The organism is Kribbella sp. NPDC043289 (assembly GCF_056436705.1).
In genome coordinates, this window is record NZ_JBWKCB010000004.1 from 172,083 (window position 1) to 284,277 (window position 112,195).

The following is a 112,195-nucleotide window of genomic DNA, read 5'->3' on the forward strand; positions in this document are numbered from 1 at the left end:
GCCTCCCACCTCGGCTGGGTCGACAGCTACGCAGGGCTGATCGTCCCCGGGGCTGGATCAGCATTCGGAATGTTCCTGCTACGCCAGCAGATGATGACCCTCCCGTACGAGGTGTTCGAGGCCGCCAGGGTCGACGGGGCCGGCCACCTACGGATCCTTGCCCAGCTGGTCGTGCCCATGTCTCGACCGATGATGATCACGGTCACGCTGATCTCCGTGATCGAAGTGTGGAACGACTTCATCTGGCCTTTGATCATCACGACCTCAACCCAGATGCGCACCTTGCCGATCGGCCTGCTCTACCTGAAATCCCAGGAGGGCTACAACGACTGGGGCGCCATCATGGCCGGCACCGTCATGGTCGCCGCACCCATGATCGTCATCTTCCTCCTGACGCAGCGCTACATCGTCGCCGGATTCTCCGGCGGAGCGATCAAGGGCTGACCAACTCAATGCCGTCGCCGCTGAAAGGACACCAACACATGTCAGGAAACAGCTTCCCGCACAGCGGGTTGCGCAGACGCTCACTGCTCAAACTGGCCGGCGCCAGCGCTCTCGCAGTACCGGCTCTTGCAGCCTGCTCAGGTGGTGGCGGCGGAGGAGCAGGAGGGCAGGGGTTCGCTGCAGTAGACGTCAAGGTGCCGGAGAAGTACAGGAAACGCGGTCAGAAGGTCGTTCTCTGGAGCTCGTGGAACGGAAAGCCCGGCAACATCCTGAACGACCTGATCACCAAGTTCAACGACTCACAGGACGACATCTACGCCCAAGCACAGTTTCAAGGGAACTACTTCGACGCCACCTCCAAGGTCACCGCGGCCTTGCGAGCCAAATCGGTCCCCGACATCATGGCGTTCGGTCAGACTGCCTGGCAGATCTTCTTCCTCAACGAAACGCTCGAAGAGCTCGACAGCTACGCCGACGACGCCTTCAAAGCGTCCTTCTACCCGAACCTGTTCGACGCCGGCGTGATCAAGAACAAGCTGTACTGGGTCTCGTTCGCCCGCAGCACGCCGATCATGTACTACAACAAGGACCTGTTCGCCAAGGCCGGACTGCCCGACCGCGGACCGAAGACCTGGACCGAGCTGCGGGAGTGGGGACCTGCGCTGATCAATCAGAAGGCCGCCGGCAAGCCCGTGAAGGTGACCGAACTGTCCGGTGGTGACAGCTGGGAATTCGAAGCCAGCGTGTGGCAGTTCGGCGGACGCATCTCCAAGGGCCTCGACGTCACCGTCAACAAGGACGGGGCCGTCGAGTGTGCCGACTGGATGCGACGACTCATCTTCCAGGACAAGATGGCCATCCTTGCCCGTGACTACGGGACCAACTTCAACAACGGCCTGGTCGGCACCTACATGAACTCGACCGGGGCACTGTCCGGCACCTACGAGGCAGCCAAGTTCGACGTTGGCGTCAGCCCCCTGCCCACGCAGGTCACCCATGGAGTACCCACGGGTGGCGGTGGGCTTTCGATCTTCAAAGGCATACCCAAGGAGCGCAAGCAAGCAGCCTGGGAAGTGATCAAGTTCCTCTCGTCACCAGAATCGGCCGCAACCTGGTCACTGGGAACCGGGTACCTACCGGTCGTGAAGGAAGCAGTGAACCGGCCCGAGTACAAGACCGCGCTGGAGAAGGATCCCAACCGGGGCGTGGCCATCGCCCAGTTGGCGCAGACCGGTCAACTCGACGAGGTCGACGCCTACGTGCAGAACGCATCCCCCATCATTTACGGAGGATTGCAGAAGATCTACGGCGACAACCAACCAGCCCAACAGGTACTCGACAGCGTGGCCGAGCAGCTGAGGGCCGGCGAGCAGAAGATCAAAGCGAAGTACGACAAGCTCGTCGGAAGCGAGGGCTGACACCGGTGGCACCGTTTCGTATCACCGGCCACCGGGGCGCCATGGGCTACATGCCCGAGAACACCATCCCCTCCTACGTTCGCGCCGTCCAAGACGGCGTCGACGAAGTCGAACTCGACCTGCGCCTCACGAAGGACGGTCACATCGTCCTCATCCACGACCCGACAGTCGACCGCACAACCAACGGCCACGGCGCGGTCGAAGACTTCACCCTCGCCGAGCTGCGCCGCCTGGACGCCGGCAATGGTGAGCACATCCCCACGTTCGAAGAAGCAGTCGAAGCCGTCGACATCACCATCCTGGCCGAGATCAAAGCCGACGCGGCAGTCGAACCACTCCGCCGGCTGTTGGCCGACCGCCCGGAGCTGCGACAGCGGGTCCAGCCGATCAGTTTCCGCGCCGAACGGCTCGTACCACTCGTCGACGCCTTCAGCGACCTTCGCTGTGCGCTGTTGTCCGAAACCGGGTCCGAACAACTGCTGGAGCAGGCGCTCTCGATCGGCATGCGCTGGGTCGGGGTCGGATGGCAGGGCAGCAGTCCAGAACTCATCAAGCAGGCCCAGAACAAAGGGCTGGAGTACTGCCTGTGGCCGGCCCCGACCCGAACCGAAGTCGACCGAGCCATCGCCTGGGGCGCCAACGGTGTCACCACCGACTACCCGGAGCGAGTCATCCGGCCCGGCAGCGGACCCCTTCCTGTCCCCTGAACAACTCGGAGCACTGCCCTGGCAATGGCTTCGGAACCGAAACTCACGGCGTACTCGCGAGGAGAACCAACCTTGAACCACGCAGCCCTCGAAGCGGTTCTGTTCGACATGGACGGAACCTTGTTCGACAGCGAACGCATCTGGGACGTCAGCCTTCAGGACCTGGCGAGCAAGTTGGGTGGCACGCTGTCCCCAGAAGCACGGCTCCGGATCGTCGGCAGCAACCTGCTCAACACCGTCCGCATCGTCCAAGACGACATTGGTGTGCACGACGATGACCAACGCCTGGCGAAATGGCTGCTCGACCGAACACAGGAACTCTTCTCAGTCGGTGTTCCCTGGCGTCCGACGGCCCCGGAACTTGTTGCCGGCGTACGTTCCAACGGGATCCCCGCCGCATTGGTGACCGGGAGCTACCGGGTGCTGGTCGATGTCGTACTCGACCAGCTTCCAGCGGATACATTCGACGTAGTGCTGTGCGGTGACGAGGTCACACACCCCAAGCCCCATCCGGAGCCGTACCTGATCGCGGCTTCCAGACTCGGGGTGAACGTGCACAACACGGTCGCGATCGAAGATTCACAGAACGGGATCGAGTCAGCTGTCGCCGCTGGATGCGTGGTTGTTGCCGTCCCGGAGGACCCGCAGACCCTTCCCGAAGGACACGGCGCCACCGTCACCCCCTTGTCCTCGCTCACCGTCGATTGGCTGAGCACGCTGATGGACAGCCAACCCCGCGGACGGCCATAGCCTGCGCGTCGCCCCCGATAACTCAGCTGCCCCCGGGCGTCGTACGGCGGTATTGGGTCAGGGTTTGGTCGGCTGGTTGAGCTGGTACGCGTGGAGTTGGTTGGTTACGCGGAAACCCTGTCGTAGATAGAGGTGGTGGGCGCCGGTTGGGCTTTCGGCGTCGACGGTCAGGGTGATTGCGGTGGGGTGGGTGGCGCGGCAGCGGGTGAGGGTTGTGGCGAGCAGGGCTGATGAGATGCCGCGGGCGCGCCACCGAGGGACGGTGCCGATGGGGCCTAGTTCGATGCCACCGTGGTGGTCGGTGAAGGCGAGGACGAAGCCGGCTACGCGCCGTCTGGGGACAGGGCTAGGGACGAGAGGTCTGTGGCGAAGGTCTTGTCGGTGGTCAGGCGGTGCAGGGCCTCGGCGGCGTGGGGCTCGACGAGTCGCTGGTCGCGGTACGACGCCTCGTAGGCAGCGTGGAAGTCAGTCGGGGGTACGTCGTTCCAGTGCGCCGGGCGCAGAGGTGCCGGCAGCTCGACTGACGGCCAGGTGGTGTTGTTGTGGGTCATGGTCCACAGCGGGTACGCCTCGACGAATCCTTGGGCAAGGAGTTCGCCGCCTCGCTCGGAGTCCACGGTGACCTACAAGACCGGCGCAGTCGCCAGATGGATCAGCCGGGCGATGGCCTCGGCGTCCGTTGCGGCGCGGGACCACCAGGCGCCGTACGCGCGGTGCTGGCCGCTGGGTGGTGGGAGTACGGCGACGACGGCACCGGCGGTCTCGGCGATTTCGACGTGCCAGGTCTGCAGGAAGGCAGACGCCACAGCTGATGTGCTGGATGCCAGATCGGCCAGGAAGGGCGCGTCGGCGGGAACGGCTGGTCGCCAATCCATCAGCGGTTTGGGTCGAGGCGGTCGGTTAGTTGGTGGAGAGTTGATTGGAGGCGTTGGACTTCGGTGTCGGTCATGCCCAGGGACTCGCCTACGTGGCAATAGGCCTCGTGGAGGACGGGGCGGAGGGCTTCGCCTTCGGGGGTTAGAGAGACGGTGACGGAGCGGGCGTCGGTGGCGGAGCGGTCGAGGGTGATGAGGCCGCGGTCGGCCAGGCGGCGCAGGAGCGGGGTCAGCGTGCCGTGGTCGAGTCGGGTGGCGCGGCCGATGTCGCCGATCGAGCAGGTGCCGAGGCGGGTCAGCGAGGTCAGGACCAGGTACTGCGGGTAGGTCAGGCCATGTGGCTCGAGGACCGGGCGGTAGAGCGCGGTGACGAGCCGGGACAACGAGTACAGGTCGAAGCAGAGCAGGTCGTGCAGGACCCGGTCCTCGGTCATGGCTGCTCCTGTGGTCGGCGTCGCAGGGCGGTGGACTTGACGAAAGGATATCTTGTGCACAAATATCTTGTACACAAGATAACCTCCCAAGGAGAGCCGATATGCCGACTCGTACTGCGCGTACCGCCTGGAACGGGACCCTCGAGCAGGGATCCGGGCAGGTGGAGCTCACCAGCTCGAAGGTGGGGACGTACGACGTTTCGTTCCCGAAGCGTGCCGCCGACGACGCGGACGGAACCACGAGCCCCGAGGAACTGATCGCGGCGGCGCACACCGCGTGCTACGCGATGGCGTTGAGCGCGGAGATCGCCGGGCGGGGCGGCGCACCACAGGCTCATGAGGTGACCGCGGCGGTGACGCTCGGGCCGGATCAGGCCGCGGGCGGCTTCAAGCTGACCGGGATCACGCTGACCGTGCGGGCCGAGGTGGACGGTCTGGACGAGGCGGGCTTCCTGGAGGCGGCGCAGGCCGCGAAGGCGAACTGCCCGATCAGCAAGGCCCTCACCGGGGTCGAGATCACCCTGGACGCCGCACTCGAGAGCTGACAGACGTGCCGCTCGTTGAGCGGTACAACCATCGGGGTCGTGCACTGCCCGGAGACCGTCGAGTCTCCGGGCAGTGCGCGTACCACTCCGGGCCATTGACAACCAGTCCACAACCAGGCTTGCTAGCCCTGGGGGTGGGGGGAATGACGGAACTCGAATCGCTGGCGCATGCCGGTGCCGCCGCGGTCACAGCCGCCGAGCGGATCTACGTGGACTCGTTTCCGGTGCGCCAGCGGGAACGGTTCGCCAGCTTGCTGGAATCGATCCGCGACGGCGAGGTCCTCGGCTGGGTGCAGGTCGAGAACGGCGCGCCGATCGGCATCGCGGTCGTGCTGCCGCTGGAGTCGGTCGCCTGGGACTTCCTGGAGTACTTCGCGATCGACGGCTCGATCCGGAGCAAGGGTCATGGGTCGGCGTTGTGGGCGGCAATGAACCAGCGGCCGGAGATTCGCCGGCTGATCTTCGAAGTGGAGGATCCGGCCGACGCGCACGACACCGAGGAGCGGACGATCCGGGAGCGGCGGATCGCGTTCTACCGACGGGTGGGCGCGGAGCTCGTCGAGGGCGTGGAGTACGTCGTACCGGATGTCCAAGGCACCGGCGACGAACGCCTACTGCTGATGTGGCACGACCCTGATCGCGTGGGACTCGACCGGCAGACGTTGGCCGAGGTGGTGACGGCGTTGTACGTCGAGGGGTACGGCCTCTCGCCTGATCACAAGTTGCTCAGTGCGGCACTGCAGAGCCTCGACGGTCGGGGGTGAGGTCGATGGCACAGACGTTGGCAATCATCGCCCTGCTGGTGTCGGTCGCGTCCGCAGCAATCGCCTGGCGGATCGGGATGCGGACCGTGCGGATCACGACGTACCGCAGTGCGACTGATCTGATGCTCGAGGTCGACCGCGTGTTCATCGCGCACCCGTGCCTGCGACCGTACTTCTACGACGACCAGGTCTGCGCGAAGGGCGACAAGGACTACGACCTCGTCCAGGCGGTCGCCGAACTGGAGCTCGATGTTCTCGAGTGCATCTGGGACGGGCGCGACAACTACTCGTACAAGGATCAGGTGTCGTGGGCGAAGTACATCAAGGACTCGCTCGCGGCAAGCCCGGCGCTGAAGGCGATGCATGCGGACGCCGAGCGGGCCAACTGGTATCCGACGCTCGACGACCTGTTGAGCGGCAAGACGGAGCCGCCTCCGGAGCGTCCCAACTGGTGGGGCCGTCGCCGAAGGCTCGCGGCACGCCTGAGCCCCTGATCTGCTTTTCTGACTTCATGGAGTGGAGAGATCTGCCGAAGGCTCACTGCCCGCGGGGCGGCGAGGTGGAGACGCTGCAGTTCGCGCTGGATCGGGTGCGGCAGCAGTTCGCGTGGAAGACCGGTGGACTGACCGCGGAGCAGCTGCGGCGCCGGCATCCGCCATCGACGATGACGTTGGCCGGGTTGGTCAAGCACATGGCGTTCGTCGAGGACGGGTTCACCGCGCGGGCCGCGGATCGACCGCTCCCGCCACCTTGGGATACCCGCACCTGGAGCGAGAACGGCGAGTGGGGCTGGGCGTCCGCGGTCACCGACGAGCCCGAGGAGCTTTACGAGCTCTGGTACGCCGCTGCCTCGCGCTCCCGCTCCGCCTGGGAACAACTCAGTGCGGACGGCGGCCTGGACGCGCTCGTCGAGGACCCGGATCCGGCGTGGACGAGCAATCGGAGACGTGTCCTCATCGACCTGCTCGAGGAGTACCTGAAACACACCGGCCATGCCGACGTACTGCGTGAGGCGGTCGACGGTGTGAGGGGCAACGATCCTGACTGACACCCAGCGACTCACCGACGTACTGGCTCTTTCGTACGACGTGCACGCGGTCGAACTGACCCAGATCCAGGCCGGTACGGCGACCATCAACTTCCGCGTCGTCGACGAGAGCGGGCGACGATGGTTCGCGAAGATCTATCGCGGCGAGCTCGAGCGGGAGCGCGCGGCGATCGAGCTGACGGCGTACGCCGGGCTCGGGAAGGTGCCGGTTCCCGCGGTACGGCGGACGCTCGCGGGCGACCTCGTCGACGAGCGGATGCCGATGTCCCTGTGGGAGTTCATCGACGGCGAGACGGCCGAAGGTGGGATCACGGGCCGGCGATGGGAAGCGGTCGGCACGATGCTCGGCCGGCTGCACAAACGTTTGTCCGAGCACCCCGCAGCGACGCCGACCCTGCGTCCCGCGCGGGAGGTCCGCGATGTCGACCGGTCAGCACGGAACTTCGACCAACTGATCGCGGACTTCCAGTCACGTGAGTCCTTGAGTCCGTTCGAGGAGTGGGCCTGCGAAGCGGCACAGGAGCGACGGGCGCTGCTGGGCCGCGCCGGCGCGATCCTCGCCGGCCTGCCCGCCCTGACCGTGCAGGTGATTCACGGCGACCTCGCCTCGCCGAACCTGATGCTGCGCGGCGACACAGTTGCCGCGGTCATCGACTTCCAGCCGCCGAATCCGGGCTTCGTCGCGTGGGAGATCGCCCGGATCGGCTGCGACCCGCGGACGGTGGTTCTCGGCGACCAGTGGATCGACGGGCTCGCCGTACTGATCGATGCCTACCGCAACGAGTGCCCGGCCGCTCGCCCCGACGACCTGCTGTCGACGGTCGCCGTCGGCTGCGCCCACACGCTGGGATCGACGTTCCCACTGGCCGAGCCGTCCCCCGTCTCACCCTCGCTCGAGCTCTACGCCCGCGCGCGACACAAGGCAGTGCTCCTCATGCTGGAGCGGCTGACCGACGTGCGGGAATCGCTACGTTGAACAACCGCTCGGCGTTGTGCAGCGACTCCGTCACCGCGGCCTGACCATTGGCGACCATCTCGAGCTGATACGCCGCGAGCCCCTCCCCCGACACCAGCGCCCGCGTCAGCCGCGCTGCGTCCCACAGCGCAGTGTTCGCGCCGGCTCCCGCGGCCGGCGTCATCGGGTGCACAGCGTCGCCGAGCAACGTCACCCGCTCCGACGACCACGTCGGTACGTCGATGCAGGTCCGCAACGTGATCGGGAACGCCGCCTCGACCTCGGCCGCCGCGACCAACGCCCGGACCGTCGGATGCCAACTCTCGACAAGGCCCGCCACGATCCCCCACAGCTCGGACGGACTCATCGAGAACAGTTCGTCATCGGACGCACCGAGCCTGTCGTTCGTCCCGGTGAGTACCGCCATCAGATAGTCGCCGTACTCCGCCGGCGGCTCGCGGAACACCACGGGCGCGAACGCCGTACCGATCCCCGCGCCGTCACTCGCGAAACAGAACCCGCGCAGAAACGCCGACGGCGCCAGCTCGCTCACGGCCGATGTCAGCGGCACCTTCCCGTAGATGCACCGCACGCCGATATCCACGACATCGCTGTCCGGCACCAGTTGACCGCGCACCCGCGACGCCACACCATCCGCCCCGACCAGTACGTCGGCCACTGCGGAACTCCCGTCCGCGAACCCGATCTCAACGCCGTCCCGAGTCTCGACGTACGACGTGAACTGCTTGCCGAACCGCAGTACATCGTCGAGCCCGGTCATCAGCGCGCGCCGGAACGCGTACCGATCCACCGACGTGATCGCGTCCGGCCCGGCGACCGGATAGACCTGCTCGAACTGCGGAGTGAGTTGCGCGTCGAACCCCGCCACCAGGTCCCCCGGCCGCGTCGCGGTCGCGATCACACGGCGGCGTACCGCATCCGGCAGCACTGCCGCGAGCGCCTCCTCCCCCACCGGACTGATGTGGATCCGATAGCCCTGCTTGCGGTACGCCGGATGCGGGTCGCGCTCGTACACCGCGACGTCGACGCCCGACTTCAGCAACCCCTGCGCCAGGGCCAGCCCACCGATCCCGGCCCCCATGATCGCGACCTTCATCATCGACTCCAATCATCCATACGTTGAACTTTATCATCCGTCTGGTTGATTAAGTTAGCACGCCGGATGGCAGTCGGCTAGGATGAGTTCGTGCGGAGATCACCGGGACCGGACGAGCGGCAGCGGGACGCCGAGCGCAGCAAGCAGCAGTTGCTCGACGCGGCGGTCGTCGAGTTCGGCGCACGCGGCTTCAGCGGCGCGCGGGTCAGCGAGATCGCGGCCCGGGCCGGCGTCAACAAGCAACTGATCTCGTACTACTTCGGCGGCAAAGAGGGGCTGTACCGTGCCGTCGCGGACGGCTGGCGCGCCAGCGAGCCGACGATCACCGCCGACGCGGAGACACTCGGCGAGGTCGTCGGCGCCTATGCCCGCGCGACGCTCGAGCAGCCCGACATGCTCCGGCTGCTGATCCGCGAGGGCGTCGACCGCGACACCGGCGGCAACGACGAGGACGCGCAGTACGCGCGCTTCCAGAACATGCTCGCCGACTTCCGCCGTCGGCAGGCGGACGGCGAACTCGCCGCCGACCTGGACCCGGCGTACGCCGGTCTCGCGCTGTTCGGTCTCGCCGCGGCGCCGGTCGTCTTCCCGCAGATCGCCCGCGCGCTCGGTCTCGACCCGGACGACGAGGACTTCACAACGAAGTACGGCGAGGAAGTCGCGCGCCTGGTGTCACACCTGAGGGACTAGAGCGCGCCGGAGATCGCGCGGTTGCGGAGCTCGGCCTTGTAGGCCTCGAGAGCGATGAGTTCGCCGAACATCCGGTTGTACTCGTCCGCGCGGTCGATCGGGTTGGTCCGCTGCAGCTTCGACTTCAGGTCCGCGATCCGGCGCGCGCAGGTCAGCTCCTGCAACCGCGCCATCAGCGCCTGCGCGTACTGCTCGTCGGGCTCCCGGCCGAGCCGCAGCGGGTCCACTGCGAGCGCGCCGACCACCGCGGCGGCCGGGTCGTTGCCGATGGCGTCGCGGACGGCGACCACCCAGGCCTCTCCGGGCGGCGCCGCGGACGGGCCGCCGACCTTCGCCATCGCGGCGCGGACCGCGCCGAGCCACGGGTGGGTGAAGTCATGGTCGTCGAGCTCGTCGAACGCGACCCCGACGAGCGCCGGGTACTGCATCGCGACCTTCAGCGCGTCCCACTCGATCACGAACCGCTGGTCGCGCGGCGACGGGACATCGGTACGACGGACCGGTTGCGCCGCATCCCCTGACGGCGCCGCGGGCTGCGCGTTCGACCGGGACGCGGCGCGGTAGACCTCGGAGCGCACTTTGTCCTCGTCCATCCCGAGATGCCCGGCGAGCTCCCGGGTGAACGCGTCGACCTTCGAGCGGTCGCGGATGCTGATCACCAGCTTCGCCGCCTCACGCAGCGCGTCGACGCGGGTGTCCGCGCGGTCCAGGTCGTACTTCGACAGCACGTTACTGAGCACGAACCGGTACAGCGGGACGCGCCGCCCGATCAGCTCGCGGACCGCCGCGTCGCCCTTCTGCAACCGCAGGTCACACGGGTCGAGACCGTCCGGCTCGACCGCGACGTACGTCTGCGAGGCGAACGCCTGGTCCCCCGCGAACGCCTTCAACGCCGCGCGCTGACCCGCCTCGTCACCGTCGAAGGTGAAGATCACCTCGCCGCGGAACTGGTCGTGGTCGAGCAGCAGCTGCCGCAGGACGCGGGCGTGGTCGTCGCCGAACGCCGTACCGCAGGTGGCGACCGCGGTCTGGACGCCGGCGAGGTGACAGGCCATCACGTCGGTGTAGCCCTCGACGACCACCGCCTGGCGGCCCTTCGCGATCTCGCGGCGGGCGAGATCCACGCCGTACAGCACCTTGGACTTCTTGTAGATCGGGGTCTCGGGGGTGTTCAGGTACTTCGCTTCGATCCGGTCGTCGTCGAACAGCCGGCGCGCGCCGAACCCGATCACGTCCGAGGACGCGTCCCGGATCGGCCACATCAGCCGGCCGCGGAACCGGTCGTACAGCCCGCGCTGGCCCTCGGCGGACAGGCCGGACGCGACCAGCTCGGCGTTCGTGAAGCCGCGGCCGCGCAGGTAGTTGGTCAGCGCCTCACCGCCGCGCGGCGAGAACCCGACCCCGAACTGCACCGCCGCGTCCTTGTCGAAGCCGCGCTTGTCGAGGAACTGCCGCCCGATCGAGGCCTCGGCCGCGCCGAACAGGTTGTCGACGTAGTACTCCGCGGCGACCTTGTGCGCCTCCACGAGGCGCGGGCGCTGGTTGCCCGGACCGCGCTGGATCGGCGCGCCGGAGTCGTCGTACCGCAGCTGGATGCCGACCTTCGACGCGAGCGTCTCGACCGCCTCGGAGAAGCTGATCTGGTCGACCTTCTGGATGAAGTCGATGACGTCGCCGCCCTCTTGGCAGCCGAAGCAGTAGAAGAAACCGCGCGACGGGGTGACGTTGAACGACGGTGACTTCTCGTCGTGGAACGGGCACAGCCCCTTCAGGTTGCCACCGCCGGCGTTCTTCAAGGTCACGTACGAACCGACGACCTCGTCGATCCGCGCGCGCTCGCGCACCAGCGCGATGTCCTCTTCCTTGATCCGGCCTGCCACCCCGCGAGTCTAGCCGGGCCGATCACGTAGGTTAACGGGTATGCCACGTACCCTTCGCCCAGGTCAGCGGTCCGAGCTGTACGTCGTCGACGTCGCGAGCGGTGACCGCCGGTCGGTGTTCAGCTCGGCGGAGGTCCTGTTCGAGGCGCCGAACTGGCTGCCGGACGGGACTTTGGTTGTCAACGGCAATGGGTTGCTGTTCCGGGTCGCGGACGGCCTCGAGGAGATCAAGCTCGGCGGAGTCCCGGCCATCAACAACGATCACGTCGTCAGCCCGGACGGGCAGACGGTCTACGTGTCGGCCGAAGACGGTCACTTGTACGCCGTGCCGATCGCGGGCGGAGCCGGGCGGCGGGTGACGAACGATCGCGGGCCGAGGTTCCACCACTATCTGCACGGGGTGTCGCCGGACGGTACGACGCTCGCGTACATCGGCCTCGAGTGGGTCGGCGAGCGGCGGGTCACCAACGTCTGGACGATCCCGAGTGGCGGCGGGGACGACGTACAGGTCACGAACGACGAGTTCGCGGACGACGGTTCGGAGTACAGCCCGGACGGTGAGTGGATCTACTTCAACTCCGAACGCGCGGCGCGGGCGCCCGGGCACGCGCAGCTGTTCCGCGTCCCGACGCGAGGCGGCGAGCCGGAGCAGTTGACGTTCGACGATCGCGTCAACTGGTTCCCGCACCCCGCGCCGGACGGCTCCGCGATCGCTTACGTGAGCTTCCCGCCGGGGATCGAGGGGCATCCCGCCGACGTGGCCGACGTACGACTCCGGCTACTCACCGCAGCCGGCGAGATCCGTGAGCTCACGACGCTGTTCGGGGGCCAGGGCACGATGAACGTGCCGAGCTGGTCCCCGGACAGCGCCGCGATCGCGTACGTCGCCTACCCGGTCTAGACCTCGGCGAGATCCACGGCGGTGTCGGCGAGGCGGGACGGGTCGACCTGCTTGCCGGAGCGGATCAAGGCGCGGACCGCGTCGAGGCCGGTGTCCCACTCGTTGACGTGCATGCCCGCGAGCAGGTGCCGGTCGCCGTCGAGCCAGAAGGCGAAGTACGCGCCGGACTTCGGGTCGCCGCGGAACACGACCTCGGTGGAGGTGCCGCGCGGGACCTCGCCGGCGTACTCCATGCCGAGGTCGAACTGGTCGGTGAAGAAGTACGGGATCGCGTCGTGGGACGCGTCCTGGCCGACCATCGCCTTGGCGACGGTCTTGCCGGTGTCGATGGCGTTCTGCCAGTGCTCGACGCGGACCGACCGGTTGTACAGCGGGTGGTCCCAGCGCACGACGTCGCCGGCCGCGTACACATCGGCCACCGACGTGCGCAGATCCGGACCGGTGACGATCCCGGAGCCGTTGTCGGGCGTCGCGACCTCGATCCCGGCTTCCTCGGCGAGCTCGGTGTTCGGGCGGACGCCGACCCCGACGACCACCAGGTCCGCGGGAACGACCTCACCCCCGGACAGCTTGACGCCGGTCACCTTGTCGGTGCCCTCGAAACCTTCGACGCCGGCCCCGAAGCGGAACTGCACCCCGTGCTGCCGATGGAACTCGGCGAACACCTCTCCGACCTCCGGACCCAGCACGGAGGCGAGCGCCGTCGCCTGCGGCTCGACCACCGTCACCTCGCAGCCACGCTCCCGCGCGGCCGACGCAGCCTCGAGCCCGATCCATCCGGCACCGACCACGACCACCCGCGGCTTGGCGGCGTACGCGTCGGTCAGCGCCTGCGACTCCTCGGCCGTCCGCAGGTAGTGCACCCCAGGCAGGTCGTTCCCCGGTACGTCGAGTTTGCGCACCCGGCTGCCCGTCGCGATCAGGAGCTTGGCGTAGGACACCTGTGATCCGTCGTCCAGCGTCACCGTGTGCGCGCTCGGGTCGATCGCGGTCACCGTCGTCCCGAGGCGGAGAGCGATGGAGTTGTCGTCGTACCACTGCTGGTCGTGGAGTTGTGCGGACTCGGTCCCGTCCTTGCCGAGCAGGACGCCCTTCGACAACGGCGGTCGCTCGTAGGGCAGCGCCTGCTCGCTGCCGATCAGCACGATGCCGCCAGTCCAGCCTTCCTTGCGAAGGGCCTTGGCCGCGGTCGCACCCGCGAGGCTCGCACCGACGATCACGATCTGCTCTGCATCAGCCATGAAACGACCTTAGTACCCCACGAACTCTTGCCGTGCGCGGCACGTATGGCTATTTTTCGGAGGACATAATACGTCCTATGTCCTCCTTGGAGAGTCATGCGCGTACTCACACCAGGCCGTCTCGCGGCCGCCGCCCTACTGGTGTTCGGAAGTCTCATCACCCCTACCGCTCACGCTGCCCAGCCTGATCAGGGCGACTCGGCCGCCCCGTTCGTCGAGGACAGCGTGTTGTTCCAGCAGAAGACCGAGGGTTACTCGTGCTTCCGGATCCCGGCCATGGTCCGGGCCGCCGACGGCGAGGTACTCGCGTTCGCGGAAGGCCGGGTCGCGGACTGCGGCGACGACGGTGACATCGACATCGTGCTACGCCGGTCGTCGGACGGCGGCAAGACCTGGGGACCGCTGCAGGTCGTCTCCGACGGCAACGGCAGCACCCACGGCAACCCGGTTCCGATGGTTGACGCCCGGACGGGCCGGATCGTCCTTGTGACGACACACAACGGCCCGCAGCCGTGCACCAACGGATGCGACCGCGACCCGTACGTCCAGACCAGCGACGACAACGGCAGCACCTGGACCGCCCCGCGCGAACTGACCGACGCCAAACTGCCGAGCTGGAACTTCTGGTACGCGACCGGCCCGATGCACGGCATCCAGCTCGAACACGGCCCGCACGCCGGCCGCCTGATCGTCGGCGCCAACTTCGAGACGTACGACGGAGTCGGCCCCCACGTCTACGGCGTCCACCTCTTGTACTCCGACGACTCGGGCGAGACCTGGCACATCGGCGCGACCACCTCCCGCGACGACGGCTCGGTGATCGCCGGGGAAGTCACGGTCGTCGAGCTGACCGACGGCCGCATCTACGCGCTGGCCCGCGAGCGCGGCACCGACCCGGGCAACCGCGCGTACGCGATCAGCAGTGACGGCGGCGCGACGTTCGACGCACCGTTCCGGACCATCCCGCAACTGGTGATGCCCGACGTCCAGGGCTCGCTGCTCCGCTTCAGCGCCCGCAACGACGGCGACGAGCGCAACCGGATCCTGTTCTCGGCACCGGCGCACCCCGCCGCGCGCGAGGTGATGACGGTCAGGTCGTCGTACGACGAGGCGCGGTCGTTCGGCACCTGGCAGCAGGGGAAGGTCTTCTACTGGGGACCGTCAGCGTACTCCGACATGGTTCGGCTGGACGGCGATCAGGCAGGTCTGCTGTACGAGGCCGGGGTCGCGAACCCGTACGAGACGATCCGCTGGGCACGCTTCAACGAGGCGTACCTGTCGACACCGAACGGCACGCCACCCGGCATCCCCGGTCCGCCGGCGCCGGGTCCGACAACGCCCGACACCGGCCCGGCGCACAACCCGGCGTACGTTCGCGGTGGCGCAACCGTTGCCGAAGGCAAGTTCGGGAACGGGCTGGCGCTGGACGGTGTGGACGACTACGTCGAGGTGCCGTTCGACCGGTCGATCGATCTCGGCGCCGACGACTTCACGATGATGACGTGGATCAAGTACGGCGCGACGACCGGATCACGCGCGATCCTGTGGGCCTATCGCACCGGCTCGGGTACGACGCCACAGGTCTGGCTCCGCGCCGAACCGGAGAGCAATCGCATCCGGGCGTTGCTGTCGGTCGACCGCTTCAACGTCACGGTGCAGTCCACGTCGGCGTACAACGACAACGCCTGGCACCACGTCGTACTGCAACGGGCCAACGGCAAGCTGCGACTGGTGATCGACGGCGCCGAGGTCGGCTCGGCGACGGCACCCGCCGGCTCGGTCACGGCCGGGAAGGAGTTCGGCGTTCAGGGCATCCATGTCGGACAGCGCGTGGACGGCGCCAACCGCTTCCAGGGCACGCTCGACGAGGTCCGGGTCTACCGGCGAGCGCTGTCGGACAGCGAACTGCAGCAGATCCGCAAGACGAACCGGCCGGTCTGGCCGCGGCTGGGTCTAGACCTGCCGTTCGACCAGGTTGGCATGCCAGGCCTGGGCTGACGGGTCGGTCAGGGACGCGACCTGATCGACGATTACGCGGAGGCGGGCGTTGTCGTCGCTCGCCTCCGCGAAATCGGAGCGGAACGGGACGTCGAGGTGCCGCGGCGCGGTCTTCCACAGCGCCTCGACAAGCTCGGTGAGCAGCACGCGCTGCGTCGCGCGGCGGGCCTGACGCTCGGGCGAGTTGAGGACGTGGAACATCCCGACGCCCTTCAGCAGACCGATCTCGGTGCGAACACCGTCAGGGACCACCAGATCGGCTTCGTACCGGATCAAGCGGGAGCGACCGAAGACGGCGTGCGTGGCCTGCTCGGCTGCGGTCGCGAATCGGCCGATCAGCTGGCTGGTCAGGTCCTTCAACCCGCCGAGCGCCCGGCGGCTGTCGTCGAACGCGGCGGCCGGCCAGTAATTCAGCGCCTTGAGCCGGTCCCAGCTCTCGTCCAGCTCGGCATCGCTTGCCTCCGGCAAATACATCTGCCGGACGGTCTCCCAGTACGGCGCCCGCTCGGCGTCGACCGCGGCGAGGTCGATGTGATGCGCGACGATCCCGTCCTCGACATCGTGCACGGAGTACGCGACGTCGTCGGCGAAGTCCATCACCTGCGCCTCGAGACAGCGCCGCTCCCCCACCCCTGGACGCAACCAGGTGAACACCGCGAGATCGTCGTCGTACACCCCGAATTTCCGTGCGCCGGGGCGCCGGGCCCACGGGTACTTCGTTGCGGCGTCGAGGGTCGCGCGGCTCAGGTTGAGGCCCACGCTGCGCCCGTCGGCGTCGAACGTCTTGGACTCCAGCCGGGTCAGCAGTCGCAGGGTCTGCGCGTTGCCCTCGAATCCACCGATCTCGGCGGCGACCTGGTCGAGCGCGCGCTCGCCGTTGTGCCCGAACGGCGGATGACCGAGGTCGTGCGACAGACAGGCCGCGTCCACGATGTCCGGGTCGCAACCGAGCGTCGCGGCCAGCTCGCGGCCGATCTGCGCGACCTCCAGACTGTGCGTCAGCCGGTTGCGGACGAAGTCGTCGCTGCCCGCCGTGACGACCTGCGTCTTGGCCGCCAGCCGGCGCAACGCGGCACTGTGCAGAACGCGCGCGCGATCCCGCGCGAACGCCGTCCGCCCCGGCCGCTTGACCGGCTCGGCGACCCACCGCTCGGCATCATGCTCGTCGTAACCATCATGCTGCTTCCTCATCACCACTCACAGTACCGACGGCGACCGACAGTTCGGCGACGTTCAGATGTCTATGCAGTACCGCATCCAAAGGACCCCGTCGGTGAAGACTTCGGTGCCGCTGTGCCGGAGGTGGAGCCGGCGGGTGTCGTACCAACGTTCACCACCGACCAGTACCGGATGGACGAGCAGGGCGAGTTCGTCCACCAATTCCTGGTCGAGGCAGGTCCGAAGGAGGGTCGGCGACTCCACGCGCACGGTCTGAACGCCGCGTCGGCCCAGCACTGTGAGGGCTTCCAGCAGGTCGACTTCTTCGTAGCCCGTCACCAACTCACGGGTCGTCGCGTCTGGCGGGCGGGCCGGTGTCTGGTCGGCGTAGAGGGCGAGTACGTCGGACCAGTAGCCGAGCTCGCGTAGCGACGTCCAGCTCTGCACTCGCGCTCGGCTGTCGACGACCGCCAGCAGCGGGCCTTCCGCTCGGGGCGCGCGCCGCGGTGCTGCGCGGACCGCGGATTCCTGGGCGAGGATCGTGTCCGCGCCGATCAGGGTCACGTCCTCCTGCCAGAGCGTCGCCAGCGCATAGAACCGCGCGAGGTCGACGTCGAATCCCGACGCCACCCCGTCCAGCGAGACCGCCAGCTGAGCCACTACATGAGGCCGCATACCGCCCAACCTAGGGAAGCCCACCGACAATCCATGGTTGCAGAGACTCCTCTGCAGAGATTACTCTGCAATTATGCGACGGATCGACGCCCGAAGCCTGCGCGGACTCGCCCACCCGCTCCGGATGCGCATCCTGGAGGCGATCGAGCTCGACGGAGCGGCGACGTCCAGCACGCTGGCGACCCGGCTCGGCGAGAACACCGGCACGATCAGCTGGCACCTGCGACTCCTCGCCGAGCACGGGTACCTCGAGGAGGACCCCGACCGCGGCACGAAGCGCGAGCGCTGGTGGCGGCTCCCACCCGGGCCGACGGTGCTCGACCCGTCCGAGTTCCTCGACGACCCGGAGACCCGGCGCTCCCTCGACGTGTACCTGCGCGATCTCGTGGAGCGCTACTACGACCGAGTTCGCGCATACGTCGACGAGGACTGGCCGGCCGAATGGCAGCACGCGGCCGGACTCTCGGACTGGCGCGACCTCAACCTGTCCCCGGAACAGCTGCACAATCTCAACGAGGAGATCGCGGCTGTCATCGATCGCTACAGAGCCACCCAGCCGGCGGACGGGGCCGAACGGGTGATCGTCCAGCTGCAGTCGTTCCCGCGCCGCTCATGAGCCTGCTGCGGACGCACCGCGACTTCCGGTTGTTCTGGATCGGCGAGACGATCAACCGCTTCGGCAGCGCGGTCACCGCGGTCGCGCTCCCGCTCGTCGCGATTTCGATGCTCGACGCAACGACTTTCGAAGTCGGTCTGCTGACCGCTGCGTCGTGGGCTCCGTGGCTGCTGATCGGCCTGCCGACCGGCGCCTGGATCGACCGGGTACGTCGTCGGCCGGTGATGCTGGTGTCCTCGGCTACCTCCGGTCTCCTGCTGGTGACGATTCCGCTGGCCGGCTCCTTGTTGACCATCCAGTTGCTGCTGGTGGTCGCGGGACTCGTCGGCGCCGCGGCGGTCGTCTTCCAGACGGCGTACACCGCCTATCTCCCGACGTTGCTGGACCCGCCCGACCACGCCGAGGGGAACGCGAAGCTGCACGGCAGCGCGTCGGCCGCGCAGATCGCCGGACTCGGATGTGGCGGGCTGCTGGTCCAACTCGCCGGTGCGGCCAACGCGTTGCTCGTGGACGCGGCGAGCTTCCTGATCGCGCTCGGCTGTCTCGCCGCGATCCGCTTCCGGGAACGCCGTACGACGAATCCTCGGCAAGCCGGCGCGATCCGGGAGGGCATCCGGTTCGTCGTCCACGACGTCTGGCTGCGGACGTTGACGATCTTCGGAGCCGTCTCGAACCTGGCGCTGATGGGTTATCAGGCGATAGCCGTCGTCTTCCTGGTCCGCGAGGCCGGACTCACCGCCGGCGCGGTCGGCACCCTGATCGCAGCGGCCTCCAGCGGCGGCGTCATCGGCGCCTTCGTCGGCCGCCAGGCCATTCGGCTCGGTACGGCGAGGGCGCTGCTGCTGTGCGAACTCGGCCTGCCGACGCTGGCGTTGCTGATCCCGTTGAGCGGCGCGAGCCCGTGGTTCTACCTGGTCGGCGCGTTCGGAGTCAGCCTGGGCGTGGTCGGTGGAAACGTCGTGAAGGCGACCTTCCTGCAGTCGTACTGCCCGCCGGATCTGTTCGGGCGCCTCACCGCGACGACTGCGTTCGTCAACTACGGCACCATCCCGCTCGGCGCACTGCTCGGAGGGGCGCTCGGTCAGACACTCGGTCTGACGCCGGCGCTCTGGATCACGACAGCCGGCGTACCGCTGGCCGGCCTGACCCTGCTCGCCTCACCGATCCGCACGCGCCGCGACCTACCGACTCACCAGGGCACCGCAGCGCCAGGAACGACAGCCGATTCCAGCCGGGTCCGCACGGCCTGACGCGCGTGCTCGTACGTCGTGTTGTCGTTGTGCAGGATCGACGCCAGGTTCGCGGCCTCGTAGTACGCGTTCAGGTCGAACGCGAGCTGCTTCGGATCACCCGCCAGCTCTCCGCGCTCGACGGCCTCGCCGATCGTGGTCTCGATCAGGTCCATCCACTCGCGGTGCACGGCGGCGAGCATCTCCTGGACGGCGCCGTCGCGCGCGGAGTACTCGTGGGAGACCTTCTGGAAGAAACAGCCGCCCGGGAACACCCGGCTCTGCGAGTAGTCGAGCCAGTGCCGGCTCAACGCCCAGACCCGCCCGAGACCGGGCTCGATCTCGAACGCCGGGAGCACCACGTTGTCGGCGTAGATCCGGCGCGCGGCCCGGATCGTCGCCAGCTGCAGCTCCTCTTTCGAGCCGAAGTGCGCGAACAGACCGCTCTTGCTGATCCCGAGCTCGGTCGCGAGCCGCCCGATCGACAGCCCCTCGAGCCCGTCCACCGACGCGATGTCCACCGACCGGCGCAGCACGGCGCGGCGGGTCTGATCACCGCGCACCAGCCGTCCGTCCACTTTCTCCACGAGTCCTGATCCTAGGTCTTGATTGACGCCGACCGTCTGACAAACTAATAATACGATCGTTCGTATAGTTTGCTGGAGGGGTTCTCATGCAGAAGCTGGTCAGTGCCGGATTGCAGACAGTCGGAGCGTTGTCACCGCGGATTGCCGGCAGGCTCGCGTTCGCGCTGTGGCGCCGGCCGCTCGCCCGCGGCCGGGTGCGCTCCGCGGAGCAGGCCGTCCACGACGCCGCGCGGGTCGAGATCGTCGACGGCGTCGTCACGTACGCGTGGGGCGACGGCCAGCGGCCGGTGCTCCTCGTCCACGGCTGGCGCTCCCGAGCCTCGCGGTACGCCGGCTTCGTGACCCGCCTGCTCGAGCTCGGGTACAGCCCGGTCTCGTACGACGCTCCCGCGCACGGCGACTCCGACGGCGCGGTGACGTCGATCCTCGGGCACCAGCAGATCATTCGCGGACTGGAGGAGCGGCACGGACCGTTCGAGGCGGTCATCGCGCATTCGCTCGGCGCATTGTTCGCGCTCTACGCCGTCCGGGAGGGCGTGGCCGCGAAGCGGATGGTGATGATCAGCGGTGTCGCGGACTTCGCGTACCTCGCCGACACCTTCTGCGCCGCCCTCAACCTGGGACCGAAGATCAACCGGGAACTGCGGCGATCGATCGAGCGCAGGTACTTCGACGGCGACGACCAGATCTGGACGCGGTTCTCGGTGCAGTCCGGCAAGCAGGAGCTCCTCGTGATCCACAACGACGAGGACGACGTGGTCGACCCGCGACAGGCTCAGGTGCTGCTGCGCGGTTACGGCGAGCGGGCGCACTTCCATCCCACGACCGGCCTGGGGCACCGCCGGATCCTCTCGGACCCAGCGGTGATCACCCAGGCCGTCGCGTTCCTGCAGGATCAGGACTCAGATGTCGCCTCAGATGTCGCGGAAGGTCTCGATCTGAGCGCCTAGCGAGTTGAGCCGGGCGGCGAGGTCCTCGTACCCACGGTTGATCACGTAGATGCTGCGCATCACCGACGTGCCCTTCGCGGCCAGCATCGCGATCAGCGTGACCACGGCCGGGCGGAGCGCCGGCGGGCACATGATCTCGGCGCCGGAGAAGTGCGTCGGGCCCTCGACCATCACCCGGTGCGGGTCGAGCAGCTTGACCCGGCCGCCGAGCTTGTTCAGGTCGGTCAGGTAGATCGCCCGGTTCTCGTACACCCAGTCGTGGATCAGCGTCTGCCCGGTCGCGGTCGCGGCGATCACCGCGAAGAACGGCAGGTTGTCGATGTTCAGGCCCGGGAACGGCATCGGGTGGATCTTGTCGATCGGCGCGTGCAGCTTCGACGGGCGGGTGGTCAGGTCGACCAGCCGGGTCCGGCCGTTCTCGGCCAGGTACTCCGCGCTGCGGTTGTAGTCGAGCCCCATCTCCTCGAGCAGCGCGAGCTCGATCTCCAGGAACTCCACCGGCGCCCGCCGGATGGTGATCTCGGACTTGGTGACGATCGCCGCGGTGAGCAGGCTCATCGCCTCGATCGGGTCCTCGGACGGGGCGTAGTCGACATCGACGTCGATGTCGGCCTTGCCGTGCACGGTGAGCGTCGTCGTACCGATGCCGTCGATCGTCACGCCGAGCAGGTCGAGGTAGAAGCAGAGGTCCTGGACCATGTAGTTCGGGCTGGCGTTGCGGATCACGGTGACGCCGTCGAAGCGGGCGGCGGCCATGATCGCGTTCTCGGTCACGGTGTCGCCGCGTTCGGTCAGCACGATCGGCTTGCCCGGCGCGATCGCCCGGTTCACCAGCGCGTGGTACTGCCCACCGGTCGCCTTCACCTCGAGACCGAACGGGCGGAGCGCGGTCATGTGCGGCTCGACCGTCCGGGTGCCGAGGTCGCAACCACCGGCGTACGGGAGCTCGAAGGCGTCCTCGCGGTGCAGCAGCGGGCCGAGGAACATGATGATCGAGCGGGTCCGGCGGGCCGCCTCGGCGTCCATCGAGCCCAGGTCGAGGTGCGCCGGCGGCACGATCTCCAGGTCACCGGCGTCGTTCAGCCAGGTGGTCCGGACGCCGATCGAGTTCAGGACCTCGAGCAGGCGGTTGACCTCTTCGATCCGGGCGACCTTGCGCAGCGTCGTACGGCCCTTGTTCAGCAGGCTGGCGCAGAGCAGCGCGACGCCCGCGTTCTTGCTCGACTTGACGTCGATGGCGCCGGACAACTGGCGTCCACCGACCACGCGAAGGTGGACCGGGCCGCCGCCGAGAGAGACAATTTCGGAGTCGAGTGCCTCGCCGATCCGGGCGAGCATCTCGAGGGTGAGGTTCTGATGACCCTTCTCGATCCTGTTCACCGCACTCTGGCTGGTGTTCAGTACTTCCGCCAGCTGCGTCTGCGTCCAGCCGCGATGCTTGCGGGCGTCCCGGATGAGGTTTCCGATCCGGCTCAGGTAGTCATCGGTCATGGCCCGGACCTTATCTCACATGTGAGATATCACTGCATCGACCCGCCGGTGCCAGCGTAGCGAATGTCACGCACGCGCCTTCGCCAGGGTCGCCGAGGACCCGTGTGACCTGGTGAAACGCACTCCGCCTACAGTTACTCCAACTCCCGCCGCCCTCCGGAGAGGACCCCAGCAGATGCCCGATGAGACCTCCGCCGCGGTGGCCACCGAGTTCGAGGCGGAGTCCTGGCCGCTGGAAGCAGCCGCAGACAGCCTGCACCAGGTGATCGAGGGGTTCCACAACGGCGACACCCGGCCGCTCGTGATCGGCGACGGCGACCAGCCGGTGCTCGTGGTGCTGGCGATCGCCGACCTGGCCGACTTCCGGTCGCGCATCGCGGAGCTGCTCGGGAACCCGGTCGACGCCGGCTGGCTGCGGTATTACCTGCGGTCGAACTTCGACATGAGCTCCGAGCGGCTGGTCGAGCTGCTCGGAGTGGACGCGGACCACGGTCTGTCGTCGCTCGCGAGTCAGGTGAAGGTCGAGCAGGCCGCGACGCTGATGCCCGACCACGTCCGTCGTACCGAAGCCGGCGGGAATCCGCTGATGCTGATCGGCGACGGGACGATGGCGACCGCCGCGCTGCTCGCGTTCCAGGCGTTCCAGGTGCTGCTCGCGATGGAGGGCGAGGGGAAGACCGACGACGACTCCTGCGCGCACGACGACGAGGAGAAGCCGACCACGCCGCTGGAAGTGCTCGCCGAGCGGATCGGTCCGGTGTCGACGCAGCTGGTCGCGCAGATCAACGCGGGCCGCGAGCCGGGCCTGCCGCGGTACGAGCTGCACTTCGAGGACGACCTGATCGAGCACCTGCGCGACCTCGAGACCCGCGCGCAGAAGACGCCGGGCGGCGGCGCGTACGACGAGTTGAACGCGCTGCTGCACCAGTTCGACCAGATGCGCAGCGGACTGGTCGCGGCCGAGGCGGACGAGGAGCCCGACGAAGCGCCGTACCTGGAGGCGACCGATCTCAAGGCGGCACTGGCGGACATCCGCGATGCGTTCCGCGACGGGACCGACGACCCGTACCTGATCGGTCTCGACGGCCGACCGATTGCCGGGCTGATCTCCTACGACCTCTACGAGGAGCTCCAGAAGGTCTCGGTCGAGATGGACGGCACCGACGAGGCGCCGGTCCTCCCGCTCCCCGCGCCCCGCTGGGAGAACGGCCCGCGGCTGGTGCCGTTCGAGCTCGCGCTCGAGATGTGCGAGGCGGTCATCGAGGACCTCACCAACGGCGAGGCCTCGATGCTGTTCATCGCCGACGAGGACAACGATCCAGAGCTCGTCCTCGCTCCCCTGGCCTGGCTGTGGGCGTACGTCGATCACCTGGACCTGGAGAACGCGGAGGGCTGAGCCACGCTGCGAGACCGCCTGCAGTGAAACCGCGGGATGTCACTCTGATGGTGTGAACCGTCCACTGTCCGCTGCGGCGTTGACGGTCGTCGCATGCCTGGTGACGGCCGGATGCTCGGCACCGGGGCATGTCGCGGTCACCGTCGATCAGGCAGTCACGCTCGCTGACCAGCAGGTGCACCTGAAGGTCACCGGTCTACCCGCTCAGAAGCCGGTGACTGTCGGCGCGGACGCGGTGAACCGCGACGGGAAGAAGTGGCACGGCGAGGCGACGTTCACCGCTGACAAACACGGCACCGTCGACCTCGACTCAACCAAGCCGACCAGCGGCAGCTACCAGGACACCGACGGCATGGGCCTGTTCTGGTCAATGAACCCACCGGACGGAAGCCCGGACGACCAGTCGTACATCCCGCCGCTCGAAAACGGCAGTCCGATCGAACACGTCGACCTCTTCGTCGACCGCCACGGCAAGCACCTCGGGCGTACGACGATCACGCGGACGTGGACGTCCCCCGGCGTGACCGCGCAGCCGCTCACGATGGCGAAGGACAAGCTCACCGGCCTGTACGTCGCCCCGAAGCCGGACGGCGCGCGGCATCCCGCCGTACTGTTCCTCGGCGGTTCTGAAGGCGGGATGCCGCCACCTGCGAGCACTTACCTGCTGGCAGCGCACGGGTATCCGGTGCTCGAGGTGGCGTACTTCCACGCGGCCGGCGTACCGCAGGAGTTGCGTGACATCCGGCTCGAGTACTTCGCCGCCGCGGCGCAATGGCTGCGCCAGCAGCCGGCGGTCGACCCGGCACACGTCGTGGCGCTCGGCACGTCGTTCGGCAGTGAACCTGCCCTGCTCGTTGCCGACCATTTCCCGGCGCTCGTACACGGGGCGATCCTGTTCGCACCAGGCGCCGCGGTCACCGGATCCTTCCCGCATCCGGGCGGCTCGGCCTGGACGTACCGAGGCAAGCCGTTGCCGGTGGACGACCCGATCCCGGTCGACGGTGTGAACGGGCCGGTCCTCGCGGTCGCCGGCGGCAGCGACCTGACGTGGGCCTCGAAGCAGTCGGCGGAGTTGATCATGCAGCGGCTCGACGAGGTGCACGGCAAGTTCCCGCACACTGCGGTGATCGTCGACGGAGCCGGCCACGGTGTCGGCGGAGCGCCGTACCTGCCGCGCGGCACGACGATCGACCACCCGATCGTCGGTCCCTTCGATCTGGGCGGCAGCCGCCCCGCCAACGAATCCGCGCTGCTTCAGGGATGGACGAAGACGCTGGCGCTACTCAGCTCGCTCCGTCGCTGAACGGAAAGAGGGACTGCCGCTCGGCGAGGGTGGCGATCTCGTAGACGTTGGCCGCGACTCAGCTCACTTCTCTCCGAACGGGAACAGGGACTGCCATTCGGCGAGCGTCGCGATCTCGTAGACGTTGGCCGGGGTGTACGGGTCTTTGGCGAGGATGTCGCGGAGCTCGGCCTCGTCGGCGACGTCGTACACGAGCAGGGCGCCGGTCTGGTCGGCGAACGGGCCGGCGGCGACGAGCTTGCCCGCCTCCCGCAGGGACGCGAGGTACTCGCGATGGGCCGGACGGACCTCCATCCGGCGGTCGGTCTGGGCGACGTCGAAGCGCAACTGCACGACATATTGAGCCATGGCCAGAAGCCTACAACGGCCTTGGAAACAAGGAGATTGGTGCGGGGAAGGGAGTCGCGAGCCGCCACAGCGGCTGGTTCAGGTCAGACCCGAAAGTCGACGAGCGATCTCCCTTCCCGCCCGGATATTCTCACCAGGTCACGCACCGCTACGCAAGGGGTTGGTTAAGGAAATTCCTACGGACAGTTGGTTGAGGTAACGCTTCGTGATGGAACCGCCAGCGGCGTCGATCCGAGCGCCGATGCAGTCGTACAGTCCGTCACGCCGCGGCGTTGTCAAGGCTCGATGACCCGAATACGACGACAGAAGTTCGAGATAGTCGGCCGTCGAATAGTCCGCATCCCAGACATACCTGCGGAACTCCACCGTCGCGAACAACCCCGCCTCCGCGAGCCCGGCCGGATCCTCCGGTACGTCGTCCGCCGCCGGCAACCCACCCTCGGTGGCATCGTCGGTGAACCGCTCGTAACAGGCCTGCACGTCGGCGAAGAACTGCGAACTGCCACCCGCCACATGATGCGTCGACACCACCGCGAGCGTCCCGCCCGGCCGCAACACCTGCACACACCGCTCGAGCCGCGTTGCCGGATCGAGCCAGTGGAACGCGGTCGCGGAGATGACGAGGTCGAAGCTCGCGGGAGGCAACTCCCACGTGTCGAAGTCCGCCACCACGACCTCGACCTGCGGGAGCTTCCGCTGCAACACTCCCGCCAGGTCCGGACTCAGCTCGACCGCCGTGACCGACCAGCCGCGCGCGAGCATCGCCGCCGTCGCCTGGCCGGTTCCCGGGCCGATCTCCAGCACCTTCGGATGCGCGCCGACGAGCCCCGCGAGGTCGTCGTACAACTCGCGGGGGTACGTCGGCCGGACGCGGTCGTACAGCTCCGCGTCCTCTCCGAAGGTCTGGCGCAGGGTCTGTCTGGTCACCCGGCCAATGCTGCCCGGCCGGCCTCCAAACGGGCTACCGGAATACGGAACGGCGAGCAGGACACGTAGTCGAGACCGACCTCGTGGAAGAAGTGGATGCTGTCCGGGTCACCGCCGTGCTCGCCGCAGACGCCGACCTTGAGGTCCGGCTTGGTCGCCCGGCCGCGCTCCACACCGGTCCGCACGAGCGCGCCGACCCCCTCGCGGTCGATCGACTCGAACGGCGACACCGCGAAGATCCCCTTCTCCAGGTACGACGAGAAGAACGCGCCCTCGACGTCGTCACGGCTGAAGCCCCAGGTGGTCTGCGTCAGGTCGTTGGTGCCGAAGGAGAAGAAGTCGGCCGCCTCCGCGATCTGGTCCGCGATCACCGCGGCCCGCGGCAGTTCGATCATCGTGCCGATCGGGATCTCCTGCTCCATGCCGACCTCGGCGAGGACGCGTTCGACCTCGTCGCGCGCCAGGTGCAGTTCCTGGACGGCACCGACGAGCGGGATCATGATCTCGGGCTGCGGGTCCTTGCCCTGGGCCCGCAACTCGACGGCTGCCGACGCAATCGCCCGTACCTGCATCGCGAACAAGCCGGGGATCACCAGCCCGAGCCGTACGCCGCGCAGCCCGAGCATCGGGTTCTGCTCGTGCAGCCGCTCGACCGCCGCGAGCAGCGCCGCCTCGTGCCCCGGGTCCTCGCCGCGCTCGCGCGCCACCGCGACCTTCACCGCCAGCTCCTCCATCGACGGCAGGAACTCGTGCAACGGCGGGTCGATCAACCGGATGGTCACCGGCAGTCCGTCCGTCGCGGCCAGCAGCTCGAGGAAGTCGCCACGCTGCAGCGGCTCCAGCTCGGCCAGCGCAGCCTCCCGGTCGGTGTCGTTGTCCGCGAGGATCAACCGCTCGATGGACTCCCGCCGCTCCCCCAGGAACATGTGCTCGGTCCGGCACAGCCCGATCCCCTCGGCCCCGAACCGCCGCGCCCGCGCCGCGTCGTCCGCGGTGTCCGCATTGGTCCGGACGCCGAGCCGCCGTACCTCGTCGGCATGTGTGATCAACCGGTGCACCGACGCGACGAGCTCGTCACCCGCGTCGGGCGCCAGCGTGCCTTCGAAGTACTGCACGACCGGTGACGGGACGACCGGGACCTCGCCGCGGAACACCTCGCCGGTGGTGCCGTCGATCGAGATCAGCTCGCCCGCCTCGAGGACCGCGCCCTTCACCGTAATGGTGCCCTGGGCAACGTTCACGTCGAGTTCCTCGGCGCCGCAGACACAGGTCTTGCCCATGCCGCGCGCGACCACCGCCGCGTGCGAGGTCTTGCCGCCGCGGCTGGTCAGGATGCCCTGTGCCGCGATCATGCCGTGCAGGTCGTCCGGGTTCGTCTCCTTGCGGACCAGGATCACCTTCTCGCCCCGCTCGGCGGCCTCGACCGCGGCAGCCGACGTGAACACGACCTTGCCCGACGCCGCACCCGGCGACGCGCCGATCGCCTTGGTGATCAGGTCCTTCGAGGCGTCCGCGTCGAAGCGCGGGAACATCAGCTGCGCGAGCTGCGCACCCTTCACCCGCTTGAGCGCCTCGTCGGTGTCGATCACGCCTTCGTCGATCAAGCTGGTCGCGATCCGGAACGCCGCCGCCGCGGTCCGTTTGCCGACCCGGGTCTGCAGCATCCACAGCTTGCCGCGCTCGACCGTGAACTCGATGTCGCACAGGTCGCGGTAATGCCCTTCGAGCGCGGCCATGATCCGCATCAGATCGTCGTACGACGTCTTGTCGATCTGCTCGAGGTCGGCCAGCGGGACCGTGTTGCGGATGCCCGCGACGACGTCCTCGCCTTGCGCGTTCTGGAGGTAGTCGCCGTACACGCCGGGCTGGCCGGTCGACGGGTCACGGGTGAACGCGACACCGGTGCCGGAGTCCATGCCGAGGTTGCCGAACACCATCGAGCAGATGTTGACCGCCGTACCGAGGTCGGCCGGGATCCGCTCCTGGCGACGGTAGAGGACCGCGCGATCGGCGTTCCAGGACCGGAACACGGCCTCGGTCGCGAGGTCCATCTGGGTCCGCGGGTCCTGCGGGAACTCGCGACCCGTGTGGTCGTGCACGGCCTGCTTGAACGTCGCGACGAGACCCTTCAGATCGTCCGCGTCCAGGTCCAGGTCGTTGCGGGTGCCCTTGGCCTGCTTGGCGTTCTCGATCGCGTCCTCGAACACGTCACCGTCCATGCCGAGCACGGTCTTGCCGAACATCTGGATCAGCCGGCGGTACGCGTCCCAGGCGAACCTTGGGTTGCCGGAATGGTGCGCGAGCCCGTTCACCGAGTCGTCGTTGAGGCCGACGTTCAGCACCGTCTCCATCATCCCGGGCATCGACACGGCAGCCCCTGAACGCACCGAGACGAGCAGCGGATCGTCGGCCTGACCGAGCTTCTTACCCATCTTCTGCTGCAACAACGCGACATGATGATCGATCTCGTCGGCGAGGTCCGTCGGCACCGCCCCGGTCTCCAGGTACGCGCGGCAGGCGTCGGCGGTAATCGTGAAGCCGGGCGGAACCGGCAGCCCGAGGTTGGTCATCTCGGCCAGGTTCGCCCCCTTCCCGCCGAGGAGCTGCTTCATGTCCTTGTTGCCTTCGGTGAAGTCGTAGACGAGTTTCGGCACGGTCACTCCCTGGGTTTCAGGTGCGGCTGTCTTGCACGCGGGACGGTGACCCGCTGGCCCATCGACTTCGGCGGCGGGGGCGTGTTTTCAGAGTAAGCCCAAAAACCAGTCCAGTTGAACACTGGTCTCACCATGCCGACGTGACCCTGCCCACAGGTCGAAGGCCGGAAAACCCTTCCCCCATTGACAACGCGAGACAATCGCCGCATCCGACGACAATTCGCAAGCCACCCACTTCACGACGTTCCTGTCGGGTTTTCGACAGTTCCCTAGCCACCCCGACGGCGCCGCGGCAACCCACCACAACCAGCACCGATCCGCCACTTCGGGCGGCGCGCCGACTCCGCATTTGGCGGCTCCCTCAACAAGCCAGCAGCAGACACCCACCTACGCCCTCCAGCGGCTTCTCCCACGAGGGGATAACCCGTCGTGTTGGGGGTTCTCCGCTGGTACACCGACGAAGAACCCCCAACACGAACCCACATCCCCCGCGCTCGGGCCCGAATCCGCCGTACGCCGGCAGGAACAAGCACACCGCACGCACAGCAAGCCCCAGCAGACGCGCGTTCGGCGAGAACGTGGAGTCGGTGGGCGCCGCGGGGGCTGAGACAGGAAGTGGTGGGTGCGGACCTGTTATTACCTGTCCCAAGTCCCGGGTGCAGGTCTCAACCCCCGGGTGTCGGGGCGTGGTTAGAGTCCGGGGATGCGGATTGTTTCGTTGTTGCCTTCTGCGACTGAGGTTTGCTTTGCGTTGGGGGCTGGGGAGGACGTGGTGGGGGTGACGTTCGAGTGTGACTATCCGGCGACGGCTCGTACGCGGCGGATCGTTTCGGGTACGGCGTTGCCTGCGGGGCTGACGCCGGGTGAGATCGACACCGTCGTACGTCGGATGGTGGCGGCTGGGGAGGATCTCTACCACCTGGACGCGGGGGTACTGCGGGAGCTCGATCCCGAGGTGGTGATCACGCAGGATCTGTGCGCGGTGTGTGCGATCGATGTGGAGGATGTCGGGGAGGCGCTCGCGTACCTCGGGTGTCGGGCGGAGGTGGTGAGTACCGACCCACACACTCTGGACGAGGTACTGGAGTCGATCGCGACGATCGGGAAGGCGATCGGCCGAGACGCGACGGGGTTGGTGGCGAACCTCAGGACGCGACTGGACGCTCACCGAGCCAACTCGATCGGCGGCCACGCGGAGACAGCCAGCGGGCACGCGCAGGCAGCCCGCGGGGCGGAGGGTGGCGACGAGCCGGTGCGGGTTGGGTTGCTTGAGTGGACTGAGCCGCCGTTTGCTCCGGGGCATTGGTTGCCGGAGATGGTGGCGTTGGCGGGTGGGGTCGATGTGCTGGGGCGGGCGGGCCAGCGGTCGGTGGCGATCTCGTGGGAGATGGTGCGGGAGGCGCGGCCTGACGTGATTGTGGCGGCGCCGTGTGGGTTCGACCTCGAGGGTGCGGCTCGCCTGACCGAGGGAGTACTGCACGAGTTGCCGCCGGGTATTCCGGTGTGGGCGGTCGACGCGAACGGGTACTTCGCGCGGCCGGGGCCTCGCCTGGTGGATGGCGTCGACGTACTAGCTGCCATCCTCCGTGACGAGGCCCCGGAACACGCGATCAAGGTGCGTTAGAGCTTGCGGCGGGTTCTCAGGTAGTCGCCCACTACTGCGGCGCCCAGGCCGTCGGCGTCAGGGGCGAGGACTCGGCCGCTGCTGCGGCGGGCCAAGAGGTCAACGAACGCGTTGAGGCGTGGGTCGTCGCCCAGCCGGAAGACGGTCAGCGAGGCTCCGAGTTTGGCGAGTCGGTCCACTTCGAAGATCGTCTTGCGGAGAGTGGCCGGCTCGGGTGGGTAGGAGAACTCGGCGGTGCCGTCGGGCTCCAGGTGTGCGGTCGGTTCGCCGTCGGTCACCATCAGGACGACCGGCTGGGCGTCCGGGTGGCGACGGAGGTGGCGGCCGGCGAGGAGCAGGGCGTGGTGCGCATTGGTGCCCTGTTCCCAAGTGCCTTCCATGCCGATCAGCTGCGGTAGCTCGACAACTCCGGCGTACCGGCCGAAGGTGATGAGCTGGAGGGCGTCGTTGCGGTAGCGGGTCGAGATGAGTTGGTGCAGCGCGAGCGCCGTCCGTTTCATCGGCAGCCACCGGCCCTCTTGGACCATCGACCAGGAGGTGTCGACCAGCAACGCCACGGCGGCCCGTGCCCGGTGCTCGGTCTCGGCGATCTCCACGTCCGCGACGTCGAGCCGTACGCCACCACCGCCGCGATGAGCAGTCCGCAGTACGGCGTTGCGCACCGTCCGCGGCACGTCCCACGGCTGGGTGTCACCGAACTCCCACCGACGCGAGGAGCCACTCAACTCACCCGCTGCACCCGCGTTCGCCGCATCGCGCTCACCGGAACCACGGGCGGTCCGCAGTACGTCGGCCAACGCGGTCTGACCGAGTTGACGCAAGGCCTTCGGAGACAACTGCAGCGAGCCGTCGGGCGCCCGCTCGATCAACCCCTGATCGCGTAGCTGCCGCTCGAGTTCACTCAACCGGCGCGCATCGACCGTTGCCTCGTCACCCAATTGCCGCGTGAGAGCGTCGAGATCGATGTCCTCCAGTCGTGCACCCGGATAAGACTGCGCCAACTGCTCGGCGAGTGCGTCGAGCTCCGCGAGATCGGACATCGCCCGCGCGCCGTCGGCGAGACCGAGCGGATCGTCACCACTCATCTGCTCCGACCCGGACCAGTCCTCCCCCGGCCGCAGCCCTTGCAGCTGGGCATCCAGCTGCGCCAACTGCTGCGCGAGTTGCGGACTGCCGAACGCCTGCTGCGACAACTCCATCAGCTCGGCCCGTTGCTCGGGCGTCATCGAGTTGAGCATCCGTTGTGCCGCGGCCGCCCGCTGCGCAAGTACGTCGATCAGCTCGTCGACGTTCTGTGGATTCTCCGGGAAGAACTCCCCGTGCGCGGCCATGAACTCGTCGAACATCTGCGGTACGTCGGGACGCCCTTGCGCATGCGCCGCGAGCAACGCGTTGAGGTCGGTGAGCATCTCGTTGATCCGCTCGATGTCCTCAGGCGTGGTCTGCTGCAACGCCTCCTTCATGCCCTCGAACCGGGACCCGAGCAGCTCGCGCCCGAGCAGCTCACGGATCTCCTCGTACTTCGCCCGCGCTTCCGACGACTCCCATTGGTAGTTGGCGAGCTCGCGCACCGCGGCCGCCGTACCGGACGGGAGCGCGTCGAGCTCGGCCTCCTTGAAGCGAGCGTCGTCGGACGGGTTCGGGAACAGCTCGCGGCGCTCGGCCGCCAGTGCCTCGTCGAGCAGCCGCTGGACGTCCTGCAACGTGCCGTCGAGGTTGTGCCGCCGCTGGATCTCGCGGCGACGCTCCCACAGCCGGCGGGTCAGGTCGTCCAGGCCCTGGGTGTTCCGCGTGCCGCGCCGGAGCATCTCCTCCAGCGCGGACCGCGGTGACGACCCGTTCATCACGTCCCGGCCGATCTCGTCCAGCGCGTCCCGCAGATCGACCGGCGGCTTCAACGGATCGGGCCCGTCATGCCACGGCCCGTAGGACCAGCCTTCCGGAATCGAGCTCATGTCAGGCTCCGTAGACCGTTGTGTCTTCGTCAGCGTCCTTGGCGACGCGTTTCGAGAGATAGAGCATCTCGAGGGCGAGCTCGATGGCGGCGGCGATCCGGCCGGACGAGTCGTTCGGCTCTACCCCGGCCCGGGCGGCGACGTCGTGCAGCACCGGCAGCTCGGGCAGCGCGGCCAGTACGTCGCGGCCGGGCACCCGCTCACCGGTGGTCACAAGGTTGCCGTCAGCAACAGCGTGGGCCAGTGGGCTGAGGTCCAGACCGGCGAACCGTTCGCGCGCCGTGTCGGCCACCGACCGACGCAGCAGGTACTCGAGCAGTTCGATCTCGCGTCCCTCTTCACCGGGCTCGAACTCGAGCTTGCCGCGCAGTACGGCGGGCACCGCCTCGAGGTCGACCGGTCGCGCAACGGCCGGCTCCTCGCCGGTGATCGCGGACCGGCGCAGCGCGGCGGCGGCGATCGTCTCGGCCGCGGCGACCGCGAACCGCGCGGAGACGCCGGACCGCTGGTCGATCGACGTCGACTCGCGCAGGTGCCGGACGAACCGGGCCAGCACCTCCAGCAGCGGCTCGCCGACCTCGGCGGTGAACTCGGCCTCCTGCCGGATCACGTCCACCTCGGCGTCGATGTCGAGCGGGTAGTGGGTGCGGACCTCGGCGCCGAAGCGGTCCTTCAGCGGGGTGATGATCCGGCCGCGGTTGGTGTAGTCCTCGGGGTTGGCCGTTGCCACCAGCAACACGTCGAGCGGCAGCCGCAGCGTGTACCCGCGGACCTGGATGTCGCGCTCCTCCATCACGTTCAGCAACGCGACCTGGATGCGCTCGGCGAGGTCCGGCAGTTCGTTGATCGCGACGATACCGCGGTGCGAGCGCGGGACCAGTCCGAAGTGGATGGTCTCGGGGTCGCCGAGACTGCGGCCCTCGGCGACCTTCACCGGGTCGACGTCGCCGATCAGGTCACCGACCGAGGTGTCGGGGGTGGCGAGCTTCTCGGCGTACCGCAAGGAGCGGTGCAACCAGGCGACCGGCAGGTCGTCGCCGAGTTCGGCGGCGCGGCGGCGCGAGGCCGGCGTGATCGGGTCGAGCGGGTGCTCGGGCAGTTCGGCGCCCTCGATCACCGGGGTCCACTCGTCGAGCAGCCCGACCAGGGTGCGCAGCAGCCGGGTCTTGCCCTGACCACGCTCACCGAGCAGTACGACGTCGTGTCCCGCGAGCAGGGCACGCTCGAGTTGCGGTATCACCGTCCGGGTGAATCCGACGATGCCCGGCCACGGGTCGCGCCCGGCGCGGAGCTCTTTCAGCAGGTTGTCACGGATTTCGGCCTTGATCGACCGGGGAAGGTATCCGGCGGCCCGGAGGTCACCAGCTTTACGAGGAAGTTCAGCAGGTGCACTAGTCACAGGTGCGACGTTAGCTCGGTCACCCCAACCAGCACCTCCCATATCTCAGATTTACCGCTTGGGGGTGAACCGTCCCGAGGTGAACAGGTGGTTCGGCCGGAAGGTCAACGGCACCCAGGGATGCTCTGGGGAATACCGGGTGACGAAATGGTCGCCGTCCGCGGGTTCGGTCGGCCGCAGCTCGGACTCGTGCTCCGGTTCCTCGGCGAACGCCAGCCGGTCTCCGGTCGCCTGCTCCAGCAGCACCAGGCGGTCGTCCCGGCGCACGACGTCGAGCCGGACGCTCGTCCGTTCGTAGCGTCCGACGTGGCGGTCGTCGATCGGTACGTCGATCGGCTGCGGCGGCGCCGGGTGGCTGACACCCACATAGTGCTGGAAGACCTCGCTGGCCAGCGGCTCGAACAGGCGGGTGCCATTGCCGGAGTTCGTCAGCAGGCACATGATCAACCGGGCTTCGGTGTCGACGCGGAGGAAGGCGAGCTGCGAGATCGTCGAGCCGTCGTGGCCGAAGATGCGGCGGCCGTCCCAGTCGTAGATCCGCCAGGTCAGGCCCAGGTCGACGAACCCGCCGATCCCACCGGCGGACGGGACCTGCGGCTCCTGCATCGCGGCGTACCGGTCGTCGGACAGGTGCATCCGGGCGAACGTGAGGAGGTCGCCGGCACTCGCCGTGATCGTCCCGGCGGGGCCGATACTGCGCGGTAGTTGCCAGGTCTTCACCGACGCACCGTCGGCGGCGACGTGGCCTCGTGCCGCGCGGAACAGGATCGCTTCCTCGGGCAGCGTGACGGTGTGGGTGAGCTCGAGCGGTTCGAGCAGGCGGGCTTTCAGGGACTCGTCCCACGTCCGGCCGTCGAGTACTTCGATCAGCCGGCCGAGCAGCACGAATCCAGCGTTGCAGTACGAGTACGCCGTCCCCGGCGCGAACAACTGGTCGACGCCGGCGAGCAGAGCGACGTACCGCTGCAGGCAGTCGTCGCCGCGGCCGGTGTCGGCGAACAGGTCGCCGTCGATCCCGCTGGTGTGCGTGAGCAGCTGACGGACCGTGATCCGGTCGTCGACAGGTGCCTCAGGCAACAGTTTGACCACCGGGTCGTCGAGCCGCAGCCGGCCCTCGGCGGCGAGCTGGACGATCATCGTCGCCGTCCACGGTTTGCTGATCGAGCCGATCTGGAACAGCGAGTCGGCGGTCGCCTCGACACCGGTCGCCGTGTTCAGGACGCCGTACGGCGTGATCGTCGTCGCGCCGTCGTGCCAGACGCCGAGCACCGCCCCGGTGACCTCGGCGGCCACCGCCAACTCGTTCAACCGCGCAGACCAGTCAGGCATGCGCCAAACCTACTTCGTGAACCCCTCCAGCTGGACCCGGATGTCCTGCCAGGCGGCGGCTTCGTCGAGTCCCTGGTCGAGCAGGATCTTCGTCGCGATGCCGGCCGAGTCGCGGAAGAACGCCAGCAGGAGGTGTTCGGTGCCGACATAGTTGTGGCCGAGCGTGACGGCTTCGCCGACGGCTCCTTGCAGAACGTGCGCGGCGCGGCGGGTGTACGGCGGGTTCTCGGCGTCGAGGCCCTTCGGCGCGGCCTCCGCGGCAGCGGGACTTTCGGCGGCGGGGCTCTCGGCGGCCGGGCTCTCGGCGGCCGGGCTCTCGGCGGCGGGGCTTTCGGCGTTGACGGCTTGGAGGACCGTGGCTTCGGTGATGCCGTGCTGGACAAGCACCTTCGTGGCGACGCTGTCGGGCTGCTTGTACAGCGCGAGCAGGAGGTGCTCGGTGCCGACGAAGTTGTGGTTGCGATCGCGGGCGATGTCGGCCGCGGCCTGAACGACCGCGCGGGCGCGCTGCGTGTAGCGCTCGAACGCCGGGCGAGCCGTCCACGAGTCGGCGAAGCGCTTGTGGGCGGCCTGCTTGCTGACGCCGAGGACGGCGCTGATCTCGACCCACGACTTCCCCGCGCCGCGGGCCCGGTCGACGAAGAACCCGAGGGCCGCGTCACCGGTGCTGGTCAGTTCGCTGATCGTCACCGCGGCGGTGGCGAGCTGCTCCAGCTCGTCGTCGCTGCCGGTGTCGGTCTTGATCGTCGTAATCAGTTGCTGCAGATCTGGTCCGGGAGTCATGCGTCAACCGTAGGTTGACGATCTGGCGGCGTCAACCCTGGGTTGACAGAGTCGGTGCTGTACCGAAGAACGGGTAGTGGTCGCCGAGATCGCGGGGCCGTGAGCGTGGGCGGGTTGGGCGGGCGCTCCAGGATGGGCACCACTACCCGTTCTTCGGTGCGCGTCTAGGGTTTGGCCTCGTGGACGGGATTCCGGATGTCATTGCGGGCGGGCTGCGGGTGCTGTTCTGTGGGATCAATCCGGGGCTGATGTCGGCGGAGACCGGGCATCACTTCGCGCGGCCGGGGAATCGGTTCTGGCCGGCGCTGCAGCTGAGTGGGTTCACGCCGCGGCAGCTGCGGCCGGACGAGCAGCGGGACTTGCTGAACTACGGCCTCGGGATCACCAACGTGGTCGATCGGCCGTCGGCGAAGGCCGCTGAGCTGACGCGGGCGGATCTCGTGGCCGGCGGGGAGAACCTGGTGCGGAAGGTGCACGAGTACCAGCCCGAGTGGCTGGCGGTGCTCGGCGTCACGGCGTACCGGGATGCGTTCGCCGAACGTACGGCGGCAGTGGGCAAGCAGGACCGGATGATCGGCGCGACCCGGGTGTGGATCCTGCCGAACCCGAGCGGCCTGAATGCCCACTACACGTTGCCGAAGCTCGGTGAAGCGTTCGCGGAGCTGCAGCGCGTTAGTTGAGCGCCTTACGCAGCGTCGAGATCGCCAGTTCGATCGCGGCGTTCGCGGCGTGGGTGTCGCGGAGCGCGTCCAGCATCACGAAGTCGTGGATGATCGCGGCGAACCGGACCGCGGTCGTCGGCACACCGGCCTCGAGCAGCTTCGCGGCGTACGCCTCGCCCTCGTCACGCAGTACGTCGGCCTGCCCCGTGACGACCAGCGCCGGCGGCAGACCCTGCAGTTGCTCGGTCGTGGCGCGCAGCGGTGACGCGGTGATCTGGTCCCGCTCGGTCTCGTCGGTCGTGTACTGGTCCCAGAACCACTTCATCCCGTCCAGCTGCAGGAAGTACCCCTCGGCGAACTCCTTGTACGACGCGGTGTCGAAGGACGCGTCCGTGACCGGGTAGAACAGCACCTGCTGCACGAACTTCACGTCCCCGCGCTCCTTCGCCAGCAGCGTGAGGGCGGCCGTCATGTTCCCGCCGACCGAGTCGCCGGCGATCGCCAGCCGCTCCGCGTCCAGGCCCTGGTCCTTGCCCGAGGTGAGGATCCAGCGGGCGACCGCGTAGTTCTGCTCGAGCGCGTGCGGGTACCGCACCTCCGGCGACAGGTCGTACTCCGGGAACACCACCGCGGCGCCGGCGCCGACCGCGAGCTCACGGACCAGCCGGTCGTGGGTGTGCGCGTTGCCGAACATCCAGCCCGCGCCGTGGATGTAGAGGATCACCGGGAGCACGCCGGTGGCGCCTTGCGGCTTCACGATCCGGGCCTTGGTGCCGTCGGCGGCGGTCACCCACTCCTCGTCGACCGGAAGCTTCGGGTAGTCGGTGGTCTGCACCTCGTCGACGGCCTTGCGGCCCTCCTCCGGGGTCAGCTGGAACAGGAACGGCGGCTTGGCGGTCGCTTCGGCGAAGGCCTGGGCAGCGGGTTCGAGCACAGTCATCGGAATGCCTTCCTGGCGGGATCTGAAGTGGAGAACGAGCGTTCTCCGAATATCGGGTACTCTAAGAGAACGGTGGTTCTCCGCGCAAGGTGGCGCGGGTCACTTGGGAGGCGAGAGATGGCCCTGGACACGAAGACGGCGCAGCAGCAGGTGCTCGACGCGGCTGACGCGCTGTTCTACGAGCGCGGCGTGCAGGCGGTCGGCATGGACGCGATCCGGGCGGCGTCCGGCGTATCGCTGAAGCGGCTGTACCAGCTCTTCGCGTCCAAGGACGAGCTGATCGAGGCCTACCTGGAACGCCGCGAGATCCTCTGGCAGTCGATGCTCGGCGAGCACGTCGAGGTGCAGACCGACCCACGGCGCCGGATCCTCGCGGTCTTCGACTTCCTTTACTCCTGGTCCAGCCAGCGGGACTACCGCGGCTGCGCGTTCATCAACGCGTTCGGCGAGCTCGGCGCCGTCTCGCCACGGGTCGCCGAGATGGCGTCCCGGCACCAGGAAGGCTTCCGGCAGGTCCTCTCCCAGCTCGCCAAAGAGGCTGGGGCGGAAGACCCCGACCGGCTCGCGGACCACCTGATCCTGCTCAGCGAGGGCGCGATCACCCGCGCCGCGATTTCCGGCTCGGCGGACCCGGCACTGCGCGCCCGGGAAGCTGCCACCCTCATCCTCGACGCGTCGTTGAAGAGCTGACACCGGTCGTTCGGCAGGATGGGCGCATGCGTCTGCCCGACCTGCTGCGTTCGATCGACGGTCTCTCGTACGGACAGCGCGTACGCCTGCTCGCCGACCAGGCGCCACAGCTCGCCGGGCTGCTCGACGAGCTCGGCCGCGGCACCACCTTCGAGCGCGTCCTCGGTCTCCAGATCGCCGAGGTCACCCGCGACCCGGCGTACGTCACCCGGATGCTCCGCGACGCCGATCCGGCCGTCCGGTCGCGCGCGCTCGCGGCGGTCGCCCGTGGAGTGCCGGTCACGGACGACGACCTTCGGATCCTGTACGACGACGCGCCGGCGACACTGCGTTCGCGACTCGTGTCCTTGGTACGCCGGCAGCGGCGTGAGCATCTCGCCGTACGGCTGATCGACGAGCACCGGGCGCGGTGGGGCGACGTCGCGGCGACCGGACTGCTGGACGCGACGGACCACGCGACCGTCGCGCGCCTGCTGCCCGAGCTGGCGTACTGCGTGTCGCCGAGCGGCTGGCGCGGACTCGCGAAGCACCACCCGGATGAGGTGCTGACCTTCGCGCGGGAGACGTTGCCGGCCGACGACGAGTGGTGGCAGAGCGTCGGTCATGGCGTCACCGGGATGCTGCGCCACGACCCGGACGCGGTGCTCGCGCTGATCAAGCAGGCGGTCCCGGCGCACGATCTGCCGGTCGCGGTGCTCGACATCCTCGGTCCGCTCACCGATCGCGACCCGGGCGGCGTACTGGAACTGGTGCTCGCTCCCGACCGGCGCGGCGTGGTGCGACGGGCCCTGACCCCGGCGTTCCGACGGCGGCTGCACCGGTACTCCGACGACGAGCTCATCGCGCTCGGGCAGATCGTGTGGCCGGATCTCGCCGAGCTGCTGCACGCGTTGGCTCCGGCGCGGCGCGCGCGGATCTTCGCGGGCGTGACGCAGGGCATCGATCTGGGTCAGGCGCAGCTCAGCAGCTCGTTGCTCGACGTACTGCCGCACGCGGTGCGCTTCGAGCAGGCGCATCGGATGCTCGCCCTGCCGACGGTTCGGGAGGACGCTTCGGTGCGCCGCAGCATCACCGGACACCTGCCGTACGACGAGGCCTTCGCGCTGCTCGAACCGGACGCGGGCGACCCGGACGCGAGTGTTCGTACCTCGGTCCATCAGTCGATCGTCCGGTCGGCGCGGCGGCCCGAGCAGGTTGTGCAGGCCGTGCAGTGGACCGCCGAGCGGGTGCGCAACGATCAGGATCCCGTTCGGCTCAACGTGGTCAACGCGATCGCGCGACTGTCGCCGACGCTGCTGACGAACGAGCTGCTGGCATCACTCGACACCTTGCTCGACGATGCGCTGAATGCGCGCGACACGTCCTGGTCGACGCGGCGCGCGCTGAGCCGATTGGCCGAGCGTTCCGTCGTGGAAGGTGCCGTAGGCAACCGTCCCGCGGTCCTGGAATGGGGCCTGCAGGCGCATGCGCGGCTCGCGGAGAACATCGGGACCCTCACGCTCGACGGACTCGTGGAGAACCTCCCGCGCGGACGTGAGGTCGAGGTGTACGACGTCCTGCGCCCGGCGATCGAGGCGGCGGCGAAGCGGAACGAGTTCGGGCTGGCGCTCGCGGTGGCGGAGGCGTTCGGCCGGCGGGCGTGGGCGCTGGAACCGCTGCAAGCCGTGCTCGAGCAGGCGGTCTGGTCGAACCAGGACAAGACCGTCCAGCCTGCGTGCCGGCACTGGCTGGACGCGCCCTCGACGCGACGTGAGCGGGTCGAGCAGATCATCACGCGCGACGTCCGGATGGCGCGCTGGCACGCGGTGTGGTGGCTCGTCACCGAGTTGCGCACCGACCTGCTCGATCCGGTGTTCGCGGCGGCCGACCAGATCCGCCGGTTCGGCCGGAACAGCCCGTCATGGGAGGTGCCGAGCTACGCGCTGCGGCTGTGGCTCCCGCGCCAGCAGGCCCGGTACGCCGAGTTGCTGGTCGGCGTAGCTCGTGACGAGGGGATGCCGGACTGGTATCGGGCGTCGGCGGTGAAGACGCTCGGGCGAGTGCCGAGCGCTGGTCGGCCGGCGCTGGACGAGTTCCTTGCGAGTGACGACGTACTGCTGCAAGAGGCTGCGCTGGCGGCGCTTGCCTGGACCGAGCGGCCGGATCTGGCGATGCGGTTGCTGCAGGCGCATGCCGGGGACGACCGGGCTCGGGTCGCGGTGTACGCCGCGGCGCGGGCGGCGCGGTTCGTCCGGCCGAGTTTGTTGCCGGGGTTGCTGCAGCCGGTACTGACTCGTGAGGGCGTGAAGGTCACGTCGCGGAAGGCGGCGGTGCGGATGCTCGGCGAGCTGCGTGCTCCCGGCGCGGGCGCCGTACTGACCGAGACGTGGTCGGGCGCGCACCGGGATGTGCGGGCCGCGATTGCGCGGACGGTGTCGCAGTACCTCTTGTATGACGCGGCGGCGTGGGCGGTGTTGGAGCAGGCGGTGCATGATTCGCCGGCGACTGCGCTGGCGTTGACGGGGCGGCGAGCTTACGACGTACCGCTCGGGTATCGGTCGCGGTACGCCGACCTGTTGATCGCGGTGACGACGCGGGCCGAGCCGGAGGTGGTCGGGCCGGCGTTGCTGGCGTTGCGCGGGTGGGCTCGCTACAACACGGCTGCCGCTCAGGTGTGCGCCGACTTCATCAGCAACCTGTCGCTCCGCAGCCGAGTCTGGCGCGACGCGATCACCGCATTGGTCGCGATGGTGACGAACAGTCCGCCGACAGGGCTGGACGAGCTGGTCGAGGTGGTGCGGTTGCTGGTGCGGTTGGAGGCGAATCCGTCGCTGCCGAACGCGACGGCGGACCGGGATCATCCAGCCCGGCAACGGTTGGCGTACCTGATCTCCGAGCTGACTGCTCAGCTCAGTCGCCGCTCGGCCGAGGACCGTCAGCTGGCGATCTCGGTCGCTGACGAGCTGACTGCCGTGGAGTTCCTCGACTTCCGGCTGGAGCTACAGGTCCTTGCGTCGATCGATCCGCTGGCTCTGCGGGACCTGGTCGCCGACGACCCACTGGCCGCCGCAACAGCAGCCGACCTCCTGGCCGCCCGCCTCGCCGCGACCGAACCCACCTGGACGCCCGCCGACCTACTTCCCGCCGCCGAGTCCCTCACCCGCTCCCCCGACCCATCCTCAGGCCTCCTGGCCCACACCCTCATCACCGCAGCCGCCACCCGCACCAACTGGTCCCCCGAGTGGCGCACCCTACTAATTGCCCTCCGCAACCACCCCCACCCCCACATCCGCCGCCAAGCCCTAACCCTCACCACAGCCCCGGAGTAACCCCACCACCCGCCAGCACCAACTCACCCGACGCGCCGCTGGCCAACTCCCATCTCGGCCGCAGCGGCGAGCAAGTGAAGGCGTCCTCCCCGGCCGCACCAACCGCGGACGTTTATTCGGAGGCCTTCTGTTCTTCCGCCTCGCGGGCGCGTTTGCGGCGTTTGCCTTCGTGCATCGCGGCGACTCGGGCGACCGGGATCGCGCGACCTTCCTCGAGTACGTCGGCGGGGATGGACTGCGGCGCCGGCAGCTGATCGGCCCACGGGTCACCGGAGCCGAGGAGCCGAGCGGCGTTGCGCACGGTGAAGTCGCGCGGGCGGACGTTCTCGAGCTCGTCCCAGCCCACCGGGAACGACACCGTCGTGCCAGGCCGGACCCGCGGGCTGTACGCCGCCACGATCGTCGCCCCGCCGCTGCGCGTGGAGTCGACGAACACCTTCCCGTGCCGGTCCTCCTTGATGTACGCCGTCGTCGCGACCGCCGGATCGAGCTTCTCCGCCCGCGCCGCGATCGCCCGGGTCGCGGCGGCCGCGTCCTCGATCGACACCGTGTCGTCGATCGGCACGATCACGTGCACGCCCTTCGCGCCGCTGGTCTTGACCGCGCCCGCCAGACCGGAGTCGGTCAGCGCCTGCCGTACGAGCAACGCGGCCCGCACCGCCATCGTGAACGTCTCGCCCTCCGGTGGGTCCAGGTCGAGGACGAGATGCGTGACCCGATCCCACCGGTCGGCCCGCATCAGCGTCGGGTGGTACTCGACCGCGCGCTGGTTGGCGAACCACAGCAGCGTTCGCCGGTCGTCGCACAGCGCGTACGACACCTCCCGCTTGGACGCCTCCGCCCAGACCTGCACGGTCTTCACCCAGTCGGGTGTGTACTTCGGGACGTTCTTCTGCATGAACTTCGGCTGCCCCGGCCGTATCCGCACCACCGAGAGCGGCCGTTCCCGCAATTCGGGGATCATCCGCTCGTGCACGGCGTCCAGGTAGTCGACCAGATCCCGCTTGGTCGCCTCGGCCCCGTCGAACAGCGGTTGATCCAGGTTGGTCAGATCGACCCCGTCCCGCGTCTCATCCGGCTTACTCGCCATTCCCAGAGCTTAGAAGGCGGAGCAGGGTATCGAGAACCACCTTTTCTTCTCCGGATTGGAGAGTCTGCGGGTTGAGCGCGATCGCGTCGGCGGGGAGACCGAACGTTCCGACGGAGATGCGCGGCTCGCCATCGAAGAGTTGCTGGACCAGCTCGTCGCGGTCGCGGTCGAGTCGGAGTACGGCGCGACTGTGCGGCTGACCGGCCTCACTCGGGTACCCACGCTCCACCGCAACGCCCGGCAGACCCTGCAGTCCCGCGATCCACCCGTCGACCACGCGTTCGTAGCCGGCCAGCATCTCCTCCTCGTCCTGTTCCAGCGTCCACTCCACGGCCGCGAGCAGACCCATCAGCTCCTCCTTCCCCACCTTCATCCCCCGCCCGATCTCGTGCTTGGGCGAGGTGTGCGCCCGGATCCGCTCGATCAGCCACCGCTTCCCCAGCACCAACCCGCTGGCCTGCGGCCCACGCAGTCCCTTCCCGCCGCTCACGATCACCGCATCCGCGCCGACGTCCCGAGTGAACCGCCACAAACTCGCGACGGGTGGAATCTGCGCGGCCGCATCCACAAGCACGGGTACGCCGACCTCGCGAGCAACTCGCACCACGTCCTCGATCGGGAGCGCATCCTTGGCGTAGTGCGCTCCCGCCATCCACAGAACGCAGGCGGGTCGGCGAGCGAGCGCCGTACGCAACTCGTCCTCCGACGGGCCCACCTCGACGACGCCGGGGCCGATGAAGCGGGCGGAGTAGTCGTAGTCGTTGCGTTGGCTCGTGAACATGACGATCTCGGCGTCAAGCGGGAACGCCTGCGAGTCGGTGGTGATGCAGGCCGCAACAGTCAGCGTGATGGCGGCCGCTGCGCCGGAGGTCACGTACCCCGCCTCGTTGTGAGTGAGCTCAGCCAGCCGCTCCCCCACCCGCTCGTTCAGCTCGGGCAGGTCGACGAACTGCGCCGCCGCGTCGGCCATCGCCTTCACGACAGGCGGCGGCATCAACGACCCGCCCAGCACGGTGACCGTCGCGTTGGCGTTGATGACGGGACGGACCCCCAGCGGATTCATGCGACGAACTTCGACATCGCCGGTACGCCGGAGCGCTCAGCCAGCCACGCGTCGAGGAAATCGTTGTCGGTCCCATCGAGGTGAGTCACTTTGTATACCTCAGGATCCGGCAACGCGGAGAGCAGCGCCGTACACCAGTCCTCGTCATCCACAGACACCAGTGTGCGACCGGCGACCGCCGGGGCGTGCCGCGCGGGATCGAAGTACGACAGGGTTGTCGACAAGGCATCAATCGACGAGCCGGCGCGGAGGTGATCGTTCAGCTCCTCCAGGGGGTAGAGACACGACCTCAGCCGCGCCTCCATCGCGCGATAGAACAGCAAGTCGGTCACCCGAACCGAACCGAAGCCGGGCCGCCGCGCCGCCGTCAGTACCGCCAGGTCGTCACCGCTCACCGCGACCCGCGCCGGATCCACCTCGCCCAGCCCCATCAGGAACTCCGCGGCGCGCAGACAGTCCGCCGCGATCCCGCGATAGATGTACGTCGACGCGTCGTCGACTCCGACCGTCAACAATCCCGGGTACGCCGCCGAGAACCCCTCGTCCGCGAGCCGTTGACCGCGGTGCATCAGGCTCAGGACGACGTACCGGCTCCGGTCGTTCGGGTGCGGGATGTTGTTGACGCTGCCGTAGCGCGGGGTGATGAGCAGCCCGGGGAACGGCCCGTCGCCCTTCGGGATGCTGAGATTGCCGTAGACGCGGTACGGGCCCGTGCTGGTCAGGCGGACGCTGTAGAAGGTCGCTTCGTCGGTCGTGCGCGCCGGCACCACGTCGAGCACCGGCCGACCGGGGATCGCCGCGAGTTCGTCGTCCACCGCGGCCCAGTAGCTGTCGAAGGTCATCAGTTCACCGTCCCGGGGTGAGGTGCTCGGCAAGGAAGTTCTCCACGATCCGCATCACGTCCGGAAGTCCGGCGTGGTGCGCGCAGTGCGGGTACGTGTGCAGCGTGGTCTCACACGTCAGCACGCGCTCCAACGCGAACCCGGTTTCCGGCGGACACACGTCGTCCTCCATCCCGAGGTACAGCAACGTCGGCGCCAGCACCTTCGGCGCGAAGTTCAGCCCGTCGTAGTACGCGACCGTCTCCCGCACCCGATCGACGTCCTTCGGGTGGATCCGCAGGTACTCGTTGATCTCCTCGTACGGGTACGACCGGGTCAGCGTCGGCGCGGTCATGATCCCGCACAGGTACGGCGCTCCCGCCGCGACGCACCGGATCACGTCCGGCATCAGCGCGGCCGTGGAGATCCCGAGGCCACCACCTTGGCTCGACCCCTGCAGTCCGATCCGCTGACTATCGACCTCCGGGTGATCCAGCAACACCTCGACCGCCCGGACGACATCGAGATAGAAGCCGCGGTACCCGTAGGTGTTGGGGTCCACGATGTTGTGCGTCAGCAGCCCCGGATAGCCCGGGTTGAACACGTCGTTCGACCGCAGCTTGCCGCGCGGCGCGACCGCGAGGGCGACGTACCCGAGCTCCGACCACTCCTTCGGGATCGTCGGCTCGGAGATGTAGCCCGGGATCGTGACCAGCGCGGGGAACAGCGCGGGTCCGGACCGCGGCACGGTCAACCAGCCCGCGATCCGCAGACCGCCGTAGCTGGTGTAGTGCAGGTCGTAGACCAGCACCGTGTCGGTGGACAGGTTCGGCATCTCGGTGAGCACCGGGTCGAGCGGGTACGACGCGCAGTCGGCCAGGCCGGCCGCCCAGAAGTCGTCGAAGTCGGCCGGTAGTTCGACCTCGACCGTCGCGTTCTCGGGGTCTCTCAAGAGTGTTCCTTTCGCTGGGGTGCATGGAGGGCGGTGCCGTCGGACGCCGTGAACAGGTGCAGGCGGTCCGGGTTGAAGCCGACGTACACCGAGCTGTCGTGGCCGAGCCGGAACGGGGTCGGGACACGCGCCTTGATCAGCTCGCCTTCGATCCGGACCGTGACGAGGACGTCGGGGCCGAGTGGTTCGGAGACGAAGACCTTGCCGGGCCGATAGCCGTCGACCGGGGTGGTCGACAGCCTGATGTCCTCCGGCCGGATGCCGAGCACCACGGCGCGGTCGTCGGGCGGTGTGATTCCCAGAGCGCCGGCCCTGAGGGGTTGGCTGAGGGTGGCGGAGCGGAAGGTCCGGACGCCGTCGACGTCCGCGAGCTCGCCGGTCACGAAGTTCATCGGCGGGGAGCCCATGAACGACGCGACAAAACGGTTCGCGGGCCGCTCGTAGATCTCTTCCGGGGTCGCGCACTGCTGGACGACGCCGTCGCGCATCACGGCGATCCGGTCCGACATCGTCATCGCCTCGACCTGGTCGTGCGTGACGTAGATGAACGTCCGGGCCACGTCGACGTGCAGCCGCTTGATCTCGGCCCGCATCAGCACCCGCAGCTGGGCGTCCAGGTTCGACAGTGGTTCGTCGAGCAGGTACGCACCGGCGTCGCGGACGATCGCGCGTCCGAGCGCGACCCGTTGCCGTTGACCTCCGGAGAGTTCGCGGGGCTTGCGGTCCAGGAGATCCTCGATGTCCAGGGTCCGCGCGGCCCGCAGTACCTGCTCGTCGATCGTTGCCTTGGGCACGCGCATCATCTTGAGCGCGAAGCCGATGTTCTGCCGGACCGTCTTGTGCGGGTAGAGCGCGTAGTTCTGGAACACCATCGACACGTCCCGCTTGTTCGCCGGCAGCCAGCTGACCGGCTTGCCGTCGAAGAAGATGTGACCCTCGGTGGCACGTTCCAATCCGCAGATCATCCGCAGGGTTGTCGACTTTCCACAGCCGGACGGGCCGACCAGCGTGAGGAACTCCTGGTCCTCGACGGTGAGATTCAGATCGCCGACAGCCACCTTGCCGCCGAACGCCTTGCTGACACCTTCCAAACGCACTTCAGCCATGTCGTCAGCCCTTCACGGATCCGGCGGCCATGCCCTGCACCAACTTGCGCTGGAAGAGCAGGGCGAGCAGCAGGGGTGGGACGACCGCGAGCACACCGGCCGCGGCCATCACGGTGAACTGGGTGTTGAAGTCGGTGGCGAAGTTTGCGGCCACCACCGGGATCGTCTTCGCCGCCTTCGTACTGGTCAGGAACAGCGCGAACATGAACTCGTTCCAGGCCGTCATAAACGCGAACACCGCGGCCGCGACCAGCCCCGGTGCCGCCACCGGCAGGAACACCGTCCACATCGTCCGGAACCAGCCGCACCGGTCGACCCGCGCGGCCTCCTCGAGCTCCCGCGGTACGGAGCGGAAGAAGTCCTTGAGGATCCAGATCGTGATCGGCAACGCGAACGTCGTGTACGACAGGATCAGCGCCAGGTAGGTGTCCAGCAGCCCGAACGACCGCATCAGCAGGTAGAACGGGATGATGATCGCGATTCCGGGCACCATCCGGGTGAGCAGGTACAGCAGGAGCAGCAGCTGACTCCCGCGGAACTTCAACCGCGAGAACGAGTACGCCGCGAACGTCGCCAGTACGAGGTTCAGTACGGCGGTCGACGACGCCACGATCAAGCTGTTCCGCAACGAGTACGGCGTCTCCGACACCGCCCGCCCACCGACCAGCTGTTGCGACTCGTTCGGGTGCACGAAGCCGAGGTAGTTCTGCAACGTCGGATGCACCGGAACCCAATGCGGCGGCACCGCGATCGCATCCACCTCGTGCATGAAACTCATCGCGACGATCCAGTAGAACGGCAACGCCAAATACAACGCGAAGCCCACGGCCAACACGTAGAGCCCGATCTTCTTCCAGGGAATCCGATAGCGCAGCGGAGCGCGGACGAGAGTGCTCATACTTCGAAATTGCCCTTTCGGTACAGGAGGCCGATGTAGGCGATCGAGATCAGCAGGGTGATGGTGGTGATCACCCAGGCGTAGGCGCTGCCGAGGCCGACGTCGGTGAAGGTGAGGACGGTTTGTACGTCGAGGAGCGCGATCGTGGTCGTGGCGTCGCCGGGGCCGCCGCCGGTGAGGACGTAGATCGTGTCGAAGGCGCGGAACGCGTTCATCGTCTCGAGGATGAGGACGATCAGCAGCGGGTGCAGCAGCCAGGGCATCGTGACCTGGGTGAAGCGTCGCCAGGCGCCGGCGCGGTCGACGGTCGCGGCGTCGTACAGCTCCGAGGGGATCGTCGACAATCCGGCCAGCAAGATGATGACCGAGAACGGGAGCGTGTTCCAGACCTGCGCCAGTGCGGTGAAGAAGAAGGCGCCCGTACCTGATGTCAGCCAGGCGTGGTAGTCGTCGATCAGTCCGAGTTGCGAGAGCAGGCCGTTCAGCGCGCCGGTCTTCGCGTCGAAGATCGTCCGCCACATCAGGCCGTTCACCACCCCGGGCATTGCCCAGGGCAACAAAGCGAGACTGAGCAACAGACCGCGGCCGCGAAACCGCTCGTTCAGCACCAGCGCCAGGATCAGAGCGAGTGCGACGGTCAGCCCGAGCACCACGAGCACGAACAGCGCGGACACCTTCAGTGCGGACAGGAACGCGTGGTCGGTGAGCAGCGCCTTGTAATTGTCGAAGCCGATGAACCGCTTGGCCCGTGGGCGTTTCAGGTTGTTCTTCTGCAGGCTGACGTAGAAGGAGTACCCGATCGGATAGGCGACCAGCAGGGCGATCACCACCATCGCCGGGGCGTTCAGCGCCCAGGCCTTGGCGTTGTCGCCCAGCGGCCGGCGTTCAGCGAGCGCGACCATGCTCAGGAGTACTTCTTCTTCAGGGTGCCGACCGTCTGCGCGAGCGAGTCGACCGCCGCGCCCGGCTGGGTCTGATTGCTCAGCACTCCTTGGACGACCTTGTGCATCTCGGTCTCGAACTCGGTGTACCAGGGCACGCCGAGCACGTTGCGCGGCTTGGCGATCTCCGCGAGATGCGAGTAGACGGCCGGATCGGCGAACTTCTTCAGCGCCGCGGTGATGGCCGGATCGTCGACCATCCCCTTGTAGGCGAACCCGAGCCCACGCTGCAGGAACCAGAACTTCGCGGTGTACGGCTGCTTCTTGTCGTCGTACCCGCCGAGATATGTCAGCAGCTTGAACGCGTTGTCCTTGACCTCGGTGTCCTTGGCCAGCCCGTACATCCGGGTGTTGCTGACCGTGGCGTGCTCCTTGCCGTCCAGACTCGGTACCAGCGCCATCCGGATCTTGCCCGCGGCCTTGGACTTCGCCGGGTCGTTGTAGTCCCGGCTCGCGTACCGCGCGCCGATCGTGTAGGCGTACCGGTTCGCCTTCATCGCGTTGTCGACCGGGACCGGCAGCAGCTGCAGTGACGCGGGATCGATCACCTTGGACTTGTTCGCGGCCTGCTGCAGCCAGGCGAACACGTCCTTCACGACGGTGTCCGACGTGTTCATGATCGGGTTCTGCTGGTCGTCGAACAGGTTCCCGCCGCTCCCGAAAACGAGCGCCCACACCCAGGACCACCAGGTGTCGGACAGCTGCGCGGGCAGACCGATCGGGTACTGCAGCAGACCGGCGTTCTTGATCTTCACCGCCTGCGCCTCGAGCTCCTCGAGACTGGCCGGCGGTTTCGTGATGCCGGCCTTCGCGAGGATGCCGGAGTTGTACGTCAGGCAGTTCGCGTCGGTGTAGTACGGCAGTCCGTACCGCTTGCCGTCGTACGTCATCGCCTCCGCGTTGCCCGGGTAGATCGCGCTGTAGACCTCGTCGACGCCGGGCAGGCCATCGAGCGGTTGCAGGTAGTCGCCCTCGACCCAGGCCGCGAGCGAGTCGTCGTACACGTAGAGCGCGTCCGGGCCGCCGCCACCGGTGAACTCGGCGACGACCTTCTGGACGTACTGCGCACTCGTGATCGGGGTGTAGTTGACCTTGATCGTGCTGGTCTTGGTGAAGTTGTCCAGGTTCTGCTGAACCAGCGCGGCCTCGTAGTCCCAGCCTTCGAACTTCACGCTGCCGTCGCCGGAACCACCGGCTCCGGACTTGTCGTTCGAGCAGGCGGCGAGCAGGGCGGGTGTCGTGAGTCCGAGACCGGCTAGCTTGAGGATGTGGCGGCGGGTGAGCTCCATGGTTGTGCCTCCAACGCTTGGGCGATGCGCAGTCGGTACAGACGCGTCGGGCGTCCTTTGGCGTGGTGCTGGGCGGTTCCCTCGACGCTCACCAGGCCGCCTGCGTCGAGAGTCCGGATCAGCCGGCGTCCGCTCTGATCCGTGATGCCGAGATGACCGGCAAGCTCTCCAGGCGAGAGCGTGCGGCCTTGCAGTTCCTGGTCCAGCGCGGCCAGCCGCGAGACGGTGGTGGCGCTCAGACCGACGGACTTCGCGAGCTGTTCGACGTCGTCGCCGTGCTCCCGGTACGAGAACCGGAGCGCCTCGCCGGCCGGCCCCATCGGGCCGATCACGACGCCGCTGTCCTCGAACAGGTACGCGCACGGTTCGTCGGCGAGCTCGGCCCGCGCGGCGGCCTGCTCGGCGAGCAGGACACAGTTGCGGGCCGACACACCGACACCGAAACCGGCCGAGACCTGCGCCCCGAGCGCCGCGGCGGCCTCGGCCAGCGCGGGTACGGCGACCCAGTTGCGGGTGATGCGCTCGAACAGCGCCTTGTGGGCGAAGACGACCACACCGCGGCGCCCGCGGTTCTCGATCCAGGCGCCGGCGAACTCGGGGGTGTTCAGCAGATGGTTCATCAGGCCGATCCGGGCGCGGTCGGAGTCGACGGCCTGCGAGATCAGGAACACGCCGGCGGCGAAGCGTTGCGCGCTGGCCCGCTCGGACTCGATCCGGAGCGCGAGCTCGTGCAGTTCGGTGCGGATCGTGGCCGGCACCGGCATCCCGCTCATGATCGGGATCTGCCCGGCGAGCTGGTCACGTACGGCGGCGCGCACGCTGATCACGTAGCTGCGCTCACCGAAGCGCTCGAACGCCTCACGGTGGAACGCGACGATCTCCTCGACGCTCTGGGTCGGTGCGTAGGGCAAGCAGTCGATCTGGTCCTGGTCGAGGTCCAGCGCGGTGGCCACCGCGTCGACCGCTTCGGCGGGCAACGTGTCGATGCTGACCGGCGTCCGGCCCCAGCCGCGTTCCTGGGCGCGGTAGAGCGCGAGCGTCAGGTCGAGCGCGGACGAGCGGATCACGCCGACCGGTAGGCCGGGCGGCAGCAGTTCACGGCTCGCCGTGTACGGCACCGGACCGGCGAGGAAGCCGTCGAGCCGCGTCGTACTCAGGAACTCGGCGACCTTGTCGCGGACCTCGTCCTCGTGGTCGTAGCTGACCCACTCGAGGTCCACACCGCGGAGCGTGCGCGCGGCGTCGTGGAACAACTCGTGGTGGGTCACGTGGGTGACGACCCCGATCACGATGTCCACGGGCACTCCTTTAACGAACCATGTTCGGAAGTGACTCGTAAATCCAATGCCGTCCAAGGTCCCCCGAAACAAGTGTTTGGGTCAAGGGATCGTGCAGGTTTTGTTCAAGAACCCCACCCGTGGTCTCTCCTACGATCTGGTCCATGCCAGACAACGGAGCAGTGCTCGTCACCGGTGGGCTCGGGATGATCGGCGCCCAGACCGCCCGCGCGCTCGTCGACCTCGGTCGCGACGTCATCGTCACGTCGCACCGGCGCGCCGACGTACCGTCGTTCCTGGAGGGCCGGGTCACGGTCGAGTCCGTGGACGCGACAGACCGGGACGCGTTCCTCGCGCTCGGCACGCGGCACCGGATCGGCGACATCGTGCACCTCGCCGGGAGCATCCCGGGCGCGTACTTCCGCGCCGACACGACGGCGCTGCTGAACGCGCTCGATGCCGCCCGTGAGTGGGGCGTCCGCCGGTTCGCCGTGGCGAGCAGCATCGGCAACTACATCGGGCGTCCCGAGATCCCGTGGCACGAGGATCTCGCGCTGCCGGCCGCTGACCTGCCGCTGCTGATCATCGCGTTCAAGAAAGCGGTCGAGCCGCTGACGACCCACAGTCTGCAGGGCACCGGCGTACAACCGGTCCTGTTGCGGATCGGCAGCATCTGGGGACCGCTGATGGACCCGGAGTCCCCGTTCAACCCGATCCCGCCGTACATCAGCGCCGTACTGCGCGGCGAGACACCGAAACCCTTGTACGCCGACGACGGCGGCGACTCGTGCTACGCGCCGGACGCCGGCCGGGCGATCGCACTACTGACCGCCGCGGAGGACCTCCCGCACACGATCTACAACGTGTCGAGCGGCCGCCCCGTCCACAACCGCGAACTCGTCGAGGCCCTCCGCGCCCTGAAGCCCGACGCCCCACTCGACCTCCTCCCCGGCCGTGCCAACGGCCCCGGCGAGGACCCGTACCTCGACATCACCCGCCTCACGAAAGACACCGGCTTCACCCCCGAGTACAACCCAGCCAAAGCCGTCGCCGACTACCTCACCTGGCGCGCCGCCAACGCCCGCTGAAGGGGTCGAAATTCGGGGTGCTCGGCCAGGGCAAACAGCTCCTCGCCGACCTCCCCGCCATCCGCCTCGAGTCCACCGGCGGCAGCGTGTCCCCCACCGGCCACCTCCTCGCGGACTACCGCGTCCTGCACTAGATAACGCGTCGGCGCTTCGGTTGGATGGTGGGGTGGAGCTTGTTCTGCTGTGCGGTACTGCGTTCTCCGGGAAGAGCACCGTGGCCCGGGCGCTCGCGCCGATGCTGCCCGCGAGCATCGTCAGTCTCGACGAGATCAACGAACGCCGTGGTCTGTGGGGCGGCGACGGGATCCCGGTCAAGGAATGGCTGCGGACCCACCAGTTCGCGTCCGACGAGGTGCGCGCGTTGCTGGCGGGCGGTACGTCGGTGATCGTCGACGACACCAGCTCGCCGCGCTTCCTGCGCGATGGATGGCGGGCCCTGGCAGCGGAGGCGGCGGCTCGGTTCACGCTCGTGTACGTCGACGTGGATCACGAGACCGTACGTCGTCGGCGCGCGGCCAATCAGGCGGATCCGCGACGTCGCGATGTCGCGGATGGCGTCCTGGACCAGCACCTCGCCGACTTCGAACCGCCGGCCCCGGACGAGCACGCCGTACGGATCAGTCCTGCTGACGACCTGGAGGACGCGCTCAGGAGTGCAGGGTGGGGCGGTAGGTGAGTTCCATGGTGTTGCCGTCGAGGATGTGGGACTCGAGGAGTTCCAGGTCGTAGTCGGCGGCGTTGTGGAAGATCGGGTCGGCGCCGGTCTTGCCGCTGATCACCGGGAACACGGTCACCTGCACGCGGTCGACCAGGCCGGCGGCCATCAGCGAGCGGTTGAGTGCGACGCTGCCGTGCGAGCGCAGCGGTACGTCGGACTCTTCCTTGAGCCGGGCAACGACCTCGACGGCGTCGCCGGGGACGAGCGTCGCGTTCTTCCACTGCAGCGGGCCCTCGAGCGTGTTCGACACCACGGTCGTCGGGACGGTGAACATCCGCTGGTTCACCGGATCGTCGACCGTGGACTCGTTCGCGTTCGGCCCGAGGATCTCGACGAACTGCCGGTAGGTGTTGCCGCCGAGCACGACCCGCTGGTCGGCGCTGACCTGTTCGAGCCGGCGCTTGAGGAACTCAGGCCCCTGCTTGCCCCAGTACCCACCCCAGTCGCCGTTCTCGTCGTACGACCCGAAGCCGTCCAGCGTGCAGAAGATGTCGAACGTGTACGTCGCGGTCATGATCTCTCCTCAGTACGTCGTGGTGTCCTAACACCCTCCCTACGAACGAGTCGAGCCAAATCCGACAAGCCGACTCCGAGCATCCACCAACCACTCTCCAGCCCGCCAACAAGACCCCGCCCGCGCGACCCCGCGCCCGCGCCGCCGCATCGACCACATGCCTGTGCCGCCGCCACCCGCGCCGGTCCCGCTGGCGCGTTTGAGGGGCCGGCCCCTCAAACGGTGGGAGGACCCGCCAAATTCTCGGGGGTCAATTCACACTTTGAGGGGTCGGCCCCTCAAAGTGCCCGTGGCCGGCGCGGGGTCGGGCGGGGCGTTCGTGCCGGGCGTTCGTGCCGGGGCGTTCGTGCCGGGGCGTTGGTGCCCGGGGCGGGTTAGCCGCCGGAGACGCCGAGTTCTGCGTCGGCGAGGTCTGCGGTGAGGCCGTCGGTGTCGTCGAGCCAGCCGTGTGGGAGCACGATGTGGTCGCGGGGACTGCCCTGACGGCCGCGCGGCGCGCCGAGCTCGGCGACCGGGAACCGCACTGACGGGTCGAGCTCGGAGAGCAACGAGTCCAGCCGGGCCAGCGAGTCGACCATGCCCAGCGCGGCCCGCAGCTCGCCGCCGGCCGGGAATCCCTTGAGGTACCACGGCACGTGCTTGCGGAAGTCGCGCAGCCCGCGCTCCTCCCCCATCAGGTCCGCGAGCAGCTCACCGTGCCGGCGCATCACGACCGCGACCTCGCCCAGCGTCGGCAGGTTCAGCGCCTCGCCGCCGCCGAACGCGACCGCGAGATCGCGGAACAACCACGGCCGCCCCAGACATCCACGCCCGACGATCACACCCGCGCACCCGGTCTCGGCGACCATCCGCAGCGCGTCGCCGGCTTCCCAGATGTCGCCGTTGCCGAGCACCGGGATGTTCACGTGCTGCACGAGTTCGGCGATCTTCGTCCAGTCCGCCTGACCCGAGTACGCCTGCGCCGCCGTACGTCCGTGCAAACCGATCGCCGCGGCACCGGACTCCTCCGCGATCCGCCCCGCGTCGAGGCACGTCTGGTGATCGCTATCGATCCCGATCCGGGTCTTCATCGTCACCGGGATGCCGTACGGCGTCGCCGCCTGCACCGCCGCGCGCAGGATCGCGCCGAGCAGGTTCCGCTTCCAGGGCAGCGCGGCGCCGCCGCCCTTGCGCGTCACCTTCGGGACCGGGCAGCCGAAGTTCAGGTCGATGTGCGCGACGCCGTACTCGTTGCAGAGGATCTGCACCGCACGCCCGATGTAGAAGGGATCCACGCCGTACAGCTGCACGGACCGCACGGTCTCGCGGGCGTCGAACGTCAGCATGTCGAGCGACTTCTGGTCACCCTCGACGATGCCGCGGGACGTGATCATCTCGCAGACGTAGAGCCCGGCGCCCTGCTCGGCGCAGAGTCGCCGGTACGCCGCGTTCGTGATGCCCGCCATCGGCGCCAGCACCACCGGCGTCTCGATCGTGAGGTTGCCCAGCGCAAGCATGTCAGGCCTTCGCCACCAGCACGCGACCGTCACCGGAAACCTGTGCCTTGTAAGGCTGTACGGCGTTCCCGGTCGTCGTCACGTCGCAGGCGATCGGCTCGCCGGAATGCTTGACCACGGCAACATCATCCATCGTGCAGGTCACCTTCGCGGCGTCGGTGACGGTCCGCAGGACGGCGTCGACGACCTTCGCCTTGACGATCGCGACCGACTGCGAGGTGAACTTGTACGACGCCGAGTACTGCTTCGCGTCGACCGTGAGCGTGCCCTGGTAGGACTTCCCGGCGTACGTCACCGTGCAGGTCAGCTCGTGGTCGCCGGCGGTCTCGACCTTGTCGATGCCGGGGCACTTCACGGTCGTGGTGGCCGCCTTACCGGCCGCGACCTGGGCCTGCTTCGAGATCGCGAACGTGATCCGCTCGGCGAGCGGCGCGTCCTCGGCCGGCTCACCGGTGACCTTCGGCGTCGGCCACGGCTTGGACGGCGTCGGCAGCGCGGTGAGCGTCGGCGTCGACGCGGTCGGAATCGGGGCGCTGGACGGCGCTGTGCTGGACGACGGTGCCGAGGTGGCCGGCGAGGAACCGGCGTCCGGCTTGCTGTCCGAGCAGGACGACAGCGCGAACACGGCCACGGCGGACAGCCCGAACACGACCGCCCCGAAGCGAACCCGACCCCGCAGCAGCTTCATCGTCAGCAACCCACCAGGCGCTGGGCGAGGTAGCCGGTGACCTCGGTCAGGGCGACCCGCTCCTGCTTCATCGAGTCCCGCTCCCGGATCGTCACGGCCTGGTCGTCGAGGGTGTCGAAGTCGACGGTGATGCAGTACGGAGTACCGATCTCGTCCTGCCGGCGGTAGCGGCGGCCGATCGCGCCGGCGTCGTCGAAGTCGACGTTCCAGCTCTGCCGCAGCTCGGCCGCGAGATCGCGCGCCTTCGGCGACAGGTCCGCGTTGCGGGACAACGGCAGTACGGCGGCCTTGACCGGCGCGAGTCGCGGGTCGAAGCGCAGTACCGTCCGCTTGTCGACACCGCCCTTCGCGTTCGGGGCCTCGTCCTCGGTGTAGGCGTCGAGCAGGAACGCGAGCACGTTGCGGGTCAGGCCGGCCGCGGGCTCGATGACGTACGGCGTCCAGCGCTCGCCCTTCTCCTGGTCGAAGTACGACAGGTCGGCGCCGGAGTGCTTGGAGTGCGTGGTCAGGTCGAAGTCGGTGCGGTTCGCGATGCCCTCGAGCTCGTCGAACTCCTTGCCGCCGAAGTTGAACCGGTACTCGATGTCGACGGTGCGCTTCGAGTAGTGGCTCAGCTTCTCCTTCGGGTGCTCGTAGAACCGCAGGTTGTCCGCGCTCAGCCCGAGGCCGGTGTACCAGTCCCAGCGGGCCTTCAGCCAGTACTCGTGCCAGTCCTCGTCGGAGCCGGGCTCGACGAAGAACTCCATCTCCATCTGCTCGAACTCGCGGGTCCGGAAGATGAAGTTGCCGGGGGTGATCTCGTTGCGGAAGCTCTTGCCGACCTGGGCGATACCGAACGGCGGCTTCTTCCGCGCGGTGCCCATCACGTTCGCGAAGTTGATGAAGATGCCCTGCGCGGTCTCCGGGCGGAGGTAGTGCAGACCGTCGGCGGACTCGACCGGGCCGAGGTAGGTCTTCAGCAGGCCGTTGAACATCTTCGGCTCGGTGAAGGTGCCCTTGTTACCGCAGTTCGGGCAGGCGATCTCGGCCAGCTTGACCTCGTCGACGTCCTTGTTCTTGCGGCGCGCGTAGTCCTCGCGGAGGTGGTCGTCGCGGAACCGCTTGTGGCAGGACTGGCACTCGGTCAGCGGGTCGACGAACTCGGCCAGGTGGCCGGAGGCCTCCCAGACCTGGGTCGGCAGGATCACCGAGGAGTCCAGGCCGACGATGTCGTCGCGACCGGTCACCATGCTCCGCCACCACTGGGTGCGGACGTTGTTCTTCAGCTCGACACCGAGCGGTCCGTAGTCCCACGCCGACTTGGTACCGCCGTAGATCTCGCCGCACGGGTACACGAAGCCTCTCCGCTTACTGAGGCTGACGACGGCATCGACGCTTTCCACGGGCACTTCGACTCCAGAACGGGCACAGTTGGGGTACGGAAGGGATCAGGCTATCGGTCCGGGGCGGCACCCATCGAATCCGTGCTAAGGAAGCAAGTCTTCGTAGGCAGACGGCTCGTCGAGCGCCTCCGACAACAACGGCACCGCCGTCATCTTCACCTCGAACGGCGACAATGCCCGACGGTAACTCCCGACGTTCTCGAACTCCAGCGTCAGCGCCAGCAACTCGGGGTCGTCCACGTTCCGCCCGGTCCGCGCGGCGACGAACCCCTTCTGCTGTCCCAGCACCTCGACCGCGGCCTGTAACCGCTCCCCGAACCCGGCCTGTTCGGACTCCGCCACCCGGAACCTGATCACCACGAACACCCGGCTCACCTTACGCGAGGCACACGGCTCGCGATCAGCGCTTCCCCCGCGCCGGACCGCAGCCGCACAGTGGGGTATGCCCGATCGTGTGGTCGGCCGGATCCGGGAGCTCAGCACCCTGACGGGCCTGCTGGCCGAGGTCGAGCGCGGCCACGGCCAGGGCGCGCTCCTGATCGGTGACGCCGGCATCGGGAAGTCGGCAACGGCGACGGCCTTCGCGGACACCGCCAGTGAGCGTGGGTACGCCGTCGCGTGGGGCCGGTGTCCCGAGATCGAGACCCTGCCGTACTGGCCGTGGCGCCAGGCGTTCCGTGCACTCGGCCTCTCGACCGCGCTGCCCGACGACCCTGGAACCAGCCGGACGGGTGTGTTCGCCACCGTGGCCGACCAACTGGCCGCCGCCACCGCGGAGCGGCCTGTGGTGATCATCCTGGAGGACATCCATCTCGCCGACCGACCGGCGCTCGCACTGCTCCGCTTCGTGGTCGGTCTGCTGCCCGAGCTGCGCTGTCTGCTCCTAGTCACCAGCCGTGACAACGCAGTGGACGTCACTGAGTCAGCTGCCGAGGCTCTCCGCGCACTGCCGCCGTCCTTCGTCCGGCTGCCGCTTGCCGGCCTCGATCGGGCCGCCACCGGCCAGCTGGTCACGCAGGTGCTCGGCTCCGCGGAGTCCGACTACACCGACGCCGTACACACAAGGACCGGTGGCAACCCGTTCTTCGTCCAGGAACTCACCCGCTGGCACGCGGCGCGCGGTACGACGTCCTCCGAGATACCGACCGGCGTACGCCAGGTGCTGGAGCGCCGCCTCGCGCGTCTCCGCCAGCCGACGTACGACGTCCTCGCCACGGCCTCGGTGCTGGGCGAGGACGTGCCGCTCGACCTGCTAGCGGATATCGAGGAGACGACGCCGGCGGACCTGCTCGATGTTCTCGAGGATGCGGTCGCGGCGCGGTTGGCCGAGGTCGAGGGCAATAGGGTGCGCCTCGCCCACTCGCTGGTTCGTGAGGTGGTGTACGCCGGCCTCGGTGTGCACCGCCGGTCAAAGCTGCATTACCGGGCCGCTGAGTTGCTGAGTGATCAGAAGGACTCTGACGCGGGGCAGGTCGCTGCGCACTATCGCAACGCAGTTGGCCAATCAGATGCGGCTGAGCGGTCTCGAGAGTTCGCACTGGTCGCCGCACGTGCTGCACAACGGCAGTCCGGCTACGAACAGGCAGTCCGGTTCTACAGATGGGCCGACCTCGACAATCCGGTCGTCCAATTGGAGTTGGGTGCAGCACAGGTGTTGGCCGGCGAGCTGGCGACCGGACGGGACACGCTGCGAGCCGTAGCTCGTGCAGCCGCCGCAGATGGTGATGCGGAGACCGTGGCGCGGGCAGTGCTCGCGATGGGCGGTGGTGTCGGCGGTTTCGAAGTAGACCTCAGCGATGGCGAGCAGACAGCGCTTCTGGCAGACGCCGTACCGCTGTTGCCGGACGGTGCGCTCAAGGCCGCGACGATTGCTCGTCTTGCGCTTGGCCTGAGTCCGACCGATCGCGGAGACAGGTTGCGACAGCTGGCCGACGAGGCGGTACGAATGGCTCGGTCGGCAGGTGATGTCCGGGCCGAGGTGGCTGCGTTGGCCGTGTGGTGCGATGTGTTCACTGGGCCTGACCACGTGGCAAAGCGGGCAGCTGCGGCCGCGCGGATGTTGGCGATCGCCACTGGGGACTTGGCGTTGGTTCTCCTCGCCCGACGACTTCTCGTGGTTGCTCTGCTGGAGCAGGGGCGGTTTGCCGAGGCCGACGTACACATTGCTGCCTTTGCTCGGGCGGTACTACCTCTGCGACTTCCGCTGTACAGCTGGCTGGTGCCTATCTGGCGAGGCATGCGGGCGTTGATGAGCGGTCGGCTGGACGAAGTGCAGTCATGCATCGCTCAGGCCACCGAGTTGGCCGAGGAAGCGGACAGCGTCAACGCACGACTCATGGTGTTCGCCTTGCGCACAGCGCATGCCGATGCCATCGGCACCGTCACAGAGCTGCGGTCGTACGTCGAGTCGGTGATGGCACCGTTCGCCGGTAATCCCATGGCCGACGGGCCGTCCGCCTACTACCTCGCCCGAGCCGGAGCGACGGAACAGGCTCGCAGCATCGTGCGGTACCGCGTGCATGACGGCCTGGACGCCATCTCGCGGGACGCAGAGTGGCTGGAGTCGTTGGCGTTCCTCGGTGAGGCAGCCGGAGTACTGGGCGAGGAGGAGGCCGCGCGGCTCGCGTACGACGCGCTGACGCCGTACGCCGGGCTCTGGGTGGTCGACGGAATCGGTGGCGCGTGTCTGGGCAGCGTGGAATTGTTCCTGGGACGACTGGCCGCGCAACTCGGCAAACCGGAGGCGCGGCAACTACTGGAGACTGCACTAGAAGCGCACCGGACGGTTGGCGCGGAGACTCTGGTTGCCAAGACCGAGAAGGCCCTTGCTGAGCTCGGCGTCACTCCTGTGCGTACGTCGACGGACACAGGTGAACTGCGACGGCTCGGAGCGAGCTGGGAAGTGATGTGGCGTGGCGTCACCGCACATGTCCCGGACTCCAAGGGCATTCGTGACCTGGCCACCCTGCTCGCGCGGCCGCGCACTCCGGTGAGTGTTCTCGACCTCTCAGGTCCGGGCCGGGTCCAGGATGCTGATCTGGGCCCAGTGCTCGACGACCAGGCGCGAACGGCGTACCGGAAGCGGCTGCGAGAGCTGGAGGACGACCTGGCCGACGCAGCGGCCGACAACGATCTGGGGCGCGTTGAGACGCTCAGCACCGAGAGGGACTTCCTGGCGCGGGAGTTGGCCGGTGCACTGGGGCTCGGCGGTCGAGCGCGCTCCGCCGGCGATCCGGTCGAACGCAGCCGAAAGGCGGTCTCGATGCGCATCGGGGTCGCGGTGAAGGCGATCGAGCGCGCCCATCCCGCACTGGGCCGGCATCTGCGCGTGTCGGTGCGCACCGGTCGCCAGTGCGTGTACGAGCCGGAGAACGACGTCACTTGGCATTGCCAGTCGTCAACTGGCGCCTGAGGGGTGAAGGCAATTCCAGCAAGGAGGGGCGAGATGACCACGACTGACATCAGCAAGGCCGACCCGGCGGCGGCCGAGGAACTTCTCGGGCGGTTGTTCGGTGCGGCGCTCGGTGCGGCCGAGCTGTTCACGACCTACCTCGGCCACGCGCACGGGATCTACGGTGCGATCGCCGAGAGCGGCCCGATCACGGCCGAAGAGCTTGCCAAGCGGACCGGGGTCGACCATCGGTACCTCGTCGAATGGCTGCAGTCACAGGCGATCAGCGGCCTACTGACGATCGACGGCCCGGAGGTCTGGACCGACCGGTTCGATCTGGCGCCAGGTGTGCGCGAGGCGCTGCTCGAACCCACGAGCCCGTTCTACGCGGGCGGTCTGGCGGCGATCGTGCCCGCGGTGGGCCGTGCGTTCCCGCAGCTCGTCGACGCGTTCCGGACCGGCGCCGGCGTGCCCTACACGGCGTACGGCGAGGAGGCAGTCGAGGCGCAGGAGTCGCTGAACCGGCCCGCCTACGTGAACTCACTGGTGGCCGAGTGGATCCCGAAGGTGGCCGGACTGCACGACCTGCTCAGCAAGGGCGCACGGGTCGCGGACCTGGGCACCGGAGCAGGCTGGTCGGCGATCGAACTCGCCAAGGCGTACCGGGCCGTGCAGGTGGACGGGTACGACAACGACGAGGACTCGATCAGCCGGGCGCGGCGCAATGCTGCCGAACAGGGCGTCGCGGACCGGGTGGACTTCGAGGTCCGTGACATCACCGCGGTGACGGCCGAGGGCACGCGGTACGACCTGGTGACGTTCTTCGAATGTCTGCACGACTTCGCGCATCCCGTCGAGGCATTGGTCGCCGCACGGGCGGCGCTGGCGCCAGGCGGGTCCGTGATCGTGATGGACGAGCGCGCGGACGACGTACTCGCTGCACCCGGTGACGAAGTGCAGCGGTTCCTGGGCGCGGCCAGCGCCATCTGGTGTACGCCGCAAGGCCTGGTGGACCCCGACTCGGATGTCGTCGGCGCGATCATGCGACCGGACAAGCTCCGGCACCTGGCCGATCACGCTGGGTTCGGACAGGTCGACGTACTGCCGATCGAGCACCCGTTCTGGCGGTTCTACCGGCTAGTCCCCTGATGAGGCGGCACTGGGGACTCGTGACACCTGGAACAATGGGGTCATGAGTTCCCCCAGTGGTCAGCCGGTGAGTGCGTTGCGGCAGCGGCTCACCAAGGTGAGTTACCCGTACGTCGCGAAGCTGCATGCCGCGCCGAAGCTGACGCTGCCGGGGATCACCCTGCTGCTCGCGCTGGTCGGCGTGTTCGGTCCGGTGGCGGTGGCCGTGGTGGCGCTGCTGCTGCTCGCGCTGTTGCTCGGGTGGCTGGCGTTCCTGTCGTGGCCGGCGGTGACGACCGGTCCGCGGTTCCTGCGGATCTTCTCGATCGTGCTCATCCTGCTGTTCGCGGTCTCCCGGATCGCCAACGGCTGATCACGGCCTGCCGAGACTGTCGTACGCCGCCTCGACAGCGGCCTCGCGGAGTTCGGCGACCGGCTCGTGGTCGATCATCACGGCGCAGTCGGACAGACCGCCGAGCGCCACCATGCACCGCACCACGTCGGACAGTGACGGCTGCGTGCCGATGAGCAGCGCGGCGAGCGTGCCACGCCACTCGATGAACCGGTCCGCCAGGTTCAGCTCGTGCAGCACCGAGAGGTCGCGGATGGCGAGCTGGATCAGCCTGCGGTGCCGGTAGGCGAGATCGAAGTAAGACCCGAGCAGCTCGCGTGCCTCGACCGGGGCGGCCGCCTGCTGCGCTGCGGCGTACGCCTCGAAGTCGGTGATCATCGGCTCGACGAGGCTGTTCAGCAGGTCCTCGCGGGACGCGAAGTGGTAGTACAGCGCCGGCTTCGTCACGCCGAGCCGGTCGGCGATGTCGCGCAGGCTGGTCTGCTGCATCCCGCGCTCGGCGAACAGCTCCAGCGCGGCCTGCTGGATCCGCGCCCGGGTGTCCCCGGTCCGTTGTCTCGGCATACCCGGAAGATTAACTGACCTTCCGGTAAGTAAGCCATTGACAACACAGCACTCGTTTACTTACCTTCCGATAAGTAAGCAAACGTCAGGGGATGTCATGAAGGTCCTGATCTCAGGCGCGAGCGTGGCCGGTCCGGTGCTCGCGTACTGGTTGCACCGCTACGGCTTCGAGCCGACGCTCGTCGAACGCACACCGGCCCTGCGGCACGGGCTCGGCGGTCATGCCGTCGACCTGTTCAGCTCGGCCGCCGATGTCACTCGCCGAATGGGCTGCTGGGACGCGATCGCCGCGGCCCGCACCGGGCTCGACGCGATGACCATCGAGCGCTTCGGCAGGCCACCCGTCGAGGTCGACCTCAGCCGGATGTACGCCGGGCTCTCCAGCCGGCACGTGGAGATCCTCCGCGGCGAGCTGACCAGAATCCTGTACGACGCCACGCGCGGCACCGCCGAGTACGTGTTCGGCGACTCGATCGCGAACCTGCACGACGACGGGAGCGGCGTCGACGTCACGTTCGACTCCGGCACCGAGCGGCGTTTCGACCTGGTGATCGGCGCCGACGGCCTGCACTCGAACGTCCGCCGACTGTCCTTCGGACCCGAGGGACCGCTGCACCGGTCGCTCGGCGGCTACCTCGCGGTGTTCTCGCTGCCGGACGTCTTCGGCGTCGGCAGCCACACGCTCACGCACTTCTCGGTCGACAAGCTGGTCGGGATCTACGGCGTACACCAGACCGGTCAGGTCCGCGGCGGGTTCCTGTTCCGGGCGCCGGAGCTGCAGTACGACTACCGCGACAAGGAGGAGCAGAAAGCCCTTCTGGCCAAGGAGTTCCGCGACTACGGCTGGCGGGTACCTCAGCTGCTCGAGCACCTGGACGCGGCCGAGGACTTCTACTTCGACTCGATCGCGCAGATCACGCTGGACACCTGGCATCGCGGCCGGATCGGCCTGGTCGGTGACGCAGGCTACTGCCCCGGACCGGCGGTCGGCGGCGGTACGAGCCTGGCTGTCGTGGCGGCGTACATCCTGGCGGGTGAGCTGGCTGCGGCACGCAGCGATCTGCCGTCGGGGCTGCGCAACTACGAGCGGATCATCCGTCCAGCGGTCGACCGGAGCCGTCAGCTTGCCCCGAAGGTCATGAGGACGATCATCCCTGGCAGCCCGCTCGCACTCCGGGGGATGCCGTTCGCAGCGTCAACGCTGACAAAGCTCCCTACGCCCGTACAGCGCTTCATCTGGTCGCAGAACGCGGTAGGTAAGGCACTGAGCTCAGTCCAGCTGCCCGACTACTCCGACCTGACCAGAGTGGCCGCTTAGCGCACCTCCTCCAAGCCGAGCCCGGTCAGCCGATCACGCACCCACGCCAGCTCCTTGGCGACCCGTTTCGCCAAGCCCTGCTGGCTTTTGGGTGCACGCGGCCACGCGTACACCTCTGACTCGAGGTGATGCGTCAGCGGATGGCCACCACCAACCAGTCTGGTCAAACAGTCATCCAGTACGCCGGTTGTCACGCTCAACGGATCTGGTGGCGCAGCGTGGGCCGGCAGGTGCGCATGCATCCGCCAAGCCGTGTGACCGGACAGATCGTTGGCCTGTGCAACGTCATCCACGCCAGGCCCACCCCACTCGCGCACCTGGCGGAGATACTTCGCTGACCCGAGCCGACCGAGCAGATAGCGGCCCGCGGCGTCGTACGGGTCGACAAGTGTCGGCGCGACAGCCAGCTGCGCCTTGACCACGTCCACACCCGCACGCCGCAACAACTCGAAAGACTCAGCCGGCTCCTCGAACTGCACTGCGAGATGACACGTGTCGAGTCCGACTCCGATGCGCGACGCCCCGCCGTACGGGCTGGTGTAGCGGTCGAGCCACGCCGCGGCCTGGCCAACCATCTCCAGCACGCAGCCCGGCTCGGTCTCGACGGCGATCCGGATCTTCCGGCCGGTCCTGGTCTCGGTCCGGGCGATGTGTTGCTCTACGCGGTCGAACGCCTCGCGCGCCGCCCGGTTGCGCGCCCTCGACCAGGGCACCCGCCAGGCGAGCGGCGTGGTCGAGATCGAGCCGTACGTCGCGTCGGACGGGAGCAGGTCCGCGAGGACGTCGATCAGGTCGAGGGTGTAGCGGAGCCGCTCGGGTTCGGTCCAGTCCGGGCAATAAAGTTTGCTGCCGACAACCTTCTCGGTGAAATTCGTGTGTGGCGTGCCATTGAGTGTCACCACCTCCAGGCGGTTGCGGTGCAGCGACCGCCGCAGCTTGCTCAGCGACGCCGGCGAGTTCGCCAGCCGATCAGCGAGCCGGTGCGGGAGCCACAGCCCGACCCCCAGCACGGGTACGCCGAGCGCGGACCGGACCGCACCGGCGCATCCGTCGAGCCCCGCGATCAGATCGTCCAGATCGGTGGCCGGATGGACCGTCGCGCAGTACCCGAGATGGACGGTCGAACCATCCTGATGACGAAACCTCATCAGCGCTCCTCACCCCGTGTAGCCACCGAAGGTAGTCATTGACGGACTCTCGGTGACCTATGAGCACTGTAAGGGGCGGAAGGGTTGATTTTCGCTTAGGGCGTGTCGGGTGCGGTTTAGGCCGCGTCGGGGGCGGCGACGAGGTCGCGGGAGCGGTCGGCGACCGCCATCGCGGCGAGCGCGGTGGTGAGCGGGACCGCCGCGATGATGCCGAGGCTGCCGACCAGGCCGCGGACGATCTCCATCGCGACTGCCTCGGTGGAGATCACCGACAGCACCGGCAGGTCCTGGATCGCGAACACGAGCAGCACCGGCATCGCCGCACCGGCGTACGCGAGCACCAGAGTGTTGACCACCGAGGCCACGTGGGTGCGGCCGATCCGCAGGCCCGCGGCGACGAGCTCACGCCGACTGGCCGCCGGATTCGCGGCGGACAGCTCCCAGACCGCGGCCGCCTGCGTGACCGTGACGTCGTCGAGCACACCGAGAGCGCCGATCACCATGCCGGCCACCAGCAGCCCGGTCAGGTCGAGATCAGGAGCGAACGACTTGGCCGCCGACGCCCCTTCGGCGGCGAGTCCGCTCAACTGCGACAGCTCAGTGAAAAACCAGCCGAGCAGCACCGTCAGCCCGAGCGCCGCGATCGTGCCGGCCAACGCGATCGAGGACTCGGCATTGATCCCATGGGTCAGGAACACCGCGATCGTCATGATCACCGCGCCACCGACTACCGCCACGACCAGCGGATTCGACCCACTGAGGATGGCCGGCAGGATGAACTTGGTGAGCATCACCGCGGTCACGGCGAGAGCGATCAGCGCCGCGAAACCACGCCACCGGGACAGCGCTACGACGGCGATCGCGAACACCACCGCGATGATCAGCAGCGGCTTGGCCCGGTCGTGGTCGACGTACTGGTACTTCTGGTCCAGCGGCGCGCCGTCCTGGACGCCGAGCATCACCGTCTGACCGGTCTTGACCGGGATCGGGGTCTGGCCGGCCATCGGCACCTGGACCGGCACCATCTTGCCCTTGTCCGGCCCGTTGCGCAGCTTGACCGACGCGACGTCGCACTTGTCCTTCGGGTCCGGGCACGCCTTGATCCCGGTCACGTCACCACGGGCCGCACTCGTCTGGTACGACGTCACCTTCACCCCGTCGCCCGGCCAGAGCACGATCATCAGGACCACGGCCGCGACGATCAGCGGGGCAAGCACGGCGGCGACCACGATCCGGACCCGGCGGGCGACGACGGCGTCGGAGTTCACCACCGAGGTGTCGACCACGTGATCGCCGTGCCCATGACCGTGTCCGTGCCCGTGACCCTGCGGAATATCGAGTTTCCGGGCGCGGTTGCCCTTACGGTCGGCGCGGCGGCGCCCGACGGTGCGGCTGGCCATCGTCAACTCCCTGTTTTGACAATCAGTTCCAATTAAATGAAAATGATTGTCATGAGATCTGGTCTTCGAGTCGTCCTCGCCGGCGCCACCGCCCTGGCCGCCGTCACCCTGGCTGGGTGCGGTGGCTCCACCGCCAACGGCTCCGGCAGCGGCAAACTCGACGTCGTCGCATCGTTCTACCCGCTCGAGTTCATCGCCCGCACAGTGGGGGGCGACGCGGTGAACGTGACCACTCTGACAGCCCCCGGCGTGGAGCCGCACGACCTGGAGCTGACCCCGAAGCAGGTCGGCTCGATCGCCGAGGCGAAGCTGGTCGTCTACGAGAAGAACCTGCAGCCCGCCGTCGACGAGGCCGTCGCGCAGAACGCGAAGGACGCCGGCTTCGACGTCGCCCCGGCCGCCAAGCTGGAGGCCACCGGCGCCGACTTCGAGGAGCACGAGGACGGCAACGCCGCACCGGCCGCGCACAAGGACAACGCCCTCGACCCGCACTTCTGGCTCGACCCGGTGCGGTATGCCGATGTCGTCAAGGCCGTCGAGGAGAAGCTCGCGAGCGTCGACAGCACGAACGCCGACGGGTACCACGCGCGGGCGAAGGCCCTGCTCGACCAGGTCGGCGCGCTCGACACGGAGTTCAAGACCGGTCTGGCGCACTGCAAGCTGACGACGTTCGTGACGAGCCACGAGGCGTTCGCCTACCTCGCGAAGCGATACGGTCTGACGATGGTCGGGATCGCCGGGTTCACCCCGGACGCCGAGCCGACCCCGGCCCGGATCAAGGAGGTCCAGGACATCGTGAAGGCCCAGCACGTGACGACGATCTTCTACGAGGAGCTCGTCAGTCCGAAGGTGGCCGAGACGATCGCGAGCGACGTCGGCGTCAAGACCGCCGTCCTGAGCCCGATCGAGGGCCTGTCCGACGCGAACTCCAAGGAAACGTACCTGACTCTCATGCGGGAGAACCTGCAGGAGCTGAAGAAGGCGAACAGCTGCTCGTGACAGATAGCTCTGCCCAGGCCGTCCAGGTCGACGATCTCTCCGTCGACCTGGGCGGTCGTCTCGTGCTTCGCGGGATCGATCTGGGGATCCGCCAGGGCGAGGTGCTGGCCGTGCTCGGCACCAACGGGTCCGGCAAGTCCACGCTGATCAAGACCATCGTCGGGCTGCTCCCCGCGGCCCGCGGCCAGGTCAAGCTGTTCGGCACCCCGGTCCCCCGGTTCCGCCAGTGGCGCCGGGTCGGGTATGTCCCGCAGCGCATCACCGCGGCCGGCGGCGTACCGGCGACCGTCTACGAAGTGGTCTCGTCCGGGCTGCTGTCGAAGCGGCGGCTGTTCACGCCGCTCGGCGCGCCCGGCAAGCAGGCGATCGAGGAGGCGCTCACGGTCGTCGACATGGCGGACCGGCGCAAGGACGCGGTCGCCGAGCTGTCCGGCGGGCAGCAGCAGCGGGTTCTGATCGCCCGCGCGCTGGTGTCCGATCCCGACCTGCTGATCCTCGACGAGCCGACGGCCGGGGTCGACCTGGCCAGTCAGCAGATCTTCGCCGATGCCATCCGCGAGCGGGTCGAGCGCGGCACCACCGTGGTCATGGTGAGCCACGACCTCGGCCCGATGGACGCACTGATCGACCGCTCGGTGGTGCTCCGCCGCGGCCGCATCGTGTACGACGGCCCGCCGCACGCCTCCCAGACGCACGCCCACGTCCACCACTCGCACACCGAAGAAGAAGGCGGGTGGCTCACCTCGTGACGATGTTCGAACTCGAGTTCATGCAGCGGGCGCTGATCGCCGGGCTGTTGACCGGGCTGTCTGCGCCGGCCATTGGGACGTATCTGGTGCAGCGGCGGCTGTCGTTGATGGGTGATGGCATCGGCCACATCGCGATCACCGGTGTCGCGCTCGGTCTGCTCACCGGGGCCGCCCCAGTGCTGACCGCCGTCATCGTGTCGATTGCCGGTGCGACCGCGATCGAGCTGGTCCGGGCCCGTGGGAAGGCCACTGGTGACGTAGCGCTCGCTCTGCTGTTCTACGGCGGCATCGCGGGCGGCGTACTGCTCATCGGTCTGGCTGGTCAGGGTGCAGCCACTCTGAACACCTATCTGTTCGGTTCACTCACCACGGTCTCGCAAAGCGACCTGTACGTCGTCGTTGGCCTAGCTGTCGCCGTACTGGTCGTTGCGATCGGTCTGGGCCCCCAGCTGTTCGCGGTGTGCCAGGACGAGGAGTTCGCCCGTACGACGGGACTCCGCGTCCAGCTGCTCAACCTGGTCATCGCCGTGATGGCCGCAGTCACCGTCACCGTGGCGATGCGGACTGTCGGTTTGCTGCTGGTCAGTGCGCTGATGGTCGTGCCGGTGGCGACGGCGCAGCAGATCACCCGGTCGTTCCGCAGCACGTTCGTCACCGCGTGCATCATCGGCGTGGTCGCCTGCCTCGCGGGCATCATCACGTCGTACAACGCGAACGTGGCGCCGGGCGCGACCATCGTCGTACTGGCGCTGGCCGGGTTCGTCGTGGCGGCCACGGTCGGGACGTTGCTGCGCCGGCGGTCCGGTCGGGCCCGACCGCTCGCGGACGAGGAGCCGGAGGTCGGCGTACCCGCGCCGGAGCCGCATGTGGTGAGCGCCGGACACCCGCACGCGCACAACAAGGCTTGCGGTCACCAGAAGGTCGAACACGGCGATCACGTCGACTACGTCCACGACGGCCACCTGCACGCGGCACACGGGGATCACTGGGATGAGCACTGAGTTGGAGAGTTCTGCGAGAATTGGGCGCGGTGAAAAGATGACAGGAGGAACGGTGGCTATCGGAACACGCTCGACCCGTCAGCGCGCGGCGGTCGCGCACGCGCTCGACAAGATCGACGACTTCCGGACCGCCCAGGAGATCCACCAGGAGCTCCGGTCCGCCGGTGAGGCCGTCGGCCTGACCACCGTCTACCGCACCCTGCAGGCGCTCGCGGACTCCCGCGAGGTCGACGTCCTGCGCACCGCCGACGGCGAAACGGCGTACCGGCGGTGCTCGCAGGGGCATCACCACCACCTGGTCTGCCGGATCTGCGGCCGCACCGTCGAGGTCGAGGGCCCGGCCGTGGAGCGCTGGGCCGACAAGGTCGCCGCCGAGCACGGCTTCGCCGACATCAGCCACACCCTGGAAATCTTCGGGACGTGCGCAGAGTGCCAGAAAGCCTCGTGACCTAGCTCACCTTTGCCTTTGAGCGCGCTCTAAGGCGTACGGTCGGTGACATGAACGCGACCGACCTGCTCACCGCCCCGGACCGCCGCGCTGCCATCGCGGCCCACCACCCGGAGCTGGAGCCGATCGACCCCGATCTGCTCTGCCTGCTCGAGCTGCCCGAGGACCTCCCCGAGCGGCTGTCGATCGCCGAGGCCGCCGAGCTCACCGGCCTCACCGCCCACACCCTGCGGTACTACGAGCGCATCGGCCTGCTCGACGTACGCCGGGACGCCGCGGGGTACCGCAGCTACGACCAGCGGGCGATGGCGCGGATCGTGTTCATCAGCAGGCTGCGTGCCTCCGGGATGCCGATCGGCACGATCAGCCACTACCTGGAGCTGGTCCTCGCGGGCGACCACACCGCACCCGAGCGACTCACCCTGATGCAGGAGCACCGCGCACGGATCCAGCAGCAGCTGCGCGAACTGCAACTCGCCCTGGCGGTGACCGACTACAAGATCACCGTGTACGGCGGCACTGCCACTCCATAACGACCCGCCTCTGCTTCCGGCCGTGCACGCGGTCGGTGGGCGGAGCCATGCCTAGAACTGGGAGATTCTGATGAAACTGGGTAGCCAAGGCGCCGAGGTCAGCCGGCTCGGACTCGGCTGTATGGGAATGAGCTTCGCGTACGGCGAGGCCGACGACAACGAGTCGGTCGCGACCCTGCACCGCGCGCTCGACCTCGGCATCACGTTCCTCGACACCGCCGACATGTACGGGTTCGGTGCCAACGAGGAACTGGTCGGCCGCACCATCGCCGACCGCCGCGACGACGTGTTCCTGGCGACGAAGTTCGGCATCACCGGCGATCCGCGACAGTCGCAGGAGCGCGGTGTGAACGGTACGCCGGAGTACGTCCGGTCCGCGATCGACGCGTCCCTCGGACGGCTCGGCGTCGACCACGTGGACCTGTACTACCAGCACCGGATGGATCCCGACGTACCCGTCGAGGAGACGGTCGGCGCGATGGCGGAGCTGGTGGCGGCCGGGAAGGTGAAGTACCTCGGGCTGTCCGAGGCGTCGGCGGAGACGATCCGGCGGGCGCACGCCGTACACCCGATCACCGCTGTGCAGTCCGAGTGGTCGCTGTTCAGCCGGGACATCGAGGAGTCGGTGCTGCCGACCTGCCGCGAGCTCGGTATCGGGATCGTGCCGTACTCGCCGCTCGGTCGCGGGATGCTCACCGGAGCGCTGCCGACCGATCTCGCGGCCGACGACTTCCGCCGTACCCTGCCCCGCTTCTCCGGCGACAACCTGGACGCGAACCTGGCCCTGGTCGAAGAGATCCGAGCGGTGGCCGGCCGGTACGACGCGACGCCCGGGCAGGTCGCGATCGCCTGGGTGATTGCGCAGGGCAACGACGTGGTACCGATCCCGGGAACGAAGCGGCGCAAGTACCTCGAGGAGAACTTCGGGGCGCTGTCGATCGAGCTGTCGCCGGAGGACCTGGCCGGGCTGGCCCAGCTGACGCCGGTCGGCACCCGGTACCCCGACATGAGCTGGGTCGCCGGACAGACCGCCGAGCAGGGTTGATAAACTGACCGTAGTAAGCCTTCTACCGGACTCTTCCGGCGGGAGGCTTTTCTGCGTTCTGATTCCGTCTGAGGAGAACCATGTCCGATCTCGTGGTACGCCGTGTCCAGCCGTCCGACCGACCGGCGATGGAGCGGTTGTGGTTGATGTTCCGCCACGACCTGTCCGAGTTCCAGGGGCAGCTGCCGCGCCCGGACGGCAGCTACCGCGGCGAGTGGCTGGAGAACGTCCTGACCGGGGATCCGGAGTGGGCCGGGTACCTGTTCTCGCTCGGCGAGAACCCGGTCGGTTTCTGCTTCATGCGCGCGTTGCAGCAGCCGGTGCACGTACTCAACGCCTTCTTCATGGTCCGTCCGGTACGCCGCGGCGGGCTCGGACTCCGAGCGGTCCAGGAGGTGCTGTCGCATCACCCCGGGCCGTGCGATGTCGCGTTCCAGGGGAACAACGAGAAGGCAGTCCGGTTCTGGCAGCGCGTCGCGACCGAGGTGTCGGGTGACGTGTGGACCCAGCAGGCCCGGCCGATCGCCAGCAAGCCTGACGCGACGCCGGACCTGTGGATCTCATTCCACGTGTAGCGGCAGCCCGAAGTAGCCGAACAGGCTCTGGTCGAAGAACGTGATGTTGTGCGTGATGCCGGCCTTGCCGACGGCGAACACCTGAAGGCTGTGGGCGCGGTACACCCCGTCGTCGGCGCGTGCGTACGCGCCGACGGCGGGCTGGTCGTTCGCCCCGGTGACGAGCATTCGCCAGGCCGGGCCGCGCATCGCGTAGACGCGCTCCATGAAGTCGCCGTACGTGTCGCGACCGACGAGCCACAGCGGGGCCGGCGGCATCTCCAGCACCACCTGCTCGGCCAGTAGCCGCTTGAGCCCGTCGACGTCGGCCGCCTCGAACGCGCGCACGTAGTCGTCGATCACCTGCCGGATCTCGCGATCGGTCGGCTCATCGACGTCGTCCTCGGTGATACCGATCTCCGCCAGCCGCGCCCGGGCGCGCTGCAACGCGCTGTTGACCGAGGCCGGCGTGGTCTCCAACGCCTCGGCGACGTCGGCCGCGGGCCAGTCCAGCACGTCACGCAGTACCAGCACCGCCCGCTGCCGGGCCGGCAGGTACTGCATCGCCGCGACCAGCGCGAGCCGGAGACTCCCCCGCTCCGCGAGCGCGACCGCCGGGTCGTCCTTGGTCGGGAACGGCTGCAACCACGGCACGTCCAGCGCCGGTTCGATCGCCGCGTACGCGTCGTCGGCCGCCCCCACCAGCCCGGACGGGAGCGCTCGGCGGGCCCGCCCCTTCATCGCGGTCAGGCACGCGTTGGTCGCGATCCGGTACAACCAGGTCCGCAGCGAGGCCCGCTCCGCGTCGTACGTGTCGATCGCCCGCCAGGCCCGGAGCAGCGTCTCCTGGACCAGGTCTTCCGCATCGTGCACGGACCCGAGCATCCGGTAGCAGTGCGCCAGCAGCTCCCGCCGGTACGGCGCGACTCGCTGCTCGAACTCGTCCCGGTCCGTCACGTCACCCCTCCACGCGTCCACGCGTCCACGCGTCCACGCAGGTATGTACCGCGCGGACGCCCCCGATTAATCGCTCCGCTCAGAAAACGACCACAGAACGCAGTACGTCGCCGTGGTGCATCTTCTCGAAGGCGGCCTCGACCCCATCCAGCGCGATGGTTTCGGAGACGAAGCGGTCCAGCGGCAGGCGGCCCTGGAGGTGCAGGTCGACGAGCATCGGGAAATCCCGGGTCGGCAGGCAGTCGCCGTACCAGCTGGACTTGAGCGAGCCGCCGCGACCGAAGAAGTCGAGCAGCGGCATGTCGAGGCGCATGTCGGGCGTGGGTACGCCGACGAGCACCACGGTCCCGGCCAGGTCGCGGGCGTAGAACGCCTGCTTCCAGGTCTCCGGCCGGCCGGCCGCGTCGATCACGACATCGGCACCGAACCCGCCGGTGAGTTCCTGCACCGCCTCCACCACGCCATCGTGGTCGAGCCCCTTCGAGTTGATCGTGTGCGTCGCACCGAGCTCGGTCGCGGTCGCCAGCTTGCGCTCGTCGAGATCGATCGCGATCACCTTCGCCGCACCCGCCAACCGGGCACCGACGAGAGCCGCCGTACCGACTCCGCCGCATCCGATCACCGCGACGGTGTCCCCGCGTCCGACGTTCCCGGTGTTGATCGCGGCGCCGAGACCGGCCATCACGCCGCAGCCGAGCAGGCCCGCGACCTCGGGCTTCGCCGCCGGGTCCACCTTCGTGCACTGCCCGGCCGCGACCAGGGTCTTCTCCGCGAACGCCCCGATCCCGAGCGCCGGGCTCAGCTCGGTCCCGTCCGCGAGCGTCATCTTCTGCTTCGCGTTGTGCGTGTTGAAGCAGTACCACGGCCGCCCGCGCAGGCAGGCGCGGCAGTTCCCGCAGACCGCCCGCCAGTTCAGGACAACGAAGTCGCCCGGGGCAACCTCCGTGACGCCCTCGCCCACCGACTCGACCACGCCGGCCGCCTCGTGCCCGAGCAGGAACGGGAACTCGTCGTTGATCCCGCCCTCTCGGTAGTGCAGGTCCGTATGACAGACCCCACAGGCCTGCACCTGCACGACCGCCTCGCCGGGACCCGGGTCCGGGATCGTGATCTGCTCGATCGTCACCGGCGCACCCTTGCTCGCCGCCACCACACCACGCACAGTCTGAGCCATCCCCCGAACCTAGCCGCCGCACCCCGCCCGCGTCAGCCCCCTTCGGCGTGTACGCAACAACGGGACGTAGTCGTCTACGCATACCGCTCCCCACGCCTGGCCCCCACTCCAAACCCTCCGGTGGACACCACCCACTACCCGTTCTTCGGTACGTCGCTGTCCACCGGTCGGGGGACAAGCAGTCACCCGGCCGGTGCTCCCCGCGCACCCCGCCCGGACGGGAAGGTTGAGGCATGGAGAACAACGCAGTGCGGGTGCGCGGCCTGGTCAAGCGGTACCCCGACAAGGTCGCGGTCGACGGCGTCGACCTGGACATCCACCGGGGCGAGGTGTTCGCCCTGCTCGGCCCGAACGGGGCCGGTAAGACGACGACCACGGAGATTCTGGAGGGGTATCGCCCGGCCGACGAGGGTGAGATCAGCGTGCTGGGCAGCGACCCGGCGCGCGGCGACCGGGTTTGGCGGTCCCGGATCGGGATCGTCGCGCAGACCACTCGCGACGAGGCGGTGCTGTCGGTCGCCGAGATGGTGACGCACTTCGCCGGTTACTACCCGAACCCCCGCGACCCGGACCAGGTGATCGCGGCGGTCGGGCTCGAGGAGAAGCGCAAGACCCGGATCCGCACCCTGTCCGGCGGTCAGCGGCGCCGGCTCGACGTCGCGCTCGGCGTGATCGGCAACCCGGAGCTGCTGTTCCTGGACGAGCCGACGACCGGTTTCGACCCGGAGGCGCGCCGCCAGTTCTGGACCCTGATCGAGGAGCTCCGCACCGAGGGCACCACGGTCCTGCTCACCACCCACTACCTCGACGAGGCCGAGCACCTGGCCGACCGGGTCGGCGTGATCGCCGACGGCCGGATGGTCGAGATCGCGACCCCCGAGACCCTCGGCGGCCGCGGCGCCCGCACCGCGCGAGTCTCCTGGCTGGCCGCCGACGGGATGCGCGAGCTGCGCACCGACCGGCCGAGCGCCGAGGTCGCCCGGCTGATGGCCGAGTACGGCGGCGAGGTCCCCGAACTGCAGGTCCGGCGGCCGAGCCTGGAAGACATCTACCTGGAACTCATCGGGTCGGCCACCGCCGCTCCGGAACTGGAAGGAGCCGCTCGATGAGCGCCGTACTGCCCTCACCGCTGAAGGTCGGTCTGTCCCGGGCCGGGATCGAGGTCAAGGAGTTCTTCCGGGAACGCGAGCAGCTGATCTTCACGTTCTTCTTCCCGATCATCTTCCTCGGCATCTTCTCGGCCGTGTTCAGCGGCACCGACTTCTCCGGCGGCGTCACCGCCGCCACCTACTTCACCCCCGGAATGATTGCCTCCGGCATCTTCCTGACCAGCTTCCAGTCGCTGGCCATCGCGATCGCCATCGAGCGCGACCAGGACGTGCTGAAGCGGCTCCGCGGTACGCCGATGTCGCCGCAGTCGTACTTCATCGGCAAGATCGGCATGGTCCTGGTCACCTCGGTCCTGCAGTTCACGCTGCTGCTCGCGATCGCCGGCCTGCTGCTCGGTGTCGACATCCCGTCCACGCCGCAGCGGTGGCTGAACTTCCTCTGGATCTTCATCCTCGGTACGGCGTCCGGCTCGGTGCTGGGAATCGCCTTCTCGGTCGTCCCGAAGTCCGGCCGCGCCGCGTCCGCGGTGGTCACCCCGGTCGTCCTGCTGCTCCAGTTCATGTCCGGCGTGTACTTCGTCTACAGCAGCCTCCCGAGCTGGATGCAGACCGTGGCCTCGTTCTTCCCCCTGAAGTGGCTCGCCCAGGGCATGCGCTCCGTCTTCCTGCCCGACGGGTTCGAGGTGAACGAGCCGGGCGGGTCCTGGCAGCTCGGCACCGGCGCGATCGTGCTGTCGATCTGGCTGATCGTCGGCCTGTTCCTCGCCCAGCGGGTGTTCCGCTGGACCCGCCGGGACGCGGGCTGATGAACGGCCTCACCGGTACGACGTCGGACCTTCCGGACCGGCGTCGTACCGAGCTGTCCCGGGCGCCCGCGTGGACCGGGCCTCGTGTGTGGATCCTGGTGTGGAGGAAGATGGGATCCGTGCAGAGTTCTCACGGTGGCGCCGGGCAGCCGGTCTGGACCCGGGCGTTGGTCGGGTGGCACATCGTGTTCTGGGTGCTCCTCGGGATGACGCTGGCGCTGTCGTTCCTCGGGCACCTCGACGCGCTGCGGCAGTCGGTGTTCGCCGGTACGGTCGTCGTGCTCGCGGCGGCGTACCAGTTCCTCGGACTGCCCGCGATCCGGTCCCGGCGCGCGCTCCCGTCGTACACCTATCGGCTGGTGCTGATCGCCTGCCTGATGGTGCTGATCGGGATCTATCCGCAGTCGGTGTTCCTGATGTTCATCGCGTCGGCGCAGATCTGGCTACTGTGCGAGGACGTCCGCGAAGGGATCGCGCTCAGCCTGCTGCTGGTGCTCGGCGTCGGTACGGCGCAGTTGTGGAGCGCGGGATGGGGCTGGGACGCGTTCTGGAGCATCCTCCCGTGGATGCTGGTCAGCCTCGTGGTCAGTCTGCTGTTCGGGATCTGGATCGAGAAGGTGATCACGCAGAGTCAGCAGCGCGCCGAGCTGATCGACCAGCTCGAGTCCGCGCGGGACGAGCTCGCCGAAGCGCACCACAGCGCCGGCGTGATGGCCGAGCGGGAGCGGATGGCGCGGGAGATCCACGACACGCTCGCGCAGGGGATGACAAGCATCGTGATGCTGGCCCAGGCAGCGTCGGCCGAGCTCTCGCGCGGCGGCACTCCGGGCGCCGCGGCCCGGCTCGCCGCGATCGAGGACACCGCGCGGGAGAACCTCGCGGAGGCGCGGGCGCTGGTCGCCGCGTTCACCCCGGTGGCGTTGTCCGAGGCAACCTTAACCGAGGTACTGCGCCGGCAGGCGGAACGTTTCGCGGCCGAGACCGGGGTCGACGTACAGGTCGAGCTGGACCTTCCGGACGAGGAGGTCGCGGCGCTGCCGCAGGCTCAGCAGGTCGTGCTGCTACGGTCCGCGCAGGAAGCATTGGCGAATGTCCGCAAGCACGCCGCGGCGACGCAGGTACTGATCACACTCGGGTTGTCGGACAGCGGGGTGTGGATCGAGATCCGCGACGACGGGTCCGGGTTCACGCCAGGGTCGGTGTCCGGCGGGTTCGGGTTGAACGCGATGCGTGGGCGGGTCGAGGAATCCGGTGGCTCGGTCGAGGTCGAGAGCGCGCCGGGACGTGGTACGCGGGTGCAGGTGCTGATCCCGGCTGTGCAGGAGGGCGCGTGATTCGGGTTCTGGTGGTCGACGACCATCCGGTGGTGCGGTCCGGGCTGACCGGGATGTTGTCGGTGACCGACGACATCTCCGTGGTCGGTGAGGCCGGCGACGGGGCGGAAGCCCTGGCAGTGGTGGAGTCGACCAAGCCGGACGTCGTACTGATGGATCTGCGGATGCCGCGCATGGACGGTGTCGCTGCGACCGGGGCGATCGTGTCCGGTTATCCGTCGACGCGGGTGCTCGTGCTGACGACGTACGACACCGACACGGACATCCTGCACGCGGTCGAGGCAGGCGCTGCCGGGTACCTGTTGAAGGACACGCCACACGCCGAGCTGCTGAACGGGATCCGGGCCGCCGCTCGTGGTGAGACCGTTCTCGCTCCGCCAGTCGCGGCACGGTTGATGTCTCGCCTGCGTACGCCGGCTCCGCCTCCCGCGGCGCAGCCTTCGCCGCGGGAACTCGAAGTACTGGCTGCTGTGGCTCGCGGACTCAGCAACGCGGAGATCGGGCGGGAGCTGTTCATCGGCGAGGCCACGGTCAAGACCCACTTGCAGCGCCTGTTCGCCAAGCTCGACGTCGACGACCGCACCCGCGCCGTCACCGTCGCGATCGAACGCGGCCTCCTGCCTTCACCGGGACGCCGAGGCTAGAGCTGTACGCCGGGGCTCTGCGACTGTCCGTCCGGCCGGTTGCGCACCTCGGGCTGGGCGCTTCCGGGCGCGTGCTGCGCCGACGTAGGCGTGGGGTTCGCCGCGGCCTCAGCGGTCTTCGCCAGGTTCCGCGCGTCGTTGGCCGTATTGACCGCGAACTGCACCGAGGTCCGAGCTGCGGCCATGCGCGGTCGCAGCCGGTCCCGCATCTCTTGCCGAGCCGCCGGGTTCGCTGCAACTGCATCGACGGCCCGCTCGGTGTCCGTCACCAGTCGCTCGACGCTCTCGACGTTGTTCTTCAGCTCGCCGTACTCCGGGATCTCGCGGAGCGCATCGACGTGTCCGAGCGCGTCGCGGAGCTGTCGCCCGCTGCCCATGAGCTGCTCTCGCACTTCGAACAGTTCCTGGCGCGGAGGCGGCGAGTCCGCATCGAGCAGGCGCTCCGCCCGCCCGAGCTCCATCCTCGTGTTGTGCATCGCCTGCGCGACCCTGTCGGTGCGGCCGGCGATGTCGCGCACGTCGAGCGTCAACGCTGGGCCCAGCGACCGGTCGTCGGCCATTCGGGTTCGCCCGGCTGGTCGTCCTGCGCCGCGGGCGTGTGCTGCGTCGCGGGCGTGTGCTGCGTCGCGGGCGCGTCCTGCGTCGCGGGCGCGTCCTGCGTCGCGGGCGCGTCCTGTGGAACGGCTGGCGGCCATTCGGGGCTGGCCGGCTGAGCTTCCTGGGGAGCGGGCGCCAGCTGTTCGCCGGTCGCCGTACGCTCATCGGGTGCCGGAGCCTCGTCCGCTTCCAGCCGGGCGCGCATCGTCTCCGCCATCTGCTGCACTTCCTCCCGCACAGCGAGCAGCTCCCGCTCGGCAACCTCGCTCGGCGTCTCGTTCATCGCCTGCTCCGGCACGCTTCTACTCCTGTCGTCGCGGTGTTCCTCCAACGACCGTAGACGCGACCAGGTCCTCCCCCGTTCCGCAGTGGTTGCCCGCGGCCCGGTCATCCCTCGCTCAGGACCTCGTTTGGTACCGCTCCGCCGTACCTGCGGTCACGCTGCGCATACATTTCGACGGCTCGCCACAGATCGCGGCGGTCGAAGTCCGGCCAGAGTGTGTCGAGGAACACCATCTCGGCGTACGCGAGTTGCCACACCAGGAAGTTGCTCGTCCGCTGCTCCCCCGACGACCGGACGAACAGGTCCACCTCGGGGATGTCCGGCGCGTACAGGTGCCGCGCGATCGTCTGCTCGGAGATCCGGTCCGGTTTGATCTTGCCCTCGGCAACCTCCCGCGCGATCGACCGCATCGCGTCCGCGATCTCCGCGCGGCCGCCGTAGTTCACACAGAACTGCAGCGTGATGGTGTCGTTGTCCTTGGTCCGCTCCTGCGCGTACTCGAGCTCGTCGATCACGCTCTTCCACAACCGCGGCCGGCGCCCCGACCACACCACCCGCACCCCCATCGCATCCAGCTCGTCCCGGCGCCGGTGGATCACCTCCCGGTTGAACCCCATCAGGAACCGGACCTCCTCCGGCGAGCGGGCCCAGTTCTCGGTCGAGAACGCGTACGCCGAGATGTACTTCACCCCGATCTCGATCCCGCCCTTGATCACGTCCAGCAGCGCCGCTTCCCCCGCCTTGTGCCCCTCGGTCCGCGGCAGCCCCCGCTGCTTGGCCCACCGCCCGTTCCCGTCCATCACGATCGCCACATGCCGCGGCACCAACTCCGCCGGCACCTGCGGCGCCCGAGCCCCCGAAGGATGCCCCTCCGGCGCCACCACGACCTTCCGCTCCCCCCGAGCCCCCACCAACCCACGACCCCGACGACGACCAATAGGCGACATACCCGCAGTCTCCCACCCGCCCCGACCCCCGACTGCAGCAACCTGCAACCTGTGGATAACCCACCCCGCCAACACCCTCCGTATGCAACCCTTACACCAACAGCACCCAAGATCGGAGCCCCCTCCCATGCGCCGCCGACCCCTAGCCACCGCCGCAGCCACGCTCAGCGCCCTCACCGCCCTGACCGCCTGCAACGGCTCCCCAGAGGCCGGCCAACCCAACACCACCCCACCCTCGACGTCGGCAACCCCCACCCCAACCCCAACCGCCCCCTCCACCCCCACTTGGAGCGCGGAGCAACAGACCGCCATCACCGCCGCCAAGGCTCGCTATGTCGCCGCGACCTCAGCGGCGGATCAGGCGTTCGCGAAGTCGACCACATTCAACCGAGCCGCACTCGAGAAGGCAGGCATTGGGGGTGAGTGGATTATCGACCTTATCGACCAGTCAAGGTCCTTCGAGCGGAGCGGTTGGTACCAGACCGGGTCCACAATCATCGTGTCCACGAAGGTGAAGTCGGTGAAGCTCGATGGCGAACAGCCAGAGGTGATGCTGTCCAACTGTCTTGACACCTCGAAGCTGATCATCAGGTTCCAGAAGGATGACAAACCCATCCCGATGACTCCCGCGGATGGACAGCGTCACGAGTTCGCTTCCCGCCTTGTCTATGCGCCGCCCACGCCAGGTGCGAAGAAGATGTGGTACCTGATCTCCGATGAGAGCGGCGCCAAGTGTTAACACAGCGGCTCCGTCGGACCGGCTTCCTCATCATGGTCGTTATGGTCATTTCGAGCGGCGCCGCGATGGCGAAATGGCAGCCACCGTCCGGCCCTCCGCCGGGTCCAGGGCTTGAGTGGTACTGCGGGGCGCGCGGCTGCGGCTGGATTCCCTCGAATGTCATAACGCCGACAACCACACCAGGTACTCCGGGCACTAAGGGGACCAACGGGAAGCAAACAAAGGCGGTCTGCCAATATCATGGTGCGCCGCAGAAGTGTGTGGACCCTTCTCTCGGTTCTTGGTCAAACTCTCACCAGTGCTATTTGCGTCGCGAGATGCCTGATCCGCCGTTCAGCGACGTCCGCTGGAAGGGTCACACCGACGGCAGCATCTGGGCCTGCGTAAGGGAACAGGGATACGACGCTGGGCGGCACCTCGTCACCGAGTGGGTGTGGCTTCCGGGCAGACCTGACACCGTCGTGATTGATCCTGAGGTCCTCGTTTACCGAGCGATCGCCACGATGCGATTGTCTCCACCATTGATCAAGACAGCTCCCGGAACCGGCCAGATCGGTCTGGTGAACATGCCAGTCTGGATGTGGGTGACCAAGACGGAGAACACCTGGGGTCCAATCGTACGCAGCGCCAGCGTGCCAGGGCTTTCGGTCACAGCGACGGCGCACGTCAAGGCGATCAACTGGTCGATGGGCGACGGTAAGACGGTCCGTTGCGACGGTCCTGGGACAACGTATGAAAAGTCGATGGGTGTGAAGGCCTCGCCTACGTGCGGTCATCAATACGCGAAGACCTCTCGCAAACTACCGAACTGCAAGTACCCGGTGACGGCGACCGCGCAATGGGACATCACCTGGCAGAGCACCCTGGGTGACAACGGTCAGATCTCGCTGACTCAGAGCGCCGCGACTCAACTGCGGATCGGCGAGGCCGTGCCGGTGCTCGTTGATCCAAACGGTGGGGATGCTGTCGCGCCGAGTAAAGCCGGCTGCTGACGGGCAGATCGCGAGGACGGTTGGACCGGCTCTGCGCGAACTGCTTCGCTCAGCACCAGCGACGAGCCGTCGGATGCCGCCCGTCGCGTGATCGGGGTGTGTCGCAACCGGCGGCCGGCATCTTGCCAGGAACGATGCATATCCGCTTCTCACAATGTCTTACCGTCGAGCCTAGGACAGGAAAGAGATCGCATGACCCGTCGACCGGTGCTCGCGGGTGCCGCTGCGCTCAGCGCTCTCGTCTCTCTGACCTCTTGCGCCGGCTCCTCCAAGGCGGACAAGCCGGCCAGCGGAGTCGCGACAGGTTCACCGACTCGCGTCTCCGCCACAACCGCAACCTGGACGTCCCAAGAGCAAGCTGCCATCACCGCGGCCAGGGCGCGTTATGTCGCCGCGCGGGCCGGCGTTGAAGCTGCGCTCAGTCAGCCGGCCAAGGCGACCGGCGCCACAATTGCAGCGTCCGGGAACGGCGGCGGGTGGGCGAGAACAGTGGAACAAGAGATCAGCTTCCGAGTTGAGAACGGTTGGTATCAGACCGGGGCTGCCAAGGTTGTGGCTATGAGCGTTCGCTCCGTGAACCTCAAACTCGAGCAACCGGAAGTTGTGCTCACTACCTGCGTCGACAGCACGCCGGTTGTTCTGCGCTACCAGACGAATGGCCAGCCGATCCCGATCGAGAGCGACAACGGCAAACGTCATCGCTTTCAGTCTCGGCTCGTGTACGCAAAGGGCGCTATTCCGGGAACAAAGATGTGGTTCCTGATCGAAGAAAAGGCGATCGGAAAATGCTGATCGGCCCGCCTCGCCAACGGTCACCGGCTCATCAATTGCGTCGATGGTTCGAATCTCGTCCTGAGGTTCGAGAAGGACGGGAAGGGGGTGCGCTCGGCGGCGGGTGGTGATGGGGATCGGCGCACGGTCGAGTTGCGTCTCGTGTTCGCGCTTCCAGGGGCGGCGGGTAGACGAGGTGGATGCTCGTGGCTGACGACGACCGCGGACCGTGCTAAGGCGTTGAGTGAATCGGCGACCGCCCGACGGGCGGTTCGACGTCCGGTTGATTGATTACTGGAGTTCGTTGGGGTCGCGCTTGTTGCTCGGGGTGTGGTTGCGGGCGGCGGGGGTCGTGGAAGTGGCGGTGGCCTGGGTCGGAGTGGTGCCTGGCTTGGCGAGGCCGTCGGTGGTGACGCGGAGGGCGTGCTCGGTGTCTTGGCGGGCCTCGTGGCCGGGGAGGCGTTCGATGCATTCGGACAGGGCCTGGCGGACGGGTTCGGGGCCGACACCGAAAGCTTCGGCCATCACCTCGTTCTGGCGGTCGGCGATCCGGGTCCAGTTGATGCGGTAGCCGGCGGCCTCCGCGGCCTGGTCGAGGAAGATGCGCTGCGTGCGACCGTTGCCCTCGACAAAGGGGTGGAGCATGTTCACACCGGAGTACGTTCTCGCCAGCACGTCGACAACTTCCGCGGTCGGCCGGTCACGAAGGTCGGCCGGGTCGCCGAGCTGCGAGAAGACCATCGGTGCCAGGCGCTCGATGTCCTCCGGCTTAACGAATTCGTGCCCTGGCGCGTCGGGGTCCTCGGACGGCCGGACCAGCTCCGTGACGCGAAGGTCACCTGCCCAGTCGTAGACGTCCTGGAACAGGTGCCGGTGGATCGCCCGGAGGTGCTCGAGGTCGAACGTCCTCGGGATCTCTGCTTCGCCGGTGATGATTTCGGCCGCGCGGCCGGCGGTGCGGACCCGTTCGGCGGCCTCCAGCCGGGTGGCGTCGTGAATGTTGAGTTTGTTGATCCGGCAGTCGTCGATCTGGCCGGGCCAGAAGTAGTCGCCCCAGTTCTCGAACGTCGGCATCAGAGAAGTTCGTCCAGCAGGCGGGTGCGTTCGTCGGCGGTGATTTCGCCGAGGATGTAGCGGGCGAGGATGTCGATCTCGGGGGCGCTGAGGGGCATGTTCTCCATGCGCCAGGAGGCGATCAGGTTGTCGAGCTGGTGACGTTTTTCGGCGTCGAGGCGGTCCACGGCGCGGTCCGACGGCATCAGGAACCTCCGGGGGTCAGGTCTAGGTGGGGTAGGGAGCGGAGTTGGTTTTCTTGGTGGTAGGTGAAGAAGGCGGCTGTTAGGCCGGTGGCTTCTCGGCGGGTTCGGGGGTCGGCTTGGAGGGCGGTGGGCCAGTCGCCGGTGAGGAGGGCGGCGAGGTGGGCGACTGTGGTGGGGGATGGCATGGCTGAGGCGGGTGGGCGGCAGGAGGTGCAGACCATGCCGCCGGCGGCGGGGTTGAAGGCTCGGTGGGGGCCGGGTTCGCCGCAGCGGGCGCAGTCGTCGAAGGACGGGGCGTAGCCGGAGATCGCCAGCGAGCGGAGCAGGAAGGAATCCAGGACCAGGGACGGTTCGCGTTCTCCGGTGGAGAGGACCCTCAAAGCGCCGGCGAGCAGGAGGTGCTGCTGGGTGGCGGGTTCCTTCTCCTCGACGACCAGGCGGTCGGCGGTCTCCAGCAGGACGGTGCCGGTGGTGTAGCGCGCGTAGTCGCCGACGATGCCCTCGCCGTACGCCGCGATTGATTCGGCCTGCGTGACGACGTCGAGCGTGCGGCCGGTGGCGAGCTGCAGGTCGACGTGGCTGAACGGTTCGAGGCGCGCGCCGAAGCGGGACGACGTACGCCGGACGCCCTTCGCGACCGCGCGGACCTTGCCGTTGGCGCGGGTCAGCAGCGTGGCGATCCGGTCCGCTTCACCCAGCTTCTGGGTGCGCAGCACGATCGCCTGATCACGGTAGAGCGGCACGCCCTCAGTGTCTCACTCGCGACCGACAGACGCCTCGAGGCTGATCGGGTCGTGACCGGTGAGATCGGCGACCGCGGTGGAGACCTGGCTGAGCTCGCCGCTGGCGATGGCGGCGTACGACGTGACCCAACCGGCCACCTCCCACGCGGGAGCGCCGTAGCTCTCCCGCGAGCGGTATGCCTCGTCCAGCGTCTCCGGCTCGTACCGGATCTTGCGCCCCCACGCCTCGGTCAGCACCGCCGCGGCCTCGGCCAGCGTGAACGCAGCGGGCCCGGTCAGGTCATAGGTGGCACCGGAATGATCAGCCGACGTCAGCACCTGTGCAGCGACCGCAGCCACGTCGTCCCGCGAGACGGCGGCGACTCTGCCGTCACCCGCCGGGCCGCGGATCACGCCGTCCTCGCCGACGCCGCCCGACACGAAGTCGAGGTACAGATTGTCCCGCAGGAACGTGAAGTCGACGCCCGACGCACGGATGTGTTCCTCGGTGTGCCAGTGGTCGCGCGCGAACGTGAACGTCGCGCCCGGCGATGCCCCGACGAACGACGTGTAGACGATCCGCTGCACCCCGGCGGCGACCGCCGCGTCGACGGTTGCCTTGTGCAACTCCACCCGATCCGCCGACTCCGTTGCACTGAGCAACATCAGTACGTCGACCCCGTCCAGCGCGGACAGCAGCGCGGCGTGTTCGCCGTACGCCGACTGCGCCACCGAGGCACCGGGTAACGCGGGCGCCCGGCCCGGGTCGCGCACGATCAACCGCTGCGGTACGCCGGCCGCGGCCAACCGCGACGCGATCCGCGATCCGAGCTGCCCGGTCGACCCGGTGACGCCGATCACTTGCCCACCAGGTCCATCCCACCCTGGGTGTACCGCTGCCCGGCCACCGCGTCTGCCGGGAACGCCGCGTCCAGCGAGGCCAGCTCCTCGGCCGACAGCGTCACGTCCACCGCGCCGAGGTTCTCGGCCAGGTACTTGCGCCGCTTCGTCCCCGGGATCGGCGCCACGTCATTGCCTTGCGCAAGCAACCAGGCGAGCGCCAACTGTCCGGGCGTGACTCCCTTCGACGCGGCCAGCGCCTGGACCTGCGCGACCAGATCGAGGTTCCGCTGGAAGTTCTCGCCTTGGAACCGCGGCAGTCCGCGGCGCATGTCGTCGTCCCCGAAGTCCGCCTCGGACTTGATCTGCCCGGTCAGGAACCCGCGCCCGAGCGGGCTGAACGGGACGAACCCGACGCCGAGCTCGCGCAGCGTCGGCAGCACGACCGTCTCCGGGTCGCGCGTCCACAGCGACCACTCGCTCTGGACAGCCGTGATCGGGTGTACGGCGTGCGCGGCGCGAACGGTCTCGCCGTTGACCTCGGACAACCCGAGGTACCGCACCTTGCCGGCCTCGACCATCGCGGCCATCGCACCGACCGTCTCCTCGATCGGCACCTGCGGGTCGCGGCGGTGCAGGTACCACAGGTCGACGTGGTCGACGCCGAGCCGCCGCAGCGACGCGTCGATCGCCTGCCGCGCGTACTCCGGGGACCCGTCGACGACCGTCGGCACCGTCGTGGCACCGGCGGGACGCTTGAAACCGAACTTGGTCGCGAGCACGACCTGGTCGCGGCGACCGGCCAGCGCCCGGCCGACGAGTTCCTCGTTCGCGCCGTCGCCGTACACGTCGGCGGTGTCGAGGAAGGTGCAGCCCGCGTCGATGGCCGCGTGCAGGGTGGCGATCGACTCGGTCTCGTCCGTGGTGTCGCCGTACGACTGGGACATGCCCATGCAGCCGAGGCCCAGGGAGGAAACGGTCAGGTCGCCGAGGTGGGATTCACGCATGCCCCGAACCTACCGCCGGGACCCGGTCCAGGGGACGAACGGGGCCCCGGACACCGCCGGGTTCCTGTCTGGACAACATTAATGTGACATTTTTCCGCCGCCCGGCCTGCTGCCCGAAACATTCCGTACATTCGGCGGGCGACACGGAATCTGGGGGTGGCATGTTCCTGCGACGGGCGCTGCGGTACCGCTGGGCACAGGCCCTGGTGCTGACCGGCATCAGTCTGTTGATCGGTAGCTGTGCGGTGTTCGGGCCGTGGTTCGCCCGCGCGGTCGAACAGACCGTGATGACCGAGACACTCTCGGTACAACGCCTGCCCGCGTCCTGGCGGATCGCGTCGCAAGGCGACGTCCAGCCGGAGCAGTTGGACAAATTGCTGCCGAAAGACCTCCAGCCGCTGTTCACCAAGCCCGTGCACGGCGTCCACAACGACGTCGCCTGGGTCACGCCGAGGGCCGAGGCGCCGCCGAGGGCGCGCCTGCGCTGGCGGGACGGGTACTGCGCCCAGCTCACCGTGACCGCGGGCCGCTGTCCACGCGCCGCGAACGAGGTGATCGCCTCCGCCGTCGACCAGACGACCTGGGACCTCAAACTCGGAACGACTTTCACCGCGGCGCCGAGCGACGTCGGCAAGGGCGGCGGCCGCCTGACCGTCGTCGGCTTCTACACGCCGAAGGAGCCTCGCGGTGACTACTGGTACGGCGACTACCCGACCGGCCAATCGCATCAGCCCGCCGACAAGGACCCCGGTAGCGCGGACCAATTCTTCACCGACAGTACGACGTTCAGCGCCGGCGACTGGCAGCAGACGGTCACGTCGGACGCCCGCCCATTGCCCGGAGTAGCGCGGCTCGACGACCTGCAACGCCTGCAGGAGGCCACTCGGACGGTCAACGGAAACGCCGGCGAGCTCGGCATCCCCGCGCAGACCACGTCGTCACTCGCCACGCTGGTCGACCAGATCCAGGCGGAGCGGAAGCAGGCGACCACGATCATCCCGCTGGTGATGGTGCAGGTCGCGCTGTTCGCAGTCGTCGTACTGGCGCTTGCGCTGGCGGCCGTGGTGGATCAGCGCCGGCCCGAGATCGCGCTGTCGCGATTGCGTGGCGCGTCGGCTCGCCGTACTCATCGTGCGCTCGCTGTCGAACTCGGCCTGCCCGTGCTGGTCGGGACGTTGCTCGGTGGAGTGGTGGGCTTCGCGGTGCTGTTGATCGTCCGCGCCACCTGGTTGCGCAACAGTGCGCCGCTCGAGCTCCCGTGGACGGTCCCCGCCGCGCTCGCCGTGGCAGCGATCATCGCGTTGGCCGTCGTGGTGCTGCAGATTCGATCCGCGGTTCGGCAGCCGATCTCGAGTCTGCTGCGGCGGGTCGCGCCACGGCGCGGCGGGTGGCTGATCGGTGTCGCCGACCTCTGCATCATCGTGTTCGCGGTGGCCGGTCTGTTCGCGGCACTCACCGGCGACGGCCGTGGCCCACTTCCGGTTCTCACGCCCGCGCTGCTCGCGCTCGCGATTGGTCTGACGTTTGCGCACCTGCTCCTGCCGACCGCCGGTCTGATCAGCCGGCAGGCGCTGCGCCGCGGTCGTCTGGGTCTCGCGCTCGGCGCTCTGCAGATCTCCCGCCGCCCGGCCGTGACCCGGATCGTGGCGGCCGTTGCCGTCGCCGCCGCGCTGCTCACCTTCGCCGGCCAGGCGTCGTCCGTCGCGGCCAGCAACCGCGAGACGCGCTCCGGCTACGAGACCGGCGCCGAGGGCGTCCTGCGGATGAACGCGCTGTACCTCGCCGACTTCCTGCGCGCCGCCGATCAGATCGACCCCGACCGGCACTGGCTGACTCCAGTCGTGATCTCCAGCCCGGGCTCCCCCGACGCGCTGAAGTCGCTGATGATCGAGCCGGACAGCTTCCGGCGGGTCGCGTTCCGGGGCGATCGGCTCACCGACGCGCAGGGCTGGCAGACGCTCCAGGCGCCGAGCGACGTGAAGCCGATCGAGTTCCGCAGTTCGCAGCTGACCGCGACGGTCTCGGCCGCGGACGTCAAACGGCTCGTGAGCCGCACCCCGCGCGGCGAGGAGATCGGCTCCGGTGCGCCGAAGTCCGTCGTACTGCGGGCGAATGTCGTCAGCCACCGTGACGGCGCGAGGTACCTGGTCTCGTTCCCGCCGTTGCCGCTGCCGTCGAACAAGCCCGTCGAACTGCGCACCGCGGTCGACTGTCTGGGCGGCTGTGACCTGCTCCGGCTCGGCATCGGCCGCGAGACGCTCGACCCGGCCGGTCTGGAAGGCGATCTGGTGATCAGCAAGCTCGCCAGCGACGACCATCCGAGCATCGGACTCGGCAAGCCGGACGACTGGAAGCCGTTCGCGCAGGTCGAGTCCGACCAAGGCTCACTGGCGGCGAAGCCTGGCGGGGCGCTGACGATCGCGATGAAGAGCTTCGGCAACGACGAGTTCCTGCAGTACGCGACCGTGCCACCGGTGGCGCCGGCCTTCGTCACGCCGGAGTACCGGTACGCCGACAACACCACGACCAGCCCGGCAATCGACGGTACGCCGATCACGCTGGCCCGGATCGACCGGCTCCGCGGGCCGGTGAACCGGTACGGCGACCGCACGGCCGTCGTCGATCTCGAGACGGTCCGCCGGCTCGGTGGGGCCGTCGACGAGGGCGGGACCGACTTCGAGCTGTGGCTGAACAAGGACGGTCTCGCGAACGTCGACGCGATCACCGCGAAGCTGTCGAAGGCCGGGTTCAACGCCGACCTGGTGGACCGCCGCGACGACCGGATCGCGTCGTACGGGCGTTCCGCCAGCGCGCTCGCCCTGCAACTGACGCCGGTGGTCGGGATTGCGGCCTGGGTGCTCGCGATCGTCGTACTGCTGCTCACCGTGGTGACGTCGTGGCGCTCGCGGGCCCAGGACTACGCGAGCCTGAAGATCACCGGCGTACCGGCGAGCACCACCGGCCGCGCCGCACGCTGGGAGCAGACCGGTCCGGTCGCGCTCGCGGTGCTGCTCGGAACGGTCTGCGGGTTGATCGGCGCGCAGGTCGCACTGCCGCTGATCCCGTTGTTCGCCACCAGCGGCGGGCCGGTGCCACTCGACCTCGGCACCAGTTGGCCCGTCGCAATCGTGCTCTGGATCGCGGGTACGGCGGTCCTCGCGGCCGTGACGCTGCTCCTCGGCAGCGGCGTCAACAGACGCTCCAGCTACGGCCGGATCCGGGAGGAGCTGACATGAGCGGCCTCGCGATCAGTACGACGGGACTCGTGCACATCTACCGCGCGCACGGTCACGATGTCGCAGCGTTGTCCGGGATCGGGATCACCGTCCGCCCGGGCGAGCTCGTCGGGCTGCTCGGGCCGTCCGGAGCCGGGAAGTCCACGCTGCTCCAGCTCTGCGGCGGTCTGCTCACCCCGAGCGCGGGCCGGCTGCAGATCGGCGAACACAACGTCGCCACGATGACCGAGACCGAGCTGGACCGGATGCGTTCCGGCGACGTCGGCATCGTGCTGCAGGGCGCCGGGCGCAACCTCGTCCCCTACCTCACGCCGGCCGACAACATCCGGTACGCACAACGGGCCGCCGTACGCGGCCGCGACCTGCCGGCCCCGACAGACATCCTCGATCTCGTTGGCCTAGGCAACCATTCCGGGACTCCGCTCACGCAGCTGACACCGGGACAGGTCCAGCTCTGCGCGGTCGCGGTCGGCATCGCGACCCGGCCCGGTCTGCTGCTGGCCGACGAGCCGACCAGCCAGCTCGATCACCACGCCCGCGACGAAGTCCTCACCGCGATCCGGACGGTCAACCGCGAGACCGGGATGACCGTGCTGCTGGTCACGCACGACCCCGAGGTCGCCGCGACCCTCCCCCGGACGATCACGATCCGGGACGGCCGGATCGCCTCCGAGGGACGATCGGGCGAGGAGTACGCCGTGGTCGCGGTCGACGGATCGCTGCCGCTGCCGCCGCACGTGGCCGAACTGCTACCCGCCGGGACGCTCGTCCAGGTCACCACCGACAACGGCGAGATCCGCATCACCCCGGTCTTGCAGGAGGGGAACCAGTGATCAACCTCAGCCAGGTGACGGTCCGGTACGGCGATCTGACCGCGGTGTCGGACGTGTCGTTCACGGTCCCGCCGGGGTTCGTGCTCGCGGTCAGCGGGCCGTCCGGGGCCGGCAAGAGCTCGTTGCTGTGGGCAATCGCCGGGGCGGTGCCGGTCGCCAAGGGGCAGGTCGAGATCGACGGTCTGGTGATCACCGAGAGGCCGGCCGCGGCCGCGCACGGCGTCGTACTGATCCCGCAGGGCAACGGGCTCGCCCGGGTGCTGACCGCGCGCGAGAACCTCACCATCCCGTTGCTGGCGGCCCGTCACAAGGATGTCGAGCGGTCCATCGAGCACGCGCTGGCGGGAGTCGGGCTCGAGGAGAGCGGCGACCACCTGGTCGAGGAACTGTCCGGAGGCGAGCAGCAGCGCGTCGCCGTGGCGCGCGGGATCGCGCAGCAGGGCCGGGTGATCCTCGCCGACGAGTCGACCAGCGAACTCGACAGCACCAACCGCGAGCGGGTTCTCGACCTGCTGCACGCGGAGGCCCGCCGCGGTGCCGCCGTCGTCATCGCCACTCACGATCCCAAGGTCGCCGACAGCGCCGACGGCCACGCCGTGATGGACGAGGGCCACCTCAGCTGGCTACGGCGCCTCTGACCGGTGTGGCGACCGTCGTCGGATCGAGCTGGATCCGGCGGATCCCCAACGGTCCGAGCAGGTCACGCAACGCGGTCTCGGACATCCGCATCCACTCCTGGACGCCGCACGCCGCCCGCAGTCCCGTCAGTGTCCGGAACGCGATCCCGACCCGCACCCCGTCCGGCAACCGCCCGGTCTGCACCGTGGCGATCTCCCCCAGACACCGGACCGGAACGAACAAATCAACGCAATGTCGAGTGCTCACACCCCGAAACTAGGCCGCTCCGTTGCCCCCGTCCCCCTTTCTCACACCCTTCGCACAGACCTCTCACACCGGTAAAATGGATCCATGGCGGACGAGAAGAAGCAGCTGACCGAGGACGAGATCGAAGCCGCGCTGGAAGGCGCCACCGCGGGTCACCGGCTGGCCGAGCACGAGCCCGACGAGGAGTCGATCGACCTCGCCCGCCGCCAGCTCCGCGGCGAGATCACCGCCGACGAGGCCGTCCAGCAGGAGATCGCCCGAACCCTCGAAGAGTTCAAGCGCGACTGATGGCGAAGTACGACGACTACGTCTACCCGAACTCCACCGTCCTGCGGAACAAGTTCGGGCTCCAGGACGAGCTCGCCGCGCACACGATGGAGACCCGGCTGGCCTACGTCCGGATCGCCGAACTGGTACAGAACCCGGTCCAGGGCGACTACGACCTCGCGCATCTGCTCGAGATCAACCGGCGCGCGTTCCAGGACATGTACGACTGGGCGGGCAAGCTGCGCGACGTCCCGACCGGTACGACGAACACCCAGCTGGTGCATTGTCTCCCGGAGCACCTGGAAGAGCAGTCGAGGTACGTGTTCCGGATGCTGCAGCGGGACGACCTGCTGCAGGGTATGGGCGACGACCAGTTCAATGATCGGCTGGCCTACCACTGGGGTGAGCTGACGGCGTTGCATCCGTCGCTGAACGGGAACACTCGCAGCCAACGCGTCTTCGTGGATCAGTTGACGCAACAAGCCGGCCGATCGATCAACTGGGCTGCCGTCAACCAGAACATCGAGGCATTCAAGATGGCCCGGTTGCATGCGCACGCCGGTAACCATCTGCCGCTTCGCGACCAGCTTGCGCAGGTCGTCCGCCCGGCCGGTCTGAGGACAGACGGTACCGAGCTCGCCGGGCCTGCGGTCGATCCCAAGGTCACGCAGGCCGCGCTGTCGGGGCTAGCGGCTCCCACGACGTCCTCGGCCCAGAGCAGCACGGCTACGAAGGAGCGGACAGCGAAGCCGCGTGGCCGGGACGGGCAGGAGCTCAGCTGAGGCTGCTGGGTCAGAGGCTCAGTTGGGTCGGGGTGGTTGGCGGGCCGGACTCCAGCGCTGAGCGGACCAGCGCGGGTAGGTCGCGCGGGGCGAAGCGGCCGTCGTGGGCCTCCAACTCGGCCTGCGACCACCAGCGCATGGCGTGCACGTTCTCGGCGCGCATCTCTTCCGGGGTGAAGGTTCCGGCCGGCTCGAAGTGGTCGGTGCGGATCAGGAAGAAGTCGTGGAGTACGCCGTCGTAGCCGGTGGCGTGGTCCTCGGCAACGACTTCCTGGTGCCAGAGCTGCGGCGGGTCGGCGAAGTCCCGGAGGCCGACCTCCTCGACGAGTTCGCGGCGCAGGCCTTCGATCACCGTCTCGCCGGGCTCGAGGCCGCCGCCGGGCGTCGCCCACAACGGACCGTCGGCGAACTCGAAGCGGACCAGCAGGATGCGGTCCTCAGGATCGACGATCACCGCGCGGGCCGCGGGGCGCAGACGCGGCAACCGCAGTTCGAGTTCGCGGTGCTGCTCGACGGCGCGGAAACCGAAGCGGGTGTTGACCTTGCGCATCGCGACGTTCGACAGCGCGGTCCAGGTGTGCAGGAAGCGTTGCGTCGTCCGGTGCTTGGCCAGCTGCTCGAGGTTCGCGAGCTTCATAAAAGTCCCGAGGTTGTGGCCGCGGTGCTCGCGCAGTACGAGGGTGTCGTCCTGCTGGGCGTGCTCGGCGTCGGCGCGGGGCAGGTAGATGAGCGTGTAGCCGGCCGGTTCGCCCGCGTCGGTGTGGGCCATCGTGACCAGCGCGAGGTAGTTGCGGTCGACCCGCGTCTCGCTCGCCTCGAGCTTCTCGACCGTCCACGGCACGACCTCACGGGTCATCCCACCGGTCGGTACGTCCCGATCCATCGCGGTGTGCAGATCGGCGTACGCCTGCTGGAGCTCCGGCGGACACAGCCCGGCCCACGACGTCAGCCGGTACCCGTCGAGCCGTCCGGCCGCTTCCCGCAGTTCCTCGAGCCGCAGGTCGTCGTACGGCAGCGGTACGACGAGATGCTCCTCGACATGCTCCGTCCGGAACCCGAGCCGCTCGGCAAACGCCGCACCCGCCCAGGGCTCCCCCGGTACGCCGAGCTCGGTCTGGACGATCGTCCGTCCCAGCTGCGCCGCCCGCGTCACGGTCCACTGCCACAGCGCCGTACCGATCCCGCGCCGCCGGTGCCCCGGCGGTACGTCGACCTCGACCTCGACCGTGTCGAGATTGTCCGTCAACCGGTACTCGAACAGCATCCCGCCGAGCACCCGGTCGTCCTCGAACGCCCCGACCGGGATGCGGGTCTTCAACGGTCCCGGGTTCCGCAGCGAGAACCCGAGGGCTTCGCGGGCGGCCACCAGCGGGGCCTCCCGTCCGGCGATCGCGCCGGCCCGGAAGGCGTCGTACCACTCGTCGAACAGGGCCAGGTCGGCCGGGTCGATCTCGCGAATGCTGATCACCCGGCCGACCCAACCAAACAAACGGGTCAGTCCGCCAGTCGGTTTTCCTTAGACCGGTGCGACCTTGCCCTGGTACATGTACATGATCACGAAGTTGTCGGCGTACGGCGCGTTCTTCAGGATCGGGTCGTCGTCGGCCGGGAACTTCGCCACCCGGGTGCCCTCGAGCGCCGGGTTGTTCCCGTAGCGCTCCCAGAGCGGGATGATCGGCAGCAGTTCGTTGAAGGCCAGCGCCGCGGCGGTGACGTTCTTCTTCTGCTCGTCGAGGTTCAGGCCCTGCGCGGACTTGTCCACCACGGACTGCAGGTCGATCGGACCGGCCGAGGTGGTCTGCTTGAGCGGGAAGTTCATCCCCTTGCCGCCGGAGTTCGCCGCGGTCACGTAGTTGAACGTGTACAGGTCCTGGACGAACGCGAAGTACGGGTGCGGGTGGTTCGACGCGCCCCAGGTCTGGATCGCGATGTCGAACTTGCCGGCCAGGACGTCGGGGTTCAGCTGGGTGAAGGTGATGCCCCGCTTGGTGATGTTGAAGCCGAACTTGTTCAGCTGGTCGGCCGCGTTGGTGGCGGCCGGGTTCCAGTCGGCGAACTCGGTCGGGAACTTGATGTCGTAGGCCGCGGGCTTGCCGGACGGCAGCGTCCACTTGCCGCCGTTCTTCTTCCACCCGGCCGCCTGCAGCAGCTCGGTGGCCTTGGCCTCGTCCTTCTCGTAGGCGTTCAGCTTCTTCTGGTCGGCGTCGGAGACCCAGTCCGGGACCGAGATGTCGGAGAAGCCGGCCATGAACTTGCACGGCTTGCCGGACTCGCCGAGCGCGACGGTGCCGTTCTCGTTGCGGTCCAGGACGTAGGCGATCGCCTGCCGGACGCGGACGTCGGCGAGCTCGGGGTGCGTGGTGTAGTTGAACACCAGCGACGGGCCCGAGTACACCGGCGGCCGGAGGATCCGGAAACCGCTGCCCTGCATGGTCTTCTCGCTGGCCACCGCGAAACCGTGGGTCGCGTAGTCGACGTCCTTGTTCATCACGACCGGCGTGATGTCCGAGGTCTCACCGTTGTACAGCACGACCTTGGTGAAGCCGATCTTGTCGGCGAACAGGCCCTTGTCGTTCTTGACCAGCGCCATCTGCGCGTTGGTCATGTTCTTCGAGTCGAAGTTGAACGGACCCGAGACGACCGGGTTCTCCGGACGGAACTTCTGGAAGTCACCGTTCAGCGCCTTGCCCTCGGCGCTGTCCAGGCTGGTCTTGGCCTTGCGCATCGTCTCGGCCTTGGTCGCCCACTCGCCGTACACCGAGTCCGGCATGATCGGCGCGCGGAGGATGTAACGCTCCAGCACGGTGGACGGCGTACCGATGGTGAACAGCACCGTGGTGTCGTCCTTGGCGCTGACGTCGGACAGGAACGTCCAGGACTGCTGACGCATCAGCCAGTGCAGGTTGAACGTCGAGACGACGTCCTTGGCGGTCACCGGCTTGCCGTCGCTCCAGGTCAGCCCGGAGCGGAGCTTCATCGTGTACGTCTTGGTCGCCTCGTCCAGCGTGCCGGACTCGGCCATCATCCATTCCCACTTCTTGTCGGCCCAGTAGTACAGGCCGCCGCTGGGGTAGATCAGGTCGAGGTAGGGGCTCTGCTGCTGGATGCCGTCGGTGACACCGGCCGCCAGGTTGAAGTGGCCCTTGGGCGGCAGCTGGTACGGGTACGCGCCGTGGAACTCCTTGTTCCCCGACTTGCCGTCACCACCCGAGGCGGCGTTCGGCTTGCTCGGGGAGCACGCTTCCAGCGACCCGATGCCGGCCACGCCGACACCGGCGATGCCGAACAACTGGAGCACGTTGCGGCGGGAGATGGCGTTGGTCCGGGCGTTGGCGCCCGAGTCGGTGCTGCCGGAATCGTTGGTGCCGGTGGGACTCATTCCTTGGTCCTTTCTGATCTGACGCACGCCCGTGTGCGTCAGGCACTACTGGTTCGTTTTAACTACCGCCCTCGCGTTTTTCCCGACGCCGCGTCAGAACCACTCCGACGACGACCACCAGGCCCAGTAGCAGGCCCAAACACAAGGTGAACAGGGTGACGACGAACTCCGGGGTACCCGGCGACAGCGTGAGCAGCAAGGCTCCGCTCGCGAGCACCAGGAACGCCGCCCAGCCGAGCGCCGCCCGGCCGATCTGGGGCCCCATCAGGCCCCCGGCTCATCCGGCCGTCCTTCGTGGGCGCCGTCGCGGGCCACCACGTGGCATGCGGCGGACTGCCCGGATCGGATCTGGGTCAGGGCGGGCACCGCACCGTCGCACAGCCCGTCCTCGAACTGCGGACAGCGCGGGTGGAACGAGCAGCCCGACGGCAGGTGCGCCAGGCTCGGGATCTCCAGGCTGCGCAGGGATTCCCGGCCCTTGGTCTTGGTCAGGTCCGGGTCCGGCTCGGGGATCGCGTCGATCAGCGCCCGGGTGTACGGGTGCGTCGGTGCGTTGATGATCTTCGGGGTCGGCCCGAACTCGACGATCCGGCCCAGGTACATCACCGCGGTCTTGCCGTTCCAGCCGAAGTACTTCGCGATCGCCAGGTCATGGGTGATGAACAGGAACCCGACGCCGAGGTCGTCACGCAGCCGGCCGAGCATCGCCAGCACGCTGATCCGGATCGACACGTCCAGCATCGAGGTCGACTCGTCCGCGATGATCAGCTTCGGGTCCAGGGTCAGCGCTCGCGCGACCGCGACTCGTTGCCGCTGGCCACCGGACAGCTGGTGCGGGTACTTCGGCAGGTAGTTCTCGGCCGGCGTCAGGTCCACCTTGGTGAGCAGCTCGGCCGCGCGCTCGGCGGCCGCCTTCGCACCCTTGACGACACCGTGCTTGAGCAGCGGCGCGGTGATCGTCTGCTGGATCGTCCGGGTCGGGTTCAGCGACGCGTACGGGTCCTGATGGACGTACTGGACGCTGCGGCGGAAGGTGGTGAAGTCGTTGCGGTTCTTCGACCAGATGTCCTGGCCGGCGAACTCCACCTTGCCTTCGGTCGGCTTGGCCAGGCCGGCCGCCATCCGCGCCGCGGTGGTCTTCCCGGAGCCGCTCTCGCCGACCAGGCAGAGCACCTCACCCGGGTTGACCGACAGGTCGACGTTGTCGACCGCGCGGATCGGTCCTGCCTTGGTGTCGAACACCTGGCTGACACCGGCCAGCGTCATCAGCGGTGCGGCGCCCGTGGTCGCGGGCGATTCCTCGAGCGCGGTCATGAGGCGGTTCCCAGGGTCTCGTTGGGCACCTGACGGTCTAGGTGCACGTCCTTCACATGGATGCAGGCGACGTCGTGGGCGTCACCCGGCTCGTCGGTCACCGGAGCCAACGGCGGCTCGGCCTCCCGGCACTCGTCGGTGACGAACTTGCACCGCGGGCTGAACGTGCAGCCCTTCGGGAGCGACGCCAGGCTCGGCGGTCCGCCGGGGATCGACTCCAGGTCCGGCAGGTCGCCGACGATCGGCGGCACGGCCTTGATCAGGCCCAGCGTGTACGGGTGCCGGGGCCGGTAGAACAGGTCCCGGACGCCACCCGTCTCGACGATGCTTCCGGCGTACATGGTGGCCACCCGGTCGGCGAGCTCGGCGGCCAGCGACAGGTCGTGGGAGATGAAGATCATCGAGAACCCGAGCCGCTCGCGCACCTCGTGCAGTACGTCGACCACCGACCGCTGGGTGAGGATGTCGAGCGCCGTGGTGGGCTCGTCGAGGATCAGTACCTCGGGTTCGAGCAGCAGGCTCATCGCGATCAGGACCCGCTGCCGCATCCCGCCGGACAGTTCGTGCGGGTAGCTGTCCATCACCCGCGACGGCTCCAGCCGCACCAGCCGGAGCAGCTCGCCGGCGCGGTCCTCGATCTCCTGGCGGCTCGCCTTGGTGTGCGCGCGCATCGTGTCGTGCATGTGCGCGCGGATCTTCAACACCGGGTTGAACGCGTTCATCGCGCCCTGGAACACCATCGCGGCGTCCCGCCAGCGGAACTCCCGCAGGTCCCGGCCGTCCAGTGCGAGGACGTCGATCTCGGAGCCGTCGCCGCGGTTGAACACGACCTTGCCGCTGGCGTGGCCGAGGCGCGGCAGCAACCGCAGCAGGCCGAGGCCGAAGGTGGTCTTGCCGCAGCCGCTCTCCCCCACCAGCGCGAGGCTCTCGCCCGGGTAGAGGTCGAGGTCGACGCCACGGACCGCCTGCACGGTGGATCCGGAACCGGTCCGGTACTCGACCTTGAAGTCGCGGACCGACAGCAGTGGCTTGCCCTGGCCGCCGCGCACCGCGCGGTCCTGGCCGGAAGTCGTCGTCGTCATGCTCACCGGTCCCGGAGCCGCGGGTTGAGGATCTCTTCGAGGGATCTCGTCATCATTACCAATCCGACCAGCAGCAGGACGATCGCGACGATCGGGCTGAGGATCCAGGCCAGGCTCGCGTCGTTGAAGATCGCGCCGGCAATCCAGGCGCGGTTGAGCATGATGCCCCAGTTGGAGCCGGTCAGCGGGGCCAGACCGAGCAGGTAGAGGCCGACCAGCTGGTAGATCGCGTTGGTCACGCCGATCATGAAGTTCATCAGGATGAAGCTGGCCATGTTCGGCAGGATCTCGACGAACACCACCCGGGCGGTGCCGAGGTCGAGCAGCCGGGCCGCCTCGACGAACTCGCGTTCCTTCAGCGAGAACACCTGGGCCCGGACGGCCCGGGTCAGCACCGGCCAGGACAGGGCTCCGACCAGCAGCGCGAGCAGGAGCGGCGAGTCGAGCTTGAAGAACGCGCCGAGCACCGCGAGCAGGACGATCTGCGGGACCGTCAGGAAGACGTCGGCCAGCGTGACCACGACCGAGTCGACCCAGCCGCCGAGGTACGCGGCGAGCGAGCCGAGCACGATCGCCAGCGCGGTCGAGATCAGGGCGGCGAAGAAGCCGACGAAGATCACCGTCCGGCCGCCGCCGATCATCTGGATCAGGACGTCCTTGCCCTCGTTGTCGGTACCGAGCAGGTGACCGGGCGAACCGGCCGGGAGCAGGATCTCCTTGACGTTCGGCGCCACGTCCGGGAGGAAGAACGGCACGATCGCGGTGACCAGCACCATCAGCGCGACGATCACGAACCCGATGAAGCCGGCCGGGCTGCGGCGCAGCGACTTCAGGATGCCCGCGAACCGGGAGACGCCGGTCGTACCGATCGAAGAAACGGGAATTGTTGCCTCGGCCATCTCGTCACCCCTTGCCCTGGACGCGGATCCGCGGATCCAGCCGGCTGTACAGCACATCGGCCAGCAGGTTGGCGACCACGACCGAGATCGTCACGACCAGGAAGATGCCTTGCAGTACGGCGTAGTCGCGGCCGTTGACCGCGTTGTACAGGCTGAAGCCGATGCCCTGGTAGCCGAAGATCCGCTCGACGAAGATCGAGCCGCCGACGACGAATCCGAGCGACACCGCGAGCTGGCTGAACAGCGGCAGTACCGCGTTCCGCCCGACGTACCCGGACCGGATCCGGGAGTCGGCCAAGCCGCGCGCGCGGGCCACCGTCACGTAGTCCTCGCCGAGGGTCTCCACCGTCGACGACTTCATCACCAGCGCCCACGAGCCGACCGTGGTCAGCGCATAGGCCAGGATCGGCAGCATCGCGTGGTAGAAGATGTCGTTCAGGAAGCTGAGGCTGAACGACGGTGTGACGCCCGGTGTGTACGAACCGCGGGCCTGGGTCAGGTCGAAGATCTGCAGCTTCACACCGAGGAAGACCACGATCAGGATCGCCAGGATGTAGTTCGGGATCGCGTGCAGCAGTGAGCCGATCGAGGTCAGCAGATGGTCGATCCAGGTCTCCCGGCGGTACGCCATGATCATCCCGGCGATGATGCCGATGACGAAGCTGAAGACCGTTGCCACCCCGACCGAGAACAAGGTCCACGGCAGGTAGGTCTTGATCACCGAGGCGACCGTGGTGCCCGGCGACAGCAACGAGTTGCCGAAGTCGCCGTGCAGCATGTTGACCATGTAGTGGAAGTACTGCACGAGCAGCGGCTCGTTCGGGTCCAGCGAGAACAGGTTCTTCGCCTGCGCGGCGGCAGCCTCGTACGAGATGCCGGTCTGCGCGATCTGGGTCTGGATATAGGTGTCGACCGGGTTACCGGGCAGCAATCGGACCAGGAAGAACGTTCCCGTCGTGACGATGAAGATCGTCAGGACCGCCTTGAACAGTCTTCGGACCAGCCAGGCGTTGAAAAAACGCCGGACAGCCGAGGGTCTCGGTTCGACAACCGGTCCTTCGATCAGATCAGACGCGGATGTCTCGACCGCACCGCTCACTGCTCACCTCCACGCGACTGCAGGGGAAAGTCGGTGGCGCAGACCTTTCAACAACAAGACTTAGTAACGCTGTCTTGCAAGGATCTGCGCATAGTGACGACAGTGTGCGCAACCTCGGTCACCGAGTCAACGACTTGAGGCAACGTTGAGACAACGTTGCAGAGTGTGACGTAACGGTACCGGGGCGTACAGGAATTGCCCGCCCCCAACACGGGGGACGGGCAATTCGAGGTTAAGAATGCGGCCTGATCAGCGGGTGGCGCGGTTGACAGCCGACACTACGGCCTTGAGCGATGCGGTGAGGATGTTGGCGTCCCGGCCGACGCCCCAGAAGACCTCGTCGCCGACCTCGCACTCGACGTACGCCGCGGCCAGCGCGTCGCCGCCCGCGGAGAGCGCGTGTTCGTGATAATCCAGGACACGGACGTCGTACTTCAGCGGCTGCAGCGCGTCGACGAAGGCCGACACCGGACCGTTGCCCTCGCCAACCAACTCGTGGGGAACACCATTGGCATAGACCTGTACGCGGAGCTGGTCGCCCTGGCCTTCGCCCGAGGTCGAGTTGACGCTCAGCAGCGACAGCTTGCCGGGCGCCAGGTACTCACCCGCGAAGATGTCCCACATCACCTGCGGGCCGACCTCGCCGCCCTCGTCGTCGGTGTGCTGCTGGATCACCCGGCTGAACTCGATCTGCAGCCGGCGCGGCAGGTCGAGCCGGTGCTCCGACTTCATGATGTACGCGACGCCGCCCTTGCCGGACTGCGAGTTGACCCGGATCACGGCCTCGTACGACCGGCCGACGTCCTTCGGGTCGATCGGCAGGTACGGCGCCTCCCAGGTGATCTCGCCGACCGGCTTGCCCTCGGCCGCGGCCTGCTTGTCGAGCGCCTCCAGGCCCTTCTTGATCGCGTCCTGGTGGGAGCCCGAGAACGCGGTGTAGACCAGGTCACCGGCGTACGGCTGGCGCTCGGGGACGCGCATCTGCGTGCAGTACTCGACCGTACGGCGGATCTCGTCGATGTCGGAGAAGTCGATCTGCGGGTCGATGCCCTGGCTGAACAGGTTCATGCCCAGCGTCACCAGGTCGACGTTGCCGGTCCGCTCACCGTGGCCGAACAGGCAGCCCTCGACGCGGTCCGCGCCGGCCATCAGGGCCAGCTCGGTGGCGGCCACCGCCGTGCCGCGGTCGTTGTGCGGGTGCAGGCTGATCGCGCTGTGCTCGCGGCGGGTCAGGTTCCGGCCGAACCACTCGATCTGGTCGGCGTACACGTTCGGGGTGCACATCTCGACGGTGGCCGGCAGGTTCAGGATGATCTCGCGGCCTTCGGCGGGCTGCCAGACGTCGCTGACCGCCTCGCACACCTCGAGCGCGAACTCCATCTCGGTGCCGGTGAAGATCTCCGGGCTGTACTGGTAGCCGAACTCGCAGTCGCCCAGCAGCTCGTCGGCGTACTTCATCACGGTCTCGGTGCCGCGGACGGCGATCGTGCGGCACTCGGCCTTGTCGACGTTGAACACCACGCGGCGGAACAGCGGCGCGGTCGCGTTGTACAGGTGGATGGTTGCCTTGGGCGAGCCCTGCAGCGACTGCACGGTGCGCTCGATCAGCTCCTCACGCGCCTGGGTCAGCACCGAGATCGTCACGTCGTCCGGGATCGCGTCGCCCTCGATCAGGCTGCGGACGAAGTCGAAGTCGTACTGGCTGGCGCTCGGGAAACCGACCTCGATCTCTTTGTAGCCCATCTTCACCAGCAGGTCGAACATCCGCCGCTTGCGGGCCGGCGACATCGGCTCGACCAGCGCCTGGTTGCCGTCCCGGAGGTCGGTGGACAGCCAGCGCGGGGTGTGGTCGACGGACTGGGCCGGCCAGGTGCGGTCGGGCAGGTCGATCGGCGGGAAGGGGCGGTAACGATGGGTCGGCATGCCGGACGGCTGCTGGACGGGCTTGGGCTGGTTCTTCGGTGCCACGGGGGTGCTCCTCGGGATACGTCTTACTGCACAGGGTCGCTGGACGACCGGCGTAACGACGAAACTCCGCGGCGAGGGAACCGGCCTTGTCAGGCCTCGCCGCGGCAGCGAAGGAGGAGAAGCTGGTGCCGCATGATGCCTGCGACTATATGCACAACTCCCCCGGGCCGTCGAACCGGGGGTCTCGACGGGCGAGATACGGACAGTGACGGCGTCCTCGCTGAGGATGTGCTGAAGATTCCGTCCGGCTGTGACAGAGCGGTCTGATCGCGGTGCGAGGATGGCCCGCATGACGGCGCGGGTACTGGTGGTCGAGGACGCGGAACCGATCCGGACCGCCGTCGGGATCGCCTTGACCGAGGCTGGCCACGACGTGCGCACCCGGCCGGACGGCGAAGGGTTCGAGCGCGAGCTGGCGGAGTACCGGCCGGATCTGGTGCTGCTGGATGTGATGCTGCCCGGGCGGGACGGGTTCGAGCTGTTGGCGGTCGCGCGGGAGACGTCGAACGCCGGGGTGATCCTGCTGACCGCGCGGGACGCCGTTGACGACCGGCTGCACGGACTGCGGACCGGCGCGGACGACTACGTGGTCAAGCCGTTCGTGCTCGCCGAACTGATCGCGCGGGTTGAGGCGGTGCTGCGCCGGATGGGGCGGCTGCGCACCGTTCTCGCGATCAGCGACCTCGAGGTGGACGTCGAGGCGCGAGCGGTACGCCGGGGCGGGACCGAGATCGAACTGACGGCGACCGAGTTCAAGCTGCTCGCGTTCCTCGCCGGCCGCGCGGAGAAGGTCGTCGGCAAGACGCAACTGCTGACCGCGGTGTGGGGGTACGACGACTACGCCGACAACCTCGTCGAGGTCTACGTCAGCGGCCTCCGCCGCAAACTCGAAGCCCACGGCCCCCGCTTGCTCCACACCGTCCGCGGCTCCGGCTACGTGCTACGCCCATGAGCGGATTACGAACCGCATCGCTTCGGGTCCGGGTGACGCTGACTGCTATTGCCGTGTTGCTGGTGGTTCTGCCGATCACCGGGTTGACGGTGAAGGCGGTGTTCGACGCGCAGGCCGAGCGCAGCCTCGACTCGCTGCTCACCGGGCGGGCTCAGCTGGCGCAGCAACTCGCGCGGCAGAACGTTGCGCCCGGCAACTTGGTACGGCGGGTCGACGCGGACGGGGTCCGAGTGACGTTGACCCTGCGGAACGGACGGCAACTCGGTGCGCCTCCCGTCGACGCCGGCGGGACCGTCCGGCAGGTGAAGGCGACGCTGCAAGCGGGCCAGCAAACAAAGGGCGCGACGCTGCTGCTGTCCGCAGACACCGGGTTGCTCGCCGATGCGAGTGCGCGACTGCGGACCGTTCTCCTGCTGTCCGGCGTCGCGGCGATCCTGATCACGGCGCTCGCGCTGGTCATCGGTATGCGGTTCGCGCTGGCACCGTTGGACGCGATGACGGGGTTGGCGCGATCGATCGCGGCCGGACGGCGAGGTGGGCGCTTGCAGCCCGAGCGCGCCGACACCGAACTCGGCCGGACGGCGGCCGCGTTCGACGAGATGCTCGACGCACTCGAAGGCGCGGAGGACACCGCGCGACGGGCCGAGGGGACGGCGCGGCAAGCGGAAGGTACGGCGCGACGTGCCGAGGGTGCGGCGCGGCAAGCGGAGGGCGTGGCGCGGCGGTCCGAGGACCGGATGCGGGAGTTCATGGCGGACGCTGCGCACGAGCTGCGTACTCCGGTCGCCGGGTTGCAGACCGCCGCGGAAACACTGATCCAGCTCGGCCCCGAGGCGACGGCCGAGCAGCGCGAGGAGCTGGAACTGCTGCTGGTCCGCGAGTCCCGCCGCGCGGGCACGCTGGTCGGCGATCTGCTCGAGCTGAGCCGCATCGACGCCGGCCTCCAGCTCCACCTGGCGCAGGTCGATCTTCGCCATCTGGCTGATGCTCAGGCGGCTCGCCTGCGGCTGGTGGCACCCGATGTGAAGGTTCAGGTCGACGGCACCGCAACCGTCAGCGCCGATCCCGAACGCCTCACCCAGGTCCTCGCCAACCTGGTCGACAACGCCCTCCAGGCAGGGGCCCACAGCATCCACATCACCGTCGCGCAGACCGGCGTACTGGTCGAGGACGACGGTCCCGGCGTCCCACCCGAGGCCCGCGAGCGCATCTTCGACCGCCTCGTCCACGGGCCGCACAGCAAAGGCGCCGGCCTCGGCCTCGCCATCGCCCGCGGCGTAGCCCGAGCCCATGGCGGCGACCTCACCGTGGAAGACGGCAAGGTAGGCGCCGCCTTCCACCTCCGCCTCCCCTAGGTACGGAGGAGGTTCGGGATGGTGGTCGTGTGGTTCGCGAGGATTTGGGCGGGGTCGGCGCCTAGGACGTGGTGGAGGACTGTGGCGTAGACGTCACGGAAGTCGGTGCCCGCCTTGAGGTCGCCGTTGGAGAGGTCCGTGAGGCTCGGCTGATCGCCGAAGAAGCCGCCGGACACCTTCTCGCCGAGCACGAAGACCGGACCGGCGGTGCCGTGGTCCGTGCCGTCACTGCCGTTCGCCTGCACCCGGCGGCCGAACTCGGAGTACACGAGGACGACCGCGTTCTTGCCACGATCGGTCTTCTGCAGCCGCTGCGCGAACGGGGTCAGTGCACCGTCCAGCTCGGTCAGCAACCGCTGCTGCGTTCCGCGTTCGTCCGCGTGAGTGTCGAACCCACCGAGCGAAGCCGAGTACGCCCGCGTCGGTACGCCGGCCTCGATCAGCCCGGCGATCAGGTCCAGTTGCGCGCCGAGCTGCGACGCGCCACCCGCCGACGCGCCCTTCGTCCGCTCCTCGTCGTCCGGGACCTCCTGCTCGTGACCACTCCGCACCGCCTTGCCCAGGACCTGCGTCGCATTCTGCAGATCCAGAACCGACTTCGCAGCCCGCGCTTGCCAGGGCCCCTCCCCCGGGCTCGGCTTGCCCAACGCGGCGTACGCCGTCCCCAAAGCCCCACCTGGTAAGGCCAAACCACGTAACGGCAACGACGCGGCGGCCGTGGTCGCACCCGCGAGCAGCGGGGGAAGCGTCGGCTCGACCGACACCGCGCGCAGCGGATCCGCGCCGGTCGCGTCCAGCCACCGGCCGAGCCACCCGGTCGGGACGGGTGACTTGGGTGACGCCGTCTGCCAGATCGCCATCGAGCGGAAGTGACTGCGGTCCGGCTCCGGGTACCCGACCCCGCGGACGATCGCGAGCCGCTTGTCGTCCCACAGGCCCTTGAGCCCTTTCAGGCCAGGGTTCAGTCCGAGGCCCTCACCGAGATCCAGTACCTCGTCGGCGCCGTACGCCAAATCCGGCCGGGCCTTCTGGTACGCCGGGTCCGCCGCGGGCACGACCGTGTTCAGCCCGTCATTGCCGCCGTACAAGGTGATGACGACCAGTACGGAGTCGTCGCTCGGCAACGGATCGTCGACGGCCGCGGCCATAAGGTCCGACCAGTTCACCTGCGTGGCACCAGCCGCCAGCGCGCCGGCAGCGGTCACGCCGCTGAGCGTCAGGAACCGCCTTCTCGTCAGGTTGTCCATCGGTCCTCCACTCATCCGCTCACGACGTACTCGGGTGCGCAGGCAGCGACCGCCGTCAGCTGCGCAGGGTTCTTCACTCCGGCCAACGCACTCTTCGTTCGATCGGACCAGCCGTCCACACCGAGCAGTACGGCGACCGCGGCGACCTTGTCGCGAGGGTCCTCGACCGCCGACAGATCGGCCTTCTTCGCCAACTGCTGCGCGAGTTGCAGCCGCGTCACGCCGGCCGACGTGGTCAGCCAACTCGCACCGGCCGGCCAACCACCCACACTCGGGGGCCGGTACGGGAGCTGTCCCATACCGCGCAGACCGGCGAGCAGTTTGTTCTGCTCCTTCTCCTGCAGCTTGCCGGGCCGCAGTCCGAGCGCCCGCATCAGTCCGACCGTCCACTCCACCGGCTGCTTCACCAGCCCCGACGCCGGATCCTTGAACCCCGGTTCGGCAACCATTGCTGTGAGCAACGACCGGATGTCGCGATTCACGCCGTACGCCGCAGTCAGCCGCGCGACCGTCGCGGTATCGGGTGGAGTCGCCGACACCAACCGGAACCACAACCGCCCGATCACGAAACCGGCCGACGCGGGTTGCGCCAGCGCGAGCCCGGCGAACGCCTTCGCGTCGAAGTCACCGGTCTTGCCGAGCACCGTCTTCGTGCCGGAGTCGAACCGCTTGCGCTGGAACGTCGCGGCGCGACCGTCCTTGCGCAGCACCCACCCGGTCAGACAGCGGGCGCCCTGCGCGACGTCGGCCTCCTGGTAGTGACCGATGCCGAGCGTGAACAGTTCCATGAACTCGCGGGCCAGGTTCTCGTTCGGCGAACCCTTGCGGTTCCGTTGCCCGTCCAACCAGCGGATCGTCGCAGTGTCGACGATCATCGCCTGCGCGAGATCGCCGAACCGGCCGAGCGCGAGCCGGCGCTGGGTCTGGTTCTGCGCCAGCATCCAGGCCGCGTTGCGGACCTTCTGGTTGCTGGTCGCGAAGTGGCCGTGCCAGAACCAGGTCAGCCGCTCGCCCGCGGTCCGGCTCACGACCATCCGGTCGAGCCACCAGATCGTCAGCTTGCGCTCCTGCGCGGCCCGCTGCCGGTTGGCGGCCTTCTTCGCGCCCTGGTCGTCCTTCTTCGGCTGCGCGGGCGGTTCCAGTGCGGTCGGCGGTGGTATCGCGGCGGCGGCCGCATCCGTCGCGTGGCCGAGCAGGCGCCGTACGGTCGCGTCTGCGGTGGCATCGAGGTCACCCGGCGCGGGGCCGAACCCCAACCGATCGTTGAGCCGCCGGAGCACGGCCCTCTCGCTGATCTCGGTCATGCCCCCGATCGTTTCCGTCGAGCCGCCCTCGGACCAGGATCCGGCGGCTTTCTTCAGGTGATCCACAGGTGCCGGGTAGACAGCGTCTATCGACATCCGGTAGACACTGTCTACGTGATCGCCCTGGGTCTGCTGACCGCCTCCGCCGGCTGCCACGCCGCCTGGAACCTGTTGCTGAAACGAGGCGGCTTGGGCGGTCCCGCGTTCGTCTGGTTGTGCGGGCTGCTGACCTTGCCGATCTCGGTCGTGCTCCTGCTCCGCGGGTCGCTCGCCACGAGCTGGTGGGCCGGCCTCGTGAGCATGGCCCTTCACACGACGTACGCCGTGACGCTGCAGAAGGCGTACGGCGCCGCGGCGTTCTCGACCGTCTACTCGGTGAGTCGCGGCGCCGGCCCGGCGTTGGTAGCGGTGGCGAGCGAATCCGGGACACGGGTCTTCGGCGGCGCGGCGTTAGTGCTGGCCGGGGTCCTCATCATGGACCGGCCGCGCTCGCGGACGCCGGCGCGCGGGGTCGTCCTCGGGTTGCTGGTCGGCGGATGTACGGCGGCGTACACGCTCTGGGACGAGTACGCCGTCAGCTCGCTGCACATCGACCTGCTGACGTATCTCGCGGTGGCCAACGTGGCGCAGGTTGTCGTCTTGTCGGCCATCGTCCGCGATCACCAGGGAGCCCTGCGGAACTGGCGGCAAGCGCTGCCGATCGCCGTACTCATGCCGGCCAGCTACGGCCTCGTACTGCTGGCGCTGTCAGTCGCCTCGGTCGGAACCGTGGCGATCGGGCGGACGCTGAACGTCGTTCTCGGCGCGCTGCTCGGAGTCGTCGTCCTGCGCGAGCGGCTGGATCGCGCTCGCATCGTTGGTCTCGCCATCATCATCGGTGGCGTCCTATTGGTGAGTGTCTGAGGGGAACAACGTGAAAGACCTGGTCTGTCTGCATGCCGGCACGAGCGGGCCGTCGACCTGGGACCGCTTCGTGCCCGCGTTCGAGGAGCTCGGATACCGGGTGCACTGCCCGACCCTGCCCGGCCACGGCACCGCGGCGCGCCAACGCCCGTACCGCCTGGACGCCTTCTGCGATCAAATACTGCGCGATCAGGTACTGCGTGAGCTCGGCGGGCCGGTCACCTTCGTCGGGAACTCGCTCGGGGCCTTCGTCGCGAGCGCGGTCGCGGTCGCCGAGCCGGATCTTGTCGAGCGCATGGTCCTCGAAGAGCTGCCGGTCCCGCCGAGGGACTCCGACGATGCTGGTCCCACAGTGCGGTCGATTCCGCCGTTGGCGTTGCTCGCGGCCGGCTGGCTGAGTCGGCGCCGGTGCGATCCGGTTCTCCTTCGAGATGTGATCGCGGATCTCCGGCGCCCACAGACGGCCTGGTGGGACGGCTTGGCGGCGGTCAAGGCGCCCACGCTCCTGCTGGCGGGCGGCCCCAAGAGTCACCTGGATCAAACCCGCTTCGCCGCGGTCAGCGAAGTGATGCCGGCCGCGACGGTCACCACGATCGAGGCGGGCCACCGCATCCACAGCCGCCAACCCGACCAGTGGCTCGCGACAGTCCGGGAGTTCCTTGCCTTCAAGGGCGCTTGAATTTCTAGAGTGTCGGTATGACGGAAAACCTCCTCGACCGGATCGGGACCCACGGGCTCTGCGTACTGGTCACCATCAAGCGCGACGGCCGCCCCCAGCTGTCCAACGTCACCTATGTCTTCGACGGCACCCGCCTCGGCGTCTCGCTGACCGACGACCGGGCCAAGACCAGGAACCTCCGCCGCGACCCGCGCGCCAGCCTGTACATCAACGGTTCCGGCGGGCGCTCGTACATCGTCCTCGAGGGGAAGGCCGAGCTCAGCCCGGTCGCCGCGGACCCGCACGACGCCACCGTCGAGAGCCTTGTCGACTACTACCGGACCGCATCCGGCGAGCACCCCGACTGGGACGAGTACCGCGCGGTGATGGTCCGGGACAAGCGGTTGATGCTCACGATGACCGTCGACCACGCCTACGGGATGCCTAAGCCGTAGCAGCGACTTCCGTTTCGGGTGTCCCCCGCGCCGCCCGCGCCGCCTCGCGGTACCGGCGCGGCGCGACACCGTTGACGCGTTTGAAGGCATTGCTGAACGCGCTGTTGGACATGTAGCCGAGCGAGCGCGCGAGGGCCGACAGCGGCTGATCGTCGTCGCGCAGCGCTCGCTCGGCGAGGCGCATCCGCCAGTTCAGCAGGTACGTCAGCGGCGGGACGCCTGCGACCGAACGGAAGCGTTCCGCGAACGTGGTCCGGGACATCGCGGCGGCCTGCGCGAGTTCCTCGAGCTGCCAGACCCGCCCGGGCTGGTCGTGCATCAGGTGCAGCGCCGGTGCGATGCGGTCGTCGGCGATCGCGCGCAGCCAGCCGACCGGGAGCGCGTCGGACGCGTCCAGGCAGGCCCGGAGCGCCTCGAGGAACAGCAGGTGCGCGACATCGTCGGCGGCCAGGCTCGCGCCGGGCTCGGCGGTCGACACCTCGCGCAACAGGCGGTTGAGCAGCCAGTGGAAGGTCGCGGCCCGCTCGTCCGCGGCCCGCAGATGGATCACCGGCGGCAGCGCGCGGAGCAGCAGTTCCTCGCCGGTGCGATTCAGGGACACGTGGCCGCCGACGCCGACCACCCGCTGGCCGATGCCGGACCCGGCTCCGCTGCCGAAGCGGGCGATCGGACCGTCGGTGGCACCGAACGCGGCCACCGCGTCCTCGACCGGCACTGCGTCGGAATTGCCCTTCACGAACTCGTGCCGACCGTCGAACAGCACGACGTCCCCCGCCGCCAACTCGATCCGGTCGGCCGTCAGGTCGTCGTCGAAGTCGATCCAGCACGTGCCCTCGACCGCGGCGGTGAACTTCAGCCGGTTCGTGGCCGGGTACCGCAGCCGCCACTCGCCGATCGCCTCGAACCCGCGGGAGACGTGGCAATGCGCCTCGGTGAGCGCGAGGGTGTCGGTGAGCGGATCGGCCATTATCCGTACTATCGCGCAAGTAATCAGCACTCTCAAGCATTCAGAGTCCGAGTACGGCGGCCTACTGTCGAAGTATGCAAACACCAATGGGATCAGGATTCACCGCGGCCTCCACGACGAACGACGTACTGGACGGCATCGACCTGCACGGGAAGGTCGCGATCGTCACCGGTGGGTACTCCGGTCTGGGCAAGGAAACCGTTCGCGCGTTCCGGTCAGCCGGCGCGGATGTCGTCGTACCGGCGCGGGATGTCGCCCGGGCGAGCGCCGAGTTGGCCGATGTTGGTGGAGTCGCTGTTGAGGAGATGGACCTACTCGATCCGGCGAGTATCGACGCGTTCGCGGACCGGTTCCTGGCGAGCGGGCGTGCGCTGCACATCCTGGTGAACAGCGCCGGGATCATGGCGAACCCGCTGACCCGCGACGCCCGCGGGTACGAGTCGCAGTTCGCGACGAACCATCTCGGGCACTTCCAGCTCACGACGCGGCTGCTGCCGGCGCTGCGGAACGCTGGTGCCGCTCGGGTGGTGTCGGTGTCGTCGCGCGGGCACCGGTACAGCGACGTCGACTTCGACGACCCGAACTTCGAGCAGCGCGAGTACGCGCCGTACCTGGGGTATGGGCAGTCGAAGACGGCGAACATCCTCTTCGCGGTCGAACTGGACGAGCGCGAGCGTGCCAACGGCATCCGCGCATTCGCCGTCCACCCGGGGAGCATCGTCACGAACCTCGCGCGCTTCACGGATCGCGAGACGCTGCGGCAGGGCGGGATCCTGGACGCGAACGACGAGCCGGTGATCGACCCCGCCCGCGGCCTGAAGACGGTCGAGCAGGGCGCGGCGACCCAGGTCTGGTGCGCGGTCAGCCCCCAACTCGAGGGGTACGGCGGCGTGTACTGCGAGGACGTGGACATCGCGAAGGTGCACACGTCGGACGAGCCGGACGTCGGTGTGCTCGCGGTGACTCCGGGCGCGTTCGGCGTACTGCCTTATGCGATCGACGCCGAGAACGCGCGCCGGCTGTGGAAGCTCAGCGAGGAACTTCTCGACCGCGGATAAACCAGTCGCGGTAAACCGGTGGTTCGTGGACGCTGAGGGTGTGGAGATCACGAAACTGTCGCCCGACAACGAAGCCGGGTGCGTCGAAGCCGTCGCGATCCGGAACGCCGCGTGGAAGCTGGACTGCCCGGAGATGGTCGAGGCCACGCCCCGCGGGTTCGCGAACATGCTGCGCTACGGCTGGGACCTCGAGCCGCAGGACGCCTATCTGGCGCGGGACGATGACGGAGTCGCCGTCGGCCTGCTGGGACTGTCGGTGCCGACGTACGACAACACGAACCAGGTGTGGGTCGACATCGACGTCCACCCGGACCACCGCGGCCGGGGCGTCGGGTCTGCGCTCGTCGAGTACGCCGAGCAGGTGGCGCGCGAGCTCGGCCGGGACACGGTCGGGTACGGCTGCATCGATCTGCCGAAGGCGGACGCGTTCGCGCGGCGGCACGGGTTCGAGCAGAAGGCGATCGAGGTGAACCGCCGGCAGGACCTCGCGACGCTCGACTGGGACGTCGTCCAGTCCTTGTACGACGAGGCGGTGGGCGCGTCGACGGCGTACGAGCTGACGACGCTGACCGGGGCGCTGCCGGAGGAACTGCTGGAGCCGATGGTCGAGCTGACCGGCTCGATCAACGACGCCCCGAAGGACGACCTGGACATGGAGGACGACGTCTTCAGTCCGGAACGCCTGCGCGCCTACGAGGAAGCGCAGGCGAAGAGCGACCACACGATCTATCGCGTGATCGCCCGGGAGAAGAGCACCGGCGCACTGGCCGGGCACACGGTCATCGCGGTCGAGCGCGAGCGCCCGCACATCGGCGAGCAGCACGACACGGCCGTCGACCGGGCGCACCGAGGCCATCGGCTGGGCGCGCTGGTCAAGTCCGCAATGCTGCTGTGGCTCCGGGAGGCCGAGCCGGCCGTGACCCAGGTCGACACCTGGAACGCGGAGTCCAACAACCACATGATCGGCATCAACGAGAAACTCAACTACAAGATCGTCGCCCGCATCCTCGCGTACCAGAAAACGATCTAGTCGGGAGAATCGGCAGCTCGACAGGAGGTGTCGACGATCCGCCCTCGATTCCAGCTCTTCTCAGGCGTGCGCACGCCAGCAGTGGGCATATACGTACTGTCGAGCTGCAGGTCGGAGGACGGTTCGGGCTCGGCAGGCACAGACAGACGGCATGGGCGCTAGGTTGCTGGGTGGCCAAGGCCGAAGAGGCTGGCCACCCGGTCGACCAGTGTGTCCTCCGTGGTGGCGATCGCGACGTCGACACCGGTCAGGCCGAGCCGTGCAACGTCCGCCGTCAGCCGCTCGGTGAACATCCGGTCCCGTTCGAGCAGGTTGCCGAGCGCCCGCTCCGGCGCACTGGTCCGCCCGGCGATCGCCCACAACGAACCGCGGTGCTCGATCGCCATCCGCCGGAACTCCGGTGTCGGCAGCAACCAAACCGCCCGCCTCCGATCGGCAAGCAACGGTGCAACGAGCTCAGGCAACAGCCGAAACCCTTCCACCACAACCGGCTCCGGCGGCAGCTGCAGCAGGTCGTCGACGATGAGCTGGAAACCCTCGCCCCGGAACCAGTGGAACGTGTCGAGCATGACGCCGGGTGCGCGGTTCGCCCAGCGT

Annotated in this window: 112 protein-coding genes (2 of these 112 only partly in view); 53 read left to right on the top strand and 59 right to left on the bottom strand. The window is 68.4% G+C overall.

Annotated elements, in window-relative coordinates; all coding sequences use genetic code 11:
• The 4 genes from AC0662_RS25140 to AC0662_RS25155 all read left to right on the top strand — a co-directional run.
• On the top strand, positions 1–444 hold the 3' portion of the coding sequence (locus tag AC0662_RS25140; RefSeq protein ID WP_452198184.1) for a carbohydrate ABC transporter permease. 339 nt of this gene lie to the left of the window's left edge; 444 of the gene's 783 nt are visible here — the last part of the coding sequence; the start codon falls outside the window, past its left edge; it ends in the stop codon at positions 442–444.
• Positions 445–452: 8 nt separating this feature from the next.
• Entirely contained in the window at positions 453–1,862 is a 1,410-nt protein-coding gene (locus AC0662_RS25145) for an ABC transporter substrate-binding protein (RefSeq protein WP_478303608.1), read from the top strand.
• Positions 1,863–1,867: 5 nt separating this feature from the next.
• Positions 1,868–2,569, top strand: a complete 702-nt coding sequence (locus AC0662_RS25150; protein WP_478303610.1) for a glycerophosphodiester phosphodiesterase — start codon at positions 1,868–1,870, stop codon at positions 2,567–2,569.
• Positions 2,570–2,641: 72 nt separating this feature from the next.
• On the top strand, positions 2,642–3,319 hold the full coding sequence (locus AC0662_RS25155) for an HAD family hydrolase (protein ID WP_478303612.1): 678 nt from the start codon (positions 2,642–2,644) through the stop codon (positions 3,317–3,319).
• 57 nt (positions 3,320–3,376) lie between these two features.
• Here the strand turns inward: AC0662_RS25155 and AC0662_RS25160 are convergent, their stop codons facing one another.
• The 4 genes from AC0662_RS25160 to AC0662_RS25175 are packed head-to-tail and all read right to left on the bottom strand — an operon-like array spanning position 3,377 to position 4,628.
• The gene (locus AC0662_RS25160) at positions 3,377–3,604 is read right to left on the bottom strand and encodes a GNAT family N-acetyltransferase (protein ID WP_478304208.1); all 228 of its coding nucleotides are present in this window, start codon (positions 3,602–3,604) and stop codon (positions 3,377–3,379) included.
• Positions 3,605–3,642: 38 nt separating this feature from the next.
• Positions 3,643–3,936, bottom strand: coding sequence for a hypothetical protein (locus tag AC0662_RS25165; RefSeq protein WP_478303614.1), 294 nt, complete (start codon positions 3,934–3,936; stop codon positions 3,643–3,645).
• A 6-nt stretch (positions 3,937–3,942) separates the two neighbouring features.
• Entirely contained in the window at positions 3,943–4,194 is a 252-nt protein-coding gene (locus tag AC0662_RS25170) for a hypothetical protein (RefSeq protein ID WP_478303616.1), read from the bottom strand.
• The gene (locus AC0662_RS25175; protein ID WP_452198193.1) at positions 4,194–4,628 is read right to left on the bottom strand and encodes a MarR family winged helix-turn-helix transcriptional regulator; all 435 of its coding nucleotides are present in this window, start codon (positions 4,626–4,628) and stop codon (positions 4,194–4,196) included. Before AC0662_RS25175 ends, AC0662_RS25170 begins: the two co-directional genes overlap by 1 nt.
• A gap of 101 nt (positions 4,629–4,729) precedes the next feature.
• On the opposite strand from AC0662_RS25175, the gene AC0662_RS25180 reads away from it, so the two are divergent.
• From AC0662_RS25180 to AC0662_RS25200, 5 genes are all read left to right on the top strand, one after another.
• Entirely contained in the window at positions 4,730–5,173 is a 444-nt protein-coding gene (locus tag AC0662_RS25180; RefSeq protein ID WP_478303618.1) for an OsmC family peroxiredoxin, read from the top strand.
• A 143-nt stretch (positions 5,174–5,316) separates the two neighbouring features.
• Positions 5,317–5,937 carry a GNAT family N-acetyltransferase gene (locus AC0662_RS25185; protein ID WP_478303620.1) on the top strand — a complete coding sequence of 207 codons (621 nt, stop codon included), beginning with the start codon at positions 5,317–5,319 and terminating at the stop codon, positions 5,935–5,937.
• 5 nt (positions 5,938–5,942) lie between these two features.
• Positions 5,943–6,431 (top strand): hypothetical protein, encoded by a 489-nt coding sequence (locus AC0662_RS25190; protein ID WP_452198199.1) that lies wholly within the window; start codon positions 5,943–5,945, stop codon positions 6,429–6,431.
• A 17-nt stretch (positions 6,432–6,448) separates the two neighbouring features.
• Positions 6,449–6,985: a mycothiol transferase gene (locus tag AC0662_RS25195; protein WP_452198201.1), complete on the top strand. Its 537-nt coding sequence runs from the start codon at positions 6,449–6,451 to the stop codon at positions 6,983–6,985.
• A 40-nt stretch (positions 6,986–7,025) separates the two neighbouring features.
• On the top strand, positions 7,026–7,961 hold the full coding sequence (locus tag AC0662_RS25200; RefSeq protein WP_478303622.1) for a phosphotransferase enzyme family protein: 936 nt from the start codon (positions 7,026–7,028) through the stop codon (positions 7,959–7,961).
• On the opposite strand, the gene AC0662_RS25205 is transcribed toward AC0662_RS25200, so the two are convergent.
• Positions 7,918–9,060, bottom strand: a complete 1,143-nt coding sequence (locus AC0662_RS25205) for an FAD-dependent oxidoreductase (protein WP_478303624.1) — start codon at positions 9,058–9,060, stop codon at positions 7,918–7,920. The two genes, AC0662_RS25200 and AC0662_RS25205, sit on opposite strands and share 44 nt — an antisense overlap.
• 87 nt (positions 9,061–9,147) lie before the next feature.
• Here AC0662_RS25205 and AC0662_RS25210 point away from each other — a divergent pair, with 87 nt between their 5' ends.
• Entirely contained in the window at positions 9,148–9,747 is a 600-nt protein-coding gene (locus AC0662_RS25210) for a TetR/AcrR family transcriptional regulator (protein ID WP_478303626.1), read from the top strand.
• Here the strand turns inward: AC0662_RS25210 and dnaG are convergent.
• Positions 9,744–11,627 carry a DNA primase gene (gene dnaG / locus AC0662_RS25215; protein ID WP_478303628.1) on the bottom strand — a complete coding sequence of 628 codons (1,884 nt, stop codon included), beginning with the start codon at positions 11,625–11,627 and terminating at the stop codon, positions 9,744–9,746. The two genes, AC0662_RS25210 and dnaG, sit on opposite strands and share 4 nt — an antisense overlap.
• A 40-nt stretch (positions 11,628–11,667) precedes the next feature.
• Here dnaG and AC0662_RS25220 point away from each other — a divergent pair, with 40 nt between their 5' ends.
• Positions 11,668–12,528, top strand: a complete 861-nt coding sequence (locus AC0662_RS25220) for a TolB family protein (RefSeq protein WP_478303630.1) — start codon at positions 11,668–11,670, stop codon at positions 12,526–12,528.
• Here the strand turns inward: AC0662_RS25220 and AC0662_RS25225 are convergent.
• Positions 12,525–13,769 carry an NAD(P)/FAD-dependent oxidoreductase gene (locus AC0662_RS25225; protein WP_452198213.1) on the bottom strand — a complete coding sequence of 415 codons (1,245 nt, stop codon included), beginning with the start codon at positions 13,767–13,769 and terminating at the stop codon, positions 12,525–12,527. The two genes, AC0662_RS25220 and AC0662_RS25225, sit on opposite strands and share 4 nt — an antisense overlap.
• Before the next feature lie 96 nt (positions 13,770–13,865).
• Here AC0662_RS25225 and AC0662_RS25230 point away from each other — a divergent pair, with 96 nt between their 5' ends.
• Positions 13,866–15,767 (top strand): exo-alpha-sialidase, encoded by a 1,902-nt coding sequence (locus AC0662_RS25230; RefSeq protein WP_478303632.1) that lies wholly within the window; start codon positions 13,866–13,868, stop codon positions 15,765–15,767.
• Here the strand turns inward: AC0662_RS25230 and AC0662_RS25235 are convergent.
• Both AC0662_RS25235 and AC0662_RS25240 read right to left on the bottom strand, forming a co-directional pair.
• Entirely contained in the window at positions 15,723–16,958 is a 1,236-nt protein-coding gene (locus tag AC0662_RS25235) for a deoxyguanosinetriphosphate triphosphohydrolase (RefSeq protein ID WP_478303634.1), read from the bottom strand. The two genes, AC0662_RS25230 and AC0662_RS25235, sit on opposite strands and share 45 nt — an antisense overlap.
• Before the next feature lie 42 nt (positions 16,959–17,000).
• Positions 17,001–17,600, bottom strand: a complete 600-nt coding sequence (locus AC0662_RS25240; protein ID WP_452198219.1) for a dihydrofolate reductase family protein — start codon at positions 17,598–17,600, stop codon at positions 17,001–17,003.
• Between the two features lie 73 nt (positions 17,601–17,673).
• Between AC0662_RS25240 and AC0662_RS25245 the strand changes: the two genes are divergently transcribed.
• Complete coding sequence (locus AC0662_RS25245) at positions 17,674–18,216, top strand: winged helix-turn-helix domain-containing protein (protein ID WP_478303636.1); 543 nt, start codon at positions 17,674–17,676, stop codon at positions 18,214–18,216.
• Positions 18,213–19,466, top strand: coding sequence for an MFS transporter (locus AC0662_RS25250; RefSeq protein WP_478303638.1), 1,254 nt, complete (start codon positions 18,213–18,215; stop codon positions 19,464–19,466). Before AC0662_RS25245 ends, AC0662_RS25250 begins: the two co-directional genes overlap by 4 nt.
• Here the strand turns inward: AC0662_RS25250 and AC0662_RS25255 are convergent.
• Positions 19,406–20,032 (bottom strand): TetR/AcrR family transcriptional regulator, encoded by a 627-nt coding sequence (locus tag AC0662_RS25255; protein ID WP_452198224.1) that lies wholly within the window; start codon positions 20,030–20,032, stop codon positions 19,406–19,408. The genes AC0662_RS25250 and AC0662_RS25255 overlap by 61 nt on opposite strands.
• A gap of 86 nt (positions 20,033–20,118) precedes the next feature.
• On the opposite strand from AC0662_RS25255, the gene AC0662_RS25260 reads away from it, so the two are divergent.
• Entirely contained in the window at positions 20,119–20,982 is an 864-nt protein-coding gene (locus AC0662_RS25260; RefSeq protein ID WP_478303640.1) for an alpha/beta hydrolase, read from the top strand.
• Here AC0662_RS25260 and AC0662_RS25265 read toward each other — a convergent pair.
• Positions 20,947–22,473 (bottom strand): helix-turn-helix domain-containing protein, encoded by a 1,527-nt coding sequence (locus tag AC0662_RS25265; protein WP_478303642.1) that lies wholly within the window; start codon positions 22,471–22,473, stop codon positions 20,947–20,949. The two genes, AC0662_RS25260 and AC0662_RS25265, sit on opposite strands and share 36 nt — an antisense overlap.
• 175 nt (positions 22,474–22,648) lie before the next feature.
• Here AC0662_RS25265 and AC0662_RS25270 point away from each other — a divergent pair, with 175 nt between their 5' ends.
• Positions 22,649–23,869, top strand: a complete 1,221-nt coding sequence (locus AC0662_RS25270) for a type II toxin-antitoxin system Phd/YefM family antitoxin (protein ID WP_478303644.1) — start codon at positions 22,649–22,651, stop codon at positions 23,867–23,869.
• 52 nt (positions 23,870–23,921) lie between these two features.
• Complete coding sequence (locus AC0662_RS25275) at positions 23,922–25,172, top strand: acyl-CoA thioesterase/BAAT N-terminal domain-containing protein (protein ID WP_478303646.1); 1,251 nt, start codon at positions 23,922–23,924, stop codon at positions 25,170–25,172.
• 63 nt (positions 25,173–25,235) lie between these two features.
• On the opposite strand, the gene AC0662_RS25280 is transcribed toward AC0662_RS25275, so the two are convergent.
• The 3 genes from AC0662_RS25280 to ppdK all read right to left on the bottom strand — a co-directional run bounded on the left by AC0662_RS25280 (position 25,236) and on the right by ppdK (position 29,059).
• Complete coding sequence (locus tag AC0662_RS25280) at positions 25,236–25,520, bottom strand: YciI family protein (protein ID WP_452198234.1); 285 nt, start codon at positions 25,518–25,520, stop codon at positions 25,236–25,238.
• A 138-nt stretch (positions 25,521–25,658) separates the two neighbouring features.
• The gene (locus AC0662_RS25285) at positions 25,659–26,447 is read right to left on the bottom strand and encodes a class I SAM-dependent methyltransferase (RefSeq protein ID WP_478303648.1); all 789 of its coding nucleotides are present in this window, start codon (positions 26,445–26,447) and stop codon (positions 25,659–25,661) included.
• The gene (ppdK, locus tag AC0662_RS25290; protein ID WP_478304210.1) at positions 26,444–29,059 is read right to left on the bottom strand and encodes a pyruvate, phosphate dikinase; all 2,616 of its coding nucleotides are present in this window, start codon (positions 29,057–29,059) and stop codon (positions 26,444–26,446) included. The genes AC0662_RS25285 and ppdK overlap by 4 nt, the downstream gene beginning before the upstream one ends.
• 820 nt (positions 29,060–29,879) lie before the next feature.
• Here ppdK and AC0662_RS25295 point away from each other — a divergent pair.
• Entirely contained in the window at positions 29,880–30,725 is an 846-nt protein-coding gene (locus AC0662_RS25295; protein ID WP_478303650.1) for a TroA family protein, read from the top strand.
• On the opposite strand, the gene AC0662_RS25300 is transcribed toward AC0662_RS25295, so the two are convergent.
• The 4 genes from AC0662_RS25300 to AC0662_RS25315 are packed head-to-tail and all read right to left on the bottom strand — an operon-like array spanning position 30,722 to position 36,191.
• On the bottom strand, positions 30,722–32,680 hold the full coding sequence (locus tag AC0662_RS25300) for a vWA domain-containing protein (protein ID WP_478303652.1): 1,959 nt from the start codon (positions 32,678–32,680) through the stop codon (positions 30,722–30,724). The genes AC0662_RS25295 and AC0662_RS25300 overlap by 4 nt on opposite strands.
• Position 32,681: 1 nt before the next feature.
• The gene (locus AC0662_RS25305) at positions 32,682–34,079 is read right to left on the bottom strand and encodes a sigma 54-interacting transcriptional regulator (RefSeq protein ID WP_478303654.1); all 1,398 of its coding nucleotides are present in this window, start codon (positions 34,077–34,079) and stop codon (positions 32,682–32,684) included.
• Positions 34,080–34,130: 51 nt separating this feature from the next.
• Positions 34,131–35,408, bottom strand: a complete 1,278-nt coding sequence (locus AC0662_RS25310) for a serine hydrolase domain-containing protein (protein WP_478303656.1) — start codon at positions 35,406–35,408, stop codon at positions 34,131–34,133.
• 9 nt (positions 35,409–35,417) lie between these two features.
• Entirely contained in the window at positions 35,418–36,191 is a 774-nt protein-coding gene (locus AC0662_RS25315; RefSeq protein WP_478303658.1) for a Clp protease N-terminal domain-containing protein, read from the bottom strand.
• A gap of 179 nt (positions 36,192–36,370) precedes the next feature.
• On the opposite strand from AC0662_RS25315, the gene mug reads away from it, so the two are divergent.
• Positions 36,371–36,871 carry a G/U mismatch-specific DNA glycosylase gene (gene mug, locus AC0662_RS25320; protein WP_478303660.1) on the top strand — a complete coding sequence of 167 codons (501 nt, stop codon included), beginning with the start codon at positions 36,371–36,373 and terminating at the stop codon, positions 36,869–36,871.
• Here the strand turns inward: mug and AC0662_RS25325 are convergent.
• Positions 36,864–37,793 carry an alpha/beta hydrolase gene (locus tag AC0662_RS25325; RefSeq protein WP_478303662.1) on the bottom strand — a complete coding sequence of 310 codons (930 nt, stop codon included), beginning with the start codon at positions 37,791–37,793 and terminating at the stop codon, positions 36,864–36,866. The genes mug and AC0662_RS25325 overlap by 8 nt on opposite strands.
• Before the next feature lie 117 nt (positions 37,794–37,910).
• Here AC0662_RS25325 and AC0662_RS25330 point away from each other — a divergent pair, with 117 nt between their 5' ends.
• On the top strand, positions 37,911–38,483 hold the full coding sequence (locus AC0662_RS25330; protein WP_452203658.1) for a TetR/AcrR family transcriptional regulator: 573 nt from the start codon (positions 37,911–37,913) through the stop codon (positions 38,481–38,483).
• Between the two features lie 26 nt (positions 38,484–38,509).
• On the top strand, positions 38,510–41,791 hold the full coding sequence (locus AC0662_RS25335) for a hypothetical protein (protein ID WP_478303664.1): 3,282 nt from the start codon (positions 38,510–38,512) through the stop codon (positions 41,789–41,791).
• A gap of 112 nt (positions 41,792–41,903) precedes the next feature.
• Here the strand turns inward: AC0662_RS25335 and ligD are convergent, their stop codons facing one another.
• Genes ligD through AC0662_RS25380 form a run of 9 tightly spaced genes read right to left on the bottom strand, consistent with a single transcriptional unit; the run spans position 41,904 to position 51,249 of the window.
• Positions 41,904–42,881 (bottom strand): non-homologous end-joining DNA ligase, encoded by a 978-nt coding sequence (ligD, locus tag AC0662_RS25340; protein ID WP_478303666.1) that lies wholly within the window; start codon positions 42,879–42,881, stop codon positions 41,904–41,906.
• Complete coding sequence (locus AC0662_RS25345) at positions 42,871–43,944, bottom strand: hypothetical protein (RefSeq protein WP_478303668.1); 1,074 nt, start codon at positions 43,942–43,944, stop codon at positions 42,871–42,873. Before AC0662_RS25345 ends, ligD begins: the two co-directional genes overlap by 11 nt.
• On the bottom strand, positions 43,941–44,786 hold the full coding sequence (locus AC0662_RS25350; protein ID WP_478303670.1) for an acetylxylan esterase: 846 nt from the start codon (positions 44,784–44,786) through the stop codon (positions 43,941–43,943). The genes AC0662_RS25345 and AC0662_RS25350 overlap by 4 nt, the downstream gene beginning before the upstream one ends.
• A gap of 4 nt (positions 44,787–44,790) precedes the next feature.
• Entirely contained in the window at positions 44,791–45,717 is a 927-nt protein-coding gene (locus tag AC0662_RS25355) for an acetylxylan esterase (protein ID WP_452203663.1), read from the bottom strand.
• Entirely contained in the window at positions 45,714–46,823 is a 1,110-nt protein-coding gene (locus AC0662_RS25360) for an ABC transporter ATP-binding protein (protein WP_478303672.1), read from the bottom strand. Before AC0662_RS25360 ends, AC0662_RS25355 begins: the two co-directional genes overlap by 4 nt.
• Positions 46,824–46,827: 4 nt before the next feature.
• Entirely contained in the window at positions 46,828–47,721 is an 894-nt protein-coding gene (locus AC0662_RS25365; RefSeq protein ID WP_478303674.1) for a carbohydrate ABC transporter permease, read from the bottom strand.
• Positions 47,718–48,623, bottom strand: coding sequence for a carbohydrate ABC transporter permease (locus AC0662_RS25370; protein WP_478303676.1), 906 nt, complete (start codon positions 48,621–48,623; stop codon positions 47,718–47,720). The genes AC0662_RS25365 and AC0662_RS25370 overlap by 4 nt, the downstream gene beginning before the upstream one ends.
• Positions 48,624–48,625: 2 nt before the next feature.
• Positions 48,626–49,951: an ABC transporter substrate-binding protein gene (locus AC0662_RS25375; protein ID WP_478303678.1), complete on the bottom strand. Its 1,326-nt coding sequence runs from the start codon at positions 49,949–49,951 to the stop codon at positions 48,626–48,628.
• Positions 49,918–51,249, bottom strand: coding sequence for a hypothetical protein (locus tag AC0662_RS25380; RefSeq protein ID WP_478303680.1), 1,332 nt, complete (start codon positions 51,247–51,249; stop codon positions 49,918–49,920). Before AC0662_RS25380 ends, AC0662_RS25375 begins: the two co-directional genes overlap by 34 nt.
• Positions 51,250–51,392: 143 nt before the next feature.
• Between AC0662_RS25380 and AC0662_RS25385 the strand changes: the two genes are divergently transcribed.
• Together AC0662_RS25385 and AC0662_RS25390 are read left to right on the top strand one after the other, a co-directional pair.
• Positions 51,393–52,316: an NAD-dependent epimerase/dehydratase family protein gene (locus AC0662_RS25385; protein WP_478303682.1), complete on the top strand. Its 924-nt coding sequence runs from the start codon at positions 51,393–51,395 to the stop codon at positions 52,314–52,316.
• A gap of 166 nt (positions 52,317–52,482) precedes the next feature.
• Positions 52,483–52,992, top strand: coding sequence for an AAA family ATPase (locus AC0662_RS25390; RefSeq protein ID WP_478303684.1), 510 nt, complete (start codon positions 52,483–52,485; stop codon positions 52,990–52,992).
• Here AC0662_RS25390 and AC0662_RS25395 read toward each other — a convergent pair.
• From AC0662_RS25395 to AC0662_RS25415, 5 genes are all read right to left on the bottom strand, one after another.
• The gene (locus AC0662_RS25395) at positions 52,964–53,548 is read right to left on the bottom strand and encodes a dihydrofolate reductase family protein (protein ID WP_452203672.1); all 585 of its coding nucleotides are present in this window, start codon (positions 53,546–53,548) and stop codon (positions 52,964–52,966) included. The two genes, AC0662_RS25390 and AC0662_RS25395, sit on opposite strands and share 29 nt — an antisense overlap.
• Before the next feature lie 374 nt (positions 53,549–53,922).
• Positions 53,923–55,044, bottom strand: coding sequence for a tRNA dihydrouridine synthase DusB (dusB, locus tag AC0662_RS25400; RefSeq protein ID WP_478303686.1), 1,122 nt, complete (start codon positions 55,042–55,044; stop codon positions 53,923–53,925).
• A 1-nt stretch (position 55,045) separates the two neighbouring features.
• Positions 55,046–55,732 carry a hypothetical protein gene (locus AC0662_RS25405; RefSeq protein ID WP_452203674.1) on the bottom strand — a complete coding sequence of 229 codons (687 nt, stop codon included), beginning with the start codon at positions 55,730–55,732 and terminating at the stop codon, positions 55,046–55,048.
• Positions 55,733–55,734: 2 nt separating this feature from the next.
• On the bottom strand, positions 55,735–57,120 hold the full coding sequence (locus tag AC0662_RS25410) for a glycine--tRNA ligase (protein ID WP_452203675.1): 1,386 nt from the start codon (positions 57,118–57,120) through the stop codon (positions 55,735–55,737).
• 78 nt (positions 57,121–57,198) lie between these two features.
• A complete protein-coding gene (locus tag AC0662_RS25415) occupies positions 57,199–57,480 on the bottom strand; it encodes an antibiotic biosynthesis monooxygenase family protein (RefSeq protein WP_452203676.1) in 282 nt (93 codons plus the stop codon).
• A gap of 76 nt (positions 57,481–57,556) precedes the next feature.
• Here AC0662_RS25415 and AC0662_RS25420 point away from each other — a divergent pair, with 76 nt between their 5' ends.
• Genes AC0662_RS25420 through AC0662_RS25430 form a run of 3 tightly spaced genes read left to right on the top strand, consistent with a single transcriptional unit; the run spans position 57,557 to position 62,006 of the window.
• Complete coding sequence (locus tag AC0662_RS25420; protein ID WP_478303688.1) at positions 57,557–60,526, top strand: ATP-binding protein; 2,970 nt, start codon at positions 57,557–57,559, stop codon at positions 60,524–60,526.
• Between the two features lie 33 nt (positions 60,527–60,559).
• Complete coding sequence (locus tag AC0662_RS25425) at positions 60,560–61,654, top strand: SAM-dependent methyltransferase (protein WP_478303690.1); 1,095 nt, start codon at positions 60,560–60,562, stop codon at positions 61,652–61,654.
• A gap of 43 nt (positions 61,655–61,697) precedes the next feature.
• Positions 61,698–62,006: a DUF6703 family protein gene (locus tag AC0662_RS25430; RefSeq protein WP_452203679.1), complete on the top strand. Its 309-nt coding sequence runs from the start codon at positions 61,698–61,700 to the stop codon at positions 62,004–62,006.
• Here the strand turns inward: AC0662_RS25430 and AC0662_RS25435 are convergent, their stop codons facing one another.
• A complete protein-coding gene (locus AC0662_RS25435) occupies positions 62,007–62,549 on the bottom strand; it encodes a TetR/AcrR family transcriptional regulator (protein WP_452203680.1) in 543 nt (180 codons plus the stop codon). It lies immediately after the preceding gene.
• A 97-nt stretch (positions 62,550–62,646) separates the two neighbouring features.
• Here AC0662_RS25435 and AC0662_RS25440 point away from each other — a divergent pair, with 97 nt between their 5' ends.
• A complete protein-coding gene (locus AC0662_RS25440; protein WP_452203681.1) occupies positions 62,647–63,867 on the top strand; it encodes an FAD-dependent monooxygenase in 1,221 nt (406 codons plus the stop codon).
• On the opposite strand, the gene eboE is transcribed toward AC0662_RS25440, so the two are convergent.
• Both eboE and AC0662_RS25450 read right to left on the bottom strand, forming a co-directional pair.
• A complete protein-coding gene (gene eboE / locus AC0662_RS25445; RefSeq protein ID WP_478303693.1) occupies positions 63,864–65,015 on the bottom strand; it encodes a metabolite traffic protein EboE in 1,152 nt (383 codons plus the stop codon). The genes AC0662_RS25440 and eboE overlap by 4 nt on opposite strands.
• Positions 65,016–65,131: 116 nt before the next feature.
• Positions 65,132–66,415 (bottom strand): YibE/F family protein, encoded by a 1,284-nt coding sequence (locus AC0662_RS25450; protein ID WP_478303695.1) that lies wholly within the window; start codon positions 66,413–66,415, stop codon positions 65,132–65,134.
• 51 nt (positions 66,416–66,466) lie between these two features.
• On the opposite strand from AC0662_RS25450, the gene AC0662_RS25455 reads away from it, so the two are divergent.
• The 7 genes from AC0662_RS25455 to AC0662_RS25485 all read left to right on the top strand — a co-directional run bounded on the left by AC0662_RS25455 (position 66,467) and on the right by AC0662_RS25485 (position 71,765).
• Positions 66,467–67,414, top strand: coding sequence for a metal ABC transporter substrate-binding protein (locus tag AC0662_RS25455; RefSeq protein ID WP_478303697.1), 948 nt, complete (start codon positions 66,467–66,469; stop codon positions 67,412–67,414).
• Entirely contained in the window at positions 67,411–68,163 is a 753-nt protein-coding gene (locus AC0662_RS25460; protein ID WP_478303699.1) for a metal ABC transporter ATP-binding protein, read from the top strand. Before AC0662_RS25455 ends, AC0662_RS25460 begins: the two co-directional genes overlap by 4 nt.
• A complete protein-coding gene (locus tag AC0662_RS25465) occupies positions 68,160–69,164 on the top strand; it encodes a metal ABC transporter permease (protein WP_452203738.1) in 1,005 nt (334 codons plus the stop codon). The genes AC0662_RS25460 and AC0662_RS25465 overlap by 4 nt, the downstream gene beginning before the upstream one ends.
• Before the next feature lie 52 nt (positions 69,165–69,216).
• Entirely contained in the window at positions 69,217–69,612 is a 396-nt protein-coding gene (locus tag AC0662_RS25470; RefSeq protein ID WP_452203685.1) for a Fur family transcriptional regulator, read from the top strand.
• A gap of 50 nt (positions 69,613–69,662) precedes the next feature.
• Complete coding sequence (locus AC0662_RS25475; RefSeq protein ID WP_452203686.1) at positions 69,663–70,145, top strand: MerR family transcriptional regulator; 483 nt, start codon at positions 69,663–69,665, stop codon at positions 70,143–70,145.
• A gap of 70 nt (positions 70,146–70,215) precedes the next feature.
• Positions 70,216–71,190, top strand: coding sequence for an aldo/keto reductase (locus tag AC0662_RS25480; protein ID WP_478303702.1), 975 nt, complete (start codon positions 70,216–70,218; stop codon positions 71,188–71,190).
• Positions 71,191–71,270: 80 nt separating this feature from the next.
• Positions 71,271–71,765: a GNAT family N-acetyltransferase gene (locus tag AC0662_RS25485; RefSeq protein WP_452203688.1), complete on the top strand. Its 495-nt coding sequence runs from the start codon at positions 71,271–71,273 to the stop codon at positions 71,763–71,765.
• Here the strand turns inward: AC0662_RS25485 and AC0662_RS25490 are convergent.
• Positions 71,751–72,701, bottom strand: coding sequence for a sigma-70 family RNA polymerase sigma factor (locus AC0662_RS25490; protein WP_478303704.1), 951 nt, complete (start codon positions 72,699–72,701; stop codon positions 71,751–71,753). The two genes, AC0662_RS25485 and AC0662_RS25490, sit on opposite strands and share 15 nt — an antisense overlap.
• A 79-nt stretch (positions 72,702–72,780) precedes the next feature.
• Entirely contained in the window at positions 72,781–73,875 is a 1,095-nt protein-coding gene (locus AC0662_RS25495) for an S-(hydroxymethyl)mycothiol dehydrogenase (protein ID WP_478303706.1), read from the bottom strand.
• A 233-nt stretch (positions 73,876–74,108) separates the two neighbouring features.
• Between AC0662_RS25495 and AC0662_RS25500 the strand changes: the two genes are divergently transcribed.
• The 4 genes from AC0662_RS25500 to AC0662_RS25515 all read left to right on the top strand — a co-directional run bounded on the left by AC0662_RS25500 (position 74,109) and on the right by AC0662_RS25515 (position 77,768).
• The gene (locus AC0662_RS25500) at positions 74,109–74,984 is read left to right on the top strand and encodes an ABC transporter ATP-binding protein (protein ID WP_478303708.1); all 876 of its coding nucleotides are present in this window, start codon (positions 74,109–74,111) and stop codon (positions 74,982–74,984) included.
• On the top strand, positions 74,981–75,790 hold the full coding sequence (locus AC0662_RS25505) for an ABC transporter permease (RefSeq protein ID WP_478303710.1): 810 nt from the start codon (positions 74,981–74,983) through the stop codon (positions 75,788–75,790). The genes AC0662_RS25500 and AC0662_RS25505 overlap by 4 nt, the downstream gene beginning before the upstream one ends.
• Before the next feature lie 119 nt (positions 75,791–75,909).
• Complete coding sequence (locus tag AC0662_RS25510; RefSeq protein WP_478303712.1) at positions 75,910–77,124, top strand: sensor histidine kinase; 1,215 nt, start codon at positions 75,910–75,912, stop codon at positions 77,122–77,124.
• The gene (locus AC0662_RS25515) at positions 77,121–77,768 is read left to right on the top strand and encodes a response regulator transcription factor (RefSeq protein ID WP_452203694.1); all 648 of its coding nucleotides are present in this window, start codon (positions 77,121–77,123) and stop codon (positions 77,766–77,768) included. Before AC0662_RS25510 ends, AC0662_RS25515 begins: the two co-directional genes overlap by 4 nt.
• On the opposite strand, the gene AC0662_RS25520 is transcribed toward AC0662_RS25515, so the two are convergent.
• The 3 genes from AC0662_RS25520 to AC0662_RS25530 form a co-directional block, all read right to left on the bottom strand.
• On the bottom strand, positions 77,765–78,328 hold the full coding sequence (locus tag AC0662_RS25520) for a hypothetical protein (protein WP_452203695.1): 564 nt from the start codon (positions 78,326–78,328) through the stop codon (positions 77,765–77,767). The two genes, AC0662_RS25515 and AC0662_RS25520, sit on opposite strands and share 4 nt — an antisense overlap.
• Complete coding sequence (locus AC0662_RS25525; RefSeq protein WP_478303714.1) at positions 78,295–78,648, bottom strand: hypothetical protein; 354 nt, start codon at positions 78,646–78,648, stop codon at positions 78,295–78,297. The genes AC0662_RS25520 and AC0662_RS25525 overlap by 34 nt, the downstream gene beginning before the upstream one ends.
• 104 nt (positions 78,649–78,752) lie before the next feature.
• Positions 78,753–79,595 carry an isoprenyl transferase gene (locus AC0662_RS25530; RefSeq protein WP_478303716.1) on the bottom strand — a complete coding sequence of 281 codons (843 nt, stop codon included), beginning with the start codon at positions 79,593–79,595 and terminating at the stop codon, positions 78,753–78,755.
• A gap of 127 nt (positions 79,596–79,722) precedes the next feature.
• Here AC0662_RS25530 and AC0662_RS25535 point away from each other — a divergent pair, with 127 nt between their 5' ends.
• The 3 genes from AC0662_RS25535 to AC0662_RS25545 all read left to right on the top strand — a co-directional run bounded on the left by AC0662_RS25535 (position 79,723) and on the right by AC0662_RS25545 (position 82,118).
• On the top strand, positions 79,723–80,334 hold the full coding sequence (locus AC0662_RS25535) for a hypothetical protein (RefSeq protein ID WP_478303718.1): 612 nt from the start codon (positions 79,723–79,725) through the stop codon (positions 80,332–80,334).
• A gap of 317 nt (positions 80,335–80,651) precedes the next feature.
• On the top strand, positions 80,652–81,326 hold the full coding sequence (locus tag AC0662_RS25540; RefSeq protein WP_478303720.1) for a hypothetical protein: 675 nt from the start codon (positions 80,652–80,654) through the stop codon (positions 81,324–81,326).
• A gap of 192 nt (positions 81,327–81,518) precedes the next feature.
• Positions 81,519–82,118, top strand: coding sequence for a hypothetical protein (locus AC0662_RS25545; RefSeq protein ID WP_478303722.1), 600 nt, complete (start codon positions 81,519–81,521; stop codon positions 82,116–82,118).
• Positions 82,119–82,388: 270 nt separating this feature from the next.
• Here the strand turns inward: AC0662_RS25545 and AC0662_RS25550 are convergent, their stop codons facing one another.
• The 5 genes from AC0662_RS25550 to AC0662_RS25570 are packed head-to-tail and all read right to left on the bottom strand — an operon-like array spanning position 82,389 to position 85,925.
• On the bottom strand, positions 82,389–83,171 hold the full coding sequence (locus AC0662_RS25550; protein WP_478303724.1) for a Fic/DOC family protein: 783 nt from the start codon (positions 83,169–83,171) through the stop codon (positions 82,389–82,391).
• Complete coding sequence (locus tag AC0662_RS25555) at positions 83,171–83,356, bottom strand: antitoxin VbhA family protein (RefSeq protein WP_452203701.1); 186 nt, start codon at positions 83,354–83,356, stop codon at positions 83,171–83,173. Before AC0662_RS25555 ends, AC0662_RS25550 begins: the two co-directional genes overlap by 1 nt.
• Positions 83,356–84,099: a DNA repair protein RecO gene (recO, locus tag AC0662_RS25560; RefSeq protein ID WP_452203702.1), complete on the bottom strand. Its 744-nt coding sequence runs from the start codon at positions 84,097–84,099 to the stop codon at positions 83,356–83,358. Before recO ends, AC0662_RS25555 begins: the two co-directional genes overlap by 1 nt.
• A gap of 12 nt (positions 84,100–84,111) precedes the next feature.
• The gene (locus AC0662_RS25565; protein WP_478303726.1) at positions 84,112–84,939 is read right to left on the bottom strand and encodes an SDR family oxidoreductase; all 828 of its coding nucleotides are present in this window, start codon (positions 84,937–84,939) and stop codon (positions 84,112–84,114) included.
• Positions 84,936–85,925 (bottom strand): aldo/keto reductase, encoded by a 990-nt coding sequence (locus AC0662_RS25570; protein WP_478303728.1) that lies wholly within the window; start codon positions 85,923–85,925, stop codon positions 84,936–84,938. Before AC0662_RS25570 ends, AC0662_RS25565 begins: the two co-directional genes overlap by 4 nt.
• A gap of 161 nt (positions 85,926–86,086) precedes the next feature.
• Between AC0662_RS25570 and AC0662_RS25575 the strand changes: the two genes are divergently transcribed.
• From AC0662_RS25575 to AC0662_RS25585, 3 genes are read left to right on the top strand one after another with little or no spacing between them, the layout of a single operon-like run.
• A complete protein-coding gene (locus tag AC0662_RS25575; RefSeq protein ID WP_478303730.1) occupies positions 86,087–89,161 on the top strand; it encodes an FtsX-like permease family protein in 3,075 nt (1,024 codons plus the stop codon).
• Positions 89,158–89,994 carry an ABC transporter ATP-binding protein gene (locus tag AC0662_RS25580; protein WP_478303732.1) on the top strand — a complete coding sequence of 279 codons (837 nt, stop codon included), beginning with the start codon at positions 89,158–89,160 and terminating at the stop codon, positions 89,992–89,994. Before AC0662_RS25575 ends, AC0662_RS25580 begins: the two co-directional genes overlap by 4 nt.
• Complete coding sequence (locus AC0662_RS25585) at positions 89,991–90,632, top strand: ABC transporter ATP-binding protein (protein WP_452203707.1); 642 nt, start codon at positions 89,991–89,993, stop codon at positions 90,630–90,632. The genes AC0662_RS25580 and AC0662_RS25585 overlap by 4 nt, the downstream gene beginning before the upstream one ends.
• Here the strand turns inward: AC0662_RS25585 and AC0662_RS25590 are convergent.
• Positions 90,610–90,879 carry an SAV_915 family protein gene (locus tag AC0662_RS25590; RefSeq protein WP_452203708.1) on the bottom strand — a complete coding sequence of 90 codons (270 nt, stop codon included), beginning with the start codon at positions 90,877–90,879 and terminating at the stop codon, positions 90,610–90,612. The genes AC0662_RS25585 and AC0662_RS25590 overlap by 23 nt on opposite strands.
• Positions 90,880–90,963: 84 nt before the next feature.
• On the opposite strand from AC0662_RS25590, the gene AC0662_RS25595 reads away from it, so the two are divergent.
• Together AC0662_RS25595 and AC0662_RS25600 are read left to right on the top strand one after the other, a co-directional pair.
• Entirely contained in the window at positions 90,964–91,167 is a 204-nt protein-coding gene (locus AC0662_RS25595; protein WP_452203709.1) for an antitoxin VbhA family protein, read from the top strand.
• On the top strand, positions 91,167–91,928 hold the full coding sequence (locus AC0662_RS25600; RefSeq protein WP_452203710.1) for a Fic/DOC family protein: 762 nt from the start codon (positions 91,167–91,169) through the stop codon (positions 91,926–91,928). Before AC0662_RS25595 ends, AC0662_RS25600 begins: the two co-directional genes overlap by 1 nt.
• A 10-nt stretch (positions 91,929–91,938) precedes the next feature.
• Here AC0662_RS25600 and AC0662_RS25605 read toward each other — a convergent pair whose 3' ends face one another.
• From AC0662_RS25605 to leuA, 8 genes are all read right to left on the bottom strand, one after another.
• A complete protein-coding gene (locus AC0662_RS25605; protein ID WP_478303736.1) occupies positions 91,939–93,396 on the bottom strand; it encodes a GNAT family N-acetyltransferase in 1,458 nt (485 codons plus the stop codon).
• Positions 93,397–93,444: 48 nt separating this feature from the next.
• Positions 93,445–95,307 (bottom strand): ABC transporter substrate-binding protein, encoded by a 1,863-nt coding sequence (locus tag AC0662_RS25610; protein ID WP_452203712.1) that lies wholly within the window; start codon positions 95,305–95,307, stop codon positions 93,445–93,447.
• A 58-nt stretch (positions 95,308–95,365) separates the two neighbouring features.
• Positions 95,366–95,572 (bottom strand): hypothetical protein, encoded by a 207-nt coding sequence (locus AC0662_RS25615; protein ID WP_452203713.1) that lies wholly within the window; start codon positions 95,570–95,572, stop codon positions 95,366–95,368.
• The gene (locus AC0662_RS25620) at positions 95,572–96,621 is read right to left on the bottom strand and encodes an ABC transporter ATP-binding protein (protein WP_452203714.1); all 1,050 of its coding nucleotides are present in this window, start codon (positions 96,619–96,621) and stop codon (positions 95,572–95,574) included. Before AC0662_RS25620 ends, AC0662_RS25615 begins: the two co-directional genes overlap by 1 nt.
• On the bottom strand, positions 96,618–97,703 hold the full coding sequence (locus AC0662_RS25625) for an ABC transporter ATP-binding protein (protein ID WP_478303739.1): 1,086 nt from the start codon (positions 97,701–97,703) through the stop codon (positions 96,618–96,620). Before AC0662_RS25625 ends, AC0662_RS25620 begins: the two co-directional genes overlap by 4 nt.
• Positions 97,704–97,705: 2 nt before the next feature.
• Positions 97,706–98,602 (bottom strand): ABC transporter permease, encoded by an 897-nt coding sequence (locus tag AC0662_RS25630; protein ID WP_452203716.1) that lies wholly within the window; start codon positions 98,600–98,602, stop codon positions 97,706–97,708.
• Positions 98,603–98,606: 4 nt separating this feature from the next.
• Complete coding sequence (locus AC0662_RS25635; protein ID WP_452203717.1) at positions 98,607–99,701, bottom strand: ABC transporter permease; 1,095 nt, start codon at positions 99,699–99,701, stop codon at positions 98,607–98,609.
• Between the two features lie 249 nt (positions 99,702–99,950).
• The gene (gene leuA / locus AC0662_RS25640) at positions 99,951–101,624 is read right to left on the bottom strand and encodes a 2-isopropylmalate synthase (protein WP_478304211.1); all 1,674 of its coding nucleotides are present in this window, start codon (positions 101,622–101,624) and stop codon (positions 99,951–99,953) included.
• Between the two features lie 334 nt (positions 101,625–101,958).
• On the opposite strand from leuA, the gene AC0662_RS25645 reads away from it, so the two are divergent.
• Positions 101,959–102,621, top strand: coding sequence for a response regulator transcription factor (locus AC0662_RS25645; protein ID WP_452203718.1), 663 nt, complete (start codon positions 101,959–101,961; stop codon positions 102,619–102,621).
• The gene (locus AC0662_RS25650; protein ID WP_478303743.1) at positions 102,618–103,976 is read left to right on the top strand and encodes a sensor histidine kinase; all 1,359 of its coding nucleotides are present in this window, start codon (positions 102,618–102,620) and stop codon (positions 103,974–103,976) included. Before AC0662_RS25645 ends, AC0662_RS25650 begins: the two co-directional genes overlap by 4 nt.
• Here the strand turns inward: AC0662_RS25650 and AC0662_RS25655 are convergent.
• Complete coding sequence (locus AC0662_RS25655; RefSeq protein ID WP_478303745.1) at positions 103,973–105,223, bottom strand: DUF1501 domain-containing protein; 1,251 nt, start codon at positions 105,221–105,223, stop codon at positions 103,973–103,975. The two genes, AC0662_RS25650 and AC0662_RS25655, sit on opposite strands and share 4 nt — an antisense overlap.
• Before the next feature lie 11 nt (positions 105,224–105,234).
• Positions 105,235–106,527 carry a DUF1800 domain-containing protein gene (locus AC0662_RS25660; RefSeq protein ID WP_478303747.1) on the bottom strand — a complete coding sequence of 431 codons (1,293 nt, stop codon included), beginning with the start codon at positions 106,525–106,527 and terminating at the stop codon, positions 105,235–105,237.
• Between the two features lie 114 nt (positions 106,528–106,641).
• Here AC0662_RS25660 and AC0662_RS25665 point away from each other — a divergent pair, with 114 nt between their 5' ends.
• The 3 genes from AC0662_RS25665 to AC0662_RS25675 are packed head-to-tail and all read left to right on the top strand — an operon-like array spanning position 106,642 to position 108,543.
• The gene (locus AC0662_RS25665) at positions 106,642–107,430 is read left to right on the top strand and encodes an EamA family transporter (protein ID WP_478303749.1); all 789 of its coding nucleotides are present in this window, start codon (positions 106,642–106,644) and stop codon (positions 107,428–107,430) included.
• Complete coding sequence (locus tag AC0662_RS25670; RefSeq protein WP_478303751.1) at positions 107,423–108,109, top strand: alpha/beta fold hydrolase; 687 nt, start codon at positions 107,423–107,425, stop codon at positions 108,107–108,109. Before AC0662_RS25665 ends, AC0662_RS25670 begins: the two co-directional genes overlap by 8 nt.
• 17 nt (positions 108,110–108,126) lie before the next feature.
• Positions 108,127–108,543, top strand: a complete 417-nt coding sequence (locus tag AC0662_RS25675) for a PPOX class F420-dependent oxidoreductase (protein ID WP_478303753.1) — start codon at positions 108,127–108,129, stop codon at positions 108,541–108,543.
• Here AC0662_RS25675 and AC0662_RS25680 read toward each other — a convergent pair.
• The gene (locus AC0662_RS25680; RefSeq protein WP_478303754.1) at positions 108,533–109,510 is read right to left on the bottom strand and encodes an AraC family transcriptional regulator; all 978 of its coding nucleotides are present in this window, start codon (positions 109,508–109,510) and stop codon (positions 108,533–108,535) included. The two genes, AC0662_RS25675 and AC0662_RS25680, sit on opposite strands and share 11 nt — an antisense overlap.
• A 74-nt stretch (positions 109,511–109,584) precedes the next feature.
• Between AC0662_RS25680 and AC0662_RS25685 the strand changes: the two genes are divergently transcribed.
• Together AC0662_RS25685 and AC0662_RS25690 are read left to right on the top strand one after the other, a co-directional pair.
• Positions 109,585–110,568 (top strand): oxidoreductase, encoded by a 984-nt coding sequence (locus tag AC0662_RS25685; RefSeq protein ID WP_478303756.1) that lies wholly within the window; start codon positions 109,585–109,587, stop codon positions 110,566–110,568.
• Between the two features lie 40 nt (positions 110,569–110,608).
• The gene (locus AC0662_RS25690; RefSeq protein WP_478303758.1) at positions 110,609–111,598 is read left to right on the top strand and encodes a GNAT family N-acetyltransferase; all 990 of its coding nucleotides are present in this window, start codon (positions 110,609–110,611) and stop codon (positions 111,596–111,598) included.
• A gap of 158 nt (positions 111,599–111,756) precedes the next feature.
• Here AC0662_RS25690 and AC0662_RS25695 read toward each other — a convergent pair whose 3' ends face one another.
• Positions 111,757–112,195: the 3' portion of a hypothetical protein gene (locus AC0662_RS25695; RefSeq protein WP_478303760.1), read on the bottom strand. 203 nt of this gene lie beyond the right edge of the window; 439 of the gene's 642 nt are visible here — the last part of the coding sequence; the start codon falls outside the window, past its right edge — the gene reads right to left on this strand; it ends in the stop codon at positions 111,757–111,759.

What these genes read in the sequence shown, in the direction of transcription:
- AC0662_RS25145 (WP_478303608.1), top strand. Translation starts at nt 453, where the DNA reads ATGCCGTCGCCGCTGAAAGGACACCAACACATGTCAGGAAACAGCTTC.
- AC0662_RS25170 (WP_478303616.1), bottom strand. Translation starts at nt 4,194, where the DNA reads ATGGATTGGCGACCAGCCGTTCCCGCCGACGCGCCCTTCCTGGCCGAT.
- AC0662_RS25175 (WP_452198193.1), bottom strand. Translation starts at nt 4,628, where the DNA reads ATGACCGAGGACCGGGTCCTGCACGACCTGCTCTGCTTCGACCTGTAC.
- AC0662_RS25180 (WP_478303618.1), top strand. Translation starts at nt 4,730, where the DNA reads ATGCCGACTCGTACTGCGCGTACCGCCTGGAACGGGACCCTCGAGCAG.
- AC0662_RS25185 (WP_478303620.1), top strand. Translation starts at nt 5,317, where the DNA reads ATGACGGAACTCGAATCGCTGGCGCATGCCGGTGCCGCCGCGGTCACA.
- AC0662_RS25190 (WP_452198199.1), top strand. Translation starts at nt 5,943, where the DNA reads ATGGCACAGACGTTGGCAATCATCGCCCTGCTGGTGTCGGTCGCGTCC.
- AC0662_RS25195 (WP_452198201.1), top strand. Translation starts at nt 6,449, where the DNA reads ATGGAGTGGAGAGATCTGCCGAAGGCTCACTGCCCGCGGGGCGGCGAG.
- AC0662_RS25205 (WP_478303624.1), bottom strand. Translation starts at nt 9,060, where the DNA reads ATGATGAAGGTCGCGATCATGGGGGCCGGGATCGGTGGGCTGGCCCTG.
- AC0662_RS25220 (WP_478303630.1), top strand. Translation starts at nt 11,668, where the DNA reads ATGCCACGTACCCTTCGCCCAGGTCAGCGGTCCGAGCTGTACGTCGTC.
- AC0662_RS25225 (WP_452198213.1), bottom strand. Translation starts at nt 13,769, where the DNA reads ATGGCTGATGCAGAGCAGATCGTGATCGTCGGTGCGAGCCTCGCGGGT.
- AC0662_RS25230 (WP_478303632.1), top strand. Translation starts at nt 13,866, where the DNA reads ATGCGCGTACTCACACCAGGCCGTCTCGCGGCCGCCGCCCTACTGGTG.
- AC0662_RS25235 (WP_478303634.1), bottom strand. Translation starts at nt 16,958, where the DNA reads ATGAGGAAGCAGCATGATGGTTACGACGAGCATGATGCCGAGCGGTGG.
- AC0662_RS25240 (WP_452198219.1), bottom strand. Translation starts at nt 17,600, where the DNA reads ATGCGGCCTCATGTAGTGGCTCAGCTGGCGGTCTCGCTGGACGGGGTG.
- AC0662_RS25245 (WP_478303636.1), top strand. Translation starts at nt 17,674, where the DNA reads ATGCGACGGATCGACGCCCGAAGCCTGCGCGGACTCGCCCACCCGCTC.
- AC0662_RS25250 (WP_478303638.1), top strand. Translation starts at nt 18,213, where the DNA reads ATGAGCCTGCTGCGGACGCACCGCGACTTCCGGTTGTTCTGGATCGGC.
- AC0662_RS25260 (WP_478303640.1), top strand. Translation starts at nt 20,119, where the DNA reads ATGCAGAAGCTGGTCAGTGCCGGATTGCAGACAGTCGGAGCGTTGTCA.
- AC0662_RS25265 (WP_478303642.1), bottom strand. Translation starts at nt 22,473, where the DNA reads ATGACCGATGACTACCTGAGCCGGATCGGAAACCTCATCCGGGACGCC.
- AC0662_RS25270 (WP_478303644.1), top strand. Translation starts at nt 22,649, where the DNA reads ATGCCCGATGAGACCTCCGCCGCGGTGGCCACCGAGTTCGAGGCGGAG.
- AC0662_RS25280 (WP_452198234.1), bottom strand. Translation starts at nt 25,520, where the DNA reads ATGGCTCAATATGTCGTGCAGTTGCGCTTCGACGTCGCCCAGACCGAC.
- ppdK (WP_478304210.1), bottom strand. Translation starts at nt 29,059, where the DNA reads ATGAAGCAGCTCCTCGGCGGGAAGGGGGCGAACCTGGCCGAGATGACC.
- AC0662_RS25300 (WP_478303652.1), bottom strand. Translation starts at nt 32,680, where the DNA reads ATGAGCTCGATTCCGGAAGGCTGGTCCTACGGGCCGTGGCATGACGGG.
- AC0662_RS25310 (WP_478303656.1), bottom strand. Translation starts at nt 35,408, where the DNA reads ATGCCTGACTGGTCTGCGCGGTTGAACGAGTTGGCGGTGGCCGCCGAG.
- AC0662_RS25315 (WP_478303658.1), bottom strand. Translation starts at nt 36,191, where the DNA reads ATGACTCCCGGACCAGATCTGCAGCAACTGATTACGACGATCAAGACC.
- AC0662_RS25325 (WP_478303662.1), bottom strand. Translation starts at nt 37,793, where the DNA reads ATGACTGTGCTCGAACCCGCTGCCCAGGCCTTCGCCGAAGCGACCGCC.
- AC0662_RS25330 (WP_452203658.1), top strand. Translation starts at nt 37,911, where the DNA reads ATGGCCCTGGACACGAAGACGGCGCAGCAGCAGGTGCTCGACGCGGCT.
- AC0662_RS25335 (WP_478303664.1), top strand. Translation starts at nt 38,510, where the DNA reads ATGCGTCTGCCCGACCTGCTGCGTTCGATCGACGGTCTCTCGTACGGA.
- ligD (WP_478303666.1), bottom strand. Translation starts at nt 42,881, where the DNA reads ATGGCGAGTAAGCCGGATGAGACGCGGGACGGGGTCGATCTGACCAAC.
- AC0662_RS25345 (WP_478303668.1), bottom strand. Translation starts at nt 43,944, where the DNA reads ATGAATCCGCTGGGGGTCCGTCCCGTCATCAACGCCAACGCGACGGTC.
- AC0662_RS25350 (WP_478303670.1), bottom strand. Translation starts at nt 44,786, where the DNA reads ATGACCTTCGACAGCTACTGGGCCGCGGTGGACGACGAACTCGCGGCG.
- AC0662_RS25360 (WP_478303672.1), bottom strand. Translation starts at nt 46,823, where the DNA reads ATGGCTGAAGTGCGTTTGGAAGGTGTCAGCAAGGCGTTCGGCGGCAAG.
- AC0662_RS25365 (WP_478303674.1), bottom strand. Translation starts at nt 47,721, where the DNA reads ATGAGCACTCTCGTCCGCGCTCCGCTGCGCTATCGGATTCCCTGGAAG.
- AC0662_RS25370 (WP_478303676.1), bottom strand. Translation starts at nt 48,623, where the DNA reads ATGGTCGCGCTCGCTGAACGCCGGCCGCTGGGCGACAACGCCAAGGCC.
- AC0662_RS25375 (WP_478303678.1), bottom strand. Translation starts at nt 49,951, where the DNA reads ATGGAGCTCACCCGCCGCCACATCCTCAAGCTAGCCGGTCTCGGACTC.
- AC0662_RS25385 (WP_478303682.1), top strand. Translation starts at nt 51,393, where the DNA reads ATGCCAGACAACGGAGCAGTGCTCGTCACCGGTGGGCTCGGGATGATC.
- AC0662_RS25395 (WP_452203672.1), bottom strand. Translation starts at nt 53,548, where the DNA reads ATGACCGCGACGTACACGTTCGACATCTTCTGCACGCTGGACGGCTTC.
- dusB (WP_478303686.1), bottom strand. Translation starts at nt 55,044, where the DNA reads ATGCTTGCGCTGGGCAACCTCACGATCGAGACGCCGGTGGTGCTGGCG.
- AC0662_RS25405 (WP_452203674.1), bottom strand. Translation starts at nt 55,732, where the DNA reads ATGAAGCTGCTGCGGGGTCGGGTTCGCTTCGGGGCGGTCGTGTTCGGG.
- AC0662_RS25420 (WP_478303688.1), top strand. Translation starts at nt 57,557, where the DNA reads ATGCCCGATCGTGTGGTCGGCCGGATCCGGGAGCTCAGCACCCTGACG.
- AC0662_RS25425 (WP_478303690.1), top strand. Translation starts at nt 60,560, where the DNA reads ATGACCACGACTGACATCAGCAAGGCCGACCCGGCGGCGGCCGAGGAA.
- AC0662_RS25430 (WP_452203679.1), top strand. Translation starts at nt 61,698, where the DNA reads ATGAGTTCCCCCAGTGGTCAGCCGGTGAGTGCGTTGCGGCAGCGGCTC.
- AC0662_RS25435 (WP_452203680.1), bottom strand. Translation starts at nt 62,549, where the DNA reads ATGCCGAGACAACGGACCGGGGACACCCGGGCGCGGATCCAGCAGGCC.
- AC0662_RS25440 (WP_452203681.1), top strand. Translation starts at nt 62,647, where the DNA reads ATGAAGGTCCTGATCTCAGGCGCGAGCGTGGCCGGTCCGGTGCTCGCG.
- eboE (WP_478303693.1), bottom strand. Translation starts at nt 65,015, where the DNA reads ATGAGGTTTCGTCATCAGGATGGTTCGACCGTCCATCTCGGGTACTGC.
- AC0662_RS25450 (WP_478303695.1), bottom strand. Translation starts at nt 66,415, where the DNA reads ATGGCCAGCCGCACCGTCGGGCGCCGCCGCGCCGACCGTAAGGGCAAC.
- AC0662_RS25455 (WP_478303697.1), top strand. Translation starts at nt 66,467, where the DNA reads ATGAGATCTGGTCTTCGAGTCGTCCTCGCCGGCGCCACCGCCCTGGCC.
- AC0662_RS25475 (WP_452203686.1), top strand. Translation starts at nt 69,663, where the DNA reads ATGAACGCGACCGACCTGCTCACCGCCCCGGACCGCCGCGCTGCCATC.
- AC0662_RS25480 (WP_478303702.1), top strand. Translation starts at nt 70,216, where the DNA reads ATGAAACTGGGTAGCCAAGGCGCCGAGGTCAGCCGGCTCGGACTCGGC.
- AC0662_RS25485 (WP_452203688.1), top strand. Translation starts at nt 71,271, where the DNA reads ATGTCCGATCTCGTGGTACGCCGTGTCCAGCCGTCCGACCGACCGGCG.
- AC0662_RS25495 (WP_478303706.1), bottom strand. Translation starts at nt 73,875, where the DNA reads ATGGCTCAGACTGTGCGTGGTGTGGTGGCGGCGAGCAAGGGTGCGCCG.
- AC0662_RS25500 (WP_478303708.1), top strand. Translation starts at nt 74,109, where the DNA reads ATGGAGAACAACGCAGTGCGGGTGCGCGGCCTGGTCAAGCGGTACCCC.
- AC0662_RS25505 (WP_478303710.1), top strand. Translation starts at nt 74,981, where the DNA reads ATGAGCGCCGTACTGCCCTCACCGCTGAAGGTCGGTCTGTCCCGGGCC.
- AC0662_RS25520 (WP_452203695.1), bottom strand. Translation starts at nt 78,328, where the DNA reads ATGGCCGACGACCGGTCGCTGGGCCCAGCGTTGACGCTCGACGTGCGC.
- AC0662_RS25525 (WP_478303714.1), bottom strand. Translation starts at nt 78,648, where the DNA reads ATGAACGAGACGCCGAGCGAGGTTGCCGAGCGGGAGCTGCTCGCTGTG.
- AC0662_RS25530 (WP_478303716.1), bottom strand. Translation starts at nt 79,595, where the DNA reads ATGTCGCCTATTGGTCGTCGTCGGGGTCGTGGGTTGGTGGGGGCTCGG.
- AC0662_RS25535 (WP_478303718.1), top strand. Translation starts at nt 79,723, where the DNA reads ATGCGCCGCCGACCCCTAGCCACCGCCGCAGCCACGCTCAGCGCCCTC.
- AC0662_RS25540 (WP_478303720.1), top strand. Translation starts at nt 80,652, where the DNA reads ATGCCTGATCCGCCGTTCAGCGACGTCCGCTGGAAGGGTCACACCGAC.
- AC0662_RS25545 (WP_478303722.1), top strand. Translation starts at nt 81,519, where the DNA reads ATGACCCGTCGACCGGTGCTCGCGGGTGCCGCTGCGCTCAGCGCTCTC.
- AC0662_RS25550 (WP_478303724.1), bottom strand. Translation starts at nt 83,171, where the DNA reads ATGCCGACGTTCGAGAACTGGGGCGACTACTTCTGGCCCGGCCAGATC.
- AC0662_RS25555 (WP_452203701.1), bottom strand. Translation starts at nt 83,356, where the DNA reads ATGCCGTCGGACCGCGCCGTGGACCGCCTCGACGCCGAAAAACGTCAC.
- AC0662_RS25570 (WP_478303728.1), bottom strand. Translation starts at nt 85,925, where the DNA reads ATGCGTGAATCCCACCTCGGCGACCTGACCGTTTCCTCCCTGGGCCTC.
- AC0662_RS25575 (WP_478303730.1), top strand. Translation starts at nt 86,087, where the DNA reads ATGTTCCTGCGACGGGCGCTGCGGTACCGCTGGGCACAGGCCCTGGTG.
- AC0662_RS25580 (WP_478303732.1), top strand. Translation starts at nt 89,158, where the DNA reads ATGAGCGGCCTCGCGATCAGTACGACGGGACTCGTGCACATCTACCGC.
- AC0662_RS25595 (WP_452203709.1), top strand. Translation starts at nt 90,964, where the DNA reads ATGGCGGACGAGAAGAAGCAGCTGACCGAGGACGAGATCGAAGCCGCG.
- AC0662_RS25600 (WP_452203710.1), top strand. Translation starts at nt 91,167, where the DNA reads ATGGCGAAGTACGACGACTACGTCTACCCGAACTCCACCGTCCTGCGG.
- AC0662_RS25610 (WP_452203712.1), bottom strand. Translation starts at nt 95,307, where the DNA reads ATGAGTCCCACCGGCACCAACGATTCCGGCAGCACCGACTCGGGCGCC.
- AC0662_RS25615 (WP_452203713.1), bottom strand. Translation starts at nt 95,572, where the DNA reads ATGGGGCCCCAGATCGGCCGGGCGGCGCTCGGCTGGGCGGCGTTCCTG.
- AC0662_RS25620 (WP_452203714.1), bottom strand. Translation starts at nt 96,621, where the DNA reads ATGACCGCGCTCGAGGAATCGCCCGCGACCACGGGCGCCGCACCGCTG.
- AC0662_RS25625 (WP_478303739.1), bottom strand. Translation starts at nt 97,703, where the DNA reads ATGACGACGACGACTTCCGGCCAGGACCGCGCGGTGCGCGGCGGCCAG.
- AC0662_RS25630 (WP_452203716.1), bottom strand. Translation starts at nt 98,602, where the DNA reads ATGGCCGAGGCAACAATTCCCGTTTCTTCGATCGGTACGACCGGCGTC.
- leuA (WP_478304211.1), bottom strand. Translation starts at nt 101,624, where the DNA reads ATGCCGACCCATCGTTACCGCCCCTTCCCGCCGATCGACCTGCCCGAC.
- AC0662_RS25645 (WP_452203718.1), top strand. Translation starts at nt 101,959, where the DNA reads ATGACGGCGCGGGTACTGGTGGTCGAGGACGCGGAACCGATCCGGACC.
- AC0662_RS25650 (WP_478303743.1), top strand. Translation starts at nt 102,618, where the DNA reads ATGAGCGGATTACGAACCGCATCGCTTCGGGTCCGGGTGACGCTGACT.
- AC0662_RS25655 (WP_478303745.1), bottom strand. Translation starts at nt 105,223, where the DNA reads ATGGACAACCTGACGAGAAGGCGGTTCCTGACGCTCAGCGGCGTGACC.
- AC0662_RS25660 (WP_478303747.1), bottom strand. Translation starts at nt 106,527, where the DNA reads ATGACCGAGATCAGCGAGAGGGCCGTGCTCCGGCGGCTCAACGATCGG.
- AC0662_RS25675 (WP_478303753.1), top strand. Translation starts at nt 108,127, where the DNA reads ATGACGGAAAACCTCCTCGACCGGATCGGGACCCACGGGCTCTGCGTA.
- AC0662_RS25680 (WP_478303754.1), bottom strand. Translation starts at nt 109,510, where the DNA reads ATGGCCGATCCGCTCACCGACACCCTCGCGCTCACCGAGGCGCATTGC.
- AC0662_RS25685 (WP_478303756.1), top strand. Translation starts at nt 109,585, where the DNA reads ATGCAAACACCAATGGGATCAGGATTCACCGCGGCCTCCACGACGAAC.